This is a genomic window from Jannaschia pohangensis, from assembly GCF_900113875.1.
GTDB lineage: Bacteria > Pseudomonadota > Alphaproteobacteria > Rhodobacterales > Rhodobacteraceae > Jannaschia > Jannaschia pohangensis.
Genome location: NZ_FORA01000003.1, coordinates 1 through 110,840, shown reverse-complemented (window position 1 = coordinate 110,840; position 110,840 = coordinate 1). Strand labels below are relative to the sequence as shown.

Here is a 110,840-nt window from a genome sequence, read left to right as displayed (position 1 = left end):
TTTCGGCCACGATTTTCGACGCGCGCGAAACCAAGGGCGCAGGCTCGACGGGCGTGGGCAAGGCCATGGCGCTCGCGGCTCTCGGCCATCCGGTGATGCTGCATTGCGCCCTCGGGCGGGATGAGCCGGCGGACCGGATCGTGGCGGAATGCGTCGGCCGGGGTATCGCGATGCTGGTGGACCGGACCGATGCGCCCACGCCCCGGCACCTCAACATCATGGACAGCCGGGGCGGGCGCTATTCCCTCTTCGTCGAAGGCGGCGACCCCGCGCCCGTCATCGACCGGCCCCGCCTGCAATCGGTCATCGCCGCAGCCCCGGTCATCTTTCTGAGCCTTTGCGCTTCGTCCAAGGCCATCCTGCCCCTGCTGGCGGACGTGAAAGCGGACATCCATCTGGACTTGCACGACTACGACGGCGCGAACCCCTGGTATGACGACTTCATCGCCTGCGCCGACGTGATCCAGCTTTCGGATGTGGCGCTTCGCGATCCCGCACCTGTCATCGGCCAGCTTCTGGCGGGGCGCGCGCGGCAGGTGGTCCTGACCCGTGGCGGGGCAGGGGCCGAAATCCACACCAAGGCACAGCGCGTGATCGTCCCCGTGGTCCCCGCCCGGATGGTCGACAGCAACGGGGCGGGGGACGCCTTTTCCGTGTGTTTCTGGCATGCGCAGACCGCGGGCAAATCGCCGGAGGCCGCCGGGGCATTCGCCGCCGCGACGGCGGCCTTCGCGGTGGAATGCGACGGGCTTTTCCCTCGGCGGGTCGACCCCGACGCCATCGCCCGTCGCGCCATGGACGGGCGCGGGGCGTCATCCTGATCGCCGCTCGGGACCGGACGCGGGGCCCCCCGCGCGGCAGGCGCGCGCTTGATCCCTGCTTGCGCGCCCCATTGCCCCCGGGCGCGCCCCATGGCCTAAACCGGGCAACGCCAAACCGGAGTGCCGACCCATGCCCTACACCTATGACGACCAGAACATCTTCGCCAAGATCCTGCGCGGCGAGATCCCGAACCAGACCGTGGCCGAGACGGATCACACCCTCGCCTTCGCCGACATCGCCCCCGCGGCACCGGTGCATGTGCTGGTGATCCCCAAGGGCAGATACGTCACCTATGACGATTTCCACACCAATGCGTCGGATGCCGAGATCGTGGATTTCCACCGCCTTGCCGCCCGCATCTGCGCCGACAAGGGCATCGCCCCCGACGGCGGCGACGGCTTTCGCGCGATCACCAACGCGGGCAATCACGGTGTGCAGGAGGTGCCGCATTTCCACCTCCACCTGATCGGCGGTCGGCCCCTGGGTCGGATGCTGGCCAAAGCCGAGGGATGATGCCCGCTCTGCTCCGTCCGCTGGAGGCGTTCGGCAACGCCTATGGCGACGCCATTGGCGAGCTGATCTTCGATGGCTTCGTGATCCTCGTCATGATCGTGGCCGTCGCCGCGTTCGGTATGCGATCGGTCCGGAACTGGAAAAATCCCGTGTTCTGGGTATCGCTTGTGGTGCTCACGGGCGGCGCGGCCAATTTCCTCAAGGGCCCGGTTCAGGATTTCCGGACCGATCTGTTCCTGGCCGAAGACCCGGGCTATGCCGAAGCCGCGCTGCCCTTTACCGGGCGCAGCATCTACATCGAACGCCCCTGTCTTGTCGCGCAGGCCGCCGTCGGCGAAATTGGCAATTCTCTCATGGGGGATTGCGGCGTGCCCCTGGCCGCCTGGCTGCGCGAGGGCCGCCTAGATTTCGTGGAGGTTGGCACCGACCCGGTCCGCCGGTTCCGCCTGCGCGACGGCGATCCCGCCTGTCACGAGCCCGACAACCCTTGGGTGCCTAGTGGCTTCCTGATTTCCGCAGCCTACGGGATTTGCGTCCTGGCCGAGGACGTAACGGAGGTTTCCGCCGATCACCGGATCGTTTATGCGACCGAGAACCTGCCCACCAAGGACTGGTGGTATGTCCGGATCACCCTTGTCGAGGTCTCCACCGGCCAGATCATCGACCGTTTCGACAGCTGGTCCGGCGCAACCCCCTACGGCGGCGCCACCCCGCCCCCCGAGGCGCGCCGGCCCATGGGGCCTCTGGGCGACCTGCTCGGCATGGCCGCCCATCCGCCCGACGACACGGAAGCGGCCATCGACGCCCATCTGTTGTCGCTCCGCCCGCCCGACGAAGCGATGCTGGTCGCCGCCATGGGCGGGCCGTTTCAACGCTACCGGGTCGCGGCAATCTGGTTCGCTTGCCGCGACGCGGTCCGCCCCCGGCTTTCCGCCGCGACCGTCGCGGCCTTGTACGATGGGTCGAAGACCCTGTTTGAACGCGCGCCGTCCTGGCGCTACCCTGACGATTGTCCGCCCTTTGCCCGTCAGGGACTGGCCGGCCCGGACCGCCCCGCGCCGCCGCTCCCACCGCTCGCGCCCAGCCTGATGGAGCCCCGATGATCCGCTTCCTCGCCCGCCTGATCCGCCGTGGCTTCATGCTTTTTGCGATCTGCTTCCTGTTGCCGGTCGCGGTCGCCGCCCTCTGGTGGCAGACGCAGGACCACCCCCAAAGCTGGCGCGCCGCCGACTGGGGCGCCTCGGGCGTGCTGCAACCGACGGACGAGGCGGCGATCCACGTCCTCGCCGCCCGCACGGGTGGTCAGAAGGGCGCGGTCTCGGTCCACTCCTGGCTGGTCTGGAAACCGGCGGGTGACGCGGCCTGGACCCGTGCCGAAGTGGTGGGCTGGGGGCGGCCCGTCCGCCTCGACGCCTATGCGCCCGATGGCAAATGGTATTCCAACGTGCCGTTCCACGTGGGCACCGTGTCGGGCCCCAAGGCCGCCCGCCTGATCCCCCTGATCCGCGCCACCATCGACGCCTATCCCTATGATTACAATGGCAGCTACACGATCTGGCCCGGCCCCAACTCGAATACCTTCGTGTCCCACATCCTGCGCCAGCACCCCGAGATCGGTATCGCCCTGCCGCCCCACGCCGTCGGCAAGGACTTCATCGGCCCCGGCCTGCGCGCCCTGCGCGACGCGGGCGGCGACCTGCACCTCTCTGCGGGTGGCTATGCGGGTCTGTCCATCGGGCCGCGACAGGGGTTCGAGGTCAACCTGTTGGGCCAGACCTTCGGGTTCGACCTCAGCCGCCCGGCCCTGAAACTGCCCGGCATCGGCCGCGTGGGGCTTGATGCGGCAGGGACGGCCCGCGCGGACGGGTGACGCGATCTGCTGCAACAGGCGTACGGCGGTCGGGCCAAGGTGATGTCGGTGGAAAGTGGCGGAGCGATAAGGTGCCTCCTCCGTATTGGAACCTAAATCGGCAACTCAGAGAACTTGATGACTGGAAAAAAGTGATCAGTTCGCGCTGAAGAATGTGCCAGCGCCGAAACCTACCTTGGCCCGCCGACGACTCCACGGGTCGCGCGTGAACGAACCGCTGGAAGTTTAGCCCTAAACGGGCACAACGGTCCCCGGTTCGGTCCTTGCCCCGCTGGCGAACCTCCTGCGCATGACGGCCATCGTAGTGAGCGTGGCCACCCGGACCGTGGTCTCATCGGGCAAGCGCAACAGCTCCGGGCACCACATCAATCCGCCCGTCGCCCCCAACCCGACGCCGCAACCGACACCCTCGACGTCGCAAACCCCGTTGCACCCCGCGGCCCCGCCCGCTACGCCTCCCTCCAGACGACGCCCCACGCGGGGCCGGACCGGAGGCCATGGCCCGCCGACCCAGACCGGGGGCAGGGCACGGCATCGTCACTGGACCCGGCTCACCGGGGGCGGCCCCTTGATCCAAGGACCGACCCATGCGCTGCCTTCTTCTCCTGCCCGCCCTCATCTCGACTCCGGCCATGGCCCATGTGGGTCACCTGGGCCAGGTCGCGGGCCATGACCACTGGACCATCGGCGTGGGCCTGGGCGTCATCGCCGGGGCCGCCGTCATCGGGGCGCTCAAGGGCCGCCGCAAGAAGGACGCGGCGCCCGAGGCCGACAAGACCGACGAGCAGGAACAGTCCGCATGACCACCACCTCGAAGACCGGTGTCATGATCTGCGGCCACGGCAGCCGGTCGCAATCGGCGGTCGATGAATTCGCCGTGCTGGCCGAAAAGCTGCCCGCCTATCTGCCCGACGACTGGATGGTCGACTACGGTTACCTCGAATTCGCCAATCCGGTGATCCGCGACGGCCTCGACCGGCTGCGCACGGCGGGTTGTGACCGGATCCTGGCCGTGCCGGGCATGCTCTTTGCGGCGATGCACGCCAAGAACGACATCCCGACGGTCCTCAACAGCTACGCCGCCGAACACGGCATCGACGTGCGCTATGGCCGCGAACTCGGGATCGACCCCAAGATGATCGCCGCCGCCGGCGCGCGGATCGAAGAGGCCGTCGCCCGCGCCGACGCCGAAACCGGCCCGGTGTCGCGGCATGACACCTGTCTTGTGGTGATCGGACGCGGGGCCTCCGACCCAGACGCCAACGGCAACGTGGCCAAGATCGCGCGGATGCTGCACGAAGGCCTGGGCTTCGGCTGGCTCGAGGTGGGCTTTTCGGGCGTGACCTTTCCGCTGGTCGAACCCTGCCTCGGCCATGCCGCGCGCCTTGGGTACAAGCGCATCGTCGTGTTCCCCTATTTCCTGTTTTCCGGCATCCTGATCGACCGCATCTACGGCTTCACCGACCGGGTGGCCGTCGCCCATCCGGACATCCATTTCGTCAAGGCGGGCTATCTGAACGACCACGCCAAGGTCCTCGAAACCTTTGCCGAGCGTATTCTGGAGCAGACGGGCACGAACCCGCCGCCCAATTGCGGCCTCTGTGCCTACCGCACCCAGGTTCTCGCCACGCCCGACGGCGCACCCGTCACCATCCCGGCCGAGGTCCGCACCCATCCGGCCTTCAGCGACACGCCGCCGCCGACCTGCGTGCTGTGCAAATACCGCGTCGCCGTCCTCGGGTTCGAGGGCGAGGTCGGCGCGATCCAGGAAAGCCACCACCACCACGTCGAGGGGCAGGGCGCCTCTGCCCCGGGCTCCAACGTGGCCGATTGCAAATTGTGCGACACGTTCTGCACCGGCCTGTGCAGGCTGGAGGCGCAGGCAAAACACGACCACGGCCATCACCACCACGGTCACGATCATCACCATGACCACGATCACGGTCACGATCACGCGCACAGCCATGACCACGCGCACAGCCACGACCACCACCACGCACCCTATCCGCACGCCAAACACCCCCACGGCCCCGAATCCGCGCGAAAGACCCGCGCGTGACCGCCGCACTCCGCAGGTCCGCCCATGCGCCCCTATGAGCGGGATCCCAAGGCGATCTATGCTGCCTCCTTCGCCACCGTCCGGGCCGAGGCGGCGCTCGACCGTTTTCCGCCCGACATCGCGGAGCTTGCCGTCCGCGTGATCCACGCCTGCGGCATGGTCGAGGTGGCCGACCGGCTCGCCTATGCCCCCGACGTCGCCGCGTCGGGCGTCGCGGCGCTTCGGTCGGGCGCGCCCGTCTATGCCGATTGCGAGATGGTCGCCTCCGGCATCACGCGCCGCCTGCTGCCCCCGGGCACCGATATTCGCTGCACCCTGAACGACCCGCGCACCCCCGACATGGCCGCGCAGATGGCCACGACCCGCTCCGCCGCCGCCGTCGACCTGTGGGACACCGACGGGGCGGTCATCGCCATCGGCAACGCCCCCACGGCACTTTTCCGTCTGCTCGAACGTCTGGACGCGGGCGCGCCCCGCCCCGCCGCCATCCTGGCCTTCCCCGTGGGCTTTGTCGGCGCTGCCGAAAGCAAGGCCGAACTCGCCGAACGCCCCCGCGCCACCCCCTTCCTGACCCTGCGTGGCCGTCGCGGCGGGTCCGCCATGGCCTCGGCGGCGGTCAATGCTTTGGCGATCCTCGCGGGCGGGGGGATGCAATGACCGACGGGAAAGCCGTTTGGTTCGAACGCTACGTCGCAGCCACCTCCGCGGCGGCATCACGTGACCCAGGCGCGCAGATCGGCGGCCCCTTGCCATGCCCCTGTTGCGGCTTTCCGACGTTGTCAGAGCGGGCCGCCTGGGAGATTTGCCGCATCTGCTGGTGGGAAGACGACGGCCAGGACGACAGCTCCGCCGATCAGGTCTGGGGCGGTCCGAGCGGAAAATACTCCCTCAGCGATGCGCGCAGAAACTTTGCCGACCACCAGCACATGTACGACGCGGGCCAGGGCATCGACGTCGTCACGTCACCCTCTGCCGCCCGCCTCTCCCTGCTCACCTACGTCGCAAGCCTTGGCGCAGGCGGGGCGACACTCGATATGGCCGGCTTGAAGACCCTCCTCGCGAAAGCGGCCACGCCGATGACCGCTTCTCTGCTTCCCAAATACTCAAATCCGACGTCCGACGCAGATCACCCGCGCATCCCCCGTGGATCACCCATGAGGTTTTTCCATGTCTGACCTCCCTTGGCTCCATATCGTCGGCATCGGCGAAGACGGTCTCGACGGGCTGACCCCGGCCACCCGCGCCGTGGTCGAGGCCGCCGAGGTCATCGTCGGCGGCGACCGGCATCACCTGTTGTCCGACGCCGTCACGGCCCGGCGGCTGGCCTGGCCGCATCCCTTCGATGCCCTGATCGACACGCTGAAAGCCCTGCAAGGTCAAAGGGTTGTCGTTCTGGCCACAGGCGACCCCCTGTGGTTCAGCGTCGGCGCGCGCATCGGGCGGGCGATCCCGCCCGGACAGATCGTCTATCACCCGCAACTCTCCGCCTTCCAACTCGCCGCCGCCCGCATGGGCTGGTCCATGGCCGACCTCGAGACGCTGACCGTCCACGGTCGTCCCGCCCATCAGATGATCGCCTTCATCCAGCCCGACGCCCGTCTCCTGATCCTGACGACCGGCTCGGAAACCCCTGGCCAGATTGCGGAATTTCTGACCGCGCGGGGCTTCGGGGGGTCGCCCATGACCGTCCTCGCCAACATGGGCGGCCCGTCCGAGGCGCGCTTCGACGGCACCGCCGAAACCTGGGATCACGCGGTTCCGCCCTTCAACACCCTCGCCGTCGACTGCCGCGCCGCCCCCGACGCCGCCCTCCTGCCGCGCGTGCCGGGCCTTGCGGACGACCTCTTCCGCTCCGACGGCACGATGACCAAGCGCGAGATCCGCGCCGCCACCCTGGCCAAGCTCATGCCCATGCGCGGCGCGCTCCTGTGGGACATCGGCACCGGGTCGGGGTCGGTCGCCATCGAATGGATCCGCGCCGCCCGCTCCGCCCGCGCCATCGGGATCGAGCCGCGTGCCGACCGCCGCGCCATGGCCGCCGAAAACGCGCTGGCCCTTGGCGCACCGCGTCTTGACCTGCGCGACGGAACCGTGCCCGACGCCCTCGATGACCTCGAGGCGCCCGATGCCGTCTTCATCGGCGGCGGCCTGTCCGAGGCGGTGTTCGACCGCGCCTTCGCCGCCCTGCGGCCTCTGGGCCGGTTGGTCGCGAACGCCGTCACGCTCGAATCCGAGGCGATCCTGACCCATCTGCACGCCAGACACGGCGGCGACCTCGTGCGCCTGTCGGTGGATCGCGCCGAACCCGTGGGCGCCTTTCGCGGCTGGCGTCCCTCGATGACCGTCACGCAATACGCCCTGGTCAAACGATGAGCGCGCAACGCGACGCGAAGAGTGGCACGCTGTTCGGCGTGGGCCTCGGCCCCGGCGATCCGGACCTCATCACCCGCCGCGCCGCCCGCCTGATCGAGGGCGCGCGCGTCATCTGCTACCCCTCGCTTGCGGGCGGCGACAGCTTCGCGCGCGCCATCGCAGCCGACCTCATCCCCGGGGACGCCGAAGAGATCCGCATCGACGTGCCCATGACCCCGGCCCGCGCCCCGGCCCAGGCGGCCTATGACGCGGGTGCGGACCGGATTTCCACCGCCCTGTCGGCAGGGCAGGACGTCATCTGCCTCTGCGAGGGCGATCCGTTCTTCTACGGCTCGTTCATGTATCTCTTCGCCCGCCTAAAGGACCGCTTCGCCGTCGAGATCGTCCCCGGCGTCACCTCCCTGACGGCCTGCGCCGCGGTCTCCGCAACGCCGCTGACGGCCCGCAACGAGGTGATGACCGTCCTGCCCGGCCCGTTGCCCGACGCCGACCTGCGCCGCCACCTGCGCGCCGCCGACACGCTCGTCCTGATGAAGGTCGGGCGGCATCTGCCCCGCCTGCGCGCCCTGTTGGAGAGCGAGGGCCTGACCGGCACCTACATCGAACGCGCGACCCTCGGGGCCGAAGTCGTCCTGCCCCTCGCCAATGCGCCCGAAACGGCGCCCTATTTCTCCATGATCCTCGTGACGAAAGGGGCCGATCCATGGCTCTGACACCCATCGTTCTGGCCCTGAACACCGCCGGAGAGGCGACGGCCCGCAAGGTCGCCGCGGCCCTGGGTTGCCCGCTGCACGGGCGCTCCGGGCGGACCGGGGCCGAGATCACCTTTCCGAATGCACTCGATCACGCCCGCGATCTCTTTGCCGCCGGTCACCCGGTCATCGGCGTCTGCGCCAGCGGCATCCTGATCCGCGCCGTGGCCCCTTTGCTCAATGACAAGACGTCCGAACCACCTGTGATTTCCGTCTCGGACGACGGAGCCATCGTCGTCCCCCTTCTGGGCGGGCACCACGGCGCGAACCGGCTGGCCCGCCGCGTCGCCGAGGCTTTGGGCGGCACCGCAGCCGTCACCACGGCGGGGGACGTGGCCCTCGGCGTCGCCCTGGACGAGCCGCCTGCGGGCTATGCCCTGGCCAACCCCGGTGACGCGAAATCCGTCATGGCGGCGCTCCTGTCGGGCGGCGGCGCGACCCAGACGGGCGAGCCGCTCTTTGACCTGCCCCCCGGCAACGCCGTCGAAATCGCCGTCACCGAAACGCCGGACGCGGGCCACGCCACCCGGCTGGTCTATCACCCGATGCGCTACACTCTGGGCGTCGGGTGTGCCCGCGATGCCGATCCGGTGGAACTCTGGGACAATGTGCAGGCCGTGCTGACGCAGGCGAATGTCGCGCCGGGGGCCATCGCCTGCGTCGCCACGCTGGACCTCAAGCTGGACGAACCTGCGATGAACGCGCTGGCCGCGCGCCTTGGCCGTCCGCTCCGCGCCTTCACCGCCGCCGAACTTGCCGGGATACCTGTGCCGACCCCCTCCGACGTGGTGCGGGCCGAGGTGGGAACGCCCTCCGTCGCCGAAGCCTCGGCCCTGGCCGTCGGCGCGCAGACAATCGTCGCCCCCAAGCGCAAGACCGCCAACACCACCGCCGCGCTGGCCCGCGCCGACGCGCCCGTCACCGAACCCCGGGGCCGCCCCCGGGGCCGCGTCTCCATCGTCTCCATCGGTCCCGGGCAATCCGCCTGGCGCACGCCCGAGGCCAGCCGCCTGGTGGCCGAGGCGGATGAGCTGGTGGGCTACGGCCTCTATATCGATCTTCTGGGTCCGCTCGCGGCGGGCAAGCCCCGCGCCGATTTCCCCCTGGGGGGCGAGGAGGACCGATGCCGCCATGCGCTGGAGCGGGCGGGCGAGGGGCGCAACGTCGCCCTCATCTGCTCGGGCGATGCGGGGATTTATGCCATGGGCGCGCTCGTCTTCGAGCTGATGGGCCGCGACCCATCGGACCCGTCGGCCCTCAGCGATGCAGCCCGCCGGGCCGAAGTCGTCTGCACACCCGGCGTCAGCGCGCTTCAGGCCGCCGCCGCCCGCGCCGGTGCACCGCTCGGCCATGATTTCTGCGCCATTTCCCTGTCGGACCTGCTGACCCCGCGCGAGGATATCGTCAAACGCCTGCATGCCGCGGCCCAGGGCGATTTCGTCATCGCCTTCTACAACCCGGTGTCGATGCGCCGTCGCACCCTTCTGGCCGAGGCGCGGGACATCCTTCTGGCGCACCGCCCCGCCGACACCCCCGTCTTTCTGGCGACGTCGCTCGGGCGACCCGAAGAGCATTTGCGTTATCGCCGCCTCGACGCCTTGCAGGTGGATGAGGTCGACATGCTGACCGTCGTCCTCGTTGGGTCCAGCCACACCCGCCTGATCCCCACGGGGGACGGGCATCGCATGTTCACGCCGCGCGGCTATGCGCGCAAGATGGCCGGGGGCGACCTCGCCATGGGAGAGACGCAATGACCGTTCATTTCATCGGAGCGGGGCCGGGCGATCCGGAACTGCTGACGCTCAAGGCGCAGCGGCTGATCCGGTCCTGTCCGGTCTGCCTTTATGCGGGGTCGCTCGTCCCTGCTGCCGTGGTGGCCGAATCGCCCGACGGCGCGCGCGTTCTCGACACCGCGCCCATGACGCTGGAAGACACCCATGCCGAAATCGTCGCCGCCCATGGACGCGGTGAAGATGTGGCCCGCGTCCATTCGGGCGATCCGTCGCTCTACGGGGCCATCGCCGAACAGATCCGCCTGCTCAAGCGGGACGGCATCCCCTATGACATCTGCCCCGGCGTGCCTGCCTATGCCGCCGCCGCCGCCGCCCTGGGGCAGGAACTGACGGTGCCCGAAATCGCCCAAAGCATCGTCCTGACCCGGGTCAGCATGAAGTCGACATCGATGCCCCCGCGCGAAACCCTCGAGAATTTCGCCCGCACCGGCGCCACCCTGGCGATCCATCTGGGCATCCGCGCCCTGCGCGAGATCGAGCGTGTGCTGACCCCGCATTACGGCGCCGATTGCCCGGTGGTCGTGGCCTACCGCGTCGGCTGGCCCGATCAGGCGTTCCTGCGCGGCACCCTGTCGGACATCCGCGAAAAGGTGCGCGACGAAAAGATCACCCGCACCGCCCTGATCCTGGTCGGCCCCGCCCTGGGCGAGGTCGGGGACTTCCGCGACTCGGCGCTTTACGATCCGGCGATCCCCCATGTGTTGCGCCCCCGGGCCAAGGCCTGAGGTCAACCGGGCCGGGATTGTTTCCAAACTGTCGCCAAGCCTTCATTGACTCTTCATGTTTATGCGCCATTTTTGCCTTGTGCAGGGTGGCGCGGACTCGTCACCCCTTCAGGATGTGGAGGCGCCGTGATGGCCCAGATCGATGAACACTTTCTTCCCAGGGACGTTCGCGAAGGTCTGGCCAATGCCCGCGCCCGCGACCGCAAGAAGACCGGTGGCCGTCTGCGGGTTCATGTGGGCGACGACTGGTATCCCATCACTTCCTATGACGACACCGGGTTCGAGGTCGCGCTCGACATCGCGCCCAAGCTGCGCGGGCTGGTCGAAATCCACGAAGGGCCGAACCTGCTGCGCTCCGTCCTGATCGTCGCGATCGAGCCCGAGGGCGATGTGATGCGCTATGCCTTCAAACGCGCGACGGCGGCCCGCACCTCGGCCCCGCTCGATTACGAGCGGGTGTCGGAGCAGCCGACGGCATACCTTTCCGCCGTCTGAACCCTGCGTCAGCTTCCCGGCGCATCAGGCGCCACGGAATAGAAGGCGGCCTCTGCCCGCGTGATCCGTGCCCACATCTGGTCGCCCAGGGAAAAATGCCACCATTCGGTCGGGTTGTTCGCGAACCCCGCTTCCTCCATCAGCCAATAGAGCAGCCGCCGGTTTGCCCGCGCCTCGCGCAGCGAAAAGGCCAGCCCCTCCGGCTCCGTCTCCAGTGCATCGGTGTTCGAGGCGTCGGACACATCGTCGAAGATCGTCCCCATGAACAACTCCGCCCCGCCCTTCTGCCGGATGGTCAGGTCGACGGCGGCCCCGGTGGCATGGGGCGGCGGCGACAGCGGATCGACGGGACCGTCCGCCCCGCGCGCCCAGTATTTCTCGGTCTGGGCGGCGACCTCCGCCGCGCTCCAATCGGGATGCAGCGCGCGCAGGCGGGCGGGCATCCAATGGTCGTGGAACCGGTTCTGCACCGCGATCGGCCGCCAGGCATCGAAGACCCACAGTTCCAACCCGTAAGGGTCCAGCCGCGCATTCACGCCCGCCAGCCGCGCGGCCAGCGGCGCGCGCAGCAGCAGGTCGGGAACGGCCCCGTCCACCGGCGCGTGATAGGGTGCCACGCCCGTGAAATAGGCATTCGCCCCGGCGATTCCATGGTCGCGCAACTCCACCATCGGGTCGGCCCCGCGCGGGTCGCTCAGGTCGACCGCGTGGTCGCGATACCCCGCCCGCAGCCGGGCTGCGGCGGCCACAGGGGTGGCAAGGGGGCGGTCCCGCAGCGCGGCCAATGGTCCTTCGGTCAGATACATCATGGTGCAGGCTTGACCGGCCCGGACGCGCCCCGCAAGAGGAGAGCGTCAAAACCAGCGAGGTGCGCCATGCGGACGGTCTATGTGAACGGGGACTACCTGCCCGAGGATCAGGCGAAAGTGTCGGTCTTCGACCGCGGGTTCCTCTTTGCCGATGCCGTCTACGAGGTGACGAGCGTTCTGGACGGCAAGATCATCGCCTTCGACGGCCATGTGGAGCGGCTGGCCCGGTCGCTGGCGGAGCTGGGGATGGACATGCCCATGTCGCCCGAGGCGCTGCTCGACATTCACCGCGAACTGGTCGCGCGCAACGCTATCGACGAAGGCCTGATCTACCTTCAGGTCAGCCGGGGGGCCGCCGACCGCGACTTCGCCTATCCCGCCGCCGACACGCCTCAGACGGTCGTCCTGTTCACCCAGGCCAAGGCCGGGCTGGCCGATGCGCCGATGGCCAAGACGGGGATGAAGGTCATCTCCATCCCCGACCGCCGGTGGGGCCGCCGCGACATCAAGACGGTGCAGCTGCTCTATCCGTCCATGGGCAAGATGCTGGCCAAGGACGCGGGCGTTCACGACGCCTGGATGGTCGAGGACGGGGCGGTGACCGAAGGCACCTCGAACAACGCCTATATCGTCAAGGACGGCACCATCATCACCCGCCATCTGGGCGAGGAGATCCTTCATGGCATCACGCGCAAGGCCGTTCTGGCCTATGCCGCCGAGGCGCAGATGAAGGTCGAGGAACGCGCCTTCACCCTGGCCGAGGCACAGGCTGCGGACGAGGCCTTCATCACCTCTGCCTCGACCTTCGTGATGCCCGTGGTGGAAATCGACGGCGTGCCCGTCGGCAGTGGCGAACCCGGTCCGGTCGCCGCCCGCCTGCGCGAAATCTATCTCGACGAAAGCCGCAAGGCCGCCGTCTGACGCCTCAGGCCCCGGTCTCGCGGAAGGCCGCGACCCGGTCCGGGTCGTGGCGGGCCAGGTCGCGCAGCCAGCCGTCGACCGCCTGCCGGATGACCGGGCGCGCGTCGTCGGCCATGGCCGCGATCCAGCCGATGACCCGTTCGCGCGCGGCCAGCTCTGCTTCGGTCGGGCGGTTCGTCTTGGCCAGCGGTGTCGCCGCCGCCAGCGCCGTGCGCCGCACCCAGGGGTTTGCCGCGTCGGTCCAGCCGGCAACCACGTCCAGCCGCGACAGATCCGCCATCACCCGCCGCGACATCGCCGCCGCCGCCGCCTCCGACAGGGCGCGACAGTCGATCTGGAACACCCATTCGGTCAGCCGCGCCCAGACCCCGTCATCGGGCCGGATGCGCGCCTGGGTCATCATCTTGCAGGCCAGCATCCGCGCGTCGAACACCTCGGCCCGCCACAGGGCGTCGGCGATGATGACCCGGTGATCGACCGACAGTTCGTCGCGCAGGGCCTTGGCCGTTTCGTTCAGGGTTTCCGCCGACACGCCCCAGGTCTCCCGTTGCGTCCGGTTCGCCGCCCGGTCCCGCGCCGCGCGGTCGGCGTCGCCCGCCGCGCGCAGGTCGGTCAGGATGCTCTCCCGCCGGGCGGCGAGCATGGCGGACAGGTTCGGCGTTTCCGTGCCGTCGGGGGTTTCCGCGTCGCTCATTCGACCGTCACCGACTTGGCCAGATTGCGCGGCTGATCGACGTCCGTGCCCTTGTGGACCGCCGTGTGGTAGGCCAGCAATTGCGCGGGCAGGGCATAGAGGATGGGGGCAAAGATCGGTTCGACCGTCGGCATGACCAGCACGTCCCAGACACCCTCCGACGCCTGCTCCGCGCCTGCGGCATCGGTGACCAGAAGGACCTGACCTTCGCGCGCCATGACCTCCTGCATGTTGCTCACCGTCTTGTCGAAGAGCGCATCCGTCGGGGCGAAGACGACCACGGGCAGGGAGCGGTCCACCAGCGCGATCGGCCCGTGCTTCAACTCGCCCGAGGCATAGGCCTCGGCGTGGATATAGCTGATTTCCTTGAGCTTCAGCGCCCCTTCATGGGCCAGCGGATACATCGGCCCGCGCCCCAGGAACAGGATGTCGGTCGCCTCGGCCAACCTGTGCGTCAGCGCGATGCAATCGTCCTCGATGGCAAGGGCAAGGGACAGAAGCCCCGGCAGCCGACGCAGGCCGGCCACCAGCTCCGCCTCGCGGGCGGCGTCGATCTGACCGCGCTGCACTCCGGCATGGATCGCCAGGGCAAGCAGGATGACCAGCTGATTGACGAAGGCCTTGGTCGAGGCGACGCCCACTTCGACGCCCGCCGTGATCGGCCAGGTCACGTCGGACTCCCGCGCGATGCTGCTTTCGGGGACGTTCACGATGGACAGGATCGCCCGGGCCTGCCCCTTGGCATAGCGCAACGCGGCCAGGGTGTCCGCCGTCTCGCCCGACTGGCTGAGGAACAGGGCCGAGGTGTCGGGCCCGATTGGCCCTTCGCGGTAGCGGTATTCCGAGGCGATATCCACTTCCACCGGCAAGCGCGCCAGGGCCTCGAACCAGTATTTCGCCACCATGCAGGCGATGAACCCGGTGCCGCAGGCGACCATCTGGATGCGGTCGGTGGCGGCGAAATCATAGGCTGTCGGCGGCACGACCCGGTCGCCGTCAAGGAAGACCGCCAGCACATCGGCCACGGTCTGCGGCTGCTCGTGGATTTCCTTGGCCATGAAGTGCTTGTGACCGGCCTTTTCCATGCCCCGCGTCTCGATCACCACGCGGCGCATGTCGCGGTTGATCTGGCGGTTCTGGGCGTCGAAGATCTGCATGCCCGCGCGCGTCACCACGGCGCGGTCGCCGTCCTCCAGATAGGTGATCCGGTCGGTCAGCCCGGCCAGCGCGATGGCATCGGAGCCCACGAACATCTCGCCGTCCCCGGTGCCCACGGCCAGCGGCGGACCCGAGCGGGCGCAGACCAGAAGATCGCCCTCGCCCTCGAACAGGAAGCACAGGGCATAGGCCCCCTCCAGCCGGTCGATGGTGGCAAAGGCCGCGTCGCGGGGCGACATCCCCTGATCCAGGAACTTCTCGCACAGACGCACCACGGCTTCTGTGTCGGTCTCGCTTTCCCACGGGCCGCCCGCTTCCTCGCGCAGGGTGCGGAAATTCTCGATGATGCCATTGTGGACGACGGCCACGCGCCCCGCCCGGTGCGGATGCGCATTGGGGACCGAGGGCACGCCATGGGTCGCCCACCGGGTGTGCCCGATGCCCGCGAACCCTGGCAGCGGGTCGGTCACCAGCAGGTCGGCGAGGTTCACGAGCTTGCCCACGGCCCGCCGCCGGTCCAGCACGCCCTCCGACACCGTGGCGATGCCCGCGCTGTCATAGCCGCGGTATTCCAGCCGCTTGAGCGCATCGACCATGATCGGTGCCGCCTGATGGTCGCCCAGTATCCCGATAATTCCGCACATCAGTTGGTTTTCCTTGCCTTTGCGGCCCGCAGTTTCGACATCAACCGTGTCGCCAACCCGTCCTTGTTCACTTGCTTGGCCCGCGCCAGCGCCAGATCGCCGTCGGGTACATCCGTGGTCACCACACTGCCCGATCCGGTCATCGCGCCGTCGCCCACCCGGACGGGCGCGACCAGCGACGTGTTCGACCCGATGAAGGCATCCGCGCCGATGACGGTCCGGTGCTTGAACACGCCGTCATAATTGCAGGTGATCGTCCCCGCCCCGATGTTGGCCCGCGCGCCCACCTCGGCGTCGCCCACATAGGACAGGTGGTTGATCTTGGCCCCCTCGTGGACCTGCGCGGCCTTCACCTCGACGAAGTTGCCGACGCGGACGCCCCGGTCAAGCTCCGCGCCCGGGCGCAGCCGGGCATAGGGCCCGATCACACAGGCCTCGGACACGTGGCACCCTTCCAGATGAGAGAATGCGCGGATCAGCGCGCCGCTCTCGATGGTGACCTCGGGGCCGAAGACGACATGCGGCTCGATCACGACATCGCGGCCCACATAGGTGTCGTGGGCGAAGAACACCGTCTCGGGCGCGGTCAGGGTGACGCCCTCGTCCATCATCTCGGCCCGCTTGGCGGCCTGAAACGCGGCCTCGGCGGCGGCCAGGTCGGCGCGGGTGTTCACGCCCAGGGTCTCCGCTTCGGTGCAGGTGACGACCCGCGCCGACAGCCGTGCGGCCCGCGCCAGCCCCGGCAGGTCGGTCAGATAGTATTCGCCCGCCGCATTGTCGTTGCCGATCTGGTCCAGCAGGTCGAACATCAGCCCCGCGTCGCAGGCCATGACCCCCGAATTGCACAGCCGGATCGCGCGCTCTGCCTCGGTGGCGTCCTTGAACTCGACGATCCGCTCCAGCCGGTCGCCGTCGGTCACAAGTCGGCCATAGCGTCCCGGATCGGCCGCCTCGAACCCCAGGACGACCACATCGGCCCCGCCGCCGCGCGCCGCCAGCATCGCCTCCAGCGTTTCGGGCCGGATGAAGGGCGTGTCGCCGTAAAGCACGATCACGTCTCCCTCGAACCCCTCCAGGGCGCCGCGCGCCTGCGCCACGGCATGGCCGGTGCCCAGTTGCGCGTCCTGAGGGACGATCACGGCGTCCCAACCGTCCAGCGCGGCGGCCACGCGGTCGCCTTCGTGGCCCACGACGACGACGGTGCGTTCGGGCGACAGGCTTTCGCCCGCCCGCAGCGCGTGGTGCAGCAGCGGCGCATGGGCCACCTCGTGCAGCACCTTCGGCATGTCTGATTTCAGTCGGCTGCCCTGCCCGGCGGCCAGCACGATCAACGCGGTTGGCATCTTTGGCCTTTCTCTTCTGTCCTCGCCGTTCTACCCGTCCCGCACCGTCCCGCAACCCGCCCCCTGCGAAAGGCCGCCAAAGATGAAACCTTGTGTGATCTTCGACCTCGACGGGACGCTCTGCGATACCTCTGCCGATCTGCTGGCGGCGGCGAATGCGGCCTTTGCCGTACTGGGGCACCGGGTCGCGCTGGACCCGACCGCCACCGAAGACCGGGCCACGGCGCTGCGCGGCGGCCGGGCCATGCTGCGCCTGGGCCTGTCGCGTCTGGGCCAGGTGGACGAGGCCGAGGTGGATGCAGGCTATCAGCCCCTTCTCGACGCCTATGCCCGCGACATCTGTCGCCACACCACCTTCTATCCCGGCGCGCGCGACGCGGTCGCCCGGCTGCGCGGCGGCGGCTATGCCGTGGGAATCTGCACCAACAAGCCCGAGGGGCTGGCCCGCCAGTTGATGACCGATCTGGGCGCGCTGTCGGATTTTCACAGCCTGATCGGGGCCGACACCCTGCCGGTGCGCAAACCCGACCCCGCGCCGCTCCACGCCGCCATCGACGCGGCGGGCGGGGACCGGACGCGCGCCGTTCTGGTTGGCGATACCAAGACCGATCGCGACACTTCGGCCAATGCGGGTCTGGCGTCGATTCTGGTGACCTTTGCCCCCGGCGGTGCGACCGTGGCCGACCTGTCGCCCGAAGCGCTGCTCCACCGCTACGAGGATCTGGACGGGATCGTGCGCGACCTTATCGGCTGACCGTTCGCCCCCACGATTTGTTAAGGTTTCAGAAAGGGTTACCCACGGGTAACCCGGTGGCGCCCACGATGCCCATTGACCCCGGCGGCCCGCTGGCTCCAACTGGCCCCATGGAGACCTTCACGAAATCCTTCACCCGTCAGGAACCGATCCCCGAAGCGGGCATCGCCGCCGCGGTCGAGGTGATGCGCTCGGGCAAGCTGCACCGCTACGGCGCCGACCCGTCCCATGTCGCCGCGCTGGAGGAGGAGTTTGCCGCCCAGACGGGCGCGGCCCATTGCCTTGCCGTGGCCTCGGGCGGCTATGCCATGGGCGCGGCCCTGCGCGCGCTCGGGGTCGGGCCGGGCGACCCGGTGCTGACCAACGGCTGGACGCTGGCCCCCGTGCCGGGCGCGATTGCCGCCGTCGGCGCGCGGCCCGTTCTTGTCGAGGTGACGGACAGGCTGGTCATCGACTTGGGCGATTTGGCCGCCAAGGCCGGTCAGGCGCGGGTTCTAATGCTGTCGCACATGCGCGGGCATCTGGCCGACATGGAGCGGCTGATGGAAATCTGCGACGCCGCCGACATCGCCGTGATCGAGGATTGCGCCCATACCATGGGCGCCGCATGGGCCGGGCGTGCCTCGGGCCGGTGGGGCAAGATCGGCTGCTATTCCTGCCAGACCTACAAGCACGTCAACTCGGGCGAGGGTGGGCTGATCGTCACCGACGACGCCGATCTGGCCGCGCGGATGATCCTGCTCTCGGGCAGCTACATGATCTATGCCAGGAACGGCACCGCCCCGTCCGAAGAGGTCTTCGCCCGCCACAAGGGCATGATGCCGAATGTCTCGGGCCGGATGGACGAGCTGCGCGCCGCGATCCTGCGGCCGCAACTGGCCGACCTGCCGCGACAGGTGGAGCGGTGGAACACGCGATATCGCGCGCTGGAAGACGGGTTGCGATCCGCGACCGGCCTGCGCGTCATCGACCGCCCGAACGCCGAGACCTACGTCGGCTCCTCGATCCAGGTTGTGGCTAACGATCCGGACCGCGTGCCGGGTTTCGTCGCCGCCTGTGCGGACCGGGGGGTCGAATGGAAATGGTTCGGCGCGCCGCAGGCCATCGGCTTCACCTCGGCCCATCGTCACTGGGGCTATGTCGCGGCACAGGACTTGCCGCGCACTGATGCGGTGCTGGCGGGTCTTCTGGACATGCGCGTGCCGCTGACCTTCGATCTGAACGATTGCGCCCTTATATGCCGGGTCGTGACCGACGAAGCCGCGCGTCATCTGGGCTGACCCGCCCGGGCGACCCGCCTTGCGAAAGGACCCCGTGATGAGCTGGAACCCCGCAATCGAACCGATCTGCCCCGGGGCGGACGACATCGACGCGATCGAGACGCTGATCGTTCCGCGTGCCCGCGACATCGGCGGCTTCGAGGTGCGGCGCGCCCTGCCGTCGGCGCGGCGTCAGATGGTCGGGCCCTTCGTCTTCTTCGACCAGATGGGCCCCGCCGAGTTCATCACCGATCAAGGGATCGACGTCCGGCCCCATCCGCACATCGGTCTGGCGACGGTGACCTATCTCTATCGCGGGGAATTCCAGCATCAGGATTCGCTCGGCACCAATCAGATGATCCATCCCGGCGAAGTGAACTGGATGATCGCGGGCAATGGCGTGACCCATTCCGAACGCACCAGCGCCGAAACGCGCAAGGGCCCGAGCAGCCTGTTCGGCATCCAGACCTGGGTCGCTCTGCCCGAGGAGGCGGAGGAGACCGACGCCGCCTTCGAACACCACAAGGAGGCTGCGCTGCCGTTTCTGGAAGGAGAGGGCAAGGAGGTGCGCCTGATCGTCGGCACCGCCTGGGGCGAACGTGCGCCGACGAAGACCTTTACCGAGATGTTCTATGCCGATGCCGTCCTGAAGGCGGGCGCGAAGCTGCCCCTGCCAGACGATCACGAGGATCGGGGTCTCTATGTCACGGACGGATCGATCGAGGTCGCGGGTGACAGCTTTGATGCCGGGCAGATGATGGTGTTTCGCCCCGGCGACGCCATCACGGTCACCGCAGGCCCCGCGGGGGCGCGGCTGATGTTGTTGGGCGGCGCGACGCTGAACGGTCCGCGCCACATCTGGTGGAACTTCGTCGCCTCATCCAGGGAGAAGATTGAGGCCGCCAAGGAAGCCTGGGCCGCAGGCGATTGGGAGCACGGCCGGTTCCAGCTGCCGCCCACGGACGACGGCGAGTTCATCCCCTTGCCCGACCGCTAGGAGGCAATAGGGTCAGCCGAAGGTCGGGTTCATTTCCTCGTCATCGGCGCAATCGACGACCAGGTCGTCATCGTCCCCGGCGACGGGCCGGAGCTGGGCCACGGAATTGCGGGCACGCGCCCAGGTCTGGCAATGGTCATGGATCGACCGCAGCAGGTCACCCGGCGACTTGGCATGCGGCATGCTGAGCCCGAGGGAATGGGCGATCATCTCGGAGCAATACCATTGATTGCGCGCGTGACGCCGGAAGTTGACCAGCTGCGACAGGATCATGGCCCAAAGCTCATAGGGTTTGCCGACCAGTGCCTCGGCCCGGTCCCAGGTCTCGGGTGGCGCCCATGGGACGGCATAGATCTTCCATTTGCCATGCTTGAGCGTGATGTCCTTGATGCGGACCCCGTTGTCGCGCGCCGAGGCGGAGATGCAGCGCACCGTATCGCCGATCCGGGGGCGTTTGTCCGAGAGGATCAGTTCGCAGTGCGAAAAAGGCGACCGCGTGGCATAGCGGACCACCTTGTCCGCCATCGTCCCGTGACCGCGATAGAAGGCGACGTAATAGTCCATGTCTCTCGCTCCTGTTGAAAATCGGGTACCAATGGCGGCATCGTGCCCGTTGACGCTAGGTCGCGCAAGGCAGGGAAACCTCCGGTGGACGAACGACACGGCGCGCGCTATAGAACTGAACAACTGTTCAATTCCCTGGGGAGGGCCCGATATGTTCAACGCCACCATGACCTTCGACCTGGGCGAAGACGTGAATGCCCTGCGCGAGATGGTGCATCGGTGGGCGCAGGAGCGGGTAAAGCCGCTGGCCGCGCAGATCGACCGGACCAACGAATTTCCCGCCGAACTCTGGGCCGAGATGGGCGAGCTGGGCCTTTTGGGAATCACCGTGCCCGAAGCGGACGGCGGCGCGGGCATGGGATATCTGGCCCATGTCATCGCCGTCGAGGAGATCGCGCGCGCCAGCGCCTCGGTCAGCCTGTCCTATGGCGCGCATTCCAATCTCTGCGTGAACCAGATCGCGCTGAACGGCACGGCGGAGCAGAAGGCGAAGTACCTGCCGGGCCTGATCTCGGGCGAACACGTCGGCGCGTTGGCCATGTCCGAGGCCGGGTCGGGGTCGGACGTCGTGTCGATGAAGCTGCGCGCCGAAAAGCGCAACGACCGCTTCATCCTGAACGGCACGAAATACTGGATTACCAACGGGCCGGATGCGACCACGCTGGTCGTCTATGCCAAGACCGACCCCGAAGCTGGATCGAAGGGCATCACCGCCTTCCTGATCGAGAAGTCGATGACGGGGTTCAGCACCTCGGCCCATTTCGACAAGCTGGGGATGCGGGGGTCCAACACGGCGGAGCTCGTGTTCGAGGATGTCGAAGTCCCCTTCGACAACATCCTGGGCGAGGAGGGGCGGGGCGTGAATGTCCTGATGTCGGGCCTCGATTACGAACGGGTCGTTCTGGCGGGCATCGGCACCGGCATCATGGCGGCCTGCCTTGACGAGGTGATGCCCTATCTGGCCGAGCGCAGGCAGTTCGGCAAACCCATCGGGTCGTTCCAGCTCATGCAGGGCAAGATCGCGGATATGTACACCGCGATGAATTCGGCCCGCGCCTATGTCTACGAGGTCGCAAAGGCCTGCGACCGGGGTCAGGTGACGCGGCAGGATGCGGCGGCCTGCGTGCTCTATGCCTCGGAGGAAGCGATGAAGCAGGCGCATCAGGCGGTGCAGGCCATGGGCGGGGCCGGGTTCATGAACGACGTCGCCGTCAGTCGGCTGTTCCGGGACGCCAAGCTGATGGAGATCGGGGCGGGCACATCGGAAATCCGCCGGATGCTGGTCGGGCGGGAATTGATGGGTGCCATGGGATGACGGACGGCCCCCCCGACAAGCCGCGCCGCAAGACGGACCCGGTCGCGAAGAAAGCGCGCGACAAGGGGCGTCAGCGCAAGATCGTGTCCAATTCGTCCGACAAGTCGTCGCGCCGGAATGCGCCCCGCGTCAAGGCGCTGGCCAACCGCAAGCTGCGCCGGGTGCTGGATGTCGTCCTGCGCGACGACCCGGTCGCGGCGTCCGAGGCGGCGGCGCGAAAGGCGCTTCGGACCCGGGACCGCCATTGGGGCAGTCACAACGCCGCCGACATCCGCGCCCGCCGGGACGAGGAGCGCGCCTGGCTCGACGCCAATCCGCCCGGAGATGCCTGGCCCGGCCGATCCCGCTGGGGGTGGGAACTGCTGCGCCGCCGCACGGGCCTGACGCAGGCCGAGATGAAGGCGCGGATTGCGGCCCGTCTGGCCGGAAAGCCCGGGACATGAGCCGCGTGCCGACCGTCGCCCTTCTGTGCGTGCTGGCGGCGGGTGCCGCCCCGGCGCGGGCGGGCGATTTCGACGCGGCGCCTTTCCGGGCGATGTTCGAGACCTGCGTGGCGCAGACCGGCACCGCCCGGGACCTCGAAACCTGCCGGAACGCGCCTGCGCAGACCTGCCAGCTCGAGACCGAGGGCGGGCGGACGACCCTGGGGACGACCGCCTGCAACGCGATGGAGGCCGACCTGTGGGAAACGTTGCTCAGCGCCGATCTGGTGGCGCATCTGGCCTGGGCCGAGGCGCTGGACGCACGGGAGCGGCCGTTTTTCGACGCGAGCTATTCCAAGCGCAGCGACAGCCTGCTGGATGCACAACGCGCCTGGACCGCGTTTCGCGATGCGGAGTGCCGTATGGTGCACGATGCCTGGGGGTCGGGCTCCATGCGCAACGTTGCCGCGTCGCGCTGTCACGCCGACCTGACCGCGGCCCGCGTGATCGCGCTGCGCCAACTGACCGAAGGGGTGCGGTGATGCGGGTCCTGGTGCTTCTGCTGCTGTTTCTGCCGGTCCAGCTTCGGGCGGACCCGTTGGCCGATGTGCGCCTGTGCGTGACGACCAACCTTCAGGCCGAGGTCGATCAGCGGGTCCGCGACCTGTTCTTTGCCGCAACGCTTCAGGGTCGGGCCGAGGCCGCGCGCTTTGCCGCGATCAAATGCATCGAGGCGGGATTGTTCGACTGCTTCGAGCAGGCCGACGCGCGGGCGTGCACCCTGCGTCTGGCCGCCGGGATGGAGGTGTTGAGCCGCGAAGGCCTGGACCGCATCGACGCCAGCCTGTCCGAGATGTCGCGCCGCCCCGCGCGGGTCACGGCGCGCGAGATCGAGGCCGCGCGCAGGTTGGTCGCTTCGGGCGGCGACAGGTGCCCGCGCGACAATTACGCGGCCCAATTCGGCATCGATCGTGACACGTTTTGCGCCTACTTCGGCCCCTCCACGACGCTGCGCCTTGTCGCCTCGGCGGAAGATGTACTGCGCACGGAACGGAGCGCGCGCTGATGGAGCAGACGGCCAGCTTCTTCGACTACGTCCGCGACGGATCGGTCTTGCACGATCAGCTCGGCTGGTTCGTCCATGCGATGGAATATCTGGTCGTGGCGATCGACATCGTGAGCTGTGTCATCCTGCTGATCGGCGTGGGCCGGTTCATTTCGGGGTTCCTGCGCGCCGAACTCAGCGGGGACGCCAAGGCGCGGGTCAGGGGCGTCAATTCGGAGCGGGTTGAACTGGGCCGCTACATCCTTGCCGGGCTGGAGCTGTTCATCGTGTCCGACATCCTTCACACCGCGCTCAGCCTTGCCATGGCCGACCTTGTGTTCCTGGGCCTTCTGGTCATCATCCGCTCGCTCATCTCCTACTTCCTCGACCGGGAGCTGGAGCAGGTCAAAAAGGAGTTGGCCGAATGATCCGTGCCGCGATCCTCATCCTTCTCGCTACTCCCGTCACAGCTCAGGAGATCGTCTTCGATCCCGCGCTTGTCACGCAGTGCTATACCAACGGCGAGGGGACGGAGCCCGATTGCATCGGCGCGGCCTCGGGTCTGTGCCAGAAGCGGACCGAAGGCGGTTATTCCACCTTGGGCATGGCAGACTGCACCAACCGCGAGACGGAGGAATGGGACCGCTTGCTGAACGAGGAATACGGGCTTCTGCGGGATCAGCTGGATGAGATCGACGATGGCACCGGCATCGACCGCTCCGACGCGTTGCGCGATGCGCAGCGGGCCTGGATCGCCTACCGCGATGCCGAATGCGGCTTGCGGTATGCGCTTTGGCAAGGGGGGACGATCCGCACGACGATCGGGACCGCCTGCCATCTCGGCTTCACGGCGAAGCGAACGCTGGAGCTGCGCGGAATGCGGCTGGAGGGATACTGATGCGGTGCGGATTTGCGATCAAACGGATGGGTGTGATTGGGTGGCTGGCCGCAGTGGGTGGGACGGCGCGTGGCCACGACGGCCCGGCGGAGGGCACGGAATGAAACTCACCTCATCGCTCATCACCGGGTCCGATCAGGCCAAGTCGAACCGCGCCGCCCATCTGGAGGCTTTGGCAGAGGTCCGCGCGGCGGCGGAGCAGGCGGCGGAAGGCGGCGGGCAAAAGGCCCGCGACCGGCACCTGAGCCGGGGCAAGATGCTGCCGCGTGACCGGGTGGCGAACCTGCTGGACCCCGGATCGCCGTTCCTTGAAGTGGGGGCGTTTGCGGGCCACGACATGTACGATGGCGCGGCCCCGGGCGGCGGGGCCATCGCGGGCGTGGGCCGGGTCCACGGGCGCGACGTGATGGTGGTCTGCAACGATGCCACGGTGAAGGGCGGCACGTATTATCCGATCACCGTCAAGAAGCACCTGCGCGCCCAGGAGATCGCCGAGGAATGCCATCTGCCCTGCGTCTATCTGGTCGACAGCGGCGGGGCGAACCTGCCCAATCAGGACGAGGTCTTCCCGGACCGCGACCATTTCGGGCGCATCTTCTACAATCAGGCGCGGATGTCCGCCAAGGGCATCGCGCAGATCGCCGTCGTCATGGGGTCCTGCACTGCCGGGGGCGCTTACGTCCCCGCCATGTCGGACGTCAGCATCATCGTGCGCGAGCAGGGGACGATCTTTCTGGCCGGACCGCCTCTGGTCAAGGCCGCGACGGGCGAGGTGGTGACGGCCGAGGATCTGGGCGGTGGCGATGTCCACACGCGCCTGTCGGGCGTGGCCGATTACCTGGCCGAGGACGACGCCCATGCGCTGGCGCTGGCCCGCGATGCGGTGCGCGCCCTGGGCCGGTCGGCGCGCGGGGACTGGGTCGGAGAAGCCCCGGCCTATGATCCCGAGGAATTGCTCGACGTGGTGCCCGCCGATCTGCGCACGCCCTATGACATCCGCGAAGTCATCATGCGTCTGGTCGACGGGTCGCGCTTCGACGAGTTCAAGGCGCGCTTCGGCGAGACGCTGGTCACCGGCTTTGCCGAGGTCTGCGGGATGCAGGTCGGCATCGTCGCCAACAACGGCGTGCTGTTTTCCGAAGCCGCGCAGAAGGGCGCGCATTTCATCGAGCTGTGTTCGCAGCGGCGCATCCCTCTGGTTTTCCTGCAGAACATCACCGGCTTCATGGTGGGCCGCAAATACGAGAACGAGGGGATCGCGCGGCACGGGGCCAAGATGGTGACGGCCGTGGCCAGCACGTCCGTGCCCAAGGTCACCATGCTGGTCGGCGGGTCGTTCGGCGCGGGCAACTACGGCATGGCGGGGCGGGCGTATCAGCCCCGGTTCCTCTGGACATGGCCCAACAGCCGCATCTCGGTCATGGGCGGCGCGCAGGCGGCGGGGGTTCTGGCCACGGTCAAGCGCGACGGGATGGAGCGGGCGGGCCAGGACTGGTCCGCCGAGGAGGAAGCCGCCTTCCGCCGCCCCACCGAAGAGATGTTCGCGCGCCAGTCGCACCCGCTCTATGCCTCGGCGCGGCTATGGGACGATGGAATCATCGACCCGCGCAAGTCGCGCGATGTGCTGGCGCTGTCCCTGCGCGCGGCCCTGAACGCGCCGATCCCCGAGACACGCTTCGGCGTGTTCCGCATGTAATGGCGGTGCTGGAGATCTGGCGCGGCGACATCACGCGCTGCGAGGTGGACGCCATCGTCAACGCGGCCAACCGCTCCCTTTTGGGCGGGGGCGGCGTCGATGGGGCGATCCACCGCGTGGCGGGGCCGGAGCTCAAGGAAGAATGCCGTGGCCTCGGGGGCTGTTCGCCGGGGGACGCCAAGCTGACGGCGGCCTATGGCCTGCCCGCGAAGTTCGTCGTCCATACGGTCGGGCCAAAGTGGCAGGGCGGCGCGATGCGCGAGGCGTTCAAGCTGCGCATGTGCTACGAGCGCAGCCTTCAGGTGGCCTATCAGGCCGGGGCGCGGTCGATTGCCTTTCCGGCGATATCCACGGGCGTGCATGGCTATCCGCACGACAAGGCCGCCGAGATCGCCGTGCGCAGCGTGATGGACTGGCAGCGCGCGGTCGAGCCGCAGATCGGCGCGCCGCCCTTCGAGAGGGTGCTTCTGGTGTCGCTCGACGGGCAGACCGAGAAACATCTGCGCAACGCCATGCGGGGCATCAGATGAGGGTGGGATTGCGCCTGTTCGTGTTGGGGCCGATGGCCATTCTGGCCCTGTTGCTGGCCTTGGCCGGGGTCGGCGGGCAGGTGACCGCGCAGGTCGCGGGCCTTGGTGTGCTGATCTGTGTCGGCGGGTTGGCGATCGGGGTCCTGCCGGGGTTCTGGGCGGTTCCGGGCCTTTTGGCCGGGGTGGGCGTCTGGGTCGTGCCGGCCTTGGGGCTGGCGCAGGTGTTGCCGATCTGGGCGGCCGGGCCGCTGTTCGGAGTGGTCGTGCTGCTGCCGCTCTGGTCGGTGATCGTTCTGGGGCGCGACATGGGGCAGGCGCGGGCGGCCCGTCTGGCGGCCCGGGGGCGCGGCATCCGCGAATGGCAGTGGGTCTATGTCGGGCGCGACGCCGCCCGGGCGCATCCTGCCTTTGCCCTGTCCATCGGGCCCGTGCTGACCTGTGCCGCCTTGCTGGCCATCATCGCCGTCTGGACCTGGGGCGGCGTGATCTTCTGGCCGCTGGTGGCGTTCGAGGCGCTCACCGTCCTTGCCATCCTGTGCAAATGGCCCGTCGCCTATCCCATGACATTTGCCGCCCTCGTGCCCGCTTTTCCGGTGACGGCCCCGCTGATGATGTATTGGGCGGACGGGGTGCGGCCCAACCTGATCTATCGCCACCGCTTTGAACGGCTGGTGCCTCCGGAGGAGTCCGCATGACCCGCAGTCTACAGGATATCATCGACGCCAACCCCGAGGCGGAAACCTTCCGCTTCGGCGACAGCGCCGAACTGAGCGCCGAGATCCTCGCGCTGGTCCGGTCGGGCAAGAAGACCGCCACCTGCGAGGCGGCGCACCACTACGGCGACAAGGGCGACGCCTGGCCCGAGGTCGGCCGCCGCGACGTGGCGCTGGAATGGGACGGACGGCCCGCCGTGATGATCGAGACGGTGTCGGTCGAGACCCGCCGCTGGTCCGAGATGGACGAGGCATTCGTCGCGGCCCAGGGCGAATTCCGCGACCTGGCGCATTGGCGCAAGGCCTACCGCGCGTATTTCGAACGGACGGGGGGATGGTCGGAGGACATGAAGATAATGTGCGAACGGTTCCGCATGGTGGAGGATTATGCGGGGCGCGCGCGATGATCCGGGGCCTGTTCGAAAAGGGCCGCGAGGCGCTGCCCGCGTTGGCCTTGCCGGAGTTCGGGCGCGCCGTGGAAATTCCCGTCTACCTGATCCACAACTCCGCCGATGCGGAGGACTATTTCTTTATCTTCGACTTCGAGCAATTCGTGGAGCGGTCGCGCGCGGGCCTGTTCGCGCGGCCCCGTCTGAAGGTCTGGGCCGGTCGGTCCGATTTCGACCGTCGCACCTTTGCAAAGGCGTTCCGCCGGTCCTTTGCGCAGGAGTTCGACGCGGCCCGTGCGCAGCTTGAGGCCGAGGGCAACGGCGGCAAGGGATGGTTCGGGTGGTTCCGCTCGCCCGAGGGATTGATGTCGCTGGTGGGGACGCTGACGGCCAATATCTTCCTTATGGTCGCGCTGTCGGCGGGAAAGGCCATTTTGGGGGACGTCCGTCTGCCGGGCTGGATGCGCCGCAAAAGCACGCAGGAGACGCTCGAATCCTCTATCGCCGAGACACAGGCCAAAGTGGACGCCGCTCTGCAAAAGGTCGAGATCGTGCTGCATATGGACCTCTACCGCCATGCCTGGCGCGGACAGCGCGGCGGGCGTCTGACCGGGGTCGACTATGACGCCTGGCCTTTGCCCGGTTTCGTGGAACGCCACTTGGATATCGAGGATTTTCGCTGATGTTCACCAAGATCCTGATTGCCAACCGGGGCGAGATCGCCTGTCGCGTGATCGACACCTGCCGCCGTCTGGGGGTGCAGACCGTGGCGGTGCATTCGGACGTGGACCGTGACGCGCGCCATGTCGCCATGGCCGATCAGGCGGTGAGCCTTGGCGGGGCGGCGCCTGCCGACAGCTACCTTCGTGGCGATGCGATCATCGCGGCGGCGCGGGCCACGGGCGCGCAGGCGATCCACCCCGGCTATGGTTTCCTGTCGGAGAACCCGGAGTTCGTGGAGGCGGTGGAGGCGGCGGGGCTGGTGTTCATCGGGCCGTCGGCATCGGCGATCCGGGCCATGGGCCTCAAAGACGCGGCCAAGGTGCTGATGGAAGAGGCGGGGGTGCCCGTGGTCCCCGGCTATCAGGGCGAGGGGCAGGACCCGGCCGATCTGGCCGCCGAGGCCGACAAGATCGGCTATCCCGTCCTCATCAAGGCGGTGGCGGGCGGCGGCGGCAAGGGCATGCGCAAGGTCGACGCACCGGACGGCTTTGCCGATGCGCTGGACGCCGCGCAGTCCGAGGCGAAGAAGGCCTTCGGCAACGCCCATGTCCTGATCGAGAAATGGGTGACCACGCCGCGCCACATCGAGGTGCAGGTCTTCGGCGACGGCACGCGCGCGGTGCACTTGTTCGAGCGGGATTGTTCGCTGCAACGCCGCCACCAGAAGGTCATCGAAGAGGCCCCGGCCCCCGGAATGACCCCCGAGATGCGCGCGGCCATGGGCGATGCCGCCGTCCGCGCCGCCGAGGCCATCGGCTATGCCGGGGCGGGCACGGTGGAGTTCATCGTGGACGCGAGCGACGGGCTGCGCGCAGACCGGTTCTATTTCATGGAGATGAACACCCGATTGCAGGTCGAGCATCCGGTGACCGAGGCGATCACGGGCGTGGACCTTGTCGAATGGCAGCTCCGCGTCGCCGCCGGTGAGACCCTGCCCGCGCGGCAGGAAGACCTGACGATCACCGGCCATGCCTTCGAGGCGCGGCTCTATGCAGAGGACGCGGCGGGCGGGTTCCTGCCCCAGACAGGGACGCTGACCCATCTGGCCTTTCCGGCGGGCGTGCGAGCCGAGACGGGGGTGCGCCCGGGCGATACGATCAGCCCGTGGTACGATCCTATGATCGCCAAGATCGTGGTGCATGGCCCGACGCGCGCCACCGCCCTTCTGTCGCTGGAACGCGCGCTGGCGGGCACGCAGGTGGCGGGGACGGTCACCAACCTGTCCTTCCTGCGCAAGCTGGCGCAGCACGAGGGGTTCAAGGCGGGCGAGGTCGACACCGGCCTGATCGACCGCGATGTCGCTGCGTTGACCGCGCGGCCCGTACCCTGTTCGCGGACGCGGGCGCTGGCGGCGCTGGCGGCGCTCGGGCTGGACCGGGGGCAGGATGCCGAGGCGCTGCACCTCTGGACCCCGCTCAGCTGGACCGCGCGGCTGATCTGGCGGGACGAGGCGATCCTGGCGCAGGTCACGGGCCTCGGGGCGGGCCGCTACCGCGTCGTGCTGGAGGGTGCCGACCATGAGGTGACACGCGACGGCGGCTGGCGCATCGACGGCGCGCCGATCGCGGCGGATCTGGCGACGGGCGCGGGCCGCATCCATGTCTTCTGGGGCAACACCTATTCCTTCGACGTGCCCGACCCGCTGGCCGTGGCCGCCGCCGCCGGGGCCGCGTCGGGCGTGGTCGAGGCGCCGATGCCGGGGCTGGTGAAGTCGGTTTTCGTGATCCCCGGCGACACGGTCGCGGCGGGCGACCGGCTGGCCATTCTGGAAGCGATGAAGATGGAGCATACGCTGGTGGCCGCGCGGGATGGCGTGGTGGCCGAAGTGCTGGTCGAAGGCGGCCAGCAGGTCGAGGCGGGCGCGGCGCTGGTCCGTCTGGAGGAGGAGTGAGCGGCGTCGTCCTGATCGGCTATGGCCCGAGCGTCTATACCCGCGCCGTCCGGCTTGCGCTTCTGGCGCGGGGCGTGACCTTCGACTGGCGTCCGGTCGATCCCTTCGATCCGGGTGGCGCGGCAGGGGCGTATCATCCCTTTGGCCGGGTGCCCGTATTGGACCACGGGGCGGTGCGCATCTACGAGACGCGGGCGATCTTGACCTATGTCGAGCAGGCCTTCGGCGGGGATGAGCCCGCGGATGCGCTGACCCGGGCGCGCGCGGCACAGGTCGGATCGATTGCCGACAGCTATGCCTATTGGCCGCTGGTCCGGCAGGTCTTCGTCGAGGGGGTGGGGGCCGCGCGGCGGGGTGATGCACCTGATGCCGCCGCGCTGGCCGAAGGCATGGCATCGGCGCCCCGGGTTCTGGATGCGCTGGAAGAGATCGCGGCCGAGGGGCGTGTTCTGACGGGCATCGGGCCGGGCATGTCCGACTGGCATCTGTTTCCCATGATCGACCTCTTTCGCCGCTTTGCCCCGGCGGCCCGGATGCTTGCCGAGCGGAAGCATCTGGCCGCCTGGGTCGAAAGCCTGAGCCGACTTGCCATCGTCCAACAGACCGACCCGGACCTTGCGGAGGTGGCGACGTGACCGGTCTGTTGTTGCATCACGTTCCCCAAAGCCGGTCGCAGCGGGTGCTGTGGTTGCTGCGCGAATTGGGCGTGCCCTTCGACGTGCGCGTCTGGTCGTTCGACAAGGCGTTGCGGAGTGAGGAATTCCTGGCGCTGAACCCGGCGGGCCGGGTGCCCGCGCTGGAGATCGACGGGCGCGCCATCTGGGAGACGGGGGCCATCCTCGAGGTGCTCTGCGAGCGGTTCCCCGAGGCCGGTCTGGGCCGCGCGCCGGGCCATGCGGAGCGGGCCGATTGGCTGATCTGGGTGCATTTCGCCGAAACCATCAGCCAGCATGCCGCCGCCTGCACCCAAAGCCACGTCATGCTGCGCGAGGACTGGATGCGCTCGCCCACGGTGATGAAGCTGGAGGCGGCGCGGATCGGCAAGTGTTTCGATGCCGTCGAGGCGCGGCTGACGGGCGACTGGCTTCTGGCGACCTTCTCGGCGGCGGATGTGGCCGTGGGGCAGGCCGTCTGGATGGCCCGCCATTTCCACCGGGTTGGCGAACGCCCGAAGCTGGCCGCCTGGCTCGCCCGTCTTGAGGCGCGGCCCGCTGCGGCGGAGGTGGCGGGCGAGCGGGGGCTTTACGCAAAGGACTTCTATGAGGTTCCCGATGCCTGACACCGTGGAAATCTTCGAGGTCGGCCCCCGCGACGGGTTGCAGAACGAGGCGCGGCTGATCCCCGCGTCCGAGAAGATCGCGCTGGTCGACCTATTGTCGCGCGCGGGGTTCCGGCGGATCGAGGTCACGTCGTTCGTCAGCCCCAAGTGGGTGCCGCAGATGGCCGATGCGGCTGAGGTCATGGCGGGCATCACCCGCGCGCCGGGCGTGTCCTATGCGGTGCTGACGCCGAACCTGCGCGGCTATCAGGGCGCGCGGGCGGCAGGGGCCGACGAGGTGGCGATCTTTGCAAGCGCGTCCGAAGGGTTCTCCCGCGCCAACCTGAACGCCGGTATCGCCGAAAGCCTTGAGCGGTTCGCCCCCATCGTCGCGGCGGCCAGGGCCGACGGGGTGCCGGTGCGGGGCTATGTGTCCTGCGTGGTCGAATGCCCCTTCGACGGCGCGGTGCCGCCCGGCGACGTGGCGCGGGTGGTGGCGGCCTTGCGCGACTTCGGCTGCTACGAGGTGTCCCTGGGCGACACCATCGGGCGCGGCACGCCCGAGGCAGTGGACGCGATGCTGGCCCGCGTGTCCGAGGAGGTGCCCCCGGCGCGATTGGCCGGGCATTTCCACGACACGGGCGGGCGGGCGCTGGAGAATGTCGACGTGGCGCTGGCCCGGGGGCTGCGCGTCTTCGATGCCGCCGTGGGCGGGCTGGGCGGCTGTCCCTATGCGCCCGGCGCGGCGGGCAACGTGGCGACCGAGGCCGTGCTGGCCCATGTGACGGCGGCGGGATTCGAGACCGGCCTTGACGCCGAAACAGTCGGGCTGGCGGCGGAGATGGCCCGGACCATGCGAACCGGATGAGGCGCAGGCGCGCCCGGACCGAAACCCCCATCAGGAGGCCCAGATGACCGATTTCGAGACCCTGACCGTGACCCGCGACGCGCGGGGCGTCGTGACCGTGACGCTGAACCGGCCCGACACGCACAATGCCCTGTCGGCGCGGATGATGGACGAAGTGACCGCGCTGGCGGGCGAGCTGGCGCGGGACGACAGCCGGGTCGTCGTGCTGACCGGGGCGGGCAAGTCGTTCTGTGCCGGCGGTGACCTCAACTGGATGCGCGCGCAGTTCGATGCGCCCGACGACCAGCGCAAGGCCGAGGGGCGGCGGCTTGCCGGGATGCTCCAGGCGCTCAATACCCTGCCCAAGCCCCTGATCGGCCGACTTCAGGGCAATGCCTTTGGCGGCGGGATCGGGCTGGCCTGCATCTGTGACGTGGCCATCGGGGTGGAGGGGACGCTGTTCGGTCTGACCGAGACGCGGCTGGGCCTGATCCCCGCCACCATCGGCCCCTATGTCGTCGCGCGGATGGGTGAGGGGCGGGCGCGGCGCGTGTTCATGTCGTCGCGCCGGTTCGACGCCGCCGAGGCGGTGGAGCTTGGCATTCTGTCTCGCGCCGTGCCCGAGGGTGACCTCGATGCGGCGGTCGAGGCGGACGTGACACCATACCTGTCCTGCGCGCCCGTCGCGGTGGCCGAAGCCAAGGCGCTGGCCCGCGCCTTGGGGCCCGTCATCGATGCCGCTGTGATCGAGCAGACGATCGAGGCGCTGGCCGCGCGTTGGCAGCACCCCGAAGCCGCCGAGGGCGTGGGCAGTTTCTTTGACAAGCGCAAGCCGGGGTGGGTGGCCTGAAGCACCGTCCGGAGCGGCCGGCCCTTGCCGGTCGCCCCGTTCCCGCTTGCGATGCGGCACGGCTGCGTTAGGGTGGCCAAAACCTCGTCAGAAGGACCCGCAGGCATGTTGAACAGACGCACCCTCACCCTGATGCTGGCCGCGATGCCGCTGTCGGCCTGTGCCGATGCGCCCGCCACATCGGCCCGCCCCTCGGTTCGCGCCGCCGACCCCGACCTGATCCCGCGCGCCAATTCGGGGTGGTCCAACTGGGTCGCGGGCTTCAAGGGCCGCGCCGCCGGTCAGGGCATCCGCTCCGAAGTCATCGAGGCCGCTTTCCGGGGGCAGGGGTTCGTGCCGGGTGTCGTCGCCCGCGACCGCAACCAGACCGAATTCAAGCGCAGTCTCGAGGATTACATCGCCATCGTCGCCCCCGAGTCGAAGGTGCAGGAGGGGCGCGCCGCCTTTGCGCGCCAACGCGGCAACCTGCAGGCCATCGAGGCGCGCTATGGTGTTCCCGCCGAGATCGTCTGCGCCATCTGGGGCGTCGAGAGCAACTTCGGCCAGCGGCGCGGCGACATCCCCACGATCAGCGCGATTTCGACGCTGGCCTACGAGGGACGGCGCGGGGCTTTCTTCGAAAGCCAGCTGATCGCGGCGCTGAAGATCCTGCAATCGGGCGATGTGACGCCGCAGCGGATGGTTGGAAGCTGGGCCGGGGCCATGGGACATACGCAGTTCATCCCGACGTCCTATCTGCAATCGGCGGTCGACTTCACCGGCGACGGGCGGCGCGACATCTGGGGCGACGATCCGACCGATGCGCTGGCCTCGGCGGCGTCTTACTTGTCGGGGGCCGGCTGGTCGCGCGGCGCGTCCTGGGCGGTGGAGGATCCGGGCGGTGACCTGACGCCGGACCGGGGCGGGCCGTCGTTCCGCACGGGGCCGAATTTCCGCGTCATCAAGCGCTACAACAATTCCGACAGCTATGCCCTGGGGGTCGGTCACCTGGCCGATCGCATCGCCGGGGGTGGCCCCTTGCGGCAACCGTTCGGCCCCGACCGCTACGGCCTGACCATCGACCAGCGGCAGGAGTTGCAGCGCAAGCTGACCGCCGCCGGGTTCGACACCGACGGGTCGGACGGCGTCATCGGCCCCAAGAGCCGGGCCGCCATCGAGGCGTTCCAGCGGTCGCGCGGGCTGGCCGTGACGGGGGATCCGTCGCTGGACCTGCTCCGGATGCTCTGAGCCCGTGTTCGGGTTCGGGCGTTATGCCGTCTCGAAGGAGATGCAGGACTGGCTGCTGGATGGGTTGATCTGGTGCGCGGGTACGGGGCTGTTGCGGCCCGACACGCCTCTGGTCACGCCGACGAAAGACTGGTTTCGCGCGCCGTCCGGGGCCACGTCCGAGGTGACGGCGCGTGCCTTGCTGGACGATATCCTGCGGATTGTCGGGATGACCGGAGCCGCCATCGAGATGTTGCCGATCGAGGTCTTGCCCGATGAGTTGCGCCACCAATACGGGCAGATGGGCGAGATCGCAGGCACCTGGCAGGGTGACGGGGACGGGCCATCGCTGATCCGATATGACCCGACCCTTTTGCGCCGACCCACTGTCTTTCTGTCGACGATGGCGCACGAGGTCATGCACGAGCGCCTGCATCACGGGCCCGGCGACTGGCCCGGCGGTCCCGAGGCAGAGGAGCTGATGACCGATCTGGCCGTCATCGCCAGCGGGTTCGGTGTTCTGGCGTTGTCGGGGGCCGAGGATGCGGGGTGGCAAGGCTATATGCGGCAGGACAGCCGCGCCCATGCCGTGGCGCTTGTCCTGGGGGCCATGGGGGCGGATCCGGCGGGGGCCCCGGCGCATCTGCCCGGGCGGGCAGCCAAGGCGCTCAAGGCTGCAATCGCGCATCTGGCAACCAATGATGACGTCGCGGAGTTGCGCCAGAGCCTTGATGCCAGCGGACCGCAGCCCCTTGTCATGGGATAACCTGGCCGGTCCGGGGTAAGCCCGGGGCGTCCCAACCACCCTAGCCACGAAGGTCGGCCCATGCTTCGCATTCTGTCCATCGCCGCAACGCTGATCGCCGCCACTGCCGCCGCCGGGGCAGAGGTCGTGCGCAACGACAGCCCCTTTGCCATGGCGCTGCATGGCGGGCCTGGAACGTCGTTCCGCGTGATCGGGAGCTTTCCGCCCGGCGCGCGCGCGGAACTGGGCCGCTGTGTCGCGGGCGGCCAATGGTGCGTGGCCTCGACGGACACGACCTGGGGCTGGCTGGACGTGACGACGGTGGCGACCGCGGGTGGGGCCGCGACCGAGCCGCCTGCCACCGCCGTGATCCCGGACCCGGTCATCACCATGCCCTTGCCCGGGGCGCCCGCCGGGACTGGCACCTCTGCGGTCCGCCCCTTGCCCGACGCGATCCTGAACGCGGTGCCGGGGCGGACGCTGGTCTCGGTGCCGGGGGCGGCCGCGCCGCTGATCTTTGCCACCGACCGGCCGTTCTACAACGTGTCTCCGGGCCCCGTGAACCTGCGTGCGGGGCCGGGGACCGAACATCCGGTGATCGCCACACTGGCCCCGGCGCAGGGCGGATACCTCGACGTCTGCACCCCGGCGCAGGATTGGTGCCGGATCAAGCCGCTGGCGGGCGACAGGGCCTGGGTCAAGATGACCCTGGTCGGCACCCGCCGCCTGACCCCCTGAGGGCGGTCTGTCGCGTTGACCTTGGGCGGAGGTCGCCGTAGAGAACGCGGGATGACTTCCGGAGGTCCCGATGGACGACATGCTGCGTGAATATCTGCCGATCCTGATCTTCCTCGCCGTGGCGATCGGTCTGGGGCTGGTCCTGATCCTGGCGGCGGCGATCATCGCGGTGCGCAATCCGGATGCCGAAAAGGTGTCGGCCTACGAATGCGGGTTCAACGCCTTCGACGATGCGCGCATGAAATTCGACGTGCGGTTCTATCTGGTCGCGATCCTGTTCATCATCTTCGACCTCGAAATCGCCTTCCTGTTCCCCTGGGCCGTCAGTTTCGGCGGGCTTTCGGACGCGGCCTTCTGGTCGATGATGGTCTTCCTCGGCGTGCTGACCGTAGGGTTCGCCTACGAGTGGAAGAAGGGCGCGCTCGACTGGGAGTGAGGCTGGGTTCGCCGCGCTTGCGCCCGATGTTCATCGCATTTCCGTGACAGGTCTTCGCCAAACGGCGGAGACTTTTTCATGTTCGATACCATCATCTATCGCCTCTGGCGGCTTCGGCGTCGGATTCTGGTCGCGACGGTCCTGTCGGCCGGTCCCGGCCTGCTGATCGCGCCGACCGCGCCTTTCGTGGTTTTGCACGCAGTGGCGATGCTGGCACTCTGGTCGTGGCACGCGGTCCGGTTTCCACGCGCATCGGCAGAAGCGCTCGTCTATGGCGTCTACTGGGGGATGTCCTATGGCTTATGTGCCGCTCTCCCGCTGCTGACGGACAAGCCGTTCCATCCGCTTCTGCTGATCCTTTTCCCGATTGTCTTCCTGTCTTTGGCCGCCGTATTCGCCTTCATCTTCCAGAAGACGCAGTGGCAGCCGAGAGCACGACAGGTCACCCTGAGGGGACACCGTGTCTCGACCCTGACCAGGGAGGCACTGCGGGCCGGTACGGACATTCGCGCCAGTGCGACCGAGACGCGCGGCGTGCGCGAGTCGCTGCGGCCCGGGCTGCTGGACGTCACGGAACAATTCACGGTGATCGACGTCGAGACGGGCAACCTCACCACAATTACCCTCAACAGCACGGTCAGTATCGAAGTCGACACGCCCGATTGCCAGGCCTGCGTGCATGTCTTCGAGAACCGCAGCGAACCCGTGCAAACCGTTCTCTCCTTCGCGGATCACAAGGCGGGTTCGATCCTGACGTTTGAACAGGTTTGCCATTGGACGTCGGACGACGCGATCTGTTTCTGGCTTGGCGATGGAACGCGCGATTTTCTTGTGCGGATCGTTGATCAGGCCGAGGGGGCGGCGCCCCGCGCCATTTGCCTCCAGCCGGTCGACTCGATGTCGGATGCCATCGGCAGAATCGGTGGACCGGGAACACCGCCCAACCGGCGGATAGGTCGGGGCCCCTGGGGCTGATCGACGGGACGATCCGTCGCGCTGGCATGGGGGTGAACTTTGGGTCTCTCGACGCTATCTGAGGTGTCGACGTCGCGTTGACCCCCCACGGGGCGCGGGTTACACCGCAACGCGACGGGGGCGACCAGTCCCGACCGAGATTCCCGAAGGAGCAGCTGACATGGGCGTGCAGACCGGACTGAACACCGCAGGCGGCGACAAGGAGCATGCGACGCAGCTTCTGAACCGGGAGTTGCAGGACAAGGGCTTCCTGCTGACCTCGACAGAAGACATCATCAACTGGGCGCGCACCGGCTCGCTGCACTGGATGACCTTCGGCCTCGCCTGTTGCGCGGTCGAAATGATGCACACCGCCATGCCGCGCTACGACATGGAGCGGTTCGGCACCGCGCCCCGCGCCTCTCCGCGTCAGTCGGACCTGATGATCGTGGCGGGCACGCTGACCAACAAGATGGCCCCGGCGCTGCGCAAGGTCTATGACCAGATGCCGGAGCCGCGCTATGTCCTTTCGATGGGGTCCTGCGCCAATGGGGGCGGCTATTATCACTACAGCTATTCCGTCGTGCGCGGCTGTGACCGGATCGTGCCGGTCGATCTCTATGTGCCGGGCTGTCCGCCCACGGCCGAGGCGCTGCTCTACGGCCTGCTGCAACTTCAGCGGAAGATCCGCCGAACGGGGACCTTGGTACGATGAGCGAACAACTTCAGGAACTGGCCGAACATCTGGCCCTCAAGAAGCCCGACCTCATCTCGGGCCATTCGGTGACCTTGGGTGAGCTGACGCTGGAGGCCGTGGCCTCTGACATTCCGGCACTGGTCGAATTCCTCAAGGCCGACCAGACGGCGCGCTTTGCCTCGCTGGTCGATATCACTGCCATCGACTATCCGGGCGATGAGCGGCGCTTCTGCGTCGTCTATCACTTCCTGTCGATGTACCGGAACCAGCGGGTCCGGGTGAAAACCTACGTCCGCGAAGACGAGATTGTGCCGTCCATCGTCGGAATCCACCCCTCGGCCAATTGGTTCGAGCGGGAGGTGTTCGACATGTTCGGCATCCTGTTCTCGGGCCACCCGGACCTGCGCCGCATCCTCACGGACTACGGCTTCCGCGGCTATCCGCTGCGCAAGGACTTCCCGACGACGGGCTATACCGAAGTGCGCTACGACGAAGTGCAAAAGCGCGTGGTCTATGAGCCGGTCAGCCTGACGCAGGAATACCGCCAGTTCGACTTCATGTCCCCGTGGGAGGGCGCGGAATACGTGCTGCCCGGGGATGAGAAGGGGGAGGCGAAATGAAGTCATTTGTGAATGGGCTCTGGCTCGCGCTCTTCGGCCCGCTGTATTTCGCGCCTCGCGTTGTGCGCGCTGTGATCCGTGTGGAGGCGAAATGATGGACGGCGACCTGACCAATCCGCGCGGCTTCGAGGACGCCCTGACCGGCGAACAGAAGATCCGCAACTTCAACATCAACTTCGGGCCGCAGCACCCGGCGGCGCACGGTGTGTTGCGCCTTGTGCTGGAGCTGGACGGCGAGATCGTGGAGCGGTGCGACCCGCATATCGGCCTGCTGCACCGGGGCACCGAGAAGTTGATGGAGAGCCGGACGTATCTCCAGAACCTGCCCTATCTGGACCGGCTGGATTACGTGGCCCCGATGAACCAGGAACATGCCTGGTGTCTTGCTATCGAGCGTCTGACGGGCACCGTGGTGCCGCGTCGCGCCTCGCTGATCCGGGTGCTCTTCTGCGAGATCGGGCGCATCCTGTCCCATATCCTCAACGTGACAACGCAGGCCATGGACGTGGGCGCGCTGACGCCGCCGCTCTGGGGCTTCGAGGAGCGTGAGAAGCTGATGGTCTTCTACGAGCGAGCCTGCGGCGCGCGTCTGCACGCGGCCTATTTTCGCCCCGGCGGCGTGCATCAGGATCTGACGCCCGAACTGCTGGCCGATATCGACGCGTGGTGCGACGACTTCCCGCGCGTGATGGACGACATCGACGGCCTGCTGACCGAGAACCGCATCTTCAAGCAGCGCAATGTCGACATCGCCGTCGTCTCCGAGCAGGAGGTGATGGACTGGGGCTTCTCGGGTGTGATGGCACGTGGGTCGGGCCTGGCCTGGGATTTGCGCCGCGCGCAGCCCTATGAATGCTATGACGAATTCGACTTCCTGATCCCGACGGGCAACAACGGCGATTGTTATGACCGCTACCTTGTCCGGATGGAGGAGATGCGCCAGTCGCTTCGGATCATGAAGCAGGCGATTGCCAAGCTGAACGAACCGGAAGGGCAGGGCGACATCCTGGCCCGTGGCAAGCTGACGCCGCCCAAGCGGGGCGACATGAAGACCTCGATGGAGAGCCTGATCCACCACTTCAAGCTCTATACCGAAGGCTTCCACGTGCCTGCTGGCGAAGTCTATGCCGCGGTCGAGGCGCCGAAGGGCGAATTCGGCGTCTACATGGTGTCGGACGGATCGAACAAACCCTACCGCGCCAAGCTGCGCGCGCCCGGCTACCTGCACCTGCAGGCGATGGACCACATCGCGCGGGGGCATCAGTTGGCGGACGTCGCGGCGATTATCGGGACGCTGGACGTGGTGTTCGGGGAAATCGACCGCTAAGGCGGCAAGAAAGACAGACGCAGCGGTCGGGCCTTGACCCCGCCGCCGATCGAAGGACGAGACGACATGCTCCGCCGACTGCACAAAGACCAACCCGAGACCTTCGCCTTCACGCCCGCCAACCAGGCCTGGGCCGAGGCGCAGATCACGAAGTATCCCGAAGGTCGGCAGGCCAGCGCGATCATTCCGCTGCTCTGGCGCGCGCAGGAGCAGGAGGGGTGGTTGACGCGGCCCGCCATCGAGCATGTCGCGGAAATGCTGGGCCTCGCCTATATCCGGGCGCTGGAGGTGGCGACGTTCTACTTCATGTTCCAGCTTCAACCCGTGGGGAAGACCGCTCATATCCAGATTTGCGGCACGACGTCCTGCATGATCTGCGGGGCCGAAGACCTCGTCGCTGTCTGCAAGGAAAAGATCGCCAGGCGGCCCCATGAGATTTCCGAAGATGGCCAGCTGTCCTGGGAAGAGGTCGAGTGCCTTGGTGCCTGCGCCAACGCGCCGATGGCCCAGATCGGCAAGGATTACTACGAAGACCTGACCGCCGAGCGGTTCAGCGAGATGCTGGACGAATTCCGCGCGGGCAAGGTGCCGACGCCGGGGCCGCAGAACGGGCGTTTCACGTCCGAACCTCTGGGCGGGGCGACCGCGCTTCTGGATGCGGCGGCGAACATGAACCATAAGCAGAACGCGAGCGTGACGTTGGCCACCGACATCGGGGACACGATCAAGCGCATCGACGGGACCGAGGTGCCGCTGGTGGCCCCCTGGGGCCGCGCCAATCAGGCGGACCCGGACCCGAAGGTCGCCGCCCGTGACCCGCTGATGCCGCCCGAGGGACCGGACGGCAAGCAGGGCGGCAAGGTCGCCGGACAGTCGGACGCGAACCGCAAGCGCGGCGACGCGAGCGACGGCAAGGCCAACGTGCGCGGCAGCGATGCCAAGGCCAAGGGCACCCCGGACGAGGGCACGGTTGCGCCCGCGCCCAAGGCATCTCCCGCCATCAAGGCCCCGACCGAATCGCCCGCAGCCGCCTCCGAGGGGGTGAAACCGGCGGGTCTCGACGCGCCGCAGGGTGGCAAGGCCGACGACCTCAAACAGATCAAGGGCATAGGTCCGAAGCTGGAAAAGCTGTGTAATTCCCTTGGCTTCTGGCATTTCGAGCAGATCGCGAACTGGTCCCCCGACGAAATCGCCTGGGTGGATTCCAACCTTGAAGGCTTCAAGGGACGCGTGACGCGTGACGAATGGGTCAAACAGGCTAAACTGCTGGCCAAGGGCGAAGAAACCGAGTTTTCTGCGCGTGTGACGAAAGGGGATGTCTACTGATGTCGACGCCCCACCACTTGGGGAGTTGATACATGGACAACCAGAACCGCTCGACCGGACTGGATACTGCGGCAACCTGCTGGGGCGTGGCCCTGCTGGCCGGGATCGTCATTTTCGCAATGCTGCTGTCGGTCGCCGACTGGACGGTGATGCAAGCCCTATTTGGCGGGGGTGTCGCGTTTCTCGTCCTCGGGATCCTGCTGACGCTGACGGTGGGTCGCCCGTTGCCGCCGCTGAACCAGGTGAAGCCCGCGCCAACGGCGGCACAGTCCCGGACACCCGCACCCGCTGCCGTGGCGCCCAAGCCCGCAGCCGCCCCTGTGGCCGCCGCTGCCCCCGCAGCCGCCGCACCGGTGGCGGAACCCGAGGCCCCCGCACCCAAGCCTGCCGCGCCTGTGGCCGCACCCGCCGCTGCCACAACCGATGGCCCGGGCACCAAGCCCGCCACGCTCGACAAGCCGCGTGGTGGCAAGGGCGACGATCTCAAGAAGATCAAGGGCGTCGGCCCCAAGATGGAAGAGATGTGCAACAAGCTGGGGTTCTGGCATTTCGACCAGATCGCCGCCTGGACGCCCGCCGAAGTTGCTTGGGTCGATGACAACCTGGAAGGGTTCAAGGGCCGGGTCAGCCGTGACGAATGGGTGAGCCAGGCGAAACTGCTGGCCGAAGGCGGCGAGACGGAGTTCTCCAAGAAGGTCGACAAGGGCGACGTCTACTGACCCGCTGCGGCATCGCCGCCGCTTGACGCCGACCTGCCGGACCTGTTGAAGAGGGCCCAATATGACCGGGCCCTCTGACCTTGATATCGAGATCGCCAAGCGATCGGGCCGCGTGGCCCTTCTGATCCTCGGGTTGTTCGCGGGATGGGGGCTTTTGCAGTTCCTGGGCGCGCAATTCGACCTGTCGCGCCGCGTGATGGGCCTGGGGGATTCGATCGCATTGGTCGGGATGGCCTATGCAATCTATGAGACCGTGATGATCTGGCGGCTGCGCCAGACCAAGGAGTGACGACATGCTGCAAGATCAGGACCGGATCTTTACCAACATCTACGGCATGGCCGACCGCAGCCTGAAGGGCGCGCAGTCGCGGGGCCATTGGGACGGCACCAAGGACCTGATCGGTCTGGGCCGCGACAAGATCGTCGAGATCATGAAGGCCAGCGGTCTGCGCGGTCGCGGCGGCGCGGGCTTCCCCACGGGTCTCAAGTGGTCGTTCATGCCCAAGGAGAGCGACGGTCGGCCCGCCTATCTGGTCATCAACGCCGACGAATCCGAGCCCGGCACCTGCAAGGACCGGGAAATCATGCGCCATGATCCCCATACCCTGATCGAGGGGGCGCTGATCGCGTCCTTCGCGATGAACGCGCATGCCTGCTATATCTATATCCGCGGCGAATACATCCGCGAGAAAGAGGCGCTGCAGGCCGCCATCGACGAGGCCTATGACGCGGGCCTGATCGGCAAGAACGCCTGCGGGTCGGGCTGGAAGTTCGACCTCTATCTGCACCACGGCGCAGGGGCCTATATCTGTGGCGAGGAAACCGCCCTTCTGGAAAGCCTCGAGGGCAAGAAGGGCATGCCGCGCATGAAGCCGCCGTTCCCGGCCGGCGCGGGCCTTTATGGCTGCCCCACCACGGTCAACAACGTCGAGTCCATCGCCGTCGTCCCCACCATCCTGCGGCGCGGGGCCGAGTGGTTCGCGGGCTTCGGGCGTCCCAACAACGCGGGCACCAAGCTGTTCGCGATTTCAGGTCATGTGAATCGCCCCTGTGTCGTCGAGGAGGCCATGTCCATCAGCTTCGAGGAGCTGATCGAGACGCATTGCGGCGGCATTCGCGGCGGGTGGGACAATCTCAAGGCGGTGATCCCCGGCGGATCGTCGGTGCCGATGATCCCCGGCAAGGACATGCGCAATGCCATCATGGATTTCGACTATCTGCGCGAGCAGCGGTCGGGTCTGGGCACGGCGGCGGTCATCGTGATGGATAATTCCACCGACATCATCAAGGCGATCTGGCGGCTGTCGGCCTTCTACAAGCACGAAAGCTGCGGCCAGTGCACGCCCTGCCGCGAGGGCACCGGCTGGATGATGCGCGTCATGGACCGGCTGGTGAAGGGCGAGGCGGAGGTCGAGGAGATCGACATGCTGCTCGACGTGACCAAGCAGGTCGAGGGTCATACGATCTGCGCCCTCGGCGATGCGGCGGCCTGGCCCATTCAGGGCCTGATCCGGCATTTCCGCGACGAGATCGAGGACCGCATCAAGCACAAGCGGACCCCGCGCCCGGCGGTGGCCGCCGAATAATCCCGGCATTTCGCTTTGCATCCCCCCGCAGGGCAGTCCTATGGTCAAGGAACAGTGACACCTTTGATCTGAAAGGACTTCTTCGATGGGTTTCTTGCGTTTGGCATCAGCCGGGGTTTTGTTTGTCGGTCTGGTGGCGTGTCAGCCGACGCCAGAGGCCGAACCGATCCTGACGCAATCGGACATCGCGGCGCTCGATACGGCGACGGTGGGTTTCACCACGAACCTCGCGATCTCGGACATCATGGTCAAGGAATGCGCGGCGGCCGGCATTCGGCGCAAGGTGCCGGAAGAGCAGACGATCGACACGTTCTTCGCAGCGATGCGAGCGCAGGGCTACTCCCAGAGACAGATCACCGCCGCCGCCGAACGGCTGCGCGCCAGCGGATCGGAGGCCGTGGGCGCGGGCGTGATCGACTACCTTGCGGAGCGGGACGTCCGGCTTTCGGATACGGAGGCATTGTGCAGTCTCGCCCGGCGTGAAATCACCGAAGGCAGCCTCGTGGGCAACCTGTTGGCCCCGGCCTGAACCCGACACGCACGATGAAAGAGACGACATGCTGAAATGGACCCTTCCGGCGCTTCTGGTGGCAGGCCCCGCCATGGCGCAAGACGTCCCTCGCCCCTATGATGCCTATTCCCACACCTTCGCCGCCTTGGCGGGGTGGGCCCTTCTGATGATCGTGCTTCTGATCCTGTCGGCGGCGGGCAAACCGCGCGCCAGCACCGAGTCGGGGCATCCGGTGCGCGACTATTCCGACCCATACTATCGCCGCAGCCGGGCCTTCATGAACGCGATCGAGACGGCGGGTCCATTCATCGCCGCCGCCGTGGCCGCCGTGCTGGTGGGGGCGGCACCATTCTGGGTCAATCTCTTTGCGTCGGTGTTTCTGGCCGCGCGGGTCGCGATGGCCGTGGTCCATATCGGCACCGAAATTCAGCCGCTGCGGTCGGCCTTCTGGCTGATCGGGACGCTCTGCTGCATCGGCTTGGCGGTTCTCGCCCTGATCGGGGCCATCGCATGAGGCGCGGGCTGATCGCCCTGGCCTGTGTCGCCAGCCCCGCGTTGGCCCAGGATCAGGTGCCGCCGCCCGATTATTTCGTGACCTCGGCGATGGAAACCTCGACGGCGCAGATCCTGGCGGTCAATTGCGCCACCATCTCGATCAACCCCGGCGCGATGTCGCGCGCCTCGGAGATCGTGCTGGACCAGTTGGAGCAGGACGGCTTCACGCCCGAGAACCTGGTCACCCGCATGGCCGACCCGTCGGATGCCATCGGCGCGCTTCAGGATGCGTTTCTTTCGAAACACGGTCTGGCGGATGGTGCGACCGAAGACCTTGTCTGCGCCGCCGCCGCGCGCGAGATAGAGGAGGGCACCGGGATCGGGGCCCTGCTACTGGAGGTCGGGGAATGAGATTTGCACTGATGTTGGCCCTGGGGCTGGGCGTTTCGGGATGCGGTGCCTTCGACAGCCTGTCGTCCGGCGCCTCCGGTTTCTCGGGCGGGTCGGGCCCCTTCAGCGGCGGGGGCGGCATTCGCGGCTCGGCCAGCGAAGTGGACGGCATCCGGTTCCGCACGCGCCTGAGCAAGGACAGCGAGGATCGCCGCAGCTTTACCACGGCGACCCGGGGCGCGTCGCGCAATGTGACCGCAGCCCTCGAAGCCGGGCGCGTGGAAGCAGTGGAATACTGCCTGCGCAATTTTGGCGGCTCCGAGATCGAATGGTCCATCGGCCCCGATCGGCCCATCGAAGAGGTGACGCCGGACGAGTCGGGCGCGCTGATCCTGGCAGGACGATGCGTCACCCGTTGATCGCCGTGGGCGCGCTTCTGGCCGGATGTGTGGTTTCCGGCCAGACGGTCGAGACGCCCGATGGCACGTTCACGTTCTTTCGGGACGAGGCCGATTGCCTGCCGTCCGACCCGATCACGGAAATCGATGCGATGGGGCGGCTGGTCGTTGTGGCCGAACCGATCTGCGTTCCCGGCAGCCGCGTCGTGACCTGGAAGAACGGGCAATATCCGCCGTTTTCGGCGCGGGATGCCGTCCTGTCCGCCTATACTGCCTATTGCGCGCCATTGGCCCCGCCGACGAACCTGGGCTGGGACGGCAACCGCTGGCGGGGTGGGGAATGCGGCGCCTGAGACGGCGTGACATCGCCTGACAGCGGCGCCGATATTGAATATCGCGCGGATCGGGCCAAGGTTTGGGGCAACGAACAACCCGCCGAGGTCCCGATGACGAACCGCCTTTCCCTGGCCACCGCCGCCGCCTTTGCCCTTGCCATGACGCTTGGGCAGGCGGCCGCTGCCGACCGCTATGATGCGCTGCGGGCCGATCCGCAGATTTCCAACGGCGTGCTGGTTGCCGCCATCGGCGATCTGATCCGCGACAATTGCCCCGCCATCGGCGAGCGGCGGGCGCGGTCGCTCCTTATGCTCAATTCGCTGGTCAGCCGGGCGCGGACACTTGGCTATTCGGTCGGCGAGATCCGCGCCTACGTGGACGACGACGCCGAAAAGGACCGGGTGAAGGCCGAGGCCCGCCGCTGGCTGTCGCAGCAGGGGGCCTCGGCCGGCGACCCGGCCAGCATTTGCCGACTGGCACAGCGGGAAATCGCCGCCGGGTCGACCATCGGGCGGCTGATGTACGAGAAATGAACCGGGGGCGGGCGCCAGAAACGCCCGCCTGCGGCCTTTCCCCCACTGGTCACCCGGGATCGGTCGGGCTAGAACCCGGCCAAACGCGCTTAGACCGGAGCGACCCCATGGCCGACCTCAAGAAAATCGTGATCGACGGGACCGAAATCGACGTCCCCGGAGAGATGACCCTGATCCAGGCCTGCGAGCAGGCCGGCGTGGAAATCCCCCGTTTCTGCTATCACGAGCGTCTGACCATCGCGGGCAACTGCCGCATGTGCCTGGTCGAGGTCGTGGGCGGCCCGCCCAAACCCGCCGCCTCCTGCGCGATGCAGGTCAAGGATCTGCGCCCCGGCAAGGACGGCGAGCCGCCGCAGGTCCGCACCAACAGCCCGATGGTCAAGAAGGCCCGCGAGGGGGTGATGGAGTTCCTGCTCATCAACCATCCGCTGGATTGCCCGATCTGCGATCAGGGCGGCGAATGCGACCTTCAGGATCAGGCGATGGCTTACGGCGTCGACTTCTCCCGTTTCCGCGAACCCAAGCGCGCTGCCGTCGATCTGGACCTGGGGCCGCTGGTCGAGACGCATATGACGCGCTGCATCTCCTGCACCCGCTGCGTGCGCTTCACCACCGAAGTCGCGGGCATCACCCAGATGGGCCAGACCGGCCGGGGTGAAGACAGCGAGATCACGTCCTACCTGGGCGAGACGCTGAAATCCAACATGCAGGGCAACATCATCGACCTGTGCCCCGTGGGCGCGCTGGTCTCCAAGCCCTATGCCTTCACCGCCCGCCCTTGGGAGCTGACCAAGACGGAAACCGTGGATGTGATGGACGCACTTGGCGCGTCGATCCGGGTCGACACGAAGGGTCGCGAAGTGATGCGCATCCTGCCGCGCAACCACGACGGCACCAACGAAGAGTGGATTTCCGACAAGACGCGTTTCGTCTGGGACGGTCTGCGCCGTCAGCGTCTGGACAAGCCCTATATCCGTGTCGACGGAAAGCTGACGCCCGCCACCTGGCCCGAGGCGCTGGCCGCCGCCGCGACTGCGATGCGGGACAAGTCGGTCGCGGGCATCGTCGGCGACCTGGTCCCGACCGAAGCCGCCTTTGCCTTGCGGTCCCTGATGGACAAGATGGGCGGCGTCACCGAATGCCGCACCGACGGGGCCAAGCTGGGCACCGACCGGGCATCCTATGCCGGGACGGCGGCGATCGAGGATATCGACACCGCCGACCACATCATGCTGATCGGCACCGATCCGTCGGTCGAGGCCCCGGTTCTGAACGCCCGCCTGCGCAAGGCGTGGCTGCGCGGGGCGAATGTCGGCCTGGTCGGCGAAAAGGTCGATCTGACCTTCGATTATGCCCATGTCGGCACCGGGCGCGCCGCGCTCGCCAAGGTCGCGGGCCAGTCCATCAGCGACGAGACGCAGGCCGCGCCATCGCTCGTTATCGTCGGCATGGCCGCGCTGACCGGCGACGACGGGGCCGAGGTCTTTGCCCATGCCCGTCAGATCGCGGAGAATTCCAAATCGGGCCTCCTGATCCTGCACACAGCCGCCGCGCGTGTCGGTGCGATGGACGCCGGATGCCACACCGAGGGCGGTATCGACGCGGCGCTGAAGGCCGACGTGATCTATAACCTGGGTGCGGACGAGGTCGAGATCCCCGCCGGGCCCTTCGTGATCTATCAGGGTAGCCACGGCGACCGGGGCGCGCACCGCGCCGACGTCATCCTGCCGGGTGCCGCCTGGACCGAGGAGCAGGGCCTGTTCGTCAACCTGGAGGGCCGCCCCCAACTTGCGCTGCGGGCCAGTTTCGCCCCGGGCGAGGCCAAGGAGAACTGGGCCGTCCTGCGCGCGCTCTCGGCAGAGGTGGGTCAGCAGCTGCCGTTCGACAGCATCGCGCAATTGCGCCGTGCCTTGGTCGAAGCGGCCCCGCAGCTGGCCGAGATCGATCAGGTTGCGGTCAACGAAGCGGCCCCGATGTCCGGCCTGCCCAAACTGGCGGACGGCGATTTCGGCACCTCGCTGCGCGATTTCTACCTGACCAACCCGGTCGCCCGTGCCAGCCAGTTGATGGCAGAGCTGTCGGCGCTGGCCAAGGCGCGCGCCGCGCAGCCGATCGCCGCGGAGTAGTGATGCGTCGCGTGGCGGCGGGGGTCGCCGTGCTGGCCCTGACGGCTTGCCAGACGGCGGAGGTGCCGCGCGTGGACGTCTTTCGCCCCGACTATCAGGGGGCCGAGACGCGGCTTCTGGAGGGCGACCTCGTGAATTTCATCGTCACGATGAGAGGCGCGCGCGACGGCCAGGATGTGCTCGACTATGCGCAATGCGTGGCCGCGCAATATGCCCTGATCCGGGGCTTCGGCTTCGCGCGACAAGTGCGCACGCAAGTGGACAATGAGGGTGGCCTTTGGCGTGGAGATGCGGTTTACACCGTGTCGTCAGCGATCCCCCGGGGGCTGAGAACGATCGATGCCGAAGTCGCGGTCGAGGACTGCGGCGCACGGGGCATCCCGACCGTATGAGGACGTGAAATGGGCGAATTCTTTCTTACTGGACCCGGTATCGCTCTGATCATCCTGGCGCAGACGCTTGCCGTCGTCGCCTTCGTGATGATCTCGCTGCTGTTCCTCGTCTATGGGGACCGAAAGATCTGGGCTGCGGTCCAGATGCGGCGCGGCCCGAACGTGGTCGGCCCTTGGGGCGCGCTCCAGACGGTGGCCGACGCTTTGAAGTACGTGGTCAAGGAAATCGTGATCCCGGCGGGTTCGGACCGCGCGGTCTTCATGCTGGCCCCGCTCATCTCTTTCGTGCTGGCGATGATCGCCTGGGCCGTGATCCCGTTCGGGGACACCTGGGTTCTGGCCGACATCAACGTGGCCATCCTCTATGTCTTCGCGATTTCCTCGCTCGAGGTCTATGGCGTGATCATGGGCGGATGGGCGTCGAACTCCAAATATGCCTTCCTCGGCTCCCTGCGGTCGGCGGCCCAGATGATCTCCTACGAGGTGTCCATCGGACTCATCATCATCGGCGTGATCCTGTCGACCGGCTCGCTCAACTTCGGTGACATCGTGCGGGCGCAGGACACGGGCTATGGCTTCTTCGGCTGGTACTGGCTGCCGCATCTGCCGATGGTCTTCCTGTTCTTCATCTCGGCGCTGGCCGAAACGAACCGCCCGCCCTTTGACCTGCCCGAGGCGGAGTCGGAACTGGTCGCGGGCTATCAGGTCGAATATTCGTCGACGCCCTTCCTTCTGTTCATGGCGGGTGAATACATCGCCATCTTCCTGATGTGCGCGCTGATCTCGCTGCTGTTTTTCGGTGGCTGGCTGTCGCCCATCCCGTTCATCCCGGACTCGCCTCTGTGGATGGTCGCCAAGATGGCGTTCTTCTTCTTCCTCTTCGCCATGGTGAAGGCCATCGTGCCCCGCTACCGCTATGACCAGCTGATGCGTCTGGGCTGGAAGGTCTTCCTGCCGTTCTCGCTGGGCTGGGTCGTGCTGGTGGCGTTCCTTGCCAAGTTCGAGGTGCTGGGTGGGTTCTGGGCCCGCTTTGCAGTGGGGGGCTGATGCGACTTTTCATGTCCATCGGTCTGGTCCTTCTGGCGCAACAGGCCAGCGCACAGAGCGGCTGTGTCATCGTCTCGGCTGAACTCGACCGCTATTTCCGCGCCATCGGCACCGATGAGGCGACGAAGACGGCGGATGAGCTGTCGGTTCTGGATATTCCCGTTGTGCTGCAAACCTACGCCGACACGGCGCGGGACGCTGCCAAGGCGCTTGACAGAAAACGGGTCTACACTGCCGAACAGGTCGCCGTGCTCGACAATCTCACCGGGTTTGTTGATTGCTTTGTCGGTGACGAGTCCGTGCCGGTCTGGATTGATGGTGTATCGATGCCATTTGCCGAAAGGTTCTCGCAGCAGAGTCGGCTTGACCTTCTCGAGGCCGTTTATGCGGGAAACGGCGAGGCTCCGGTGATTGGCTGTATCAGAGGAGGGCAGTGTTGAAATGACCCAGTCCGACTGGAACCGTTTCGTCACATGCCTCCCTCTTGCCGATCCGCGGCAGGGGATGAGGACGTTCTTCGCAACCAAGGCGACCGGGGGCATCTGAGGATGGCGTCATTCGACGACATGACCACCAACCGCTTTCGGCGGGCGCGGGGAAGGATGCTGGCAACCAAGCTGGCGGCCGCGCGTGCTTTGCTTGGGCGCAAGGTCGTTGTCTTCGACGTTGGCGGGCGGCCCGACTACTGGGCCAATGTCAAAACCGACGATGTGGAGGAGGTCGTCCTTCTCAACAACGATCCGGCCGAACTGGAGCGGGACCTTCCAGAGGGAGATCTGAGCTTCAGGGCCGAATTGGGTGATGCTCGTGATCTGTCCGACCGCTCCGACGGGTCCGTCGATTTCATCCATTCGAATTCCGTGATCGAGCATGTGGGGCCGTGGGAGGACATGGCTGCCATGGCGTCGGAACTGCGACGGGTCGGTGCCGCTGGTTGGGTGCAGACACCCGCATGGGAATTTCCGATCGAGCCGCACTTCAGAGCGCCGTTTCTGCATTGGTTTGCGCAGCCATTGCGCCGCAAGATGATGTGGCTGTCGCCGCACTACCGCAAGCACGACATCGGCAGCCGCCGCGCGCATGTCGACCGCATCAACCTGCTTTCGCGGGGCGAGGTCGAGGCGCTTTTTCCAGATTGCGCCCTCTTCGTGGAGCGAATCGTGCTACCCAAGAGCTATGTCGCCCATTGGCTGCCTGATGTGGCAACCAATGCTTCACCGGAGATCGTAACATGACTCAGATCGACTGGAACCGTTCCGTCAAATACTTCCTGCTTGCCGATATGTGGCAGGGGATGAAGCTGGGGCTGAAGTATTTCTTCGCGCCCAAGGCGACGTTGAACTATCCGCATGAAAAAGGCCCGCTCTCGCCGCGTTTCCGGGGGGAACATGCGCTGCGCCGCTATCCGAACGGCGAGGAACGCTGCATCGCCTGCAAGCTGTGCGAAGCGGTTTGCCCGGCGCAGGCCATCACCATCGATGCCGAACCCCGCGACGACGGCAGCCGCCGGACGACGCGCTACGATATCGACATGACCAAGTGCATCTATTGCGGCTTCTGTCAGGAGGCCTGCCCCGTGGACGCCATCGTCGAGGGCCCGAACTTCGAATATGCGACCGAGACGCGCGAGGAGCTGTTCTATGACAAGGACAAGCTTCTGGCCAACGGGGAGCGGTGGGAGGCGGTCATCGCCAGGAACCTCGAGATGGACGCGCCGTATCGCTGATGGGGACTTGGGGCGTAGATAGTTTCGACAATGACGACGCGGGCGATTTCGTGGCGGCCCTTGAGGCCGACAAATCCGAACCTCCGGTCGTCAACGCCGAACGAGTGATCGCAGCGCTGGATGCCGTCTTCGCTCAGTCGGCACAGGGCCTCGATGCAGGCGTCGCCGCCATAGGCGTTGCCGCCGCGGACATTGTGGCCACCTCGCTCGGGCAGTCCCGCGCTACGGAAAAGGCCGATCCCTATGAGCTCGAGAACGCGTTGAAGTTCAATGACGACGCGGTCGGCAAGGCGGTCGCCGTTCTGTCACGCGTCCGCGCCGATGGCTCCGAACTTGCAGCGTTGTGGGACGAGACCGACGACGCCGAAGACTGGCGCACAGCCCTCTCCGCCTTGGAGGCGCGCCTGCGCAAGGCAGCCGAAACCCACGGCCTCGACCCCACCTTCGTGCCGGAAGACGAAGGCGGGATGTCCGAGGAACAGACGATCCGCGACACGGTCGATCAGGTCTACGACGACATGATGGTCGAGATGGAGCGGGTTGCGGACACGGGAGCAGGCGATCCGCAGGTCGAGATGCTGCGCCACCTCGTGCGCAAGATGCACCTTGTCCATAAAGACATCACCAACATGCGGTACTTCGTCGTCGACAGCCTGGACACGCTGACGGCGCGTATCGACCGGATCGAGAAGGCAGGCCAATGACCGATAACCCCTTCGCTGCCTGGATGGGCCAGATGCAGGACGTGGCCAAGGCCATGAACCCCGCGCTCGAGCATTTCACGCCTACGGGCTTTGAGAAACTGTGGCCCACGATGCCGCCCGAACTGGTCGAGCAATTCATGGGCAAGGGCATCAGTCCCGAGGGTCTGGATGCCAAGACCAAGATGCTGCTGACGCTGGCGGGTCTGACCGTGCTTGGCGCGCAGGCCGAGGCGCAGGTGCGCATCACCGTCCGCCAGGCCGTGGCGCAGGGTGCCACCAAGCAGGAAATCGCCGAAACCATCGGGCTCATGGGTCTGTTCGGTGGCCTGCCCGCAATGAACAAGGCGATGGAGCTCGCCAACGAGGTTCTGGAGGAAAAGGAATGACCGTTCTCGATTTCGCCTTTTATCTGTTCGCCGTCATCACCGTTTCGGGCGGATTGATGACTGTGGTGTCGCGCAACCCGGTGCATTCGGTGCTCTGGCTGATCCTGACGTTCCTGTCGACGGCGGGGCTGTTCGTCCTTCTGGGGGCGGAATTCGTCGCGATGCTGCTGATCATCGTCTACGTGGGCGCGGTCGCGGTGCTGTTCCTCTTTGTGGTCATGATGCTCGACGTCGATTTCGCCGAGTTGAAGGCCGAGATGGCCAAGTATGTGCCGCTGGCCGGGTTGATCGGGATCGTCCTGCTGATGCAGCTGGCAATTGCCTACGGCGTCTGGGAAACCGCCGAAGGGCTGGAGATCGCGCCGGGTCTGGCCGCGATCGAGACGCCGCCGACCCTGAACACCGAAGCGCTTGGCCTCGTCCTTTACGACCAGTATTTCGTCATGTTCCAGCTGTCGGGCCTGATCCTGCTGGTCGCGATGATCGGGGCGATTGCCCTGACGCTGCGCCACCGCAAGGACGTCAAGCGCCAGAACGTGCTGCACCAGATGTGGCGCGATCCGGCCAAGGCGATGAACGTGACGGATGTGAAGCCCGGGCAGGGGCTCTGACCCGTGCTGCGGGCGGTCGCGCTTGGCCTCGTATTCGCCGGTCCCGCGGTTGCGAACCCGCAGTCTTCCGCCCCCGCACGGCCACTCCGCTGACCCATGATCCGCGCTGCCGTGATATCGTTTGCCCTGGTGCAACCGGCCTTTGCGCTTGAGTTGGAGCAGTGCAACCGGACTACGAATGTTTCGCACGGGGGCGAGGCGGGCGCGCGTGATCTTGGGGCGGGCTATGTCGCGTGGGAGGTCTGGTGGGCACAGGAAGGGGTGGCGAGCGATCTTCTGGTGGCCGATTGCCGGGGGCAGATGGTCCTGTCCAGTCGCCTGCGCGAAGAAGGGGTCCGCGACCGTGCCTTTGACCGCCGGGATGCGGGGCGGGACGTTCTGGACCGGTTTTCCCGCCGCTCACCGGCGTTTTTCGCCCTCGCCGATCTGGCCCGGGATCTGGAGGGCGTCGGGCGCGATACGGTGATTTCCCCGATGGTGACCGAAGCCTGCCCCTGTGCGGCCCTCTATCCCGACGCCCGCGGCGATCTGCCTGCCTTTGAACTCGTCCCCGTCCAATCCGTCATAGGAGATTCGCTGTGAAGACATTCGCCTGCCTTTCCGCGGCGGTGGTCGTCGCCGTCGCCGCCCCCACGCTCGCCTGTAGCCCGCTGCTCCCCGACACGCGCACCTCGGTGGAGATCATCCGTGGGAGCCGTCCGGTCGAGGTCACGGCACAATGCGCCTTCACGAACGGAGGGGGCAGCGACAACCTGAGTGGCGGCGATGCCGTCGACCTTGGCAATGGCCGCGTGGCGCAGTCGCTGCTTTACAACAACGTCGCGGTTCTGGTGTCGGATTGCCAATCCCGCGAGGCGACGATGTTCTATGCCCCCGTCGACGAAAGCAAGGGACCGTTCACCACCTGCGGCCCGACCGATTTTCTCACCACGCTCGGCCCTGACGCCATCGTGGACCTGTCGGCGGGGGCGACCCTGACCGAGCTGGTCGAGATCGTGACACCCGCGGGTCTGCGCGAAACAGACCCGATCCGCGCGCTCAACACGGCGCCCTGGGGCAAACCCGTGCCGCGCAAGGACCGGATCGACCTTTTATGTGGCTGCAAGCTGTTCTACCCGGACAGTCCCGGGGCAAGATAGGCCCAATCGGGCAGGAAAACGTCACCTTCCGCTTGCGCTGCGGGCGCGGACAAGGCACTTGGCGGGCAGGCGTCTGCACGCAGACCGACACGACCGGCGACCCCGGACACGGGCCGCCAGAATGACCCCGGGCCACGCGCCCGACCGAAGCGAAGGGGTGCCAGAACCCCGGAGGGACGAGATGATCGGATTGGAACACTACCTCACCGTGGCGGCGGCCTTGTTCGTCATCGGGATTTTCGGGATTTTCCTTAACCGCAAGAACGTGATCATCATCCTGATGTCGATCGAGCTGATGCTTCTGGCGGTGAACATCAATTTCGTCGCCTTCTCGGGCTTTCTGGGCGATCTGACAGGGCAGGTGTTCACGCTGTTCGTCCTGACCGTCGCCGCCGCCGAGGCGGCCATCGGCCTTGCGATCCTGGTCTGCTTCTTCCGCAACCGCGGCACCATCGACGTCGAAGACGTCAACGTGATGAAGGGCTGACATCATGGAAACCATCATCCTCCTCGCCCCGCTGGTGGGCGCGCTGATCTGCGGCTTCGGCTGGAAGTTCATCGGGGAAAAGGGCGCCATGGTCACGGCCACGACGCTGCTGTTCCTGTCGGCGATCCTGTCCTGGGTCGTCTTCCTGACCCATGACGGCGTGACCGAGCGGATCCAGCTTCTGACCTGGATCGAAAGCGGCAGCCTGCTGACCGACTGGGCGATCCGTCTGGACCGGCTGACGGCGATCATGCTGATCGTGGTGACGACCGTCTCGTCGCTCGTCCACCTCTATTCCTTCGGCTACATGGATCACGATCCGCAGTGGCGCGAGGGCGAGGTCTACAAGCCCCGGTTCTTCGCCTACCTGTCGTTCTTCACCTTCTCGATGCTGGCGCTGGTGACCTCCGACAACCTGCTCCAGATGTTCTTCGGGTGGGAAGGCGTGGGCGTGGCGTCCTATCTCCTGATCGGGTTCTACTGGCGCAAGCCCTCGGCCTCGGCCGCGGCGATGAAGGCCTTCATCGTCAACCGGGTGGGTGACTTCGGCTTTGCGCTCGGCATCTTCGGGCTGTTCTACCTGACCGACTCGATCAACTTCGAAGACGTGTTCGCCGCCGCGCCCGCGCTGGCCGAAACCACGATCCGTTTCCTCTGGACGGACTGGAACGCCGCGAACCTGATCGCGTTCCTTCTGTTCATCGGGGCCATGGGCAAATCGGCGCAGCTTGGCCTGCACACCTGGCTGCCCGACGCGATGGAGGGGCCGACACCCGTCTCGGCCCTGATCCACGCCGCGACCATGGTCACCGCCGGGGTGTTCCTGGTCTGCCGCATGTCGCCGGTGATGGAATTCGCGCCCGCCGCGATGGCCTTCATCGTGGTCATCGGCGCGGCCACCGCTTTTGTGGCGGCGACCATCGGTCTGGTCCAGAACGACATCAAGCGCGTGATCGCCTATTCCACCATGTCGCAGCTTGGCTACATGTTCGTGGCCGCAGGTCTTGGCGCCTATTCGGTGGCCATGTTCCACCTGTTCACCCACGCCTTCTTCAAGGCGATGCTGTTCCTCGGGGCCGGGTCGGTCATCCACGCGATGCACCACGAGCAGGACATGCGGAACTATGGCGGCCTGCGCAAAAAGATCCCGCTGACGTTCTGGGCGATGATGATCGGCACCCTGGCCATCACCGGCGTCGGCATCCCGCTGACCCACATCGGTTTCGCGGGCTTCCTCTCCAAGGATGCCGTGATCGAGGTCGCATATGCGGGCACCGCGGGGGGCTTTGCCTTCTGGGCCCTGGTCATCGCGGCGCTGTTCACCAGCTTCTACAGCTGGCGGCTGATGTTCCTGACGTTCTACGGCACGCCGCGCGGCGACAAGCACACCCATGATCACGCCCACGAAAGCCCCAAGGTGATGACCGCCCCGCTTGGCGTTCTGGCCGTGGGGTCGGTGCTGGCCGGGATGGTGTTCTACGGTCCGTTCTTTGGCAGCCAGGAACAGGTCGATCACTTCATGGGCGTGCCGGGGGCCGAGGCACATGCCACCGCGACCGGCGGCCTGATCGGCGTGGCCCATGCCGCGACCGAGGGCGAGGGCGAGGAGCCGCACGAGCGCGCGCCCCAGGTGCCGGGCGAGGGGGCGATTTTCATCGGTCCCGAGAACCACATCATCCACGAGGCGCATCTGGTGCCCAAGTGGGTCAAGGTTTCGCCCTTCGTGGCGATGCTCCTCGGGCTGCTGACGGCCTGGCTGTTCTACATCCGCGCGCCCGCCCTGCCGCGCCAATGGGCGGACACGCTGGCCCCGTTGCACCGGCTTCTGCTCAACAAGTGGTATTTCGACGAAATCTACGACTTCCTGTTCGTCCGCTTCGCCAAGTGGCTTGGCACCTTCCTGTGGAAGAAGGGCGACGGGAACGTCATCGACGGTTCGATCAACGGGCTGGCCATGGGGATCGTGCCGCTGGCCACCAAGTGGCTCAACAAGGCCCAGTCGGGGTACATCTTCACCTACGCCTTCGCGATGGTCATCGGGATCGTGATCCTGATCACCTGGACGACCATCGGAGCCGGGAACTGAGACCATGGATAATCTTCTCTCCATTGTCACCTTCACACCGCTGATCGCGGCCGCCATCCTCGCGCTGTTTCTGCGCGGCGATGATGCGGCGGCACAGCGCAATGCCAAGTGGCTGGCCCTCGGTGCGACCAGCTTCACGTTCCTCGTGTCACTGTTCATCCTGGCGGGCTTCGATCCGCAGAACCCCGACTTCCAGTTCGTGGAAGAGCGCGCCTGGCTGTCGACCTTCACCTACAAGATGGGCGTCGACGGCATTTCCGTCCTCTTCGTGATGCTGACCACCTTCCTGATGCCGCTGGTCATCGCGGCCTGTTGGGACGTGACGCACCGGGTGAAGGACTACATGGTGGCCCTTCTGGTGCTCGAGGCGCTCATGATCGGGGTGTTCTGCGCGCTCGATCTCGTGCTGTTCTACGTCTTCTTCGAGGCGGGCCTCATCCCGATGTTCCTCATCATCGGCATCTGGGGCGGGGCGAACCGCATCTATGCGGCGTTCAAGTTCTTCCTTTACACCCTGCTCGGGTCCGTCCTGATGCTGGTGGCGATGATCGCGATGTATCTGGATGCGGGCACCACCGACATCCCGACGCTGCTGTCGCACCAGTTCAGCTATGCGCCGCTCAACGTTCTGGGCATCAGTGTCGTGGGCGGGATGCAGACCCTGCTCTGGCTCGCCTTCTTCGCCAGCTTCGCGGTCAAGATGCCGATGTGGCCGGTCCACACCTGGCTCCCGGATGCGCACGTGCAGGCCCCGACCGCCGGGTCGGTCGTGCTGGCGGCGATCCTGCTCAAGATGGGGGGCTACGGCTTCCTGCGCTTCTCGCTGCCGATGTTCCCGGTCGGGTCCGAGGTGATGGGGCCGCTGGTCCTGTGGCTGTCGGCCATCGCCATCGTCTACACCTCGCTGGTGGCGATGATGCAGCAGGACATGAAGAAGCTGATCGCCTATTCGTCCGTCGCGCACATGGGCTATGTCACCATGGGCATCTTCGCCGCAAATCAGCAGGGCGTCGACGGCGCGATCTTCCAGATGATCAGCCACGGCTTCGTGTCGGGCGCGCTCTTCCTGTGTGTCGGCGTGATCTATGACCGGATGCACACCCGCGACATCGACGCCTATGGCGGCCTGGTGAACCGGATGCCGGCCTATGCGCTGGTGTTCATGCTGTTTACCATGGCGAACGTCGGCCTTCCGGGCACTTCGGGCTTCGTCGGTGAATTCCTGACGCTGATGGGTGTGTTCCAGGTCAACACCTGGGTCGCCCTTGTCGCCACGTCGGGCGTGATCCTGTCGGCGGCCTATGCGCTCTGGCTCTATCGGCGGGTCGTCTTCGGCGACCTCATCAAGGAGAGCCTGCGCTCGATCACCGACATGACCGGGCGTGAACGGGCCATCTTCGCCCCGCTGATCGTGGCCACGTTGCTCTTCGGTGTCTACCCGAGCCTGATCACCGATATCATCGGCCCGTCGGTCGCCAATCTCGTCGCCAATTATGACATCGCCACGGCGGATCTCGTGCTGGGTCACGATGTCGCCTCGGCCGACCATTGAGGACCGGACATGAGCGCTGATCTTTCCCTCATCCTTCCCGAGATCGTCCTTGCGGTCTATGTCATGGTGGCCCTTCTGGGCGCGGTCTACACCACCAAGGACGCGCTGGCCCGGCCTCTGGTCTGGCTCACGGCGGCGGTGCTGACGCTGGTCGCGATCTGGATCGGCCTGTCGTCCAACAGCGGCAGCGGCTTTGACGGCATGATCGTCAAGGACGCCTTCTCGCGCTTTGCGCAGGTCACGATCCTGCTGTCCGCGGCGGTCGTTCTGGTGATGGGGCAGGATTACATGGGCCGCGTCGGCCTGATGAAATTCGAATACCCGCTCATCATCACCCTGTCGGTCATCGGGATGATGGTCATGGTTTCCGCGGGCAACCTTCTGACGCTCTACATGGGGCTCGAGCTGCAATCCCTGTCACTCTACGTCGTCGCCTCCATGCGGCGCGACCATGTGAAGTCGACCGAAGCGGGTCTCAAGTATTTCGTCCTGGGCGCGCTGTCGTCGGGCCTCCTGCTTTATGGTATCTCGCTGACCTACGGCTTTGCGGGCACCACCGATTTCGCGGGCGTCATCGCCGCCGCGGCGGGCGACGCCCCGCTCGGGCTGCTGTTTGGTCTCGTGTTCATGATCTCGGGCCTGGCGTTCAAGGTCTCGGCCGCGCCCTTCCACATGTGGACGCCCGACGTCTACGAAGGCTCGCCCACGCCGGTCACCGCCTTCTTCGCAACGGCCCCCAAGGTCGCGGCCATCGCCATGTTCGCCCGTGTCGTCCACGATGCCTTCGGCGGAATCGTCGGCGACTGGCAACAGATCGTGGCCCTTCTGTCGGTCATCTCGATGTTCGTCGGCGCCATCGCCGCCATCGGCCAGCGCGACATCAAGCGCCTGATGGCCTATTCCTCGATCGCCCATATGGGCTTTGCCCTGATGGGTCTGGCCGCCGGGACGGCGGGCGGGGTGCAGGCGATGCTCCTCTACATGGCGATCTATGTCGTTATGAACATCGGCACCTTCGCGTTCATCCTGTCCATGACCAGCGACGGGATGGAGACCACGGATATCGGCGCGCTGTCGCAACTGTCGAAGGCGCGCCCCGGCGCGGCCATCGCCCTGCTGATCCTGATGTTCAGCCTTGCGGGCATCCCGCCGATGCTCGGCTTCTTCGCCAAGCTCTTCGTGTTGCAGGCCGCCGTCGATGCCGGACTGACCTGGCTTGCGGTCCTGGGGGTCATCGCGTCGGTCATCGGGGCGTTCTACTACCTGCGGATCGTCTATTTCATGTATTTCGGCGAATCCGACTCGCCGCTGGATCGTGGCATGTCCGGGATCCAGTGGATCGCGATGGTCAGCTCTGCCGTCCTGCTGGTGGTGGGTGTCGCGGGCATGTTCGGGATCGAGGGACTGGCGACTGCCGCCGCGGCTGCGCTTGTCAACTGACGCGACCCCGATCCGGCGTGGGCCACCCTGGCCGCGCGATGTCGACCGAATCCTGCTGGACGAGATCGACAGCACCTCGGCTGAAGCGATCCGCCGCGCCCCCGCCGGGCCGACCTGGATCATGGCGCGCCGACAGACGGCGGCGCGCGGTCGGCGTGGCCGGGCCTGGGTGATGCCCGAAGGAAATTTCGCCGCCTCGCTGATCTGGCGCCCGGGCGGAGAGCCTGCGGCCCTCGCCCTGCGCAGCTTTGTCGCCTCGCTCGCTTTGCGGGATGCGCTGGCCGACATGGGGGTCGCGGGGCTGACGCTCAAATGGCCGAACGATGTGCTTCTGGGCGGCGGCAAACTGGCGGGCATCCTTCTGGAGTCGCCGTCGCCGGGTACGCTCGTCCTCGGGATCGGCATCAACCTCATCGCCGCCCCGGACCCTGCCGCGGTCGAGGCGCGGGCCTTGCGCCCCGTCTCCCTTCTGGCCGGATCGGGCCTGCGGATCACGCCCGAAGAGATGCTCGACCGCCTCGCCCCGGCTTTCGCCGCGCGAGAGGCGCAGATGCAGGCCTGGGGCTTTGCCCCGATCCGCACGGAATGGCTGGCCCATGCGGCGGGCCTGGGTCAGACCCTGACCGCCCGCACCGGGACCGACACCGTCGAAGGCACCTTCGAGGATGTGGACGACACCGGCCAGCTTGTCCTGCGCACCGCCAAGGGCCCGCACCGTGTGGCGGCGGGCGACGTGTTCTTCGGGGGATAGCCCATGCTTCTGACCATCGACTGCGGCAATACCAACACGGTCTTCGGCATCTGGGACGGCGCGACCTTCGTGGCGTCCTGGCGGCGCGCGACCAATCACCAGACGACGGCCGACGAATACTACACCTGGCTGCGCACCACGATGAACCTTCAGAACGTGGATGTCTCGATCACCGAATGCATCATCTCGTCCACGGTGCCGCGCGTCGTCTTCAACCTGCGCGTCCTCTGTGACCGTTATTTCGAAACCCGCCCCCTGGTCGTCGGCAAGCCCGAGACGAAGCTGCCCATCGGGGTGCGCGTCGATGCGGGCACGGCCGTGGGGCCTGATCGGCTGGTCAACACCGTGGCCGGGTTCGACCGGCATCACGGCGATCTGATCGTGGTCGATTTCGGAACCGCGACCACCTTCGATGTATCCGACACCGATGGTGCCTATATCGGAGGCGTCATCGCCCCCGGCGTCAATCTGTCGCTGGAGGCGTTGCACATGGCCGCCGCGGCCCTGCCGCATGTCGATATCACTCAGCCGCAGCGCGTTGTGGGCACAAATACCGTTGCCTGCATGCAATCCGGCATCTTCTGGGGCTATGTCGGCCTCATCAAGGAGATCACGTCCCGGATCCGTGCCGAGCGTGATCGCCCCATGAAAATCATTGCCACCGGCGGGCTTGCGCCGTTGTTCCAACAGGCAGATGACCTGTTCGATTCCATCGAAGACGATCTGACGATGCACGGGCTGACCGTCATCCATCAATTCAATAAGGAAAATCCATGAGCGGACGAAACCGCCTTATCTACATGCCCCTCGGCGGGGCAGGCGAAATCGGCATGAATGCCTATGTCTACGGCTACGGGCCCGAGGGGAAGGAACGCCTGATCCTCGTCGATCTGGGCATTGCCTTCCCGGATATGGACTCGACCCCCGGGGTCGACGTGATCCTGCCGGATATCGCTTGGCTGCTGCAGCGTCTGGACCGGCTCGAGGCCGTGTTCATTACCCACGGTCACGAAGACCACGTGGGCGGCACCGGCCATCTGTTCGGCCAGATCCAGAAGCCGATCCATGCCCGCAAGTTCACCGCCAACCTAGCGCGCCGCAAGTTGCAGGAAAAGGGCCAGGACCCGAAGAACGTCATCACCGCCGCGCCCTTCCCGGCGATGATCGACGCGGGCCCCTTCCAGGTCGGCTTCCTGCCGGTCTCGCACTCCATCCCCGAAAGCGCCGCCCTCGTGATCGACTGCCCGGCGGGCCGGATCATCCACAGCGGCGATTTCAAGATCGACGCCTCGCCCATCGTGGGCGAACCCTTTGACCCCGATCTCTGGGCCGAAGCGGCCAAGCCGGGCGTTCGCGCGCTGGTTTGCGATTCGACCAACGTGTTTTCCAAGCACCCGGGCCGGTCCGAAGCCGAAGTTGCCCCGAACCTCAAGCCGCTGGTCGCGGCGGCCAAGGGCATGTTCGTCGCCACGACCTTTGCCTCCAACGTCGCGCGCCTGCGCTCGCTGGCCGAAGCCGGAGTGGCGTCGGGGCGCTCCATCTGCCTGATGGGCCGCGCCATGCGCCGCATGACCGAAGCCGCCGTCGAAGAGGGCATCCTGACCGATTTCCCCAAGACCGTCTCGCCCGAGGAAGCCGCCGACATCCCGCGCGAAAGCCTGATGCTGATCGTCACCGGCAGCCAGGGAGAGCGCCGCGCCGCATCGGCGCAGCTGTCCCGTGGCAAGTATTTCGGAATGGAGCTGAAGGAGGGCGACACCTTCCTCTTCTCGTCCAAGACGATCCCGGGCAACGAAAAGGAAGTCGCGCACATCATGAACAACCTGTCCGAGATGGGCGTGGATGTGGTGACGGCGGACGACGGGCTCTATCACGTGTCGGGCCACGCCAACCGGCCCGATCTGGAAACGGTCCACAAGCTGGTCAATCCGCAGGTCGTCATTCCGATGCACGGCGAACACCGTCACCTGCGCGAACACGCCAAGCTGGCCGAGTCGCTTGGCCGCACCGGTCTCGTGGTTCCCAACGGCACCATGGTCGATCTGGCGGGCAATGCCCCGAAAATCGTCGACCACGTGGAGACGGGGCGGACCTATGTCGACGGCTCGGCCCTGGTGGGTCAGTTCGACGGCGTGGTGCGCGACCGCATCCGCATGGCGCTCAATGGCCATGTGGTCGTGGCGGTGATGGTCGATGACGACGACGACATCCTCGAAGACACCTGGGTCGACATTCGCGGCCTGCCCGAAGTCGTGCGCGGGTCTGCCCCGCTGGCCGAGATGATGGAAGAGCATCTGGCCGGCCAACTGGCCCGGATCGATACTCGCACCGCCGGGGATGACGAAAAGCTCGAGGATCTGATCATCAAGGGCGTCCGCAAGGTCGCCCAGGACGAGATCGGCAAACGCCCCGAAGTCACCGTGTTGATCACCCGGCTGGCGGCGGAATAGCCAAGCGCCGACAAGGGGTTAATTGAGGTTGGCCCGCTGGACCTGAAAAGCGAAAGGCCGGATCGCCATGTGGCGGCCCGGCCTTTCTGTCGTCATTCCGCCGCTACCGCCTCGGCTGCCTCGACCTTTACGGCCGAAAACTTGAACTCCGGGATCTTTCCGAACGGGTCGAGCGACGGGTTCGTCAGGATGTTTGCCGCCGCCTCGACGTAGGCGAAGGGCAGGAACACCATGTCCGGGGCCACTGCGCGATCCGCCCGCGCCATCAGCGTCACGCTGCCCCGCCGCGTCGTCAGGCGCACATGGCCGCCGGCGTCGACGCCGAGTTTGCGCAGGGTCGAGGGGTGGAGCGAGCAATTCGCCTCCGGCTCCACCGCGTCCAGCACCTTGGACCGCCGCGTCATCGACCCGGTGTGCCAATGCTCCAGTTGCCGCCCCGTGGTCAGGATCATCGGGAAGCGTTCGTCCGGCATCTCGGCGGGTGGTGTCACGCGCGCGGGCGTGAACATCGCGCGACCGGCACGACGGGGGAAGCCGTCACCGAAGACGACACTTTGCCCCGGATCCTCGTTCGACAGGCTTGGGTAGGCGACCGCCCCCTCGCTCTCCAGCCGGTTCCAGGTGATGTGATGCAAGGATCGCATCGACATCTTCATCTCGTTGAACACCTCGCGCGGGTGGTCGTAATCCCAATCGAGCCCGATGCGGTTCGCCAGCTCGATCAGGATACGCCAATCCTCCCGCGCCTCGCCCGGCGGCTGGAGCGCCTGCCGCGCCATCTGCACCTGCCGGTTCGTGTTCGTGACCGTGCCCGACTTTTCGGGGAAGGCGCTGGCGGGCAGGATGACGTCGGCGAAATTCGCCGTCTCGGTGACGAAGATGTCCTGGACCACCAGATGATCAAGGTTGGCGAGCGCCTTCCTCGCATGGTCCACATCCGGGTCGGACATCGCGGGGTTTTCGCCCTGGATGAACATCCCCTTGATCTCGCCGCGATAGACCCGGTCCATGATCTCCACCACCGTCAGGCCCGGCGTGGGGTCGATCTCCGTCCCGTCCCAGATGTGACGGAAGAGGTCACGCACGGCCACGTCCGTGACGGATTGATAGTTCGGCATCACATGCGGGATCAGGCCCGCGTCCGACGCCCCCTGCACGTTGTTCTGTCCACGCAGCGGGTGCAGCCCGGTTCCGGGCCGCCCGATGTGACCGCAGAGCAGCGCCAGCGAAATCAGGCAACGGGCGTTGTCGGTGCCGTGGATGCTCTGGCTGACGCCCATGCCCCAGAAGATCATTGCCTTTTGGGCCCCGGCGTAGTCGCGGGCCACAGCGCGGATCGTCTCGGCATCGATCCCGCACAGCTCGGCCATGCGGTCGGGGGTAAAGGCGCGGATGTGGTCGCGGAACTCGAAGAACCCTTCCGTGAAGCCCTCGATGTACTGCCGGTCGTAGAGCTTCTCCTCCACGATCACGTTCATGATCGCATTGAGCAGCGCCACGTCGGTGCCCGGCCGGAATTGCAGCATGTGCTTGGCGTGCCGCTTCATCGCGGTGCCGCGCGGGTCCATGATGATGAGCTCGCCGCCGCGTTTGGTGAACTGCTTGAAGAAGGTCGCGGCGACGGGGTGGTTCTCGGTCGGGTTGGCCCCGATGACGATGGCCAGATCGGCGTTCTCGATCTCGTTGAAGCTGGCCGTGACGGCCCCCGACCCGACGTTCTCCATCAGCGCCGCAACCGAGGACGCGTGGCAAAGCCGGGTGCAATGATCGACGTTGTTGTGGCCGAACCCCTGTCGGATCAGCTTCTGGAAAAGATAGGCTTCCTCGTTGGTGCATTTCGCACTGCCGAACCCCGCGACCGACTTGCCGCCATAGAGCGACCGCAGGTCGACCAAACCATTTGCCGCCACGTCCAGCGCCTCGTCCCAGGTCGCCTCGCGGAAGTGCGTCCAGGGATTGCCTGGATCGACATTCAGGCCCTTCTCGGGCGCGTCCCGGCGGCGGATCATCGGCTTGGTGATGCGGTGCGGGTGGTGGATATAGTCGAAACCGAACCGCCCCTTGACGCAGAGCCGTCCTTCGTTGGCAGGGCCGTTGATGCCGTCCACCTTGACGATCCTGTCGCCCTTGACCTTCAGCGACACCTGGCAGCCGACGCCGCAGAACGGGCAGATCGACTTTACCTCTTCGTCGAAATCCTTGCTGTCGCCGACCTGATCCGCGTTCACCATGGTGGCGGGCATCAGCGCGCCCGTCGGACAGGCCTGCACGCATTCGCCGCAGGCCACGCAGGACGAATCCCCCATGGGATCGTCGAAATCGAACACCGGATAGGCGTCGTGCCCGCGCCCGGCCATGCCGATGACGTCATTGACCTGCACCTCGCGACAGGCGCGCACGCACAGGCCGCATTGGATGCAGGCATCAAGGTTTACCTTCATGGCGACATGGCTGTCGTCCAGAAGGGGGATGCGCTCCACCTCCAGCGTCGGCAGGCGGCTTGTCGTCATGCCGTTCGCATCGGCCATGGCCCACAGGTGCGACGAGCGGTCGTGGGCCGCATCGCGCTCCGGCTGATCGGCCAGCAGCATCTCGACCACCATCTTGCGCGCCGACTTGGCCCGCGCGCTGTCGGTCGTCACCACCATCCCTTCGGCGGGTTCGCGGATGCAGGAGGCGGCCAGAACCCGCTCTCCCGCGATCTCCACCATGCAGGCGCGGCAGTTGCCATCGGGCCGATACCCGGGCGCGGGTTTGTGACACAGATGAGGGATGACCAGGCCACGCCCGTTCGCCACCTCCCAGATGGTCTGGCCGGGCTGCGCGATGACCTGCTTGCCATCGAGCGTGAAGATGATCTGTTCGGACATGATTGGCCCCCCTCGCAGGGGAAGGCTAGGACACGTCCGCCCCGGTCGAAAGCCCATGCACGACAGCCAGCGTGTGGGAAACGACAAGCCGCGTTTCCAAAAGGCCACGCGCCGCCCCGAAACGGATCAAAGCCCTTTCTTCTCGGCTAAAATATCCCGGGGGTGCGGGGGCTGGCCCCCGCCCGGCGCGACGCCCGCGAGGCGGCGCAACCCCTCACTTGCGGGCGAACAATCCATACCAGAGCCAGTCGGGCAGGAACTGACCGCCCCGGAACAGCCAGGAAAACACGGTCGGGAAACTCTTCTTGAAGTCGTCCCCGTTCATCAGCTCGAACATGTGCTGCGCGGCTTCCTCGGGCGTCATGAGAAACGGCATGTCGAAGTCGTTCTTGTCGGTCAGCCGGGTCTTGATGAACCCGGGGTTGGCGACCTGGATCTGCACGCCGGTGTGGCGCAGGTCGGCATGCATCCCCTCGGCCAGCCACATGACACCGGCCTTCGACGCGCCGTAGCCCGTGGCCCCCGGCAGGCCGCGGAACCCCGACAGCGACCCGGTCAGGACGATGTGGCCCGCGTCGCGCTTTACCATGTCGCCGATCACGGCGCCCACGGCACGCGCCGCGCCCGTCATGTTGATGTCGAGCATCGCCTCGACCTGTTCGGCGTCCCAATCCTGCGCCTTCTGCGGCCAATAGACCCCGGCGAGGAAAACCATGCCGTCCACATGCCCGATTTCCCTTGCTGCCGCCTCGACACTTGCGCGATCGGAGACATCGCAGGGTATCACCCGGGACCGTCCTGGCAGGCCTGCGGCGACCTCGGCCAGCTTGTCTTCGGAGCGGGCCGACAGCACGACTTCGGCCCCCGCCGCCGACAGCTTGGCCGCCAGCGCCGCGCCCAGTCCGTCGGACGCCCCGATCAGCCAATAGGTCTTGCCGGTCCAGTCACGCATCTGTCTTCTCCGATGTGGGTTCGATCGGGCGGATGGTCGCGAAAAGCTCCGCCACCTTCACGCCGAACTTGGTGAATTGGCTGCGGTTGAGGATCGTCCCGTCCTCTTGCAGGTACATCCAGTCGACGGCGTCCAGAACGTGCCCGCCGCTCTTTTCCGGCAGCCGGATGCGGTACCGCATCCCGAAGGCGTTGCCCGCCATCCGGCCCCGGCCCGCGCCGATCACGTCGTCAGCTTCGGCCCGGACGGATCCGTCATCGGCCACGGTCAGGCGCCATTGCCGGTCCTGGGTGCTGCCGTCGTCATAGATGAAGTGTTCGTCCATCACGCCCTTGGGCCCGTCCCAGGTCGTATTCATGATCGCCCGGAACCGCGACGTCACCCGCCCGGTCGGGCCGAAGATCATTCCGTCGCAAGCCAGCTTTCCGTCGAGATGCGCCTTGAGGTCGATGAGCGGGAGGTTGTCTGCATATTCCGACGCCTTCTGGGACGGAAACTGCGCATACTGGCGCAGCACCCAAAGTGCCGCGATGGTCAGGACCATCCCCAGTGCCAATGCCGTCATGCCGTCCATCGTCAAACCTCCCGGCCCAATCGGACCATCAAGAAAAGTGCAATCGCCTTCAGAGCGAGGGGAAGCCCCGCATAGAGCGCTGTCAGGGACCAAAGCGCTGCCCCGTTGTTCGGTTCCCCCGGAACAAAACCCATGGCATCGAGGATCGGAAACAATGCGATGGCTGCGAAGGCCAGTGTCGCCTTGTTGACGAATGACCAGAGTCCAAAGCCGTCGGCAGCCGATGGGGCGATGACTTCCATGCGCCGCGCGAACATCGCGGGCAGCAACGTGAGATCCGCACCGAGTGCCGCGCCCGATCCGATGCAGACCAGTGCGAAGGCCCAGGTATCCCCGGCCCCGAGCGGCAGGGCAAAGCCGAAGGTCACCATCGCCAGTCCCATGCCGCACATCAGGGCGCGGGCCGTGCCGACCTTTGCGGCGATGCGGCCCCAGACAGGGGCAGCCACCGCCGCCGAGAGGAAAAACAGCAGCAAAAGCGGACCTTCCGCCCCCGGAGCCTGCAGCCGGTCGGCCACGAAGAACAGGAACAGGGTCGAGGTGACGGCCACCGGCGTGGCATTGACCAGCGCGATCAGCAGCAGGCGGCGGGCCGTCGGATCGCCGAGGACCCGGCGCAGACCGCCCTCGGGCGCGGGCCCCCGCGCTGCCCATTCGGGGGTCATGACGGCCAACGCCACAAGCACCGCGCCCGCGAAGATCGCGGCATAGATAGTGAAGGGCATCCCCGTTCCCGCCAGCACGGTCGGCAGGGCCGCGGCAAGGCAGACCCCCAGAAGCGCGCCGGTTTCGCGCCAGCTGGCCAGGCGGACGTGGCCGTCGCCCATCTGCGTCGCCTTTGCCACACCCTGGGCGTAAAAGCAGATCGTCAGGAACGAAAACGCCGAGAAGAGCGCGGCGAGCGACAGGGCGAACCACCAGACCGGCGGCAACAGGGGTGGTACGGCGAAAAGCATGGCCATCGCCCCTGCCATGATCGCGCCGGCCGCCCAGGTCATGGCGGCCCTGTGATTGCGCGTCACCTCGGCCAGGCGTCCCAGAAGCGGGTCCTGCACCACGTCGATCAGCCGCAAAAGGAAAAGCGCCACCGCGAGCTGCGCCAGCGTCACGCCATAGCTGTCGACGTAGAATTTGGGCGCGTGGATATAGATCGGAAGCCCCGCCGCCGACAGCATCGCCGCAAAACCCGCATAGCGCGCAAGCCCGCCGGGTCGGGGCAGGTCGAGGGTCGCGCTCATCGTGAGATGTCTTTTGCGGGCGGCGTGGGGCGCGGGCGGAAGGACGCACCCTTCCACCAGAGCTTGAGCGCCTGCCAATGGATCAGCGCCAGAACCCGCCGCGCGCCGAACGGGCGGCGCAGGGCCGCGCCGATCAGCCCCGGACTGGTGAGCGGTTGGCGATGGCCCGTCAGCGTCGCCAGAAGCCGACCGTTGCCCATGCGGTAGTCGATCCAGATGCCGATCCGCCGGTCGTCGATGTCGAAGCGGAATGTATAGTCGCCCTGAACCGGCTGAAACGGCGAGACATGCATCAACTTTTGCGCCCTGACCGTCGTCTCGCGGGTCAGGGGGGCCAGGTCGTCGGTGTGGCAGAGATAGGAATGGCGGTCGCCGTAGGTGTTCGTGACCTCGGCCACCACCACGCGCAGCACGTCGTCCACGTCGTGGATCAGCCAAAAACTGACCGGGTTGAAGACATGGCCCAGAACCCGTGGCTGCGCCAGAAGCAGGAGGCGCGCGGGCGTGAAATCGGGCAAGGCCTCGGCCAGGACCTGCCGCACCCAGGGGGCGCCCGTGCCTTGCCCGGGCGGCCCACCGTGGTCGCGGTCGCGCAGGGAGGCCAGATTGAAGCGATTGCGCGAAAAGAGACGTGGCAGGGCGCCGGTATCGTCGGGGTCGATCAGGACGTAGTCGATGCCATAGCGAAAGGCGTTCTCCACGCCTTCCGCCTGCCGTCCATGAAACGTCGTGCCGCGGATATGTTCGGCGATGCCGGTCACTCCGCCGCCATGGGAACGGAGCGCCGTGCGGCCATGCCATCGACCACCTCGAGCGCCGAGGCAAAGCCATCCTCGTGGAACCCGTTGCGCATCCAGGCCCCGCAGAACCAGGTGTTGGCGGTTCCGTTGCGCAGGCGAATGCCTTCGACTGCCTCCATCATCGACAGGTCATAGACCGGATGACGGAAGGTGTTCTGGTCGAAGATCAGCTCTTCGCGGATCGGTTGCTGCGGGTTCAGGGTCGAAAACAGGGGGTCGTCCTGCGGGATCGGCTGAAGCCGGTTCATCCAGTAGGTCAGGCCGATGCGGTCCGGGCGCGCGGCCTGTTCGGCATAGTTCCACGACGACCAGACCTTGCGCAGCTTTGGCATGACCGAGGCGTCGGCATGAAGCACGGCGGCATTGTCCTGATAGCGGATGCGTGACAGCAGTTCCGTCTCTTGCGGGGTGGCATCGGTCAGCATCGACAGGCTGTCGTCGGAGTGGGTCGCCAGAATGACATCGTCGAACCCCTCCCATTCCGCGCCGTTCAGCTTGATGTCGACGCCCGACGGGGTCCGGCGGATGCCCTGAACCGGCGCGCCGGTGCGGATGTCGACGCCGCGCTTGGCAAGTTGCGCCTGAAGGCGGGACACGTATTCGATGGACCCGCCCCGAACGGTGTACCAGTCGTGCTGGCCGGTGTGGCTTAGCAGGGCGTGGTTCTTGAAAAAGCGCATCATCGCCTGCGCCGGGAAATCCATCACGTCCTGGCTTGGCGTGGACCAGATCGCGCCCGAGATCGGCCCCAGATACCAGTCGCGGAAGGTTTGCCCGACCCCAAGATGGTCGAGGAACGTGCGCAGCGGCAGGGTCGGATCATTCGCGGCATCGGCGGCGCGGGCGTTGAACTTCAGGATGTCGCGGACCATCCCAAGATAGCGCGGCGACAACAGGTTGCGGCGCTGCGCAAAGAGGGTGTCGACGGTCTGGAGCGAATATTCGATCCGTCCGCCATCGATCGAGGCGGCAAAGGACATGTCGGAGTCGGCAACCGGCACGTCCAGCTCTTCGAAGAGGCGGACGAGATTGGGATAGTTTACCTTGTTGTAGACGATGAAGCCGGTATCGACGGGTTGATCTCCGCGCTTTCCCGCCAGAATGGTGCGCGCATGGCCGCCCAAACGCGGCTCGGCCTCGATCAGGGTGACCACGTGGGTGTGGGACAGCGCCTGGGCGGCGGCCATGCCGCTGATGCCCCCCCCGACGATGGCGATACGGCGGGCGGGCTGGATCTGGGTCTCAAAAGGCACTTGGAATCGGTCCGATCTTTTGGCTGCTCATTGGTCTTACGTTGCCGCGGCTGGGTCGGATCACGCGGCATCCATCAGCACTAGCCTGAAAAGCCCCGGATGCGAAAGTGATCCAGTCGCCGCAGCGGGGCGTAATGACCATCAAAGCAAGGGATTTCCGGCGCGGTCCGGAACAGGGTAAAGGTGGTCAGAGGAACAGATGCAACAGATCGGTTCCACCAAAGGACCAGAACCGGAGATATTCGTGCCGTTCCAAACAACGGACGACGCCTATTGGTCACGGCAGCTTGTCGCCGTGGGTCAGGAACGCGACAAACATGCGTTCGAGGCGTTGTTTCGACAATTCGCGCCACGCATCAAGGGCTTCCTGATGCGGACCGGGCTGTCGCCTGCGATGGCTGAGGATTGCATGCAGGACGTCATGGTGACGCTGTGGCGCAAGGCGCACATGTACGATCCGGCGCGCGCTACGGTGACGACCTGGGTCTTCACGATCGCGCGCAATCGCAAGATCGACATGATCCGCAAGGCCCGCAGGCCCGAGCCGGAAGACCTGCCCTGGGGACCCGAGCCGGAACCCGAACAGGCCGATGCCCTGGCCTTGCAGGAAGACACACGGCGTCTGGCCGAAGCGGTGGCGCAGCTGCCGGACAAACAGAGGAAACTGTTGGAACGCGCCTACTTCGGTGACGTCACCCACAGCGAGATCGCGGCAGAGACGGGGCTGCCACTTGGAACGATAAAGTCGCGGATACGCCTGGCCATAGACCGGCTGCGCCACGCGATGGAGGCAGAGACACGGCCAAAGACGCCGCGCCTGCCGCAAGATTGAAATTGGGGTACGACATGAACGTTCAACATCCGATAACCGATGACCTGCTGATGGGATATGCCACGGGCGGCCTTCCTGCGGCGCAGGACCTGATCGTGGCCACGGCCGTCTCGCTCGATGACGAGGCGCGGGCGCGGCTTGCGGGCTTCGATGCCCTTGGTGGCGCCCTGCTGGAAGATGCGGAGCCGATGCCTGTCGCGGACGGCGCTCTGAACAATGTGCTGGAGCGGCTTGCGGCCTCGGCCCCCGAAGACAGCGTCCATGCCGACATCAAGACGGCGCGGCGCGATTGGGTGCTGCCCCGGCCCCTGCGCGATGCCGTGGGCGGCGATCTGGACGCGGTCCGGTGGAAATCGGTCGGCATGGGCGTGAAGCAATGCGTCATCGACTCGTCCCCTGACGGGACGGTGCGCCTTCTGTCGATTCCCGCCGGTCAGGCGATGCCCGACCATGGCCACGGCGGGTCGGAGATCACGCTGGTTCTGCAAGGCGCCTATCTGGACGGTGACCTGCGGTTCGCGCGGGGCGACGTCGAAGTGGCGTCCGAAGGCGACGAACACATGCCCGTCGCCGATCTGGGCGAGGATTGCATCTGTCTGGTCGTGACCGATGCGCCGCTGCGGTTCACCGGATTGGTGCCGCGCATCGCGCAAAAGTTCCTGCGGATCTAGTCGGCCAGCTGCGCGCCATAGAGCGGGACGGTCGAGATCGACATCTTGGCCGACCCTTCGGTCAGTTCCTGCGCATGGGCGAGGTAGATCAGTGTCTGGTTCGCCTCGTCGAAGATGCGCTTGATCCGCAAGGATTTCAGGATGATCGAACGGCTTTCGCGGAACACATCCTCTCCGTCCTCGGAACGGTCGATGTCACCGATGCGGATCGGCCCGGTCTGGCGACAGGCGATGGAGGCATTGGACGGATCCTCGAACCAGTTGCCCTGACTCAGCCGGTCGATCAGGGACCGGTCGAAATAGGCGATGTGGCAGGTCACGCCTTCGACCTTCGGATCGGCGATCGCATCGATGATGATGTCATTGCCGACCCAGTCGACGCCCACTTCGCCCACCTGTTCAGCGGTCAGGGGGGGAGCGGCAAGGATGGCGACGGCGGCCAGAACGGCGAGGGGTTTGCATGTCATCTTTGAATACGCTCCGTTATTCGATCCGGTTCCCTTTCCACGTTCCGGGATCGGTCTAGGTTCCGCAAGGTCAACAATAGGGGGAGTCGCCATGACCCGCATGACCGCAAAGGATTTCGATCCGGACCTGCTCGATCTCTATGATTTCTATGCCCACGGAAAGATCACCAAGCGCGAGTTTCTGGATCGCGCCGGGAAATGGGCGGTCGGGGGGCTGACCGCCGCTGCGATCCTCTCTACGCTCAGCCCGAATTACGCGCTGGCCCAACAGGTTGCCGAGGACGACGCCGACATCACGGGCGAGGATATCATCTATGACAGCCCGAACGGCCACGGCAGCGTCAACGGATACCTGGTGCGCCCCGCCGCGTCCGAGACGCCGCCCGCAACGGTTCTGGTCGTGCACGAGAACCGGGGCCTGAACCCCTATATCCGCGATGTTGCGCGGCGGGTGGCCAAGGCCGGTTTCATCGCACTGGCCCCCGATGGTCTGACGTCGGTCGGCGGCTATCCCGGCAACGACGACGAAGGGCGCGCCCTGCAGCAGCAGGTCGATGGCGAAAAGCTGATGAACGACTTCTTCGCGGGCTACGAGTTTCTGGCCGCGATGGAGGGCACGAACGGCAAGGTCGGCGCGACCGGCTTCTGCTATGGCGGTGGCGTGGTGAATGCGCTGGCCGTGGCCTATCCCGAACTGGCGGCGGGTGTGCCGTTCTATGGCCGTCAGGCCGCGGCGGCGGACGTCCCGAAGATCGAGGCTCCGCTCCTGTTCCAATATGCCGCGCTCGACAGCCGCATCAACGCCGGTTGGGCCGAGATGCAGAAGGCGCTGGAAGCCAACGACAAGATCTATGAGGCGCTGATCTGGCCGGATGTGAACCACGGCTTCCACAACGACACGACCCCGCGCTATGACGCCGAAACGGCAGAGGCGGCGTGGGAGAAGACCATCGGCTGGTTCCGGGTCTATCTGGCCTGAACTTGACGGCGGGCAGGGGACCGTGGTCGTCTGCCCGTCATGTTCAACGATGGAATTTCCCCGCTGATCGTCACGATCCTGATGGCGCAAAGTCTGTTCTTTGCGGGATGGGTCGTTGCGTCCGTCGGCATTCTGTGGGCCATTCTTCGGCGAGCGCGGTCGGGGGGTGATGCGATCCCGGGCACCGGGGCGCAGGTGTCGGCCGTCCAGAGCTACATGCGTGATCCCGAGACGCGGTTTCGTCGGTGGGTGTGGCTAGGGCTGACCTTCGGCCTTTTGGGTATCGCCTTCGGGTTCGGAGTGTTGATCCGGTCCGTCTGACGCCTGCCGGGGCACTGGTGCGGCCCGGGCGCGTCGGATATGCCCCGCCCATGACTGGCCCGAGCACGCCCTATGACCCGCCGACCGGCCCGATCCCCGTGATCCACCGGGACGATCACCTGCTGGTGGTGGACAAGCCCGAGGGGCTCTTGTCGGTGCCGGGGCGGGGCGAGCATCTGGCCGATTGCCTGATTGCGCGGCTGGCGGTGGATTGGCCCGAAGTCCTCCTCTGTCACCGGCTGGACCGCGATACATCCGGCATCATGATCTTTGCCCTGACCAAGGAAGCACAGCGCAACATGGGCCGCATGTTCGAGGTCAAGCGCGTCAAGAAGCGCTACATCGCGCGGGTCTGGGGCGAAGTGGCTGAGACGTCGGGCACCATCGACCTTCCCCTGATCGTCGATTGGGAGAACCGGCCCCTGCAACATGTGAACCACGAACGCGGCAAACCGTCGGTGACCGATTGGCAACGCGTGGCCCATGAAGACGGGACGACGCGGATGCGTCTCATGCCGCGCACGGGTCGGTCGCATCAATTGCGTGTCCACATGCAGTCGATGGGCCATCCGATTCTGGGCGATCCGTTCTATGCCAGTGGCGCTGCGCAGGATTTCCCGCGCATGATGCTGCACGCCGAGAGGCTGAAGTTCGAGCATCCGGTGACAGGAACGGTCATGCGGCTGGAGGTGCCCTGTCCGTTCTGAATGGGGCCATGACCTTGGAGAGAAGATGCGGATGCAGAGCGTAGACGATATCGCGACGCTGGAGGCGCTTTACGACGCGGCGGTGCCCGCGTCCCTGGCCAAGGTCACCACGCGGATCACGCCACTCTATCGTCGCTGGATCGAAGCGTCGCGCTTCGTCGTGCTGGCCACGGTCGGCCCCGAGGGCCCGGATGCCAGCCCGCGCGGCGACGATGGCCCGGTGGTGCGCATCGTCGATGACCGCACGCTCTGGATGCCGGATTGGCGGGGGAACAACCGTCTCGATTCGCTGCGCAACATCGTGCGCGACGGGCGCAGCAGTCACATGTTCATGGTGGCGGGCAGCACGTCGGTCGTTCGCGTGAACGGGCATTCGGTGCTGACGGCCGATCCGGAAATCTGCGGCAGCTTCGCGCAAAAGGGGCGACACCCGAAGACGGTGATCGTGACGACGGGGGGCGAAGTCTATTTCCAATGCGCCAAGGCGCTGCTCCGGTCGGCCCTTTGGACGATGGGCGACCAGAGTGCGGGTCTTCCGACACCGGGCCAGTTCCGCGCCGAACAGGAGGCCGGGTTCGATGGCGCGGATGCGGCGGACTATGACGCCAATTACGTCGAGCGGGCGCAGGACCGGATGTGGTAGGCGCGAACGTGCCGCCCCGATGACGGGACGGCACGTTGCAAGCGTGCAAGGGTCAGCAGTGCGCCATGGGCGCGTCCTTGCTTTCGCGGAGAGCCCGGGAGAACAGACGCATCGGATATCTCCTCAGTTCAGGTCGGCAAATCCGAGGGGCACAGAGAATTCTTCGCACCAGATATAGACTTCATCGAGCGTCGAAAGGTCGAGCGTGGCGGGCACCACATAGGCCTGCAACCCGTTCAGATTGGTGAGCGCACCCAGGTCGGCGGCATCGACGGGGGCACCGTCGCGGCCCAGGATCACGCGGGGGTCTGGCGCACCGTCGAGGCTGAAATCGGCGTCCAGCACCAGCAGCGTGCCGCCTGCCGGTGTCTTGACGATCGACACCCCGCCCGTCGTGACGTGGTCGCTGGCCCCGGTGAAGGTGCCGCTTTCATCGGCATGGGCCTGCGCTGGCAGCAGGGCGGCAGCGGCGACGAAGGCTACGGAGATGCCGATGGCAAAGGATGTGGGGAAGTTGATGTTCATGGGTCTTGTCCTTGGATCAGGGTGGGTATGAAGCTTCCCTACAATTAGGAACCGAATGGTTCAAAACACGTTGCCGTGATTATGGACCATTGAGTTCCAAACTGGGCGCGGCTACACTCCGGACATGGCCAGACCTCGGGAATTCGATACGGACAAGGCGCTCGCAGGGGCGATGGATGTCTTTTGGGAGCATGGCTATGCCGGGGCCGCCCTGCCGGACCTTCTGGATGGAATGGGGATCACGCGGGGTTCGCTCTACAAGGCGTTCGGCGACAAGAAGACCCTCTTCCTCGCCATCCTCGACCGCTACGACAGGGAGGCGGTCACGGCAGCCGTGAACATCTTGTCGGATCCGTCGCGTCCCGGACCTGCGCGGGTGGCGGCACTGTTCGAGGTGGTGCTTGGCATGGCGGACGACGGCGACCGGCGCGGCTGCCTTCTGTGCGCCGCGGCGTCCGGACCGGCGGCAAGCGACCGGCAGATCGGCGTGGTCGTGCAAGCGATGCTGGCCCGCATGCGAGACGGCTTTGAGCAGGCGACGGGGGACCGGGATACGGCAGAGATGCTCCTCATCCATTATGTCGGCCTGCGGAGCCTGGTGCGTGGCGGGGCGGACATCGCCGCTTTGCGCCGGGGTTGTGCCGCCGTCGTCGCGGCGCTTCCCTCTGCGGTGTCCGGGGCCTAGGGTCAGCGCGCAATCCTTTTCGATTCTGATCCCGGAGATCGCCATGAGCCTGCGCATCAACCAAGTCGTTCCTGACTTCGAAGCCGAGACCAGTGAAGGTCCGATCAAGTTCCATGACTGGATCGGCGATCACTGGGCCATCCTGTTCAGCCACCCCAAGGATTTCACCCCCGTCTGCACTACCGAATTCGGCGCCGTCGCGCAGCTGGCCGATGAATGGGCCGCCCGCGGCGTCAAGGTCATAGGCATCTCGGTCGACGGGGTCGAGGACCATCGCAAATGGAAGGGTGACATCGGCAAGTTCGCTGGGGCCGAGGCGACCTTCCCGATCATCGCGGACGAAAAGCTGGAAGTATCGAAGGCCTACGACATGCTGCCCGCCGATGCCTATCTGCCTGACGGGCGCACGCCGAACGACACGGCGACGGTGCGGTCGGTGTTCATCATCGGGCCGGACAAGCAGCTGAAGCTGTCGATGACCTATCCGATGAACGTGGGCCGCAACTTTGCCGAGGTGCTGCGCGCGGTCGATGCGTTGCAGGCCGCGTCCAAGCATGGCGTGGCGATGCCCGCCAATTGGGAGCGCGGGCGCGATGTGGTCATTCCGGCGACGGTGTCGGACGCGGATGCCAAGGCGAAGTTCGGCGAGTTCACGACGCATTTCCCCTATCTGCGGATGACGAAAGACCCCTCCGCCTGAGCCGGATGCCGCCCGCGTCACCCTATCTGGTGCCCGGTTTCTATGACCGGGCACTGGCCGAGGGGCGTCACCGCGATATCGTGGGCGGCCGGTGGGACGAGACGGGCCGCGCGCAGATGGCGCTGTTGCAGGCCGAGGGGCTGCGCCCGCATCACCGGCTGCTGGACGTGGGCGCGGGGTCGCTGCGCCTTGGCTGTCGTGCGGTGCCATGGCTTGCGCCCGGCAACTATTGGGCGACGGATGCCAGCCGGGCGCTGATGCTGCGCGGAAGGGCGACCGAGATGGCGGAGCCGGAGCGCCTGCCCGAGGATTACCTGATCGAGGATACCGAATTCGCCTTTCCCGGGGTGCCCCAGGATATCGATTTCATCCTGGCCTTCGCGGTCTTCACGCATTTGCCGACGGCGTTTCTGGCAGTTGCGCTGGCGAATGCGCGCGCCCGGTTCCCGGGGGTGCAGGCCTTTCTTTTCACCGTGTTCTTTGGGCCCGAGGGGCATGGGCCACACCGGCAGGATGACGGCGTCGTGACCCATGCGGCGCGTCCCCCCTATCACGTGACCCGGGCCGGTCTGTCGCGCGTCGTGGCGGAAGCGGGGTTCGATATGGCGATCCGCGATCTGCGCCTGCCGCGTGGCCAAAGGTTGATCCGTGCGACGATCTCCTGACGCCCGAGGCGGCGTCAGTCGGTTTGCCAGCAGAGCGGCGGCGGGGGCGGCGTATCGGCATAGTCGATCCGCAGGACGCCGCGCGGAGCGGGCGTCCGGGCCGTCCCGGACCTGTGCAGCAAAAGCATGGACATGACGAGGATGTCGCCCGGCTCTGCCGTGCAGACGTGACGCGGGTGGAGCGCCGCCTGTGCCTCCGCCTCCTGCCCGGCGATCGGGCCTTGGCGATGACTGCCGACTGCAATCTCCATCGCCCCGTTCTCTGCCGTGTGGCAATTCAGATGCAGCCGGACGAAGAGCATCGCCGACAGGGTGCCCACATCGGGTTCACAGTGCCAGATGCCGTCTTTGCGCGACCAGTTCGTGACCGGGGCCGCATCGTCGCGTTCCGCCACGGCGATCACGCGATCCTGATGCCAGGGGACACTCCAGTTCGACGCCTCGCCCTTGGCGAAGCTCACCAATCTGACGGGGCGCAGATCGGGGCGTGACGCCATGACAGGCCCGAGCCAATCGCCAGAGACCACCTGCCGAAACAGCGGCGCGCCGACGGGCACCCGCGCGCCGGGTCTGCTGTCGGTCTGTGCCAGGGCGCGAAGGTCGGCAAGCTCGGCCTGCGGAACGGCATCGCGCAGCCAGAGGTAGCCGTCACGTTCAAGGTCTTCGGTCATGGTGAAGACTGGCCCGATCTGGTCCGAAGGGGAAGACCACACCCGGACAGGACGAAAAAAGCCGCACCCGGGGGCGCGGCCTTGTTCTGGTGCGAAGCGATGGCTTCAGCCCTGGCGGGCCTTGAACCGGCGCTGCGTCTTGTTGATCACGTAGACCCGGCCCTTGCGGCGCACGACGCGGCAGTCGCGATGGCGGTTCTTCAGCGACCGGAGGGAATTGCGAACCTTCATGGGTTTGCGCTCCTGATGCCTGCGGGGTGACACCCCGGGTTTGCGATTGCTCCGACTGGCGGAGCGGTGAATGGTGCGCGATACTGGGATCGAACCAGTGACCCCTTCGATGTCAACGAAGTGCTCTACCGCTGAGCTAATCACGCGCTTCCAGACGCCGAAGATTGGCCCCTGAACATTGGTGGGCGGTGGATAGTGTCTTTCACGTTGGCGTGCAAGGGGGCTTTCGAGAGTTTTGGCACTACCTTATCGTCATCCCAAAGGAGACCCCGCACCCGATGTCCCGATCCACCTTCAAGCTGACCTTGCCCGATGTCGTGACCGCCCCCGTCGTCGTGGCCAGTCCGCATTCGGGGCGGGTCTACGATTGGGATTTCCTGTCCACCACGGTTCTGGATGCGGCGGGTATCCGGTCGTCCGAAGATGCCTATGTCGATCTGCTGCTGGACCGGGTCACCTCGCTTGGCGTTCCGCTTCTGACGGCCGAGATGCCGCGGGCCTTCCTCGATCTCAACCGCGCGCCCGAAGAGTTGGACCCTGCGGTGGTGCAGGGGGTGCCGCGCGGCGCGATGAACCCGCGAATCTCCTCCGGCCTTGGTGTGATTCCCCGTGTGGTGGCGCAGGGGCGGGCGATCTATCGGGGCAAGATCAGCCAGGACGAGGCGGCCAAGCGGATAGAGACGGTCTGGCGTCCCTACCATGCCTGTCTCACCGACCTGATGAACAGCGCGCACGATCAGTTCGGGCGGGCCATCCTGCTCGACATCCATTCCATGCCCCATGAGGCGATCGAGGGGGCGGGCCCCCGGGGGCGCACGCCCGAGATCGTGCTGGGCGACCGCTTCGGGGCCTCGGCCTCGGGTGATCTGGTGGGCGCGCTGGAGTCGATCTTTGTCGATCTGGGGTTCCGCGTCGCGCGCAACGCGCCTTTTGCCGGTGCCTATGTCACGCAGGCCTACGGCAAGCCCGCCCGGGGTCGTCACGCCATCCAGATCGAGATCGACCGCGCGCTCTATCTCGACGAGGGGCAGGTCCAGCCGAACGATAACTTCGGCAATCTGCAGGATATGCTGACCGAAGCGATTTCGCGGTTCTGCGCCACGCTGGATACGTCGCGCAGCCTGGCCGCCGAATGACCTAGCGCAGGGCGCGGCCCTTGCGGATCGCGTCGGGGCCGAATCGCGCGCGGATGGCGTCGGTGGCCCGCTCGGCCTCGGCCCGGCGGGCGGCGCCGGGGTCCAGAAGGTCGCCGCCACGGTCGGCCATGTCAGCGGACACAAGGTCGGAAATGCCCACCCCGATCAACCGCGCGGGCCCGGTCGATCCCATGGCATCCAGCAGCGCCCGCGCCTCGCGGTAGATGCGGTCGGCCATCTGCGTCGGGTCCGACAGGGCGTGCCGCCGGGTGATCGTCTTGAAATCCGCGCTCTTGAGTTTGAGGGTGACGACCCGGCCCGCCGTCTCTTTGGCCTTGGCGCGGGCAGACACCTGTTCGGCCAGCCGCCAGAGGTGGCCATCGAGGATGTCGGCGTCGGCGGTGTCTTCGCCGAAGGTGGTTTCCTTCGAAATGGATTTGACCGGGCGATTGCGGCTGACGGGGCGGTGGTCTTCGCCCCGGGCCAGATGCCAGAGCCGGTCGCCCATGGACCCGAAGCGGCGCGCCAGATCGGCGCGGTCCCATCGTTTCAGGTCGGCAATCGTGTTGATCCCGGCCTTTTTCAGCGATTCCTGCCCGACGATCCCGATGCCGAAGATGATGCCGACGGGTTTGGGGGCCAGGAACGCCTTGGTCTCGGCCCGCCCGATCACGGAAAAGCCGCGCGGCTTGTCGAGGTCGGAGGCGATCTTGGCCAGGAACTTGTTGTGCGACAACCCGATGGAGCCGGTGATCCCGATCTCCTCCTGCATGCGGCGCGTCAGCCGGGCCAGCATGACCGCCGGTGGCGCGCCGTGCAGCCGGGCGGTGCCGGTGAGGTCCAGAAACGCCTCGTCCAGCGACAGGGGTTCGATGGCGGGGGTCAGCTCTTCCATCAGGGCGCGGACCTGTTTGCTGACCTCGACATAAAGGTCCATCCGTCCCTTCAGGACGACAGCATCCGGGCAAAGCTCCAGCGCCTTGAACATCGGCATGGCCGAGCGCACGCCGCGAATCCGCGCGACATAGCAACAGGTCGACACGACCCCGCGTCGCCCGCCGCCGATGATGACGGGCTTGTCGGCCAGGTCCGGTCGGTCGCGCTTTTCGACCGAAGCATAGAAGGCGTCGCAATCCATATGCGCAATGGTCAGGTCGAAAAGTTCGGGGTGGGCCGTGATGCGGGGCGACCGGCAGGCGGGACAGCGTGTCCCGTCATCGAAGGTGGTCAGGCATTGGCGGCAGAGGCTTGGCATGAGCCCGATCCTACGCCTGCGGTGCGGGGGTTGGAACAGGGGCCGATTGCGGCGGGATGCGGGCGACTGCGGCCTTCGCGCCACAGAGGCGCAGGGTTGGCGTGGTCGCGGATCGCCGGACCGTCCCGTTTTCGTCCCCTGCACCCTATCTAGACCGTGAGACAACGCCAGAGGAATTGGGTGAGATGGATATCCAGAGTGAACTGCTGACCTTCGCGGGCGAGAACGCGGTGCTGATTGCGGTCGCGATCTTCGTGATCGTCTGCATCATGCTCGGCGTGCGGATCGTTCCGCAGTCCGAGAAATTCGTGGTGGAACGGTTCGGCCGACTGAAGGCGGTTCTGGGCCCGGGCATCAATGTGATCGTCCCCTTTCTCGACAAGGTGGCGCACAAGATTTCGGTGCTGGAGCGCCAGTTGCCCAATGCCAGCCAGGACGCGATCACCCGCGACAACGTGCTGGTGCGGATCGAGACCTCGGTCTTCTATCGCATCCTCGAGCCTGAAAAGACCGTCTACCGGATCCGTGACGTGGATGCCGCCATCTCGACCACGGTCGCGGGCATCGTGCGCGCCGAAGTCGGCATGATGGAACTGGACGAGGTGCAGTCGAACCGCTCCGAGGTCATCGCCAAGATCAAGTCGCAGGTGGCCGAGGCCGTCGACGACTGGGGCATTCAGGTGACGCGGGCCGAAATCCTCGACGTCGATCTGGATGCACAGACCCGCGAGGCGATGATGCAGCAGCTGAACGCCGAACGTGCGCGCCGCGCCCAGGTGACCGAGGCCGAGGGCAAGCGCCGGGCCGTGGAACTGGCCGCCGATGCCGAGCTTTATGCCGCCGAGCAGACCGCCAAGGCCCGCCGCATCGCTGCGGACGCCGAAGCCTATGCGACCGGCGTGGTGGCCCAGGCCATCGCCGAGAACGGCTTGGAGGCCGCGCAGTATCAGGTGGCGCTCAAGCAGGTCGAGGCGCTGACGGCCCTGGGCAGCGGCTCGGGCTCCCAGACTGTGGTTGTGCCCGCGTCGGCGATGGATGCCTTCGGCGAAGCGTTCAAGATGCTGCGGGGGCGCGGCTGATGTGGGCCGCCTGGTGGATCTGGGCGCTTACCGCCGTGGTGCTGGCCATCCTTGAGGTGGTGGCCCCGACCTACATCCTGCTCGGCTTTGCCATCGGCGCGGGTGTGGTGAGCCTTGGTCTGTTGACCGGTCTGTTGGGCGGTCTTGCCGCCTCGGCCTACGGGGCCGCCTGGCTTCTGGTGCTGTTCGCTGTCCTGTCGGGCGTCGCCTGGGCCGGGTTGCGCGCGGTCTTCGGGCCGCCGGGCGGATCGGTCAAGACCTTCGACAAGGACATCAACGACTGATGCCGATCCTGATCGTCCTGACCCTGCTTGTGGCGGCGGCGATCTGGTTCTGGTCCGGCAGCCGTGTCCCGTCCGTGCGTCGCAACCCCTGCGACTGGCAGCCGACGGGCTTCCGCACCGGGCCAATGCACGAATTCAACTGCGCCCATTGCGGGATCAAGGGTTTCGGCAAGGACGGTAAGGTCCCCACGGTCTGCAAGCGGGGCCTGGGCCGCTAGTTCTGGTTCAGCCCGGTGGCCCGGCTACCCAGGACGGTCTTCCCATCCATCGATAGACAGGCCGTCGCCTAAGGTTTGCCTGTTCGGATAGCAGGAATGGAACGATTTGCGGAATGCGATTGTCAGACGCTTTGCGTGGTCGGAATGTTCGATACCAGGTTCCGTCGGATAGGCGCGTCACGGCGCCTAGTGCGGTCCGGGCCGGATCGAACGCGGGGAAGGCGCTTGAAAGCAGATCACCAAGGCGGAGCGTCATGCCAGTTCACCCAGGATGGCGCTGACGGCGGCGCGGGGGTCGGGGGCGTGGTGGATGGGGCGTCCGACGACGATGTGATCGGCGCCGGCGCGCACGGCTTCGCCCGGCGTCATCACCCGCTTCTGGTCGCCCAGGGCCGCGCCGGCGGGACGCACGCCCGGGGTGACGATCAGTTTGCCAGCCGCTTCCGGCAGGGCACGGATCAGGGCGGCTTCCTGCGGGCTGGCGATGACACCGTCGGCCCCGGCCTCGAGCGCGCGGGCGGCGCGCATGGCGACGAGATCGGGAATATCACCCGCCACCATCAGCCCGGCGTCGAGGTCGGCGCGGTCAAGCGAGGTGAGGATCGTCACGGCGAGGATCTTCATGTCGCCCTTGGCCTGTGCCGCGGCGCGCACCACGTGGGGGTCGCCGTGCACCGTCAGGAAGTCGAGGTCGAAACGGGCAAGGCCCCGCACCGCCGCCTCGACCGTCGCGCCGATGTCGAAAAGTTTCATGTCCAGAAAGATACGCTTGCCGTGATCGGACTTGAGCTCGTTGGCGAGCGCTAGCCCCCCCCCGGTCAGCATCCCCAGACCGATCTTGTAGAAGGACACCGTGTCGCCAAGTGTCTCGGCCAGTTTGAGCCCTGACAGGGCATCGGGCACGTCTAAAGCGACGATCAGGCGGTCATCGGCGGTCGTGGACATGGCGCTTTCCTCGGGATGTGTCGGCTCCGGTCGCCTAGGACGGCGGGTGCGGGCTTGTCCAGTCGGACGCGCCAGAATCGCCGGATTGGCGCGGCAGGACGGCGTCGCTGTGGTGAGGTCGATGGAGGCGCGGGATGGCATCTAAGTCACGGAAATTGCGGGCGTCGTTCAAGCCGACCCTCGAGCCTGCGATGGCAGAGGCGGATTCACTTGTCGTTATCCGAATTTCGACCGGGTTGCGGGGGACCGCCTCGACCTTCCTGGGGTTGAGCATTGGTCGGACGGCGGAACCTTCGTTCTGGAATTCGGGCGGACGGCCTATCCCTTCGTGGACCAGTCCGGGCGCGAGTTGGCCGAGGCGGAGGATGATGTCGGGCGTCTGCCCTGATCCGCGCTGTCGTAGCAGGGATGGATCAAGTGGAGCGGGGGCTGTCCGACGGCAACGCCGGTCCGGATATCAGGCCCCTTCTGGTCAACTGCCTGTGGTTGCCCGTCGCTTCAGCGCGGCGATCGTCTCGGCGTGGGTCCAACGGGGGTCGCCGGAGGTGACGATTCGGCGTCGAAGGGTCCTGCCGGAAGACGTCCGGCAGATTGCGAACCCCTCCAATCGCCCCGTCAGCGGGTCGAGGCGGATGCGTTCGATGCGGATCAGATCGGACTCGGTCATGCGGGGCTAACGCAGCCAAAGGCGATCCGGTTTCAGTCCGCGAGGCCGCCCATCTTGCAGATCAGGGCCCATTCCTCTGGGCGGACGGGTTGAACCGACAGACGGCTTTGCCGGACGAGCGCCATATCGGCCAGCTCCGGCGTGTCCTTGACCTGCGCCAAGGTTACGGGATCGGGCAGGGGTTTCAGGGCGCGGATGTCCACGCAATCCCATTTGTCGTCGGCCGCCGTGCTGTCGGGGTGGCTTTCGGCGCAGACCTCGACCAGGCCGACGACGGCCTTCTGGTCCTGGCTGTGATAAAAGAACCCCCGGTCGCCGACCTTCATCTGCCGCATCACGTTGCGGGCCTGATAGTTGCGCACGCCGTTCCACTCCTCGCCCGCATCGCCCTTGGCGACCTGATCGTCCCAGGACCAGGTGGATGGCTCGGATTTGAACAGCCAGTGGTTCATGCGTTGATGACCCGGTTCCACGCCTCGATCCGCACATCCTCGAAGAGACCGGCGAGGGCATAGGGGTCGGAGGCGGCGAAGGCCTCTGCCTGGCTGCGGTCTTCGGTGTCGAGGATGATGAGGGAGCCGCACATCTCGCCCTGGCCATTCAAGAAGGGCCCGGCCTGAAGCACGGCTGCGTTGGACTTGAGATAGGCCACATGGGCGTCGCGGTTGGCTTTGCGCATCTCCAGGTGGCCGGGTTTGTCGGTGCAGATCAGGGCGTGCATCATCGGGCTCATTCCGTTTTCAGGTCGCGGGTCAAAAGGTCCGTCATCGCATCCTTCACCGTCAGGCGACCGGCCACAAGGCCGGACACGGCCTGCGTGACAGGCAAATCGAGGTCGCGTTCGGTGGCAAGGCGCAGCGCCGCATCGGCGGTGGCGACGCCTTCGGTCGTGGCATCGGGCAGGGGCTCGCCGCGCCCGAGCGCCATCCCCAAGGCGAAGTTGCGCGAGGCGGGCGAGGCACAGGTCAGCGCCAGGTCGCCCAGACCGGACAGGCCCATGAGGGTGTCGCGCCGCGCACCCATGGCAGCAGCAAGGCGCATGATTTCGGCCATGCCACGGGTCATCAGGGCGGCGCGGGCGGAGTCGCCCAGTCCCGCGCCGATGGCCGCGCCGCAGGCGATGGCGATGACGTTCTTGAGCGCGCCGCCCAGTTCGACGCCGGTCACGTCCTGCGTGCGGTAGAGGCGGATCGTGGGGGTCGATAGCGCGGCCTGAAGCGAGGCACCGACGGCGTCGTTCTCGCACCCGAGGCTGAGCGCCGTGGGCAGACCAGCGGCGATGTCCGTGGCAAAGCTCGGCCCCGACAGGATCGCGGTCACGGCTTGGGGATAGGCCTGTGCGATGGTCGTGGTGGGCCCCTGAAGGCTGCGCAGGTCGACGCCCTTGCAGGCCGCGACGATATGCGAGGCCGAGAAAGCGGGCAGGGTGGTGAGGACATCGGGCAGGAATTGGGTCGGCACCGCCAGCACGAGGGTCGCGCAGTCGTCCAGGTGGCCAGGATCGGCTGTGGCGTGGATTTTGTCGGGCAGTGTGACGCCCGGCAGGCAGGGCAGGGCGCGCAGGCTTTGGGCCGCTGCCATCGCCTCTGTGTTGCGGCCCCAGAGGACGACATCACTTCCGGCCCGCGCCCAGGTGACGGCCAGCGCCGTCCCGAAGGCGCCTGCGCCCACGACGCCGATCATGCTTTGGCCCCGCGCTTGCCGGACCCGAGCATCGGATCGGCGCGTCGGTCCAGGGGCCAGCGGGGACGGGCGGCCAACGTCAGGTCATCGCGCTGCCCCAGGATCAGGCGTTCCGCCCCGGCCCAGGCGATCATCGCGGCATTGTCGGTGCACAGCGCCAGCGGTGGCGCAACAAAGGGCACCCCCGCCGCATCGGCCACATCGCGCAGCGCCGCCCGCAGCGCGCCATTGGCCGCCACGCCGCCCGCGACGGCGAAGGCCGTGACCGGCCCCAGGGACAGCGCGCGGCGCGATTTCTCGGCCAGCACGTCGCGGACAGCGGCCTGAAACGCGGCGCAGAGGTCGGCGCGCGCGGCGCGGGGCAGGCCCCCATGCTCCTCCACGATCCGGTCGCGGGCGCGCAGCACGGCGGTCTTGAGGCCCGAAAACGACATGTCACAGCCTGGCCGGTCCAGCAGCGGGCGGGGCAGCCGGGGCGTTTCCATGCCGGTCTCTGCCTCTGCTTCGACGGCGGGGCCACCCGGTTGCGGCAGGCCCAGAAGGCGCGCGACCTTGTCGAAAGCCTCGCCCGGGGCGTCGTCGATGGTGCCGCCCAGACGGGTGAAGTCGTCCGCGCCATCGACGCGCAGGAACTGGCAATGGCCGCCGGAGACCAGGAGCATCAGATAGGGAAAGACCAACCGGTCAGTAAGGCGCGGGGTCAGGGCGTGACCCGCCAGGTGATTCACCCCGATCAGCGGCAGGCCCGTGGCCGCCGACAGCCCCTTGGCGCACATCACCCCCGCGAGCACTCCGCCGATCAGCCCGGGACCCGCGGTCACCGCAATGGCGTCGCAGTCACGCAGCGCCACACCCGCGTCGCTCAGGGCCTGCCCCACGGCAATGTCGATCTTTTCGGCATGGGCGCGGGCGGCGATCTCGGGCACGACACCGCCGAAGGCCGCATGCAGGTCGTCCTGCCGCAACACGACGTTGGACAGGATCGCACCCGTGCCGTCCGGCGCGCGCCGGATCACGGCGGCGGCAGTATCGTCGCAGGAGCTTTCGAGTCCCAATATCGTCAGACCTTGTGCCATCGCCCGCCCGGGTCCACCCTTGTCGCCACGCCCCCCTTTAGCCAGCGAGGTCCCGGCCCACAATGCATCCACCCCGTCGTGTCCCCCTGCCGGTCCTGCTGACGCGCCCGCTTGCCGACGCCGAGGCGCTGGCGGCGCAGCTGCGGGCCGAGGGGGTGGAGCGTGTCGTGATCTCGCCGTTGCTCCGGATCGTGGCCTTCGGGGATTTGCCCGCGCTGACGGGGGGCCTGATCTTCACCTCGGTGAATGCGGTCGAGGCGTTCGCAGCGCTTGGCGGACGCAGGGGTTTGCCTGCCTGGGTGGTCGGGCCGCGCACGGCGGCGGCGGCAGAGGCGGCGGGATGCGAGGTGCAGGGCGTGGCCCCCGATGCGGCGACGCTGGTCCTGACGATCCCGGCCGATGCGCCGCCGCTGACCCATCTGCGCGGCGATGTTCAGCGCGGCGATCTGGCGGCGGATCTGACGGCGCGCGGCCTGAAGGCGGTGTCGCAGGTGATCTACCGCGCGGAGGCGCAGGCCTTGAGCCCCGATGCGGTGGAGGTGATCGCGGCGGGACCTGTTCTGGCCCCGCTTTATTCGCCCCGCTCGGCGGCATTGCTGTTCGAAGCTGTTCCAGGGGACCGCTACGACCGAATCCTGGCCATCTGCCTGAGCCGGGCGGTGGCCGATGCCTGCCCCGTGCCGCCGCTGGCCGTGTCGGATAGGCCCGATGGTCCGGCGATGATGCAGACGATCCGGAACAATTTGCACCCACGGGCGGTTGAGGGCCCGGGGCCGACGGTCTAGGTGTATCAGGTGAGACGGATCTGCCACCGTCCCATAAGCCAGCCGGAGGGGACGCCTTGGCGCGCAGCAAGAAGAATACCGGGTCCACGCCCGACAAGGATCAGACTGTCGAAACTTCGACCGGCGATGCCATTGAGGATGCCATGGCGTCCGATACGCCGCCTGCGGGTGACGACGCCGACGAATCCTTTGACGAGACGCTGGACGATGTTCTGAACGACCCCGAGGGTGAGCCTGTCGGGACGGCGGCGGACGAATCCGGGCTAGACCGTGACGATGCGCCAGCCGACGAGGACGCGGCGGCGACGGAGCCCGATGCGGAGGATGCGGAGGCAACGACCGACCTCGTGACCGTCGAAGGCGCGGAGCGGCAGGACCATGACGTGCCCGATGCCGATGTCGAGGAAGACGCGGCCAAGGATGAAGAGCCCGCGACGGTCTTGCCCGCGACGGCCCCGCAGGTGATCGAAAAGCGCGGACCCGGATTCGTGCCGTTGGTTCTGGGTGGTCTGGTGGCGGGGGCGATCGGCTATGCGATCCCGACGTTCGTGATGCCGCCCGCCGACGAGTCGACCGCCCGTCTCGATGCGCTCGAGGCGCAGCTGGCGGCATTGCCGGCCGCTGAAGAGCCCGACCTCTCGGCGCTTGTGGCAACTCAAGACACCCTGCGCGCCGATGTCGACGCATTGGCCGAACGGATTGCCGCGTTGGAAACGGCGGAGCCCGCATCGGGAGCCGCTCCGGCTGCAGGGGCGTCGACGGCTTCGGATGCCGGGTTGCGCGGCGATGTGACCGCGCTGTCGGATCGGACGGACGCGGTCGAGACGGCGGTGAGCGACTTGACCGGCCGTGTCGATGCGCTTGAGTCCGGGTTCACCGAGGCTACTGGCGCCGCCGAGTCGGTTGTCGCCGAAGCCGAGGCGCTGGCCCGGCAGGCGGCGCAGAACCAGATCGCCCTGGCCCTGCAATCGGGCGTGCCCTTTGCCGATCAGGTCGAAATTCTGGGCGATGTGCCCCCGGACCTCGCTGCCGTCGCCGACGCAGGCGTCGTGACGCAGGCCACCCTTGTCGCGGAGTTCCCGCCCCTTGCCCGCGAGGCGCTGCGTCTGTCGCGCAGTGGCCAGAGCGGCGGCGGCGTGGGGTCGTTGTTCCGCAACGCTTTCAACCCGCGCTCGCTCGAACCGCGCGAGGGCGATGACGTCGACGCCGTTCTCAGCCGTGTGGAGGCCGCCGTGCGCGGTGGCGACCTCGCGGCGGCGCTGAACGAGATGGACGCGCTGCCCCCCGAGGCCGCCGCCCCCCTGGCCGACTGGCGCGCCCGCGTCGAGACCCGCGCTGCCGCACTCGCGGCGGCTGATGCTTACCTTCAGGACGGATGAGGATTTAGATGCTCTGGTCGTTGTTCAAAATCCTCCTCTTCGTCGTGATCGTCGGCGCTTTGGCCTTCGGGGTTCAGACCCTGCTCGCCCTGTCCGGTCAAGTCACGGTCGAGTTCAATGGCGGGGAGTTCGTTCTGGAACCCCTCGTCGTCATCCTGTCGGTTCTGGTGCTGATGCTGGCCCTCTGGGTCGTGTTCAAGCTGGCCGGGTTCCTTGTCGCGGTGATGCGCTTCATCAACGGCGATGACACGGCCCTTGGCGCCTATTTCGACCGCAACCGGGAGCGGAAGGGATATCAGGCGCTGTCAGACAGCCTGATCGCGCTCGCCTCGGGCGAATCCCGCGAGGCGGCGGCAAAGGCGCAGAAGGCCGAGAAATACCTTCAGAAACCCGAAATCACGACGCTGGTCGTGGCCCAGGCCGCCGAGGCGGCGGGCGAGACGGACCGGGCGCGCGAAGCCTGGAAAACGCTGGTCACCCATGAGCGGACGCGGTTCGTGGGCGTGCGCGGCCTGATGCGCCAGAAGCTCGAGGCCGGGGATACCGCAACGGCGATGAAGTTGGCCGAGAAGGCCTTCGCCCTCAAGCCGCGCCATGTCGAGACGCAGGACACCCTGCTGCGCCTGCAAGCCAAGGACGAGAATTGGGACGGCGCGCGCCGCGTTCTGACCGCCAAGCTGAAATCCGGGTCTCTGCCCAAGGATGTCTACAAGCGGCGCGAGGCGGTGCTGAGCCTGGCCGATGCGCGCGATCAGCTGGCCAAGGGAAACATGGACAAGGCCCGCGCCGAAGTCTTCGAGGCCAACCGCCTGTCGCCCGAACTGGTCCCCGCCGCCGTCCTGGCCGCACGCCTGCATGCCGAGTCGGGCGATGAGCGCCGGGCGGCCAAGGTGCTGAAGGCCGCGCGTGCCAAGACCCCCCATCCCGACCTTGCCGCCGCTTTCGCCGATATTGCGCCGGGCGAGACCCCGGAGCAGCGCATCAAGCGGTTCCAGCCGTTCCTTAAGGTCAATGCCGATGCGCCCGAGACCAAGATGCTGGAAGCCGAGCTGTATCTGGCCGCAGAGGATTTCCCGTCCGCGCGCCGCGTTCTGGGCACCCTCTATGAGAGCCACCCGACGACCCGGTCCCTGACCCTGATGGCGGCGATCGAACGGGGCGAGGGGGCGAGCGAGGCGGTCGTACGCGGCTGGCTGGCCAAGGCGCTTGGCGCGACGCGCGGCCCGCAGTGGGTGTGCGAGAATTGCGGGACGGTCCATGCCGACTGGATCCCGGTCTGCACAAGTTGCGAGGCCTTCGACAGCCTCAGCTGGACCGAGCCGAAGGGCTCTGCCGCGTCTGCGGCGGCGCTAAGCTCGGATATGCTGCCGCTTCTGGTGGGGGCATCCACGGCAGGGGCGGCGGCCGGTGTTCCGGCAATCGTGCCGACCCCCGATGACATCCCCGATGCCGAGGAGGTCGAGCCCGCTGCGCCCGTGAACCCTGCTATCGTCGGAACCACCCGGGACGTCGACGAACCCGTGACGCTGAACGGCGATGCCCGCAGCTGAAAATCGCGCATTTCGGGGCTGGAAGCGGCCCCGAACCCCTGCTAAGGACCGCGCCACGGTGCCGCTGTAGCTCAGCTGGTAGAGCACGTCATTCGTAATGATGGGGTCGGGGGTTCGAGTCCCTTCAGCGGCACCAAAGACTTTTTCTATGTTTTTGAAAACAGATAGATTACTCTGTTTTCGGCGACACTGGTCCCCCAAATTATCCCCCAACGCTTCTTGGGGCTGACCCGCGCTTGTCTCGGAATGGGTTACGGGCCTTGGGTACTCTAGCGGTACGAATGAACCGTCTTTCGCCACTGGATCCGTAGCCAGAAGAGCACGGGAGGGTCGAGGGCGATGGCCGAGATAAACACCGTGGGGCACCTGTCATAGCGGGTTGCCACGCGTCTGGGATTCTTGAAGCGGCCGGACATGATCTGCGTCCGGGTGCGTATACGGCTCTGCGTCATCGACGGCGTAGGCATCGTCGTCGCGCCCGCGGGGCCCATGCTCCACCCAGTGAACGTGGAGCTGCGCTGTCAGATCTTCCCGGCTCGTCGGGCCACTCGACGCGAGGGGCTCGACATGCCGCGTCAGGATCGCATGGGTCAGTTCCTCTCGTCTTTCCCCGTCCTCCGTCTCGTCTCCGAAGTTCGCCAGCCACGCGCGGCGGGTGGGGATCCGCGCGCAGCAGCGGCGTTGAATGGCCTCGGAGACCGGCGGGGAGGGGGTCATTGCGGGCCTCCGTCGATGCGCGATTCATCCGGTGTGGAGACATGCTCCGACCCGTGCGGCGGCACCGAGGCGGGAAACGGTCCGTCGAGGAGGCGCGCGATCGCGTCGCCGTTCAGTTCCCGCTCCCGAAGGAGGGCACCGGCGACGCGCGCCACAATGGCGCGCCACTCCCGCAGGAGGTCCACGCAGCGGGCCCGCGCGTCGGTCAGCAGCCGTTCGACCGCCTCGGCGGTCCGGCGGTGCGCCCAGTCGGGCGACGCGGCATAGCTCTCGGCGCTGCGCCAGACCGGCGGCGCGTCTTCGGTCTCCAGATGCCATTCCGAAGCGATCCGGGCGGCCATCGCCGTGGCCTTCGCCAGATCGCTGTTCAAGGCTCCCGCGCCTGCGCCAGAGGAGACGGTGCCGAGGATCAGGCGCTCGGCCTCCATGCCGGCGAGCAGGCAGGCCAGCTCCGCCCGCGCCGTGTCCGCCGTATAAGTCCTCTCGACCGGGGCGGTCACGCCCGCGCCCTGCGGCCCGATCCACGCGCGGGAGGGTCTGGGGCGACCAAGAGCATGGGCGGCGACGATGTGGCCCGCTTCGTGGATCGCGAGGCGGTGCAGATCGGGCGGGACGGACGTGCCCGATCTCGAGGCCGAGGCCGCGACCGCGAGGTCGTTCGGCGTGACGGCGAAGGGTGCCGGCTGACCGTTCTGTGCGCGCGTCCGGCCGGTCCGCTGCCGCCGCACGCGCGTCCGCGCGGCGGCGACGGCATCGCGGACGAGTTTGGCGGCGTCCGCACCCGATCCACCCGTGAGGGCATCGAGCGCCATGGACCAGGCCGGTGCATCGACCAGTGCCGGTGCTGCATGATCGCCGAGCGCATCGGCGAGGATTTCTTCAAGCGCAGCGCGGTCCGGCAGGCCGATGTGGAGGTGGTGGTCGACGCGGCCCGCCCGGATCAGGGCCGGATCGACCAGGTGGGGGTGGTTGGTCGCCAGCACCACGACCACGCCGGGCGCGTCGGCGAGCTGCGTCAGCCGGGTCAGGTAGGCATTGACGATGCTGCGCATGTAACTGCGGTTGTGCGAGTTTGCGTTGGCACCGTGACCACCGCGATCCGCGAGGTCATCGACCTCGTCGACCAAGACGACGCAGGGGGCCTCCGACCTGGCTTGCGCCACTGCCTTGTCCAGGGCGCGAAGCGCCTCTCCCATGTGTCCGGCCGCCTGCATCCGCGTGTAGGACAGGTCGACGACAGGCCCGCCGATCTCGCCCGCGATGGCGGCCGCAGCGCTGCTCTTGCCACAGCCGGGCGGGCCGGAGAGGAGGACCGAGGCCCCGACGTCGCGCCAGTCCAGGTGGCCGTCGCGCCAGTCGTCGACGTCGTCGACGAGGCGGCGGAGCAGGTCGCCGGCGGGACCGAGGCCGCGGAGATCGGCGAGGCGGAGCGCGGGAATGTCATTGTCCTCGGCGTCGTCATTCGCGGTCTCGGGCTGATCGCTGGTCTGCTCCGGCTCCCGGTCCTTTATCCGGTCGGCCGCCCGCGCGAGGCGGCGCGCGACCTCCGCCGCGCCGTCCTCGTCGGTGGCCGCCCAGGCATAAGCCAGATGCAGAGGCCCGATGGCCGCGAGGCGCTCTGCCGACGGCAGGAGGCCGAGAAGGTCGGGGTCGTCCCTTCCGGGGCGTTCGACAGCATCCATAATTGCGATGATGTCGTCCGGGGACAGGCCAGGAACGGAGACATCGACATCAAGCAGGTCCGCGATCTCGTCGGGAACAGCCATGGCGGGGTTGCAGGCGATGATGGCGAGCTGACCGGCGGCCATGATGCGGGTGAGATCCTCGGTGACGATGGACCATTCCGCGTTGCCGACCTTGTTCCACGCGTTCGCGATTACGAGTTCGGAGCGGGGTGCCGGTCGACCGAGGAGAGCGGCGAGGGTGGGCAGCACCTCCCGGGACATCAGCGCGGGTAGGGTGCGATCCGCCGGGTCGTCGGTCCGCAGGAGCAGCACCCGTCCCTCCGTCGCCACCAGGGCCGGATCGGGCAACTCGCCGATCGTCCGGGCGAGACGCGCCAGGAAAGCGAGCGCGATCGGATGGCCGATCGGTGCCTGCCTGGGAGCCGAGCCCGGGTCGTCCTCCATCTTCGCCGCCGCGGCGCGGCGGCGTCGGTCCATATAGCGGCGGAGGACGGCGTCGCGCAGGGCGTCGCCGGTGATGGGCCGAGGATTGGTCGGGACGGTCTGTGAGAAATCGTCGGTAGTGTCGGACGTGGGGGAGGCGGTATCGGGCGTGGGATGGGGAATCGTCATGTTGGGCTCCGGAGGGCGAAGGGACAGGGAGGGGCGAAGGGCGATGTCGGGCGCGTTGTTCACGGAGGGGGCTGCGGCGCGTCGATGCCGATGGCGTCGAGTGCGTCACGCAAGCTGGCAAGCGGATCGCGTATGAGGCCGGGGACATCGCGTGGATGCAGGGTGACCCGGGTCGCGCCCGGGGCGACGAACAAGACCGCGGAGACCGGAAGAACAACGCATGCCAGGAGCCCGAAGGCGTGCCGCGCATAGGGCCGCCGGCCGCGGGGAGAACCGCGGTAGCCGCAGGCGATATTCCAAAGGTACCGGCCGTCGGCACCGGGATGCGAGGTGGTCTTGATTTGGACGGTGACGGGATCGCCGCGGATCAGGGCGAGCCGATCGTAGGACTGCCCGTCGGGGGCCGGGAGCACGGGAATGCCCCGGGCGAGCAGGACGCTGTCGACGACGGCCGCGCCGGCCTGGCCGATCAGGCAAGCGTGATGGGCGAGGACCGCTGTCGAGACGTGCGGGTAGGCGGCGAGGTCGTCGTAGGCCGCGCCCGGTGGCGGGACGCTCGTCCGGGGCGCGAGGTGTTCGAAGAGCGGGAGTTGGAAAGACGAGGAGGTGGGATGGGCGAAAGGCTGTCTCCTGGTTGGGGATCGTCGGGTGGACGGGGCAGGCGGGACGGGCGCGCGCGAACGCACCCGACCGTCATGGTGCGGACAATGCAGGACCGGGCTCGTCTACCGGGGTTGCGTGTCGGACGAGGCGAGATCCCGGGCCTGCCCTGGCGCGGACCGCTTTGCGCGGCCCTTGTCGGCGGGAGCGGTCAGCCGGGCATCAACGCCGTCGGATCAGCGAACAGATCCCAGGCATCCTCGCCCTGGATATCGTGCGCGGCCGCGAGATCGTCGACTTCGATATCCCTGTCTGTCGTCCAGGTGCGATGGAGGCTCTCCATGACGCCCGCGGCGCGAAGGATCGACAACCGGATCGTCCGGTCGGCGAGGATGTAGGCGTGCAGCTCGAACCGGCGCATCTCGGCGAGGCCGTCGCGCAGATGACCCGGGTCGGTCGAGATCAGCATCGCATGCATAATCTCCGCGGCGGCGCGGTAGCGGTCGTCGTCGGCATGCCCGGCGGCGCGTGCGGTCGCGTCGATCGCCCGGACGAGCTGGCGATCGGCATGCCCCGGCGCGCGGCCATATGCCGGGTCGCCGTAGGGCAGACCGGCCGCACGCGTGTCGGCCTGGAGCAGCCGCTCCACGGCCTGGACTGCGCGCCCGAAGACGAGGCACGGAATGGAATGGGAACGGGGTGCATCCCCCGCGAAGAGGATGGTAAGGACGGCATCAGCCATGGTCGATCTCCTAGCTGGATCGGTTGTGGTCAGGACGGTGCGGGGGTTGCCGCCCCTGCATCGCCCGCTTACCTATTGCAATATCAGTATCACAATGTCAACACGAAACTGAGCGTCTGGTCTTCGACGCTTGTTCTGCCACGTGTCGAAACAGGAATCCCGATCATGGCACCGCCGAAGAGAAACACTCACCAGGTCATGCTGCGCGTTCATCAGACGATGCTCGACGCGCTCGATGACCTGATCGCGGGGGCTGATGACGATCCCTCGCGACCGGAGATGATCCGCCGCATCTTGACGCGGCACCTGCGCGGGCAGGGATATGACGTGCGGGACAACGATGCTGCCCTGGAGCTGCGAGACGAAGACTGAGACGCGGCGCGCTAGTGCGGCCGTCTGGCGGATCCGTCATTCGCACCCGACGATCCGGTCTCCCTTGGGCGCGCTCGTCCAGGCCGAACGAGCCTGCCGAGTTGCGTATTACGATATGTGATCTTCGCGTGCATCCCACGCTCGGGTCCGTTCGCTCGTCATTCTTTGAAAGTTGCCTTCCTAGCTGAGCGATGCAGCGCGAGGGGGCCGAACTCCCTGTATCGCTGAGATGTGACCCTCCTGAGGCCTTCTCTGCCCGACCTCTCTTCACCAGAGTTATCCACACTCGAGGCACCGCCGCGCCTTCCCTGCGCGCGTCATCATTCTTCATTCTTAAACTTGATGAACGATATCCCGTCGTCCGCACAGCGAGAGGCCGCATCCGGGGCCGGTAGGAGAAACGATGACGAGACGACGCCCGAGAAGTGCGGTCCCGACAAGGCCGCGGCGCATCCATCTGACGGACCGCGAATGGGCCGCCATCGGCGCGGCGGCGGCGGCGCGGGCCGTGTCGCGCTCGCGCTACGTCGCGGAGGCCGCGCTCGACACGCCGGTCTCGTCCACTCCCGACGCGGGGGAGCTGATCGACGAGATGCGCCTTGCCATGGACGGCATCCTTGACCTGCTCGCGTCGGTCATCGAAGGGACCACACCGGTCCAGACGCTGCACATCTGCGGCGCGCTCGACCGTATCGACGACCGCTTGATCCGGGCGCTGGACGCCACATCGGGGCGGGGCCGGTGATCCTCGTCTGGTCGCGCCATACCGGCGGCACCGCGCGCCGCGTGATTGGCTACCTTCTCGACGAGACCGTCCCCGTGGTGATCGGCGGGCGGCGTGACCGCATCGCCCGCGATCCGGCTCCGGAGATCCTGCGCGGTGATCCCCGGATCGTCGCCCGGACGATCGACATATTGGAGACGGAACGGCGCTACAGATGCGCGACGCTCAGCTTTGCGAAAAACGAAGTCGATATTGAGAAATGGCGTCGACGCGACCGGGAGACTCTCCGCAGGATCGACGCGGCGATCGAGTTGTGGATGGAAACGGCCCATTCCGGATTCGCCCCCGAGGCACGTCCGCCGGTGCTCGTGAGTACCCATCTCCATACCGGGCGGCTGGAGATCAATATCCTTGTCCCGGCCTGCGTGATGGTCCCGACGGCTTCCGGTCGGCGCATTCCCCGGGCCTTCAACCCGCACCCGCCCGTCGCCGCGAGCCGGGTGGCCTGGGCCGCCTTCGAGGACACGCTCAACGGGGCCTTCAGCTGGCACGACCCGCGCGATCCCCGCAACGCCGCCGCTGTCCGCGGACCGTCGTGGCTCGAGCGGCGCGCCGCGGCGCTCGGGCGCTGGATCGAAGCGCGACGCGGGCAGGGGGATGATCGCGAAGACGGGCGACTCGACCCAAGAGAGGGCGCGCGCCTCGACCAGGAGGACGCGCGGCCGCGATTGCTTCTCGCGGCCAAGTCCATCGCCCGGGGCGGGGCGACGGACCGGGCGGGTCTGCTCGACGGGCTCGCCCCGATGCTGGACGATCTCGGTTGGCAGGTCGGCGGGCTGCGCGACGACGCCATCGTGCTGGCCCCGAAGGATGGGGCTGAAGGGACGCCCCTGATCTTCCACGGGACGCTCTGCGACGCGGCCCCGACGCCGCCCGATCCCATGGTCCTCGCGGCGCGGGAGCAGGTCCTCGCCGCGGCACTGGAGCGGCTGCGCGCCGCCTGGACCGCGCGGGCGGCGGAGAATGCCCGGGTCTACGGCCCAGACATCACGCGGCCATCCGATCTCGTCGACCCCGCCGCGATCCTTCGCGTTCCGGCCGCGCCCGTCCTCTCCGCCGGGCTCACCCTGCGCCGACTCGCGGAACGGCTCTTTGACCGGATCGCCCATGTCGCCGGATACGACGCGGTGACACATGCCTTGGCCGGATGGGCGGCCGGAGGCGGCTTCGACAAGGTCCGCCGTTCCCTCGCCGCCCTGGCTGCGATGTCGCCGATCCCACGTCCCAAGAGGGTCGGAACCGAAGTCGAAGGGCCGACTCTGCCGAACCACGACGATGGCCCCGCGCCCTGACGCGACTTCGTCTCGCTCCCCAACTTCCAGAAACGGAACACTGCCATGACCCATCACACTCGCACGCCCGGCCCGCACGACGCGCTCCACGCAGATGTCCGCCGGCTCCTTGACGCGGTCGAGGCGCTCCTCGATCGCAGCGAGCGCCCTGTCGCCGAGCCGATCGAGCGGATGCTCGCGGACCTCTCCGCCATCCGCGGCGACCTCGTCGCCTGCGCTTCCGCCATGACGCAGGTCGCCGACGCCGTCCGCGTACTCGCCGAGCGGCCCGATCCGGGCGTCGAGATCGCGCGGCTGCGCAGGCAGTTGGAAACCCTGCGCGGGGCGTAGCCGCGATCATCGCTTGCGTCCTCGCGGTCGAGCGAGGCGCCCGGCCCTGCCGCCTTCACAGGTCGCGGGCGGCCGGGCCTTCCAGCAGATCGTCAAGACGATCGTCGAGAGCGGTGTCATCCGGCCACGAAGACTGCCGCGCGGCCCATGCCCCGAGATTGGAGAGAACATGGGGGGAGGGGCACGGCAGGGCGCGCAGGTCGGCGGCTTTGATCTGTGTCGTCCCTAAGGTCGTGCGGCTATGCGCGTTCACAAGCGTCGTCCCGAGATAGGCCGTCAGACCGGTGACGAAATCGGCCGAAAGGCCGGACCGGTCGAGACCGGGAGGCCCAGGTCCGACAGGGTCCGGCCGAAGCCCGGCCGCGTGTCGAGCGGCGTGGCTACATCCGGGGTCGGGATGCGGATGCCCCGATTCGCGTCCCGGGCAGGGAGGACCGCATCCCCTCCGTACTCGGCCACGTGCAGGCCTGCGAAGCCGCCGCCGGAGGAGGTCGCGGCGGTGATATTGGCCGGTTGAGGGGTTCTGAGCCCCATGATGTTCGTTATGAGACATGTTCTGAAGGCCTTGCAGACCAGTTGCTCACAATATGCAGCCGGAGGGTCTCACCCGTCCACTTGCGGCAAAAGAGTATTGCCTTCCGAATATCGCGGGGTAACTTCGCTGTGAGGATTGCATGGCCACGGGAAATCAAGATGTTTAATTCGACAGGGCGCGCTTTGCGCGAGTTCTTGCCAGTGTGTTCCGCGTCGCCTCTGAAGCTTCCTCTACTGTTGGTCCTCTTTCTGCTCGCGTTTCCTGCCGGTGTTGTGCGTGCCGACAACCTGACGAGTCTCGGTGTCAGCGGCGAGAACACGACGTACTGGCGGCTCCAGAACGATGGGCAGACAGGTCAAATCGTCACATTGACGAAATACGGCGGTGACTTCTCAGAAGCGTTCAGGGTGGCCCCCGGTCACCTGGTGGTAGAAGGCAGAGGTCCCGGCACCTACGTCGCGACGTTCGACATCAGCGGCGTGCGCAAGACAAAGGCGTCTGGTCCCCAAGCTTTCGATGCCTGTTTTCATCTTGGTCGGTGCGAGCCCCAATCCGCTTGTCGTGTACCCGTCCTCTCCACGATCGCGTCCGTAGGTAAACCGGTCTACCTCGATCCCCTCGAGGCGATCGCCGGTCTGGAACTCGACGAGCTGGCTGTTTCCTGGCGCTGGCTCGACCGTCCAGCTGTCAGTGTCGCAGATTTCTCGGACCCAGCCGCCGTGCGCCCGGCCTTTACGGCCGACGTTCCGGGGACCTGGCGGGCCGCCGCGGAGATACGTGACGCGGCGGTGACAGACGGAGTTGTGCTGCGCACGGTCGAGATCGTTGCCGGAACCGAAGGCGTCCCCCCGCAATCTCGGGTGCGTGCGGTTGGGGTACCTTCGATCATGGATCGGCTGACCCTCGACGGGTCCGACAGCTTCGATCCCGACGGCGACGCGTTGCGCTATGCTTGGACGGTCGAAAAGAAACCCGATGGGAGTGCCGTCACGATTGAAGACACTGCGGAGCCGTTTGTCGACGTGGCGTTCGACGTCGTCGGCGACTATGTTTTCGGTCTCACGGTGACGGATACGACCGGACTGGTTTCGTCGACCAGCTGTGTCGCAGCGACATATCAGGAAGGTTCGGAAGAAGGCCTCAGGTTCCGGACATCCTATGACCGGAACCTTTCGAACGACGGAGGGCCGCGCGTCGTTTTCGATCTTGGCGCGGTTGAGGATAAAACCGGCGATATCGTCATTCCGGATTTTGACGTGAACGGTGGCGGCGAGCAGAGCTTCGACACCCTCCGGTTCGTTTTTGGTGGGAGAGCTTATGATCTGTCCAAGCGCAGAGATTTTTTCAATTTCGTGCGCGAAATCGAACGGGATGGTGACAGCCTTACCGACGCGCTGATTTCCCCAGACCCCTCCGTAGCGGATCTAACGTTGCGGTTCGGGGAAGCGCCCGCTCTGACCGTCACGCTAGAGAACGTCATCGGTAAGGATCTGCAACGGCAGCCGCTTATCGCGCGCAGTGTGGATTTCTACGAACCACGTCGCGGACGGCAGGTTGCGCCAAATGCCGCTTTGCAGTTCGCAGAACGCCGTGCGTTGCCGACAAGCACAAGGGTGTCACCCTATGCGAGTTCAGATATCGACGGCGACCGATTGATGGGGACGCTGGACTTGATCTCGGCCCCGGGAAGAGTTGCGAGTTCTACGGTGACCCGTCAGGACGGGACGCTCGATCTCTTGGCGCCCCAGGATGGGGAATACATTGTTCGCGCGCGGATCTCGGATGGTTTGACGCCCTCAGATACCTACCAACGCCTTGTCGTCGGCGAGGGTCCAATTGCCCCAGTGGCGCGCATAGAGGCCTCTACGTCGGCTGCGGGCCAGGCCTTTTCGTTCGATGGATCGCAAAGTTATGATTTCGATGGGGATACGATTACGTGGTCGTGGGCCCTGATCCATCGCCCTGCCGGTAGCCAAGCCGATCTTGCTGCGTTTGCCACTCCGACCACAACGCTGACCCCCGACGTCGATGGCACATATATCGTGCAACTTATTGTTTCGGATGGCGTGATCTCATCAATGCCGCAGACTCGGGCAGTCGTTGTCGGCGCGCCGCGACCTTCGGTCGATGCTGGACCTGATCTTCTACGGAGTGGCGATGGGGCCGTGTCTCCGATCGCTGCTGCGTCATCGGAGACGGCGAACTTCGAATGGTCGGTCACTGGGTTCGTCATGGGCAGTGAAGATGCCGCCCTGTCGACACCTGCCGCGGCAAATCCAATCCTTACCCTTTCGGATGCAGCGGCGGGAGCGGTTCTCCAGGTCGTTGCGACCGATGGGCCGTTGGCTTCACGTCCGGATACAGTTCTGGTCGGATACGGGAATCTGCCACCTCAATTTTCAAGAGCGCGCAACATAGACGCTGTCGGTGGTGAAGAAATTACCGTGGCAGGGACCGATTACGCGGTCGATCCGAACGGCGACGCAATGCGTTTTCAGTGGTCAATCCTGAGCAAACCGGCGGGCAGCGCGACTGCGTTCGCGGAGCAATTGATCGAAGCAGAGACCGTCGCTTTCATCCCGGACCGAATTGGTACGTATCTGATCCAGATGCAGGTGGATGACGGCATTTGGGCGGCCGATCCGATCGTCATCTCGGTATTGGTTTCCAACTCCGCGCCTGTTGCTGTTGCAAGTGTTCCAGCACAGGCCTTTGTCGGCGAGATACTTTCTCTCGACGCAACGAGCTCTTCGGATCCAGATGGTAATTTCCTGACCTATAGCTGGACCAATACCTCATCGCCGGTCGGAAGCACCTCGGTGGTCATCGGGGGCGACGCTGCCGTCACCGCCTTCCAGCCGGACGTCCCGGGGCTCTATACTTTCGAGTTGACGGTTTCGGACGGCATCGCTTCGAACAGTGTTACGTCCACGCTGGATGTTCCCAACCGCGCACCCGTTGCGGCCCTGACCGGCCCGTCCGAGGCTTTCGTCGGCGACGATGTTATTCTGGACGCCACCGGATCAAGCGATCCGGATGGACAGGGATTGACTTTCAGCTATGAAATTCTCAGTGCTCCGGACGGGAGCACGCCCACATTGGTGGCTTTGGATGATGGCTCATCGGCCGGGTTCTCGGCCGACCGCCGAGGCGTCTACCGCATTGCCGTCACGGTTAGTGACGGCACGCTAGAGAGCACGGCGGAGATTTCGGTGTCCGCCGGCGCACGCAACACCGCGCCAATCCTCGGTGAGTTGCTTGCGGAATATACGGTAGAACTCGGGCTGAAGCTGTCTCTCGATGTTTCGGCTTTCGATGCCGAAGGGGACACGCTGACATTCACGGTGACGCCGCTTCCGCTTGTCGAGAACGCGTCCTTCGACGCAGCGACCGGTCTACTCTCCTTCCGGCCCGAAGCCGGGCAGGAGGGACGTTACGACCTGACGGTTACCGTTTCGGACGGACGCCTGACCGACACGGCCGATGTGTCTGTCTTGGTGATACCAGCGGATGCGGGCGAGACGGCGGTCAATGGTCGGCTGCTGGATGCGGTCGATTTTGCGGCTGGGATCGAGACTCCGGTTGTGGGTGTCCCGGTTCGCATCGAGACTGCGGCGCTTGATACGGTTTCGGATGCCGATGGAAGATTCCGCTTCGGCGGACTGACCGGGAGAAGCGATCAGGTCATCGTGTCGCCGACGGGCGGAGCTTCTGGCTATGCTACAGTGTCCCGTGTCGTTCAGATAACCGAGAATCAGGACCGCGACATCGATCCTGAAATCCTGCTCGTTCCTCTCAATCAGGGTTGCTCGCCCGTTGTTGCCGGTACCCCGACTATTCTGACGTCATCTGTCGCGGGAATTAGGGCAACGCTTCCGGCCGACAGTGTGACCGATAGTAGCGGAGCGGCTTACGCGGGCGAAGTTTGTCTTGGCACCTTGCCGCAGCTCTTCCAGCCGACAGGGATGCCGGACGACGTCCAAGCGTGCCATACCTTCGCGCTCGACGCGCCGGGTGCCCGTTTCAATGCTCCCGTGGCGGTTACAGCCAACAACGTGGACGGTCTGGCGGAGGGAGCCGCTCTCGACGTCTGGCGCATGGGCGCGGGCGGAACGCGGTTCATACCTGTTTCTGAAGGGTCTGTGGAAGCTGGCGGTGCGACGGTTACGGCGTCGGTCGTCCTTGCCGACGGGGGAGCGATGATCTCACTGCTCCCGCTTCGTCCAACAAGCATCCCATCCGAAGATATGGTCGACGGCCACAACCGGACGTTGACGCCGTTCGAAGGCGACCTTGAGCAAACATATGTTCTGCCAGGGTATCGGGCGTTCGACGAGGGCCAAGCCGTTGCGCTTGCGTACCATTCGACGGCCGCGGATCCTACTCTGATCGTTGCCGGCGATGTTACGATTGATGCGCGTGCTTCGCTTCCGCAGACGTTGATGACGCAACTGGATTTGGCCGGAGTGACCGTATCGGACGGCCGTCAGTGGAATCCGAGGGATCTGGCGTCCGGGTCCGCGCCGGCGCTTCTCGGAGAGCGTGTGACCCTTCGCCAGCCTTCCACCATAGATGCACAATCGATAACGAGTGGTCGATATCCTTACAGTTTCACGACGCGGGCGAAATATGCCTGCTCAACTGTGGGCGCGTCTCACGATGGCGAGCTATATATTCAGAACGAAGTCGAAAGCACTTACGGCCGGGGTTGGTCGATCGCGGGGTTGCAGAAACTTGTGGTGGACAGACAAGGTCGTTCGCTTTCCATCATAAGTGACGACGCAGTCGCGGTATTCGAGAGCGAGCCGACCCTGACAGAGTTCGACCCAGAGCCGTTCGTGTTTCCTGCACGCGGCCCTGGACGACTGGCGATCGGCGACATAAACGGCGACGATCTTCCGGATGTCGTTTGGCCGGACAGTGGGACCGGATCCGTCGGCCTTTTGCGCAATCTTGGACGGCGGGGGTTCGAGGATGTTGAGCTTTTGGCAGTCGGTGATCCGAATGTCGTTCCGAACACCGGCAGTTGGACACCGAACCTTACCGCGGTGGAGGTTATTGACCGTGACATGGATGGGTTCAATGATCTCGCGTTCGGTTTCCAACTTGAAGACAGATTCGGGTATCGCAATGGCCTGTCCGGAGGTGGTTTCGCGTCTTTCGACCGTGCGGGTGTGGGTGACGGAACGAACTTTCTTGATGCCATCGTGGTGGATCTCGACAGCGATGGAATTGAAGATGTCGTTCGCTCACATACAGCGGGAGGCCGCTTCTCCTTGCAGCGCGCCATAATTGTCGATTGGGGCAACACAGCCAGACGGATCGAATCGACCATAATCCATCAGCGGAGTTTGTTCTCCGGAGACGGCGGAGCTATTCAACTTGAAGCGGGTGACCTCGACGGCGACGGCGACATCGACCTCGCGTTCCGCACCGTCCGAGGGATTGATCTGCTCGCGAATACGGGCCAGCGTAGTTTCACGCTGTCGGATGCCGATCTGGGGGGCGCGTTCCCGAACCTGTTCGGTGAGTACCTGAAGCTCATCGATATTGATGGAAATGGCAGTGAGGAAATTCTCTACAGCACATCGTCAGCGCTGTCGTTGTTCTCGGCGAGCAGGGTATCGCTGGGAAGTCTGCCGCGTCCTCCGCAAGCCAGCAGCGCTATGCCAATCAGCATCGCTGACGCCAACGGAGACGGCATTCCAGATATCGTCGCATCAACGGGTGGAGCCGTACACGTCTATGAGGGTAGGGGTGACGGAACTTTCGCGCCATTCGAGACGGGTCTGCTCCCGTTCGGCTTCGGGGATCTTGAAGTCGTAGATCTCGACGGTGACGGAAGTCTGGATGCTGTGACGACGCAGCGGTTCCAGAATACGATCTTCTTCTCAAAACCTTCACTGACCGGTCGACTTATCTCGGGTGACGGGGAATTTTCGACTCTGACACGGCTGGACGATGGGACTTGGGAGCGACGCTATACGGACGGGACGCGCGTTCTGTTCAACGCTGAGGGCTTGCAGGTTGCGGAAGTCGATCAGCAGGGCAACCGTCGCGAGTTCGCCTACGGCCTCAATGGTCGCCTGGAAACGGTGACTGATCAGGTCGGCGGCGTGACAAGCTTTGCCTACGATGCACTTGGCCGCATGGCCTCAATTACCGATGACGCAGGCCGGATCACGACGTTCGAATATGACGATCAGGTCGATATTCCCACGATGCTCGGGCTAACCGAGCCGGATGGGGCCACCGTTGCTTTCGAATACGACGATCGGGGCCGTCTTGTCTCGACGACCAATCAGAATGGCAATGAGACCCGCTATGCCTTTGATGCAACCGGACGTCTCAGCGGGGCAACCCTGCCTGACGGATCGAGCATCTCGATGCAGATCGCATCTTCGCTCGGGCTGGCCAGTCTCGACACGCCCGGTACTCTGCGGGTCGTCGCGCCCGAGGATCGCATCACGACCGTGACGGATCGTCGGGGTGAGGAGACGCAGGTGGAAGTCAATTCATTCGGCGCCATCGTCCGAATGACCGACCCGTTGGGTCGCGAGACCCGAATTGCCAGGGATGATGCCAATCTTGTCACCCGTGTGGACCGTCCTTCGACCGGGTCGCCCACGGGACGCCTGATCGACGAGATGGCCTACGATGCTCGCGGCAATGTCGTGTTGCGAAGGGAAGCGGTTGGGACAACGGCTGTCCGGACGACGCGCTACGAATACGAACCTGTTTTCTCGCGCTTGACCGAGATGACCGACTCCGAAGGATTTGGCACGACATATGAGTACGACTCGTTCGGCGAGTTGATCCGAATGGTGGATGCCGAAGGTGGTATCACAACCATGGTCCTGACGGAGGAAGGGAAACTCGCGTCGCGCACCGACGAGAACGGGCGGACTACCAGCTATACCTATGACGACGATCAGAACATGACGTCGATGACCTACCCTGACGGAACAATCACGCGCATTGAATACGATGCGCGGGGCAACATGGTCACGGTCATCGAAGCCGAGGGCTTGCCGGAGGAGCGGCGGGTCTTGCGGACGTTCGACGATCTGAACCGGATGCTGACCGTTGAGGTTACGGGCCCTGATGGCGCTCAGATCGATGGTATAACCCGCTATACCTACGACGCGGCTGGCAATGTTGCGACGATCACGGATGAGACCGGTCTGGTGACGACGATGACCTACGATGCGCTGGAGCGTCTGGTGACGGTCGACGATCCGGCAGAGGGTCTGATCACGCGCGTCTACGATGAAGCAGGAGACGTGGTCCGTCATATCGACGGGACCGGTGCCGAGCACGATTACGTATATGATGACATCGGTCGGATGATCGAGGTGACCGATCCCGAAGGCTTCGTGAAACGGTTCGAATACGACCTGCGCGACAACATCCTGGCGGTGACCGACGGGCGCGCGGGACGGACGGTATTCGCCTACGATCCGCTTGACCGGATGACCGGACGGACGGACCCGCTGGGCCGCACGATCGCGCGCAGCTATGATGGACGCGACAACCTGACCGTGCTCACCCGCGAGAACGGTCAGGTCGAAACCGCCACCTACGATGGACTGTCGCGCCGGACGCAAGTGGTGACGCCCGACAATACGCTCACCTACGGCTACGACCCGGTTGGCAACCTGATTGCAGCTGCCGATGGCGACAGCCGCCTGACCATGGCTTATGACGTTCGGGATCGTCTGGTCGCGATGACGACGGATGGCACGGTCGGGCCGCAACCTGAGATCACGCTCACCTACACCTACGATGCGCTCTCGCGGCGCACGTCGATGTCGGACAGCCTGGGCGGGACGACAACCTATGCCTACGATCCGGAAAGCCGTCTGACGAACCTGACGGCGCCTTGGGGCACGGCGTTCTCCTTCGGCTACGACGGGGAAGGGCGGCGGACGTCGTTCACGTCGACCTCCGGGCGGGTGTCGACCATGGGTTACACGAATGGGCTGCTGTCATCGCTGACCCATGCGCAGGCAAGCGTGCCGGTGCTGGACCTCGACTACGGCTACGCCGCCGACGGCAAACTCACGACAATCATCGACGAGCTGACGCCCTCCGCATCCCGCCGCCTGTCCTACGACAGCCTGGACCGCCTGGTGCAGGTGGATCGCGGGTCGGACGTGGCGGATGGATCGGGGTCGGGGGCGCTGCTCCCGGTCGAGGACTATGCCTACGACGAGGAGGGCAATCGCTTCGCCTCGCATCTGTCGGACCTCCACGTGTCGAACGCGCACAACCAGCTGACCGAGGATGACGATTACACCTACTTCTACGATGACCGGGGCAACCGGGTGTCGCGGGTGTCGAAGGCGGACGGCGTGGTGGAGAGCTATGGCTACGACAGCCAGAACCGGTTGGTGAGCTACACCGACGGTGTGACGACGGCGACCTACGCCTACGACGCGCTGGATCGGCGGATCGCGAAGACGGTGGATGGCTCGGTCGAGGCCTACGTCCTCGACGCCTGGTCGCTGGACCCGACGGCGTCGGAGGTGGTGATGGACTTCGAGGGTGGTACCTTGGCCCGACGTTGGCTGCACGGCCCTCGGGTGGACGAGCCGCTGGAGGTCGAGGACTACGCGGGGACGACGGCGCCCGGGTCGGGCTCGCTGCGGGCGCTGCTGGCGAACCGCCTGGGCTCGATTGCCATTGCGGTCAGCGTGGCGACGGGGGCTGTGGCCTCCGAGGTCGAGTACGACAGCTTCGGGCAGCGCAGCTACGTCACCGGGACCGAAGCCGACGCGACGCGCTACGGCTACACGGGCCGGGAGCACGACGCCGAGAGCGGGCTGATCTACTACCGCGCCCGGCACTACGACCCGGCGCTCGGCCAGTTCCTGCAACAGGACCCGATCGGCTTCGCGGCGGGAGATCTGAACCTCTACGCCTATGTGGAGAACGATCCGTTCAATGCGACCGATCCGAGTGGGCTGAGTTCGAGTCTCCAATTTGGAAGTATGGCCGGAGCCGCTGCGGCGGGAGGAGCGGCGATTTGTGCGGCTACTGATCCGTGTCGTTCTTCTGTGGGGGGCATTTTTTCTGGCTTGATGTCCTTGCTAGGACAGATCAATGCAGCGATCTCTCAAGTTCCCGGCCATCTCGAAGAATGGCGGACGAGGCAAGGGGAGTCCCCGCCGATAGGACACAATGGTGGACCTGAAGAACCGAGATGGCCAGTTCCTTACATTCCTGATATATCGAATGATGAGGAATACTTAGATATTTCGACCGCAAACCCGGACCAATGGACTGAGCCGCAGACGCTTCGAGAACAGATGGCGATGGAGACTGCGCTGAATAGTCCAGCAAGTGGTCGAGTTTTATTGCGCATGAACAATGACCCGAGATTTGCGGCGAGTGATGGTTGGCAAAAGATGCAGCTGACGGTAAGGGGCGGCAACGGAAGCACGGCAACGGTCCATTATCAGTGGAATCCCGGCACCGGCACAGTGGCGGACATCAAGATCGTCGGATCCGTAGGAGGATGGCCATGAAGATCGTGATTACGGCGAACGACGCGGCGTTTGTCCGGGGTGCGGTTCTCGACGTATGGGCTATAGATGCCCTACAACATAACGATCGTGGGCGGTGGGGATATACCGGCGATAATGGTATAGAAACTCTTGAGGTGTGTACGAATGAGTGTCGTCTAATCGACCGCTCACTCGAAAACATGGTCTTCCTCCATGAGGCGGGCAATCTGACGGAAACCTGCATTGTCCATGTTGTTCTAGCGGACGACCGAAATTTACTGGAGGCGTTCATTGATAAGAGCCACGCGGCGTACACTGAATTCCACAGGCGGCGGAAAGAGTTGGAAGCTGCGCAGGAACGTAGAGCATAAGTCAATTGACAATGTTCGGCTGCCGCGTTGTGTCCGCGCTGGCCCGCCGCTGGCTGCACGGCCCGCGGGTGGACGAGCCGCTGGAGGTCGAGGACTACGCGGGGACGACGGCCCCGGGATCGGGCTCGCTGCGGTCGCTGCTGGCGAACCGCCTGGGCTCCATTGCCATCGCCGTCAGCGTGGCGACGGGGGCTGTGGCCTCCGAGGTCGAATACGACAGCTTCGGGCAGCGGACCTACGTCACCGGGGCCGAGGCCGACGCGCCGCGCTACGGCTACACGGGCCGGGAGCACGACGCCGAGAGCGGGCTGATCTACTACCGCGCGCGGCACTACGATCCGGCGCTCGGCCAGTTCCTGCAACAGGACCCCATCGGCTTCGCGGCGGGGGATCTGAACCTCTACGCCTATGTCGAGAACGATCCGTTCAATGCGACCGACCCGAGCGGGCTGACGTCGAGCGCGGAGTCAGGTGCCACGAGCAGCGCGTCAACTCAGGCAATCCGGTCTGCCGTAAGAACCGTCGGCTTGGGTGTCATGAACCTGGCCGGTGCGATCGGCGGATTTCTGGCGGGTGTCGACTGCGGGACCGCCATCGGGGCCTATGCCATGGGCACCGGCGGTGGAGGAAGCGCGGCGTTCCTGTGCGGCACGGCGGCGCTGGATGCGGTGACGCCGGGGCGCTTGCCAAATCGGGGGACGTCGCGCCCCGAGCCTGGCGGCCCGAGCTGCACGGGTACGCGGTGCACCTGCTCCTTCGACGGGTCGACGCTGGTGGTGACGGACCAAGGGTTGGTACGGATCGACGCGCTGGACCCCGAGACGATGCAGGTGCTTTCGCGGGACGCAGCGACCGGGGAGACGGCGTTCCGCGCCTTTGGGTTCCCGTCCTCCGCGGACTACGACGTGACGGTGACGGTCGGGCTGGCGGATGCGGACACCGGCGCGGTGCAGACCATCGTGTCGAATGTCCGCCACCCGTTCTTCGCGGTGCCATCGGGCGCGCGGCTGACCCCGGCGAGCGCGGAGGGGCACTGGTACGAGGGTCCGGTCGCGGGCGGTGCCTGGATTGATGCGGCCTACCTGCGCCCGGGCGATGCATTGCAACAGGCGGACGGCGGCTGGGCCGAGGTGGTGTCGGTAGACATCGCCGACGCGCCGCTGGTGGCCTGGAACATGTCGGTGGCCGAGACGGAGACGTACTTCGTCACCGGATTGGTCTGACCCCCGATAGTTCCTCCATCTGATACTGGAGTCCGGCCCGAGAAGAGGACCGGACCATGAAGAGATCGAAGTTCACGGAAGAGCAGATCATCGGCATTCTGCGGGAGCAGGAAGCCGGTGCGAAGACGGCGGAGCTGTGCCGTCGGCATGGGATCAGCAGCGCGACCTTTTACGCCTGGAAGGCCAAGTTCGGCGGCATGGACGTGTCGGACGCGAAGCGGCTGAAGGCGCTCGAGGAGGAGAATGGCCGTCTGAAGCGGCTGCTGGCGGAATCCCTGCTTGATCAGGCCGCGCTGAAGGATCTCCTGTCGCGAAAGTGGTAACGCCCGCCGCCAGGCGCGAAGCCGTCGCGATCCTCGTGGAGAAGCACGAGATGAGCGAGCGGCGGGCGTGTGCCGTGATCGGCGCAGACCGGACCTCGATCCGCTACCGCAGCCGACGACCCGATGACCACGATCTGCGCGAGCGCCTGCGGGCGCTGGCCTCTGAGCGCCGCCGGTTCGGCTACCGGAGGCTGCACGTTCTGCTCAGGCGGGAGGGACATGTCGTGAACCGCAAGAAGACCCAACGGCTCTACCGCGAGGAAGGCCTCACCGTGCGCAAGCGGCGGGGGCGGAAGAAGGCGACCGGGACGCGGGCGCCGCTCCTGACTGTGGCCACGCCGAACGCGCGCTGGTCGGTCGATTTCGTCCACGACCAGTTCGCCCAAGGCCGGCGGTTCCGGATCTTCAACGTGATTGACGACGTGACGAAGGAATGCCTCGCCGCGGTGGTCGACACCTCGATCTCGGGCCGCCGCGTCGCGCGGGAACTGACGGCGCTGATCGCCCGGCGCGGCAAGCCCGACCTCATCGTCAGCGACCACGGCACCGAGTTCACCTCGAACGCGATGCTGGCCTGGAGCGAGGAGACGGGCGTGCCTTGGCATTTCATCGCCCCAGGCAAGCCGATGCCGAACGGAATCTGCGAGGCCTTCAATTCGAAGATGCGGGACGAACTCCTGAACGAGACGCTGTTCTTCGGACTGGATCACGCCCGCGAGGCCGTCGCCCGCTGGGTGGCCGACTACAACCTCGCGCGCCCACATTCAGCCCTCGACTACCAAACGCCTGCGGCATTCGCCGCCCAACTCACCGCAATGGGCGATCAGCTCCACGAAACGGAAGCGTTCCGCTGCTCGCCCATTGCTCC

Annotated in this window: 119 protein-coding genes and 2 tRNA genes (1 of these 121 running past the window's edge); 94 read left to right on the top strand and 27 right to left on the bottom strand. The window is 66.4% G+C overall.

Annotated features, from left to right (window positions below; all coding sequences use genetic code 11):
- The 13 genes from BM002_RS11610 to BM002_RS11545 all read left to right on the top strand — a co-directional run.
- A protein-coding gene (locus BM002_RS11610; protein WP_092780983.1) for a carbohydrate kinase family protein crosses the window boundary here: on the top strand, window positions 1-821 show its 3' portion. It extends 79 nt beyond the left edge of the window; 821 of the gene's 900 nt are visible here — the last part of the coding sequence; the start codon falls outside the window, past its left edge; its stop codon occupies window positions 819-821.
- Window positions 822-951: 130 nt separating this feature from the next.
- Window positions 952-1,335 carry an HIT domain-containing protein gene (locus BM002_RS11605; RefSeq protein ID WP_092780980.1) on the top strand — a complete coding sequence of 128 codons (384 nt, stop codon included), beginning with the start codon at window positions 952-954 and terminating at the stop codon, window positions 1,333-1,335.
- The gene (locus BM002_RS11600) at window positions 1,335-2,438 is read left to right on the top strand and encodes a hypothetical protein (RefSeq protein ID WP_139212355.1); all 1,104 of its coding nucleotides are present in this window, start codon (window positions 1,335-1,337) and stop codon (window positions 2,436-2,438) included. The genes BM002_RS11605 and BM002_RS11600 overlap by 1 nt, the downstream gene beginning before the upstream one ends.
- Window positions 2,435-3,205, top strand: coding sequence for a DUF3750 domain-containing protein (locus BM002_RS11595; protein ID WP_092780974.1), 771 nt, complete (start codon window positions 2,435-2,437; stop codon window positions 3,203-3,205). Before BM002_RS11600 ends, BM002_RS11595 begins: the two co-directional genes overlap by 4 nt.
- A gap of 587 nt (window positions 3,206-3,792) precedes the next feature.
- Window positions 3,793-4,008, top strand: coding sequence for a DUF6732 family protein (locus BM002_RS11585; RefSeq protein ID WP_092780968.1), 216 nt, complete (start codon window positions 3,793-3,795; stop codon window positions 4,006-4,008).
- Window positions 4,005-5,264, top strand: a complete 1,260-nt coding sequence (locus BM002_RS11580; RefSeq protein ID WP_092780965.1) for a sirohydrochlorin chelatase — start codon at window positions 4,005-4,007, stop codon at window positions 5,262-5,264. The genes BM002_RS11585 and BM002_RS11580 overlap by 4 nt, the downstream gene beginning before the upstream one ends.
- Window positions 5,265-5,288: 24 nt before the next feature.
- On the top strand, window positions 5,289-5,921 hold the full coding sequence (locus BM002_RS11575) for a precorrin-8X methylmutase (RefSeq protein WP_092780961.1): 633 nt from the start codon (window positions 5,289-5,291) through the stop codon (window positions 5,919-5,921).
- Window positions 5,918-6,439 carry a CPCC family cysteine-rich protein gene (locus tag BM002_RS11570; RefSeq protein WP_092780958.1) on the top strand — a complete coding sequence of 174 codons (522 nt, stop codon included), beginning with the start codon at window positions 5,918-5,920 and terminating at the stop codon, window positions 6,437-6,439. Before BM002_RS11575 ends, BM002_RS11570 begins: the two co-directional genes overlap by 4 nt.
- Window positions 6,432-7,637, top strand: a complete 1,206-nt coding sequence (gene cbiE, locus BM002_RS11565; protein ID WP_092780955.1) for a precorrin-6y C5,15-methyltransferase (decarboxylating) subunit CbiE — start codon at window positions 6,432-6,434, stop codon at window positions 7,635-7,637. The genes BM002_RS11570 and cbiE overlap by 8 nt, the downstream gene beginning before the upstream one ends.
- The gene (cobI, locus tag BM002_RS11560; protein WP_092780952.1) at window positions 7,634-8,350 is read left to right on the top strand and encodes a precorrin-2 C(20)-methyltransferase; all 717 of its coding nucleotides are present in this window, start codon (window positions 7,634-7,636) and stop codon (window positions 8,348-8,350) included. Before cbiE ends, cobI begins: the two co-directional genes overlap by 4 nt.
- Window positions 8,341-10,143: a precorrin-3B C(17)-methyltransferase gene (cobJ, locus tag BM002_RS11555; protein ID WP_092780949.1), complete on the top strand. Its 1,803-nt coding sequence runs from the start codon at window positions 8,341-8,343 to the stop codon at window positions 10,141-10,143. Before cobI ends, cobJ begins: the two co-directional genes overlap by 10 nt.
- A complete protein-coding gene (cobM, locus tag BM002_RS11550) occupies window positions 10,140-10,907 on the top strand; it encodes a precorrin-4 C(11)-methyltransferase (RefSeq protein ID WP_092780946.1) in 768 nt (255 codons plus the stop codon). The genes cobJ and cobM overlap by 4 nt, the downstream gene beginning before the upstream one ends.
- Before the next feature lie 129 nt (window positions 10,908-11,036).
- On the top strand, window positions 11,037-11,402 hold the full coding sequence (locus BM002_RS11545) for a hypothetical protein (protein WP_092780943.1): 366 nt from the start codon (window positions 11,037-11,039) through the stop codon (window positions 11,400-11,402).
- An 8-nt stretch (window positions 11,403-11,410) separates the two neighbouring features.
- Here BM002_RS11545 and BM002_RS11540 read toward each other — a convergent pair whose 3' ends face one another.
- On the bottom strand, window positions 11,411-12,211 hold the full coding sequence (locus tag BM002_RS11540; protein ID WP_092780940.1) for a M15 family metallopeptidase: 801 nt from the start codon (window positions 12,209-12,211) through the stop codon (window positions 11,411-11,413).
- A 66-nt stretch (window positions 12,212-12,277) separates the two neighbouring features.
- Here BM002_RS11540 and BM002_RS11535 point away from each other — a divergent pair, with 66 nt between their 5' ends.
- Window positions 12,278-13,132, top strand: coding sequence for a D-amino-acid transaminase (locus BM002_RS11535; RefSeq protein WP_092780937.1), 855 nt, complete (start codon window positions 12,278-12,280; stop codon window positions 13,130-13,132).
- Window positions 13,133-13,136: 4 nt separating this feature from the next.
- Here the strand turns inward: BM002_RS11535 and BM002_RS11530 are convergent, their stop codons facing one another.
- From BM002_RS11530 to glmU, 3 genes are read right to left on the bottom strand one after another with little or no spacing between them, the layout of a single operon-like run.
- Entirely contained in the window at window positions 13,137-13,826 is a 690-nt protein-coding gene (locus BM002_RS11530; RefSeq protein ID WP_092780934.1) for a DNA alkylation repair protein, read from the bottom strand.
- Entirely contained in the window at window positions 13,823-15,628 is a 1,806-nt protein-coding gene (glmS, locus tag BM002_RS11525; protein WP_092780931.1) for a glutamine--fructose-6-phosphate transaminase (isomerizing), read from the bottom strand. Before glmS ends, BM002_RS11530 begins: the two co-directional genes overlap by 4 nt.
- Entirely contained in the window at window positions 15,628-16,971 is a 1,344-nt protein-coding gene (gene glmU / locus BM002_RS11520) for a bifunctional UDP-N-acetylglucosamine diphosphorylase/glucosamine-1-phosphate N-acetyltransferase GlmU (RefSeq protein WP_092780928.1), read from the bottom strand. The genes glmS and glmU overlap by 1 nt, the downstream gene beginning before the upstream one ends.
- An 82-nt stretch (window positions 16,972-17,053) precedes the next feature.
- Between glmU and BM002_RS11515 the strand changes: the two genes are divergently transcribed.
- The 3 genes from BM002_RS11515 (at window position 17,054) to BM002_RS11505 (ending at window position 19,981) form a co-directional block, all read left to right on the top strand.
- Window positions 17,054-17,725, top strand: a complete 672-nt coding sequence (locus BM002_RS11515; RefSeq protein WP_092780925.1) for an HAD-IA family hydrolase — start codon at window positions 17,054-17,056, stop codon at window positions 17,723-17,725.
- A gap of 110 nt (window positions 17,726-17,835) precedes the next feature.
- Window positions 17,836-19,005, top strand: coding sequence for a DegT/DnrJ/EryC1/StrS family aminotransferase (locus BM002_RS11510; protein WP_092780922.1), 1,170 nt, complete (start codon window positions 17,836-17,838; stop codon window positions 19,003-19,005).
- Window positions 19,006-19,042: 37 nt separating this feature from the next.
- Window positions 19,043-19,981: a pirin family protein gene (locus tag BM002_RS11505; RefSeq protein ID WP_092780919.1), complete on the top strand. Its 939-nt coding sequence runs from the start codon at window positions 19,043-19,045 to the stop codon at window positions 19,979-19,981.
- A gap of 12 nt (window positions 19,982-19,993) precedes the next feature.
- Here the strand turns inward: BM002_RS11505 and BM002_RS11500 are convergent, their stop codons facing one another.
- Window positions 19,994-20,545 carry a hypothetical protein gene (locus tag BM002_RS11500; protein ID WP_092780916.1) on the bottom strand — a complete coding sequence of 184 codons (552 nt, stop codon included), beginning with the start codon at window positions 20,543-20,545 and terminating at the stop codon, window positions 19,994-19,996.
- Window positions 20,546-20,696: 151 nt separating this feature from the next.
- On the opposite strand from BM002_RS11500, the gene BM002_RS11495 reads away from it, so the two are divergent.
- From BM002_RS11495 to BM002_RS11240, 52 genes are all read left to right on the top strand, one after another.
- Entirely contained in the window at window positions 20,697-21,860 is a 1,164-nt protein-coding gene (locus BM002_RS11495) for an isovaleryl-CoA dehydrogenase (RefSeq protein ID WP_092780913.1), read from the top strand.
- A complete protein-coding gene (locus tag BM002_RS11490) occupies window positions 21,857-22,303 on the top strand; it encodes a hypothetical protein (protein WP_092780910.1) in 447 nt (148 codons plus the stop codon). The genes BM002_RS11495 and BM002_RS11490 overlap by 4 nt, the downstream gene beginning before the upstream one ends.
- Window positions 22,300-22,824: a lysozyme inhibitor LprI family protein gene (locus BM002_RS11485; protein WP_092780907.1), complete on the top strand. Its 525-nt coding sequence runs from the start codon at window positions 22,300-22,302 to the stop codon at window positions 22,822-22,824. The genes BM002_RS11490 and BM002_RS11485 overlap by 4 nt, the downstream gene beginning before the upstream one ends.
- Window positions 22,824-23,348: a hypothetical protein gene (locus tag BM002_RS11480; RefSeq protein WP_092780904.1), complete on the top strand. Its 525-nt coding sequence runs from the start codon at window positions 22,824-22,826 to the stop codon at window positions 23,346-23,348. Before BM002_RS11485 ends, BM002_RS11480 begins: the two co-directional genes overlap by 1 nt.
- Complete coding sequence (locus tag BM002_RS11475) at window positions 23,348-23,755, top strand: DUF1622 domain-containing protein (RefSeq protein WP_092780901.1); 408 nt, start codon at window positions 23,348-23,350, stop codon at window positions 23,753-23,755. Before BM002_RS11480 ends, BM002_RS11475 begins: the two co-directional genes overlap by 1 nt.
- Entirely contained in the window at window positions 23,752-24,225 is a 474-nt protein-coding gene (locus BM002_RS11470) for a lysozyme inhibitor LprI family protein (RefSeq protein WP_092780898.1), read from the top strand. Before BM002_RS11475 ends, BM002_RS11470 begins: the two co-directional genes overlap by 4 nt.
- A gap of 100 nt (window positions 24,226-24,325) precedes the next feature.
- On the top strand, window positions 24,326-25,921 hold the full coding sequence (locus BM002_RS11465; RefSeq protein ID WP_092780895.1) for a carboxyl transferase domain-containing protein: 1,596 nt from the start codon (window positions 24,326-24,328) through the stop codon (window positions 25,919-25,921).
- Window positions 25,921-26,451, top strand: coding sequence for a macro domain-containing protein (locus BM002_RS11460; protein ID WP_092780892.1), 531 nt, complete (start codon window positions 25,921-25,923; stop codon window positions 26,449-26,451). The genes BM002_RS11465 and BM002_RS11460 overlap by 1 nt, the downstream gene beginning before the upstream one ends.
- Window positions 26,448-27,146, top strand: coding sequence for a hypothetical protein (locus tag BM002_RS11455; RefSeq protein WP_139212354.1), 699 nt, complete (start codon window positions 26,448-26,450; stop codon window positions 27,144-27,146). Before BM002_RS11460 ends, BM002_RS11455 begins: the two co-directional genes overlap by 4 nt.
- Window positions 27,143-27,571, top strand: coding sequence for an ASCH domain-containing protein (locus tag BM002_RS11450; protein ID WP_092780886.1), 429 nt, complete (start codon window positions 27,143-27,145; stop codon window positions 27,569-27,571). Before BM002_RS11455 ends, BM002_RS11450 begins: the two co-directional genes overlap by 4 nt.
- The gene (locus BM002_RS11445; protein WP_092780882.1) at window positions 27,568-28,236 is read left to right on the top strand and encodes a hypothetical protein; all 669 of its coding nucleotides are present in this window, start codon (window positions 27,568-27,570) and stop codon (window positions 28,234-28,236) included. The genes BM002_RS11450 and BM002_RS11445 overlap by 4 nt, the downstream gene beginning before the upstream one ends.
- Window positions 28,236-30,167: an acetyl/propionyl/methylcrotonyl-CoA carboxylase subunit alpha gene (locus BM002_RS11440; RefSeq protein ID WP_092780879.1), complete on the top strand. Its 1,932-nt coding sequence runs from the start codon at window positions 28,236-28,238 to the stop codon at window positions 30,165-30,167. Before BM002_RS11445 ends, BM002_RS11440 begins: the two co-directional genes overlap by 1 nt.
- Entirely contained in the window at window positions 30,164-30,802 is a 639-nt protein-coding gene (locus BM002_RS11435; protein ID WP_092780876.1) for a glutathione S-transferase family protein, read from the top strand. The genes BM002_RS11440 and BM002_RS11435 overlap by 4 nt, the downstream gene beginning before the upstream one ends.
- Window positions 30,799-31,446, top strand: a complete 648-nt coding sequence (locus BM002_RS11430; protein WP_092780873.1) for a glutathione S-transferase family protein — start codon at window positions 30,799-30,801, stop codon at window positions 31,444-31,446. Before BM002_RS11435 ends, BM002_RS11430 begins: the two co-directional genes overlap by 4 nt.
- On the top strand, window positions 31,439-32,293 hold the full coding sequence (locus BM002_RS11425) for a hydroxymethylglutaryl-CoA lyase (protein ID WP_092780869.1): 855 nt from the start codon (window positions 31,439-31,441) through the stop codon (window positions 32,291-32,293). Before BM002_RS11430 ends, BM002_RS11425 begins: the two co-directional genes overlap by 8 nt.
- 43 nt (window positions 32,294-32,336) lie before the next feature.
- Window positions 32,337-33,122, top strand: coding sequence for a crotonase/enoyl-CoA hydratase family protein (locus BM002_RS11420; protein ID WP_092780866.1), 786 nt, complete (start codon window positions 32,337-32,339; stop codon window positions 33,120-33,122).
- A 105-nt stretch (window positions 33,123-33,227) separates the two neighbouring features.
- Window positions 33,228-34,349, top strand: a complete 1,122-nt coding sequence (locus tag BM002_RS11415; protein WP_092780863.1) for a lytic murein transglycosylase — start codon at window positions 33,228-33,230, stop codon at window positions 34,347-34,349.
- Between the two features lie 4 nt (window positions 34,350-34,353).
- Window positions 34,354-35,094 (top strand): hypothetical protein, encoded by a 741-nt coding sequence (locus BM002_RS11410; protein ID WP_092780860.1) that lies wholly within the window; start codon window positions 34,354-34,356, stop codon window positions 35,092-35,094.
- Window positions 35,095-35,154: 60 nt separating this feature from the next.
- Window positions 35,155-35,811, top strand: a complete 657-nt coding sequence (locus tag BM002_RS11405) for an SH3 domain-containing protein (protein ID WP_092780857.1) — start codon at window positions 35,155-35,157, stop codon at window positions 35,809-35,811.
- Window positions 35,812-35,881: 70 nt separating this feature from the next.
- Window positions 35,882-36,247, top strand: a complete 366-nt coding sequence (locus tag BM002_RS11400; RefSeq protein ID WP_092780854.1) for an NADH-quinone oxidoreductase subunit A — start codon at window positions 35,882-35,884, stop codon at window positions 36,245-36,247.
- Between the two features lie 78 nt (window positions 36,248-36,325).
- Entirely contained in the window at window positions 36,326-37,222 is an 897-nt protein-coding gene (locus tag BM002_RS11395; protein WP_092780851.1) for a hypothetical protein, read from the top strand.
- Between the two features lie 160 nt (window positions 37,223-37,382).
- Window positions 37,383-37,916 (top strand): NuoB/complex I 20 kDa subunit family protein, encoded by a 534-nt coding sequence (locus BM002_RS11390; RefSeq protein WP_055084349.1) that lies wholly within the window; start codon window positions 37,383-37,385, stop codon window positions 37,914-37,916.
- Window positions 37,913-38,518 carry an NADH-quinone oxidoreductase subunit C gene (locus tag BM002_RS11385; protein WP_092780849.1) on the top strand — a complete coding sequence of 202 codons (606 nt, stop codon included), beginning with the start codon at window positions 37,913-37,915 and terminating at the stop codon, window positions 38,516-38,518. The genes BM002_RS11390 and BM002_RS11385 overlap by 4 nt, the downstream gene beginning before the upstream one ends.
- Before the next feature lie 91 nt (window positions 38,519-38,609).
- Window positions 38,610-39,845, top strand: coding sequence for an NADH-quinone oxidoreductase subunit D (locus BM002_RS11380; protein ID WP_175484880.1), 1,236 nt, complete (start codon window positions 38,610-38,612; stop codon window positions 39,843-39,845).
- Window positions 39,846-39,911: 66 nt separating this feature from the next.
- Window positions 39,912-41,171, top strand: a complete 1,260-nt coding sequence (locus BM002_RS11375; RefSeq protein WP_092780846.1) for an NADH-quinone oxidoreductase subunit E — start codon at window positions 39,912-39,914, stop codon at window positions 41,169-41,171.
- A 32-nt stretch (window positions 41,172-41,203) separates the two neighbouring features.
- Complete coding sequence (locus BM002_RS19310) at window positions 41,204-41,890, top strand: hypothetical protein (protein WP_092780844.1); 687 nt, start codon at window positions 41,204-41,206, stop codon at window positions 41,888-41,890.
- A gap of 61 nt (window positions 41,891-41,951) precedes the next feature.
- On the top strand, window positions 41,952-42,179 hold the full coding sequence (locus tag BM002_RS11365; RefSeq protein WP_092780841.1) for a DUF5337 family protein: 228 nt from the start codon (window positions 41,952-41,954) through the stop codon (window positions 42,177-42,179).
- A gap of 4 nt (window positions 42,180-42,183) precedes the next feature.
- Window positions 42,184-43,476 (top strand): NADH-quinone oxidoreductase subunit NuoF, encoded by a 1,293-nt coding sequence (gene nuoF / locus BM002_RS11360; RefSeq protein ID WP_092780839.1) that lies wholly within the window; start codon window positions 42,184-42,186, stop codon window positions 43,474-43,476.
- A gap of 85 nt (window positions 43,477-43,561) precedes the next feature.
- Window positions 43,562-44,005, top strand: coding sequence for a DUF5333 family protein (locus BM002_RS11355; RefSeq protein ID WP_092780836.1), 444 nt, complete (start codon window positions 43,562-43,564; stop codon window positions 44,003-44,005).
- A 28-nt stretch (window positions 44,006-44,033) separates the two neighbouring features.
- Window positions 44,034-44,501: an MAPEG family protein gene (locus tag BM002_RS11350; protein ID WP_245749230.1), complete on the top strand. Its 468-nt coding sequence runs from the start codon at window positions 44,034-44,036 to the stop codon at window positions 44,499-44,501.
- A complete protein-coding gene (locus BM002_RS11345; protein ID WP_092780833.1) occupies window positions 44,498-44,893 on the top strand; it encodes a DUF5333 family protein in 396 nt (131 codons plus the stop codon). Before BM002_RS11350 ends, BM002_RS11345 begins: the two co-directional genes overlap by 4 nt.
- Window positions 44,890-45,291, top strand: coding sequence for a hypothetical protein (locus BM002_RS11340; RefSeq protein ID WP_139212351.1), 402 nt, complete (start codon window positions 44,890-44,892; stop codon window positions 45,289-45,291). Before BM002_RS11345 ends, BM002_RS11340 begins: the two co-directional genes overlap by 4 nt.
- Window positions 45,276-45,623, top strand: a complete 348-nt coding sequence (locus tag BM002_RS11335) for a hypothetical protein (RefSeq protein WP_092780827.1) — start codon at window positions 45,276-45,278, stop codon at window positions 45,621-45,623. The genes BM002_RS11340 and BM002_RS11335 overlap by 16 nt, the downstream gene beginning before the upstream one ends.
- Window positions 45,624-45,716: 93 nt before the next feature.
- Window positions 45,717-46,139 carry a DUF5333 domain-containing protein gene (locus BM002_RS11330; protein WP_139212350.1) on the top strand — a complete coding sequence of 141 codons (423 nt, stop codon included), beginning with the start codon at window positions 45,717-45,719 and terminating at the stop codon, window positions 46,137-46,139.
- Window positions 46,140-46,246: 107 nt separating this feature from the next.
- Window positions 46,247-48,265: an NADH-quinone oxidoreductase subunit NuoG gene (nuoG, locus tag BM002_RS11325; protein WP_092780823.1), complete on the top strand. Its 2,019-nt coding sequence runs from the start codon at window positions 46,247-46,249 to the stop codon at window positions 48,263-48,265.
- Window positions 48,266-48,267: 2 nt separating this feature from the next.
- Window positions 48,268-48,657: a hypothetical protein gene (locus BM002_RS11320; RefSeq protein ID WP_092780820.1), complete on the top strand. Its 390-nt coding sequence runs from the start codon at window positions 48,268-48,270 to the stop codon at window positions 48,655-48,657.
- Window positions 48,658-48,666: 9 nt separating this feature from the next.
- The gene (nuoH, locus tag BM002_RS11315; protein WP_092780817.1) at window positions 48,667-49,704 is read left to right on the top strand and encodes an NADH-quinone oxidoreductase subunit NuoH; all 1,038 of its coding nucleotides are present in this window, start codon (window positions 48,667-48,669) and stop codon (window positions 49,702-49,704) included.
- A gap of 11 nt (window positions 49,705-49,715) precedes the next feature.
- Complete coding sequence (locus tag BM002_RS11310; protein WP_139212349.1) at window positions 49,716-50,144, top strand: hypothetical protein; 429 nt, start codon at window positions 49,716-49,718, stop codon at window positions 50,142-50,144.
- Between the two features lie 108 nt (window positions 50,145-50,252).
- Window positions 50,253-50,939: a class I SAM-dependent methyltransferase gene (locus BM002_RS11305; RefSeq protein ID WP_092780811.1), complete on the top strand. Its 687-nt coding sequence runs from the start codon at window positions 50,253-50,255 to the stop codon at window positions 50,937-50,939.
- Window positions 50,936-51,430, top strand: coding sequence for an NADH-quinone oxidoreductase subunit NuoI (gene nuoI, locus BM002_RS11300; RefSeq protein WP_092780808.1), 495 nt, complete (start codon window positions 50,936-50,938; stop codon window positions 51,428-51,430). The genes BM002_RS11305 and nuoI overlap by 4 nt, the downstream gene beginning before the upstream one ends.
- A complete protein-coding gene (locus tag BM002_RS11295) occupies window positions 51,430-52,134 on the top strand; it encodes a DUF4259 domain-containing protein (protein WP_092780805.1) in 705 nt (234 codons plus the stop codon). Before nuoI ends, BM002_RS11295 begins: the two co-directional genes overlap by 1 nt.
- Window positions 52,131-52,520, top strand: a complete 390-nt coding sequence (locus BM002_RS11290; RefSeq protein ID WP_092780802.1) for a carboxymuconolactone decarboxylase family protein — start codon at window positions 52,131-52,133, stop codon at window positions 52,518-52,520. The genes BM002_RS11295 and BM002_RS11290 overlap by 4 nt, the downstream gene beginning before the upstream one ends.
- Window positions 52,517-53,131, top strand: coding sequence for an NADH-quinone oxidoreductase subunit J (locus BM002_RS11285; protein WP_092780799.1), 615 nt, complete (start codon window positions 52,517-52,519; stop codon window positions 53,129-53,131). Before BM002_RS11290 ends, BM002_RS11285 begins: the two co-directional genes overlap by 4 nt.
- A gap of 96 nt (window positions 53,132-53,227) precedes the next feature.
- Entirely contained in the window at window positions 53,228-53,713 is a 486-nt protein-coding gene (locus tag BM002_RS11280; RefSeq protein ID WP_175484879.1) for a hypothetical protein, read from the top strand.
- Entirely contained in the window at window positions 53,710-54,270 is a 561-nt protein-coding gene (locus BM002_RS11275; RefSeq protein ID WP_092780796.1) for a hypothetical protein, read from the top strand. Before BM002_RS11280 ends, BM002_RS11275 begins: the two co-directional genes overlap by 4 nt.
- Window positions 54,271-54,451: 181 nt before the next feature.
- Window positions 54,452-54,757: an NADH-quinone oxidoreductase subunit NuoK gene (nuoK, locus tag BM002_RS11270; RefSeq protein WP_092780793.1), complete on the top strand. Its 306-nt coding sequence runs from the start codon at window positions 54,452-54,454 to the stop codon at window positions 54,755-54,757.
- 4 nt (window positions 54,758-54,761) lie between these two features.
- The gene (nuoL, locus tag BM002_RS11265; protein ID WP_092780790.1) at window positions 54,762-56,843 is read left to right on the top strand and encodes an NADH-quinone oxidoreductase subunit L; all 2,082 of its coding nucleotides are present in this window, start codon (window positions 54,762-54,764) and stop codon (window positions 56,841-56,843) included.
- Window positions 56,844-56,847: 4 nt separating this feature from the next.
- Window positions 56,848-58,395, top strand: coding sequence for an NADH-quinone oxidoreductase subunit M (locus tag BM002_RS11260; RefSeq protein ID WP_092780788.1), 1,548 nt, complete (start codon window positions 56,848-56,850; stop codon window positions 58,393-58,395).
- A gap of 9 nt (window positions 58,396-58,404) precedes the next feature.
- Window positions 58,405-59,835: an NADH-quinone oxidoreductase subunit NuoN gene (gene nuoN / locus BM002_RS11255; RefSeq protein WP_092780785.1), complete on the top strand. Its 1,431-nt coding sequence runs from the start codon at window positions 58,405-58,407 to the stop codon at window positions 59,833-59,835.
- On the top strand, window positions 59,825-60,586 hold the full coding sequence (locus BM002_RS11250; protein ID WP_425431857.1) for a biotin--[acetyl-CoA-carboxylase] ligase: 762 nt from the start codon (window positions 59,825-59,827) through the stop codon (window positions 60,584-60,586). Before nuoN ends, BM002_RS11250 begins: the two co-directional genes overlap by 11 nt.
- A 3-nt stretch (window positions 60,587-60,589) precedes the next feature.
- Window positions 60,590-61,363 (top strand): type III pantothenate kinase, encoded by a 774-nt coding sequence (locus tag BM002_RS11245; protein WP_092780782.1) that lies wholly within the window; start codon window positions 60,590-60,592, stop codon window positions 61,361-61,363.
- The gene (locus tag BM002_RS11240; RefSeq protein ID WP_092780779.1) at window positions 61,360-63,036 is read left to right on the top strand and encodes a ribonuclease J; all 1,677 of its coding nucleotides are present in this window, start codon (window positions 61,360-61,362) and stop codon (window positions 63,034-63,036) included. The genes BM002_RS11245 and BM002_RS11240 overlap by 4 nt, the downstream gene beginning before the upstream one ends.
- Window positions 63,037-63,128: 92 nt before the next feature.
- On the opposite strand, the gene fdhF is transcribed toward BM002_RS11240, so the two are convergent.
- From fdhF to BM002_RS11210, 6 genes are all read right to left on the bottom strand, one after another.
- Window positions 63,129-65,906, bottom strand: coding sequence for a formate dehydrogenase subunit alpha (fdhF, locus tag BM002_RS11235; RefSeq protein WP_092780776.1), 2,778 nt, complete (start codon window positions 65,904-65,906; stop codon window positions 63,129-63,131).
- Window positions 65,907-66,120: 214 nt separating this feature from the next.
- Window positions 66,121-66,858: an SDR family NAD(P)-dependent oxidoreductase gene (locus tag BM002_RS11230; protein WP_092780773.1), complete on the bottom strand. Its 738-nt coding sequence runs from the start codon at window positions 66,856-66,858 to the stop codon at window positions 66,121-66,123.
- Window positions 66,851-67,432: a DUF3833 domain-containing protein gene (locus tag BM002_RS11225; protein WP_092780770.1), complete on the bottom strand. Its 582-nt coding sequence runs from the start codon at window positions 67,430-67,432 to the stop codon at window positions 66,851-66,853. Before BM002_RS11225 ends, BM002_RS11230 begins: the two co-directional genes overlap by 8 nt.
- Before the next feature lie 2 nt (window positions 67,433-67,434).
- A complete protein-coding gene (locus tag BM002_RS11220; protein WP_092780767.1) occupies window positions 67,435-68,670 on the bottom strand; it encodes an MFS transporter in 1,236 nt (411 codons plus the stop codon).
- Complete coding sequence (locus BM002_RS11215) at window positions 68,667-69,431, bottom strand: DUF1365 domain-containing protein (protein ID WP_092780763.1); 765 nt, start codon at window positions 69,429-69,431, stop codon at window positions 68,667-68,669. Before BM002_RS11215 ends, BM002_RS11220 begins: the two co-directional genes overlap by 4 nt.
- Window positions 69,428-70,723, bottom strand: a complete 1,296-nt coding sequence (locus BM002_RS11210) for an NAD(P)/FAD-dependent oxidoreductase (protein ID WP_092780760.1) — start codon at window positions 70,721-70,723, stop codon at window positions 69,428-69,430. Before BM002_RS11210 ends, BM002_RS11215 begins: the two co-directional genes overlap by 4 nt.
- A 244-nt stretch (window positions 70,724-70,967) precedes the next feature.
- Here BM002_RS11210 and BM002_RS11205 point away from each other — a divergent pair, with 244 nt between their 5' ends.
- Together BM002_RS11205 and BM002_RS11200 are read left to right on the top strand one after the other, a co-directional pair.
- Window positions 70,968-71,555, top strand: a complete 588-nt coding sequence (locus tag BM002_RS11205; protein WP_281243829.1) for a sigma-70 family RNA polymerase sigma factor — start codon at window positions 70,968-70,970, stop codon at window positions 71,553-71,555.
- A 14-nt stretch (window positions 71,556-71,569) separates the two neighbouring features.
- Window positions 71,570-72,226 (top strand): ChrR family anti-sigma-E factor, encoded by a 657-nt coding sequence (locus tag BM002_RS11200; RefSeq protein WP_092780754.1) that lies wholly within the window; start codon window positions 71,570-71,572, stop codon window positions 72,224-72,226.
- On the opposite strand, the gene BM002_RS11195 is transcribed toward BM002_RS11200, so the two are convergent.
- Window positions 72,223-72,693 (bottom strand): CreA family protein, encoded by a 471-nt coding sequence (locus tag BM002_RS11195; RefSeq protein ID WP_092780750.1) that lies wholly within the window; start codon window positions 72,691-72,693, stop codon window positions 72,223-72,225. The two genes, BM002_RS11200 and BM002_RS11195, sit on opposite strands and share 4 nt — an antisense overlap.
- A gap of 91 nt (window positions 72,694-72,784) precedes the next feature.
- Here BM002_RS11195 and yghX point away from each other — a divergent pair, with 91 nt between their 5' ends.
- Genes yghX through BM002_RS11175 form a run of 4 tightly spaced genes read left to right on the top strand, consistent with a single transcriptional unit; the run spans window position 72,785 to window position 75,343 of the window.
- Entirely contained in the window at window positions 72,785-73,672 is an 888-nt protein-coding gene (gene yghX, locus BM002_RS11190) for a YghX family hydrolase (protein ID WP_092780746.1), read from the top strand.
- A 39-nt stretch (window positions 73,673-73,711) separates the two neighbouring features.
- Window positions 73,712-73,993, top strand: a complete 282-nt coding sequence (locus BM002_RS11185; protein ID WP_092780743.1) for a hypothetical protein — start codon at window positions 73,712-73,714, stop codon at window positions 73,991-73,993.
- Between the two features lie 50 nt (window positions 73,994-74,043).
- Window positions 74,044-74,700: an RluA family pseudouridine synthase gene (locus tag BM002_RS11180; protein WP_092782121.1), complete on the top strand. Its 657-nt coding sequence runs from the start codon at window positions 74,044-74,046 to the stop codon at window positions 74,698-74,700.
- 31 nt (window positions 74,701-74,731) lie between these two features.
- Complete coding sequence (locus tag BM002_RS11175; RefSeq protein WP_092782118.1) at window positions 74,732-75,343, top strand: MSMEG_1061 family FMN-dependent PPOX-type flavoprotein; 612 nt, start codon at window positions 74,732-74,734, stop codon at window positions 75,341-75,343.
- A gap of 123 nt (window positions 75,344-75,466) precedes the next feature.
- On the opposite strand, the gene BM002_RS11170 is transcribed toward BM002_RS11175, so the two are convergent.
- Window positions 75,467-75,868: a DM13 domain-containing protein gene (locus BM002_RS11170; protein ID WP_092780740.1), complete on the bottom strand. Its 402-nt coding sequence runs from the start codon at window positions 75,866-75,868 to the stop codon at window positions 75,467-75,469.
- A gap of 124 nt (window positions 75,869-75,992) precedes the next feature.
- Here BM002_RS11170 and BM002_RS11165 point away from each other — a divergent pair, with 124 nt between their 5' ends.
- The 3 genes from BM002_RS11165 to BM002_RS11155 are packed head-to-tail and all read left to right on the top strand — an operon-like array spanning window position 75,993 to window position 77,918.
- Entirely contained in the window at window positions 75,993-76,553 is a 561-nt protein-coding gene (locus BM002_RS11165; protein ID WP_092780737.1) for a TetR/AcrR family transcriptional regulator, read from the top strand.
- Window positions 76,554-76,596: 43 nt separating this feature from the next.
- On the top strand, window positions 76,597-77,253 hold the full coding sequence (locus BM002_RS11160) for a peroxiredoxin (RefSeq protein ID WP_092780734.1): 657 nt from the start codon (window positions 76,597-76,599) through the stop codon (window positions 77,251-77,253).
- Window positions 77,254-77,258: 5 nt separating this feature from the next.
- A complete protein-coding gene (locus BM002_RS11155) occupies window positions 77,259-77,918 on the top strand; it encodes a class I SAM-dependent methyltransferase (RefSeq protein WP_092780731.1) in 660 nt (219 codons plus the stop codon).
- A 14-nt stretch (window positions 77,919-77,932) separates the two neighbouring features.
- Here BM002_RS11155 and BM002_RS11150 read toward each other — a convergent pair whose 3' ends face one another.
- The 3 genes from BM002_RS11150 to BM002_RS11140 form a co-directional block, all read right to left on the bottom strand.
- The gene (locus BM002_RS11150) at window positions 77,933-78,589 is read right to left on the bottom strand and encodes a phytanoyl-CoA dioxygenase family protein (RefSeq protein WP_092780728.1); all 657 of its coding nucleotides are present in this window, start codon (window positions 78,587-78,589) and stop codon (window positions 77,933-77,935) included.
- A 105-nt stretch (window positions 78,590-78,694) separates the two neighbouring features.
- Window positions 78,695-78,820, bottom strand: coding sequence for a type B 50S ribosomal protein L36 (gene ykgO, locus BM002_RS11145; RefSeq protein ID WP_005850168.1), 126 nt, complete (start codon window positions 78,818-78,820; stop codon window positions 78,695-78,697).
- A 71-nt stretch (window positions 78,821-78,891) separates the two neighbouring features.
- Window positions 78,892-78,966, bottom strand: a tRNA-Val gene (locus BM002_RS11140).
- Window positions 78,967-79,098: 132 nt separating this feature from the next.
- On the opposite strand from BM002_RS11140, the gene BM002_RS11135 reads away from it, so the two are divergent.
- The gene (locus tag BM002_RS11135) at window positions 79,099-79,956 is read left to right on the top strand and encodes an N-formylglutamate amidohydrolase (protein WP_092780725.1); all 858 of its coding nucleotides are present in this window, start codon (window positions 79,099-79,101) and stop codon (window positions 79,954-79,956) included.
- A 1-nt stretch (window position 79,957) separates the two neighbouring features.
- On the opposite strand, the gene BM002_RS11130 is transcribed toward BM002_RS11135, so the two are convergent.
- Window positions 79,958-81,211 (bottom strand): DNA polymerase IV, encoded by a 1,254-nt coding sequence (locus BM002_RS11130; RefSeq protein WP_092780722.1) that lies wholly within the window; start codon window positions 81,209-81,211, stop codon window positions 79,958-79,960.
- Between the two features lie 185 nt (window positions 81,212-81,396).
- Here BM002_RS11130 and BM002_RS11125 point away from each other — a divergent pair, with 185 nt between their 5' ends.
- Genes BM002_RS11125 through BM002_RS11115 form a run of 3 tightly spaced genes read left to right on the top strand, consistent with a single transcriptional unit; the run spans window position 81,397 to window position 82,792 of the window.
- Window positions 81,397-82,290 (top strand): SPFH domain-containing protein, encoded by an 894-nt coding sequence (locus BM002_RS11125; RefSeq protein ID WP_092780718.1) that lies wholly within the window; start codon window positions 81,397-81,399, stop codon window positions 82,288-82,290.
- Entirely contained in the window at window positions 82,290-82,574 is a 285-nt protein-coding gene (locus tag BM002_RS11120; RefSeq protein ID WP_092780715.1) for an NfeD family protein, read from the top strand. The genes BM002_RS11125 and BM002_RS11120 overlap by 1 nt, the downstream gene beginning before the upstream one ends.
- On the top strand, window positions 82,574-82,792 hold the full coding sequence (locus BM002_RS11115; protein ID WP_092780712.1) for a hypothetical protein: 219 nt from the start codon (window positions 82,574-82,576) through the stop codon (window positions 82,790-82,792). Before BM002_RS11120 ends, BM002_RS11115 begins: the two co-directional genes overlap by 1 nt.
- Window positions 82,793-83,044: 252 nt before the next feature.
- On the opposite strand, the gene pyrF is transcribed toward BM002_RS11115, so the two are convergent.
- The 6 genes from pyrF to tsaD form a co-directional block, all read right to left on the bottom strand.
- Window positions 83,045-83,737 (bottom strand): orotidine-5'-phosphate decarboxylase, encoded by a 693-nt coding sequence (pyrF, locus tag BM002_RS11110; RefSeq protein WP_092780708.1) that lies wholly within the window; start codon window positions 83,735-83,737, stop codon window positions 83,045-83,047.
- A gap of 472 nt (window positions 83,738-84,209) precedes the next feature.
- Window positions 84,210-84,404: a hypothetical protein gene (locus BM002_RS11105; protein WP_092780705.1), complete on the bottom strand. Its 195-nt coding sequence runs from the start codon at window positions 84,402-84,404 to the stop codon at window positions 84,210-84,212.
- Window positions 84,405-84,436: 32 nt separating this feature from the next.
- The gene (locus BM002_RS11100) at window positions 84,437-84,856 is read right to left on the bottom strand and encodes an EVE domain-containing protein (protein ID WP_092780702.1); all 420 of its coding nucleotides are present in this window, start codon (window positions 84,854-84,856) and stop codon (window positions 84,437-84,439) included.
- Entirely contained in the window at window positions 84,853-85,128 is a 276-nt protein-coding gene (locus BM002_RS11095) for a YciI family protein (RefSeq protein ID WP_092782115.1), read from the bottom strand. Before BM002_RS11095 ends, BM002_RS11100 begins: the two co-directional genes overlap by 4 nt.
- A gap of 5 nt (window positions 85,129-85,133) precedes the next feature.
- Entirely contained in the window at window positions 85,134-86,087 is a 954-nt protein-coding gene (locus BM002_RS11090) for an NAD(P)H-dependent glycerol-3-phosphate dehydrogenase (protein ID WP_092780699.1), read from the bottom strand.
- Window positions 86,084-87,163 (bottom strand): tRNA (adenosine(37)-N6)-threonylcarbamoyltransferase complex transferase subunit TsaD, encoded by a 1,080-nt coding sequence (tsaD, locus tag BM002_RS11085; RefSeq protein ID WP_092780696.1) that lies wholly within the window; start codon window positions 87,161-87,163, stop codon window positions 86,084-86,086. The genes BM002_RS11090 and tsaD overlap by 4 nt, the downstream gene beginning before the upstream one ends.
- Before the next feature lie 62 nt (window positions 87,164-87,225).
- Between tsaD and BM002_RS11080 the strand changes: the two genes are divergently transcribed.
- The 4 genes from BM002_RS11080 (at window position 87,226) to BM002_RS11065 (ending at window position 91,013) form a co-directional block, all read left to right on the top strand.
- A complete protein-coding gene (locus tag BM002_RS11080; RefSeq protein ID WP_092780693.1) occupies window positions 87,226-87,948 on the top strand; it encodes a uroporphyrinogen-III synthase in 723 nt (240 codons plus the stop codon).
- A 56-nt stretch (window positions 87,949-88,004) separates the two neighbouring features.
- Window positions 88,005-89,327, top strand: coding sequence for a COG4223 family protein (locus BM002_RS11075; RefSeq protein WP_092780690.1), 1,323 nt, complete (start codon window positions 88,005-88,007; stop codon window positions 89,325-89,327).
- Window positions 89,328-89,335: 8 nt separating this feature from the next.
- Window positions 89,336-90,877, top strand: a complete 1,542-nt coding sequence (locus BM002_RS11070; RefSeq protein WP_092780687.1) for a heme biosynthesis protein HemY — start codon at window positions 89,336-89,338, stop codon at window positions 90,875-90,877.
- 60 nt (window positions 90,878-90,937) lie between these two features.
- Window positions 90,938-91,013 (top strand) — tRNA-Thr (locus BM002_RS11065).
- Between the two features lie 577 nt (window positions 91,014-91,590).
- On the opposite strand, the gene BM002_RS11055 is transcribed toward BM002_RS11065, so the two are convergent.
- The 3 genes from BM002_RS11055 to BM002_RS11045 all read right to left on the bottom strand — a co-directional run bounded on the left by BM002_RS11055 (window position 91,591) and on the right by BM002_RS11045 (window position 95,233).
- Window positions 91,591-93,891, bottom strand: coding sequence for an AAA family ATPase (locus tag BM002_RS11055; protein ID WP_139212347.1), 2,301 nt, complete (start codon window positions 93,889-93,891; stop codon window positions 91,591-91,593).
- Between the two features lie 59 nt (window positions 93,892-93,950).
- Window positions 93,951-94,577, bottom strand: coding sequence for a hypothetical protein (locus BM002_RS19115; RefSeq protein ID WP_139212346.1), 627 nt, complete (start codon window positions 94,575-94,577; stop codon window positions 93,951-93,953).
- Between the two features lie 125 nt (window positions 94,578-94,702).
- Complete coding sequence (locus BM002_RS11045; RefSeq protein ID WP_139212345.1) at window positions 94,703-95,233, bottom strand: hypothetical protein; 531 nt, start codon at window positions 95,231-95,233, stop codon at window positions 94,703-94,705.
- 198 nt (window positions 95,234-95,431) lie between these two features.
- Between BM002_RS11045 and BM002_RS11040 the strand changes: the two genes are divergently transcribed.
- From BM002_RS11040 to BM002_RS11025, 4 genes are all read left to right on the top strand, one after another.
- A complete protein-coding gene (locus BM002_RS11040) occupies window positions 95,432-95,605 on the top strand; it encodes a hypothetical protein (RefSeq protein WP_245749229.1) in 174 nt (57 codons plus the stop codon).
- 403 nt (window positions 95,606-96,008) lie between these two features.
- Complete coding sequence (locus BM002_RS11035; protein ID WP_092780673.1) at window positions 96,009-96,350, top strand: hypothetical protein; 342 nt, start codon at window positions 96,009-96,011, stop codon at window positions 96,348-96,350.
- The gene (locus BM002_RS11030; protein WP_092780670.1) at window positions 96,347-97,681 is read left to right on the top strand and encodes a hypothetical protein; all 1,335 of its coding nucleotides are present in this window, start codon (window positions 96,347-96,349) and stop codon (window positions 97,679-97,681) included. The genes BM002_RS11035 and BM002_RS11030 overlap by 4 nt, the downstream gene beginning before the upstream one ends.
- A 45-nt stretch (window positions 97,682-97,726) precedes the next feature.
- Window positions 97,727-98,011: a hypothetical protein gene (locus BM002_RS11025; RefSeq protein ID WP_092780667.1), complete on the top strand. Its 285-nt coding sequence runs from the start codon at window positions 97,727-97,729 to the stop codon at window positions 98,009-98,011.
- Window positions 98,012-98,287: 276 nt separating this feature from the next.
- Here the strand turns inward: BM002_RS11025 and BM002_RS11020 are convergent, their stop codons facing one another.
- Window positions 98,288-98,545, bottom strand: coding sequence for a hypothetical protein (locus tag BM002_RS11020; protein WP_092780664.1), 258 nt, complete (start codon window positions 98,543-98,545; stop codon window positions 98,288-98,290).
- Between the two features lie 237 nt (window positions 98,546-98,782).
- Here BM002_RS11020 and BM002_RS11015 point away from each other — a divergent pair, with 237 nt between their 5' ends.
- The 4 genes from BM002_RS11015 to BM002_RS11000 form a co-directional block, all read left to right on the top strand.
- Window positions 98,783-108,076 carry a PKD domain-containing protein gene (locus BM002_RS11015; RefSeq protein WP_175484878.1) on the top strand — a complete coding sequence of 3,098 codons (9,294 nt, stop codon included), beginning with the start codon at window positions 98,783-98,785 and terminating at the stop codon, window positions 108,074-108,076.
- Complete coding sequence (locus BM002_RS11010) at window positions 108,073-108,426, top strand: hypothetical protein (protein ID WP_139212344.1); 354 nt, start codon at window positions 108,073-108,075, stop codon at window positions 108,424-108,426. The genes BM002_RS11015 and BM002_RS11010 overlap by 4 nt, the downstream gene beginning before the upstream one ends.
- 11 nt (window positions 108,427-108,437) lie before the next feature.
- Window positions 108,438-109,649: an RHS repeat-associated core domain-containing protein gene (locus BM002_RS11005; RefSeq protein WP_092780655.1), complete on the top strand. Its 1,212-nt coding sequence runs from the start codon at window positions 108,438-108,440 to the stop codon at window positions 109,647-109,649.
- 56 nt (window positions 109,650-109,705) lie between these two features.
- Window positions 109,706-110,840, top strand: a protein-coding gene (locus BM002_RS11000; protein WP_245749228.1) for an IS3 family transposase whose coding sequence is annotated in 2 segments (ribosomal slippage) — window positions 109,706-109,967 and window positions 109,967-110,840 — 1,136 coding nt annotated over the 2 segments. Because the reading frame shifts where the segments join, the coding sequence is not laid out codon by codon here. This gene is flagged as partial in the annotation.

Excerpts from the sequence above, each read along its gene's own strand:
- BM002_RS11440 (WP_092780879.1), top strand. The coding sequence starts at position 28,236 with ATGTTCACCAAGATCCTGATTGCCAACCGGGGCGAGATCGCCTGTCGC.
- BM002_RS11005 (WP_092780655.1), top strand. The coding sequence starts at position 108,438 with ATGTTCGGCTGCCGCGTTGTGTCCGCGCTGGCCCGCCGCTGGCTGCAC.
- nuoF (WP_092780839.1), top strand. The coding sequence starts at position 42,184 with ATGCTGCAAGATCAGGACCGGATCTTTACCAACATCTACGGCATGGCC.
- BM002_RS11080 (WP_092780693.1), top strand. The coding sequence starts at position 87,226 with ATGCATCCACCCCGTCGTGTCCCCCTGCCGGTCCTGCTGACGCGCCCG.
- BM002_RS11420 (WP_092780866.1), top strand. The coding sequence starts at position 32,337 with ATGACCGATTTCGAGACCCTGACCGTGACCCGCGACGCGCGGGGCGTC.
- BM002_RS11455 (WP_139212354.1), top strand. The coding sequence starts at position 26,448 with ATGAGGGTGGGATTGCGCCTGTTCGTGTTGGGGCCGATGGCCATTCTG.
- BM002_RS11320 (WP_092780820.1), top strand. The coding sequence starts at position 48,268 with ATGCGTCGCGTGGCGGCGGGGGTCGCCGTGCTGGCCCTGACGGCTTGC.
- BM002_RS11465 (WP_092780895.1), top strand. The coding sequence starts at position 24,326 with ATGAAACTCACCTCATCGCTCATCACCGGGTCCGATCAGGCCAAGTCG.
- BM002_RS11445 (WP_092780882.1), top strand. The coding sequence starts at position 27,568 with ATGATCCGGGGCCTGTTCGAAAAGGGCCGCGAGGCGCTGCCCGCGTTG.
- glmU (WP_092780928.1), bottom strand. The coding sequence starts at position 16,971 with ATGCCAACCGCGTTGATCGTGCTGGCCGCCGGGCAGGGCAGCCGACTG.
- BM002_RS11385 (WP_092780849.1), top strand. The coding sequence starts at position 37,913 with ATGAGCGAACAACTTCAGGAACTGGCCGAACATCTGGCCCTCAAGAAG.
- BM002_RS11535 (WP_092780937.1), top strand. The coding sequence starts at position 12,278 with ATGCGGACGGTCTATGTGAACGGGGACTACCTGCCCGAGGATCAGGCG.
- BM002_RS11505 (WP_092780919.1), top strand. The coding sequence starts at position 19,043 with ATGAGCTGGAACCCCGCAATCGAACCGATCTGCCCCGGGGCGGACGAC.
- nuoL (WP_092780790.1), top strand. The coding sequence starts at position 54,762 with ATGGAAACCATCATCCTCCTCGCCCCGCTGGTGGGCGCGCTGATCTGC.
- BM002_RS11220 (WP_092780767.1), bottom strand. The coding sequence starts at position 68,670 with ATGAGCGCGACCCTCGACCTGCCCCGACCCGGCGGGCTTGCGCGCTAT.
- BM002_RS11460 (WP_092780892.1), top strand. The coding sequence starts at position 25,921 with ATGGCGGTGCTGGAGATCTGGCGCGGCGACATCACGCGCTGCGAGGTG.
- BM002_RS11355 (WP_092780836.1), top strand. The coding sequence starts at position 43,562 with ATGGGTTTCTTGCGTTTGGCATCAGCCGGGGTTTTGTTTGTCGGTCTG.
- BM002_RS11295 (WP_092780805.1), top strand. The coding sequence starts at position 51,430 with ATGGGGACTTGGGGCGTAGATAGTTTCGACAATGACGACGCGGGCGAT.
- BM002_RS11485 (WP_092780907.1), top strand. The coding sequence starts at position 22,300 with ATGAGCCGCGTGCCGACCGTCGCCCTTCTGTGCGTGCTGGCGGCGGGT.
- BM002_RS11450 (WP_092780886.1), top strand. The coding sequence starts at position 27,143 with ATGACCCGCAGTCTACAGGATATCATCGACGCCAACCCCGAGGCGGAA.
- BM002_RS11545 (WP_092780943.1), top strand. The coding sequence starts at position 11,037 with ATGGCCCAGATCGATGAACACTTTCTTCCCAGGGACGTTCGCGAAGGT.
- BM002_RS11335 (WP_092780827.1), top strand. The coding sequence starts at position 45,276 with ATGCGTCACCCGTTGATCGCCGTGGGCGCGCTTCTGGCCGGATGTGTG.
- BM002_RS11405 (WP_092780857.1), top strand. The coding sequence starts at position 35,155 with ATGCTTCGCATTCTGTCCATCGCCGCAACGCTGATCGCCGCCACTGCC.
- BM002_RS11400 (WP_092780854.1), top strand. The coding sequence starts at position 35,882 with ATGGACGACATGCTGCGTGAATATCTGCCGATCCTGATCTTCCTCGCC.
- BM002_RS11165 (WP_092780737.1), top strand. The coding sequence starts at position 75,993 with ATGGCCAGACCTCGGGAATTCGATACGGACAAGGCGCTCGCAGGGGCG.
- BM002_RS11195 (WP_092780750.1), bottom strand. The coding sequence starts at position 72,693 with ATGACATGCAAACCCCTCGCCGTTCTGGCCGCCGTCGCCATCCTTGCC.
- BM002_RS11020 (WP_092780664.1), bottom strand. The coding sequence starts at position 98,545 with ATGGGGCTCAGAACCCCTCAACCGGCCAATATCACCGCCGCGACCTCC.
- BM002_RS11240 (WP_092780779.1), top strand. The coding sequence starts at position 61,360 with ATGAGCGGACGAAACCGCCTTATCTACATGCCCCTCGGCGGGGCAGGC.
- BM002_RS11605 (WP_092780980.1), top strand. The coding sequence starts at position 952 with ATGCCCTACACCTATGACGACCAGAACATCTTCGCCAAGATCCTGCGC.
- BM002_RS11090 (WP_092780699.1), bottom strand. The coding sequence starts at position 86,087 with ATGATCGGCGTCGTGGGCGCAGGCGCCTTCGGGACGGCGCTGGCCGTC.
- BM002_RS11350 (WP_245749230.1), top strand. The coding sequence starts at position 44,034 with ATGCTGAAATGGACCCTTCCGGCGCTTCTGGTGGCAGGCCCCGCCATG.
- nuoI (WP_092780808.1), top strand. The coding sequence starts at position 50,936 with ATGACTCAGATCGACTGGAACCGTTCCGTCAAATACTTCCTGCTTGCC.
- BM002_RS11180 (WP_092782121.1), top strand. The coding sequence starts at position 74,044 with ATGACTGGCCCGAGCACGCCCTATGACCCGCCGACCGGCCCGATCCCC.
- pyrF (WP_092780708.1), bottom strand. The coding sequence starts at position 83,737 with ATGTCCACGACCGCCGATGACCGCCTGATCGTCGCTTTAGACGTGCCC.
- BM002_RS11600 (WP_139212355.1), top strand. The coding sequence starts at position 1,335 with ATGCCCGCTCTGCTCCGTCCGCTGGAGGCGTTCGGCAACGCCTATGGC.
- BM002_RS11095 (WP_092782115.1), bottom strand. The coding sequence starts at position 85,128 with ATGATGCACGCCCTGATCTGCACCGACAAACCCGGCCACCTGGAGATG.
- fdhF (WP_092780776.1), bottom strand. The coding sequence starts at position 65,906 with ATGTCCGAACAGATCATCTTCACGCTCGATGGCAAGCAGGTCATCGCG.
- BM002_RS11490 (WP_092780910.1), top strand. The coding sequence starts at position 21,857 with ATGACGGACGGCCCCCCCGACAAGCCGCGCCGCAAGACGGACCCGGTC.
- nuoG (WP_092780823.1), top strand. The coding sequence starts at position 46,247 with ATGGCCGACCTCAAGAAAATCGTGATCGACGGGACCGAAATCGACGTC.
- BM002_RS11280 (WP_175484879.1), top strand. The coding sequence starts at position 53,228 with ATGATCCGCGCTGCCGTGATATCGTTTGCCCTGGTGCAACCGGCCTTT.
- ykgO (WP_005850168.1), bottom strand. The coding sequence starts at position 78,820 with ATGAAGGTTCGCAATTCCCTCCGGTCGCTGAAGAACCGCCATCGCGAC.
- BM002_RS11260 (WP_092780788.1), top strand. The coding sequence starts at position 56,848 with ATGGATAATCTTCTCTCCATTGTCACCTTCACACCGCTGATCGCGGCC.
- BM002_RS11330 (WP_139212350.1), top strand. The coding sequence starts at position 45,717 with ATGACGAACCGCCTTTCCCTGGCCACCGCCGCCGCCTTTGCCCTTGCC.
- BM002_RS11150 (WP_092780728.1), bottom strand. The coding sequence starts at position 78,589 with ATGACCGAAGACCTTGAACGTGACGGCTACCTCTGGCTGCGCGATGCC.
- BM002_RS19310 (WP_092780844.1), top strand. The coding sequence starts at position 41,204 with ATGGACAACCAGAACCGCTCGACCGGACTGGATACTGCGGCAACCTGC.
- BM002_RS11500 (WP_092780916.1), bottom strand. The coding sequence starts at position 20,545 with ATGGACTATTACGTCGCCTTCTATCGCGGTCACGGGACGATGGCGGAC.
- BM002_RS11515 (WP_092780925.1), top strand. The coding sequence starts at position 17,054 with ATGAAACCTTGTGTGATCTTCGACCTCGACGGGACGCTCTGCGATACC.
- BM002_RS11365 (WP_092780841.1), top strand. The coding sequence starts at position 41,952 with ATGACCGGGCCCTCTGACCTTGATATCGAGATCGCCAAGCGATCGGGC.
- BM002_RS11115 (WP_092780712.1), top strand. The coding sequence starts at position 82,574 with ATGCCGATCCTGATCGTCCTGACCCTGCTTGTGGCGGCGGCGATCTGG.
- BM002_RS11395 (WP_092780851.1), top strand. The coding sequence starts at position 36,326 with ATGTTCGATACCATCATCTATCGCCTCTGGCGGCTTCGGCGTCGGATT.
- BM002_RS11105 (WP_092780705.1), bottom strand. The coding sequence starts at position 84,404 with ATGACCGAGTCCGATCTGATCCGCATCGAACGCATCCGCCTCGACCCG.
- BM002_RS11595 (WP_092780974.1), top strand. The coding sequence starts at position 2,435 with ATGATCCGCTTCCTCGCCCGCCTGATCCGCCGTGGCTTCATGCTTTTT.
- BM002_RS11480 (WP_092780904.1), top strand. The coding sequence starts at position 22,824 with ATGCGGGTCCTGGTGCTTCTGCTGCTGTTTCTGCCGGTCCAGCTTCGG.
- cobM (WP_092780946.1), top strand. The coding sequence starts at position 10,140 with ATGACCGTTCATTTCATCGGAGCGGGGCCGGGCGATCCGGAACTGCTG.
- BM002_RS11575 (WP_092780961.1), top strand. The coding sequence starts at position 5,289 with ATGCGCCCCTATGAGCGGGATCCCAAGGCGATCTATGCTGCCTCCTTC.
- BM002_RS11245 (WP_092780782.1), top strand. The coding sequence starts at position 60,590 with ATGCTTCTGACCATCGACTGCGGCAATACCAACACGGTCTTCGGCATC.
- BM002_RS11540 (WP_092780940.1), bottom strand. The coding sequence starts at position 12,211 with ATGATGTATCTGACCGAAGGACCATTGGCCGCGCTGCGGGACCGCCCC.
- BM002_RS11510 (WP_092780922.1), top strand. The coding sequence starts at position 17,836 with ATGGAGACCTTCACGAAATCCTTCACCCGTCAGGAACCGATCCCCGAA.
- cbiE (WP_092780955.1), top strand. The coding sequence starts at position 6,432 with ATGTCTGACCTCCCTTGGCTCCATATCGTCGGCATCGGCGAAGACGGT.
- nuoK (WP_092780793.1), top strand. The coding sequence starts at position 54,452 with ATGATCGGATTGGAACACTACCTCACCGTGGCGGCGGCCTTGTTCGTC.
- tsaD (WP_092780696.1), bottom strand. The coding sequence starts at position 87,163 with ATGGCACAAGGTCTGACGATATTGGGACTCGAAAGCTCCTGCGACGAT.
- BM002_RS11390 (WP_055084349.1), top strand. The coding sequence starts at position 37,383 with ATGGGCGTGCAGACCGGACTGAACACCGCAGGCGGCGACAAGGAGCAT.
- nuoN (WP_092780785.1), top strand. The coding sequence starts at position 58,405 with ATGAGCGCTGATCTTTCCCTCATCCTTCCCGAGATCGTCCTTGCGGTC.
- BM002_RS11380 (WP_175484880.1), top strand. The coding sequence starts at position 38,610 with ATGATGGACGGCGACCTGACCAATCCGCGCGGCTTCGAGGACGCCCTG.
- BM002_RS11375 (WP_092780846.1), top strand. The coding sequence starts at position 39,912 with ATGCTCCGCCGACTGCACAAAGACCAACCCGAGACCTTCGCCTTCACG.
- BM002_RS11425 (WP_092780869.1), top strand. The coding sequence starts at position 31,439 with ATGCCTGACACCGTGGAAATCTTCGAGGTCGGCCCCCGCGACGGGTTG.
- BM002_RS11345 (WP_092780833.1), top strand. The coding sequence starts at position 44,498 with ATGAGGCGCGGGCTGATCGCCCTGGCCTGTGTCGCCAGCCCCGCGTTG.
- BM002_RS11055 (WP_139212347.1), bottom strand. The coding sequence starts at position 93,891 with ATGACGATTCCCCATCCCACGCCCGATACCGCCTCCCCCACGTCCGAC.
- BM002_RS11025 (WP_092780667.1), top strand. The coding sequence starts at position 97,727 with ATGACCCATCACACTCGCACGCCCGGCCCGCACGACGCGCTCCACGCA.
- BM002_RS11100 (WP_092780702.1), bottom strand. The coding sequence starts at position 84,856 with ATGAACCACTGGCTGTTCAAATCCGAGCCATCCACCTGGTCCTGGGAC.
- BM002_RS11045 (WP_139212345.1), bottom strand. The coding sequence starts at position 95,233 with ATGGCTGATGCCGTCCTTACCATCCTCTTCGCGGGGGATGCACCCCGT.
- BM002_RS11225 (WP_092780770.1), bottom strand. The coding sequence starts at position 67,432 with ATGGACGGCATGACGGCATTGGCACTGGGGATGGTCCTGACCATCGCG.
- BM002_RS11155 (WP_092780731.1), top strand. The coding sequence starts at position 77,259 with ATGCCGCCCGCGTCACCCTATCTGGTGCCCGGTTTCTATGACCGGGCA.
- cobI (WP_092780952.1), top strand. The coding sequence starts at position 7,634 with ATGAGCGCGCAACGCGACGCGAAGAGTGGCACGCTGTTCGGCGTGGGC.
- BM002_RS11475 (WP_092780901.1), top strand. The coding sequence starts at position 23,348 with ATGGAGCAGACGGCCAGCTTCTTCGACTACGTCCGCGACGGATCGGTC.
- BM002_RS11125 (WP_092780718.1), top strand. The coding sequence starts at position 81,397 with ATGGATATCCAGAGTGAACTGCTGACCTTCGCGGGCGAGAACGCGGTG.
- BM002_RS11175 (WP_092782118.1), top strand. The coding sequence starts at position 74,732 with ATGCAGAGCGTAGACGATATCGCGACGCTGGAGGCGCTTTACGACGCG.
- BM002_RS11530 (WP_092780934.1), bottom strand. The coding sequence starts at position 13,826 with ATGAGCGACGCGGAAACCCCCGACGGCACGGAAACGCCGAACCTGTCC.
- nuoH (WP_092780817.1), top strand. The coding sequence starts at position 48,667 with ATGGGCGAATTCTTTCTTACTGGACCCGGTATCGCTCTGATCATCCTG.
- BM002_RS11570 (WP_092780958.1), top strand. The coding sequence starts at position 5,918 with ATGACCGACGGGAAAGCCGTTTGGTTCGAACGCTACGTCGCAGCCACC.
- BM002_RS11230 (WP_092780773.1), bottom strand. The coding sequence starts at position 66,858 with ATGCGTGACTGGACCGGCAAGACCTATTGGCTGATCGGGGCGTCCGAC.
- BM002_RS11585 (WP_092780968.1), top strand. The coding sequence starts at position 3,793 with ATGCGCTGCCTTCTTCTCCTGCCCGCCCTCATCTCGACTCCGGCCATG.
- BM002_RS11310 (WP_139212349.1), top strand. The coding sequence starts at position 49,716 with ATGTCCATCGGTCTGGTCCTTCTGGCGCAACAGGCCAGCGCACAGAGC.
- glmS (WP_092780931.1), bottom strand. The coding sequence starts at position 15,628 with ATGTGCGGAATTATCGGGATACTGGGCGACCATCAGGCGGCACCGATC.
- BM002_RS11580 (WP_092780965.1), top strand. The coding sequence starts at position 4,005 with ATGACCACCACCTCGAAGACCGGTGTCATGATCTGCGGCCACGGCAGC.
- BM002_RS11070 (WP_092780687.1), top strand. The coding sequence starts at position 89,336 with ATGCTCTGGTCGTTGTTCAAAATCCTCCTCTTCGTCGTGATCGTCGGC.
- BM002_RS11495 (WP_092780913.1), top strand. The coding sequence starts at position 20,697 with ATGTTCAACGCCACCATGACCTTCGACCTGGGCGAAGACGTGAATGCC.
- cobJ (WP_092780949.1), top strand. The coding sequence starts at position 8,341 with ATGGCTCTGACACCCATCGTTCTGGCCCTGAACACCGCCGGAGAGGCG.
- BM002_RS11415 (WP_092780863.1), top strand. The coding sequence starts at position 33,228 with ATGTTGAACAGACGCACCCTCACCCTGATGCTGGCCGCGATGCCGCTG.
- BM002_RS11340 (WP_139212351.1), top strand. The coding sequence starts at position 44,890 with ATGAGATTTGCACTGATGTTGGCCCTGGGGCTGGGCGTTTCGGGATGC.
- BM002_RS11170 (WP_092780740.1), bottom strand. The coding sequence starts at position 75,868 with ATGAACATCAACTTCCCCACATCCTTTGCCATCGGCATCTCCGTAGCC.
- BM002_RS11200 (WP_092780754.1), top strand. The coding sequence starts at position 71,570 with ATGAACGTTCAACATCCGATAACCGATGACCTGCTGATGGGATATGCC.
- BM002_RS11130 (WP_092780722.1), bottom strand. The coding sequence starts at position 81,211 with ATGCCAAGCCTCTGCCGCCAATGCCTGACCACCTTCGATGACGGGACA.
- BM002_RS11290 (WP_092780802.1), top strand. The coding sequence starts at position 52,131 with ATGACCGATAACCCCTTCGCTGCCTGGATGGGCCAGATGCAGGACGTG.
- BM002_RS11040 (WP_245749229.1), top strand. The coding sequence starts at position 95,432 with ATGCTGCGCGTTCATCAGACGATGCTCGACGCGCTCGATGACCTGATC.
- BM002_RS11470 (WP_092780898.1), top strand. The coding sequence starts at position 23,752 with ATGATCCGTGCCGCGATCCTCATCCTTCTCGCTACTCCCGTCACAGCT.
- BM002_RS11135 (WP_092780725.1), top strand. The coding sequence starts at position 79,099 with ATGTCCCGATCCACCTTCAAGCTGACCTTGCCCGATGTCGTGACCGCC.
- BM002_RS11185 (WP_092780743.1), top strand. The coding sequence starts at position 73,712 with ATGTTCAACGATGGAATTTCCCCGCTGATCGTCACGATCCTGATGGCG.
- BM002_RS11120 (WP_092780715.1), top strand. The coding sequence starts at position 82,290 with ATGTGGGCCGCCTGGTGGATCTGGGCGCTTACCGCCGTGGTGCTGGCC.
- BM002_RS11160 (WP_092780734.1), top strand. The coding sequence starts at position 76,597 with ATGAGCCTGCGCATCAACCAAGTCGTTCCTGACTTCGAAGCCGAGACC.
- yghX (WP_092780746.1), top strand. The coding sequence starts at position 72,785 with ATGACCCGCATGACCGCAAAGGATTTCGATCCGGACCTGCTCGATCTC.
- BM002_RS11285 (WP_092780799.1), top strand. The coding sequence starts at position 52,517 with ATGACCGTTCTCGATTTCGCCTTTTATCTGTTCGCCGTCATCACCGTT.
- BM002_RS11010 (WP_139212344.1), top strand. The coding sequence starts at position 108,073 with ATGAAGATCGTGATTACGGCGAACGACGCGGCGTTTGTCCGGGGTGCG.
- BM002_RS11305 (WP_092780811.1), top strand. The coding sequence starts at position 50,253 with ATGGCGTCATTCGACGACATGACCACCAACCGCTTTCGGCGGGCGCGG.
- BM002_RS11035 (WP_092780673.1), top strand. The coding sequence starts at position 96,009 with ATGACGAGACGACGCCCGAGAAGTGCGGTCCCGACAAGGCCGCGGCGC.